Source organism: Streptomyces sp. SS1-1 (assembly GCF_008973465.1).
In the GTDB taxonomy this organism is placed as follows: Bacteria; Actinomycetota; Actinomycetes; order Streptomycetales; family Streptomycetaceae; genus Streptomyces.
The window spans coordinates 7,465,661-7,552,296 of sequence record NZ_WBXN01000004.1 but is presented as its reverse complement, the minus strand read 5'-3'; the positions used below and the strand labels follow the sequence as shown (position 1 = coordinate 7,552,296).

The window sequence follows — 86,636 nt, the reverse complement described above, 5'->3', positions numbered from 1 at the left end:
TGCCGGTGCCCGCGATCTCGCAGGCACGGGACCGGACGGCTGAGCGGCGGCCCGCTCAGTGTGCTGCCGGGGTGAACTCCACGGGCAGGGACTGCAGTCCCCGCATCCAGATGGACGGGCGCCAGGCCAGCTCCTCCGGTTCGACGCCCAGCACCAGGTCGGGCAGATGCTCCATGAGCGTCTCGACGGCCGTCCGCGCCATCACGTCCGCGAGGAGTGGGGCGGGGTAGGGACAGCGGTGTTCGCCGTTGCTGAAGGACAGGTGGGCGGAGTTCTCGGCGCCGACGTGGGAGTCCGGCCAGATCTGCGGGTCGGTGTTGGCCGCGGCGAGGCCCAGCACGAGGCAGTCGCCCTCGCGGATGAGCCGGCCCCCCAGCTGTGTGTCGCGCACGGCCCAGCGGCCGATGAAGTTCTGGGTGGGTGTGTCCAGCCACAGCACCTCGTTGAGGGCGTCGCCGACGCTGACCCGGCCGCCGGAGACGTTGACCGCGAAGCGCTCGTCGGTGAGCAGCAGACGCAGGGTGTTGCAGATCCAGTTGGCGGTGGGCTGCTGCGCGGCGGCGATGACGGAGATCAGGTCCCTGGACGATCTCCTCATCGGTGAGCCCGGCCGGATGCAGCAGCATCCGCGAGGTGACGTCGGGGCCGGGCTGCTCCCGCTTCTCTTCACGAGCTGCATGATGCGCGCACCGACACGTCCGTAGGCGGCCACGGGGTCTTCGCCCTCACCGGCGTCGAGTGAGATGCGAAGATCCTCGACGAGTTGCTCGGTGTCCGCGCTGCCCTGCGTCATACCGCACATCCACAGTACGGCGCGGGCCGGCAGCGCGTGGGCGTACGTGCTCATCAGCTCGGCGTGGCCCCTGCCGGAGAAGCCGGCGATGAGCTGCTCGGCGATCAGACTGGCATTCGCGGGCCAGTTCGAACTGGTCGACGCCCTCCAGTGCCTGGGTGATCACCCCGGCGCGGCGCTGGTGTTCGGCACCCTCGGTGAACAGGACGGAGGGCTGGTAGCCGACGAAGGGCATCAGGGGCCAGTCCGGCGGGATGTTCGGCCACTGGTTCCAGCGCCTGGAGTCCCGCGCGAACAGTTCGTCGTGGCTCGTGACGAAGGTGACCTCGGGATAGCCGAGCACGAGCCAGCGCGGGATGTCGTTGTCGAGCAGCACCGGCGCGACGGCGCCGTGTTCGCGCCGCAGGGCGCGGTACAGCTGGGCGGGCGTCTGCTGGTACTCCAGGCCGCCCAGGTGCACGGCCGAGGAGTGGGCCGGACAGCCGGGCGGAGGAGTGGCCCCGGGAGCGGGGCCGTCGGTGTCGCTCATGCTGTGCTCTCCTGCGAAAGTGCCAGCGCGTACAGATGGTTCACCAGGGTGATGAGGACCTCTTTGCAGGACGATCTGAGCCGGGCCGTCGCAGTCGACCATCGGTACGTGCTCGCCCAGGGCGAGCGCCTCTCGGATTCTCTTCGAGGGAGAAGCGGGCGTCGTCGCCGTCGAAGCGGTTGACGGCCACCACGAACGGCGTGCCGTGGTGCTCGAGCCGGTCGTCGTATCGCACCAGGAGTCCTCCATGCGGCGGGTGTCGACCAGCACCACGGCGCCCAGCGTGCCGGAGAACAGGCGGTCCCACAGGAACCAGAAGCGCTCCTGGCCGGGGGCGCCGAAGAGGTACAACACCATGCGCTGGCTGAGGCTGATGCGCCCGAAGTCGAAGGCCACGGTCGTGGTGTTTCTGTTTCTCCACCCTTTGGTCTCGTCGATGCCGTACCCGGCCTGCGTCATCACCTCCTCGGTGTTCAGGGCCCGGATCTCGCTGACGGAGCGCACCATGGTGGTCTTCCCGACACCAAAACCGCCTACGACGACGATCTTCAGGCCGGTCTCGGCGGCATCGGCCAGCGGCGTGCGCTGCGAAGGCAGCTCAGAGGTTACGGAGCCCATGGAGGACCTCCTGGAGCAGGGCGGTTTCGGGGAGGCCGGCGACGGATTCGGCGGCGCGGGGATGGCGGGCGCTGACCTTGCCCATGTCGTGCAGGTCGCCGAGCAGGATCCGCACCACGGTGACGGGCACGCCAGTTCGGCCGAGATCTCGACCACGGCCGTGGGATGCCGGCACATCTCCAGGATGCGGGCGTGCTCGGACTGCATCCCGGAGGCCGGCTCGCTCTCGCTGACGACCAGCGTCACCAGGTCGAAGAAGTCGTCGGCCTCGCTGCGCCCACCCGTGACCATGTAGAGCCGGTCGGGATCACCGACGTCCACGGGTTTGCGGATCACGTGGTGGCACCCCTGCTGGCGGGAGTACGGGGCTCGGCCCGCAGGTGGTCGCCGATCTGCTGGACCAGTTCGGTCATCTGGTGGCCCACCACGCCCGGGTCGGCGCTCTCGTCGGCGATGACCGCCAGGTGGGCGCCGTCACCGGCCTCCACGATGAACAGCAGGCCGCCGTGGAACTCGGTCATGGCGTGCCGCACGCCGCCGGTGCCGTCGCCGAACTCCACCGAGGCGCCTTGGGACAGCGCCTGGATTCCGGAACAGATGGCGGCCAGTTGGTCGGCCTGGTCGAGCGTCATGTGCTCCGTCCAGCACAGCTTCAGCCCGTCCGGGACAGGACGAGGGCGTGGCGTGTGCCCGGCGTGCGCTCCATGAGGTTCGTCAGGAGCCAGCTCAGGCTGGTGTCAGTGGTCTCCATGGTGGGTGGGGCGGGGTGCGACCGTTCGCGGGTCACCCGGCCCGTACCTCCAATCCAACGAGGTGGGGCGATCAGTACGGGAGTGGTGGGCGAGGGCGCCCGGTGGGCTGGGGTGCGCGGCCTACTCGTCGCGCGGGGCCTCCTGCGGGTCATCGGCGCCGGCTTCCCCGGCGCCGTGCCGGCCGCGATGGAAGGCGCCGAAGCGGCTTCCCGCGTCGCGAGCCGGGCCCTGCTCCCCCGGCTGGGCGGGGGACGTTTCGGCTGTCGGCCGGGGGCGTCCCCGCTCTGCCTCGGCCATGGTGCGGCCCGGGGCACGCACGGGCAGGCCCCCCGCAGTGGCCGGTCCGCGCCCACGTGGGCCGGTGGCGGGGGTGTCCGTGTCGGCTGCGCGCGAGCGCACCGGCAGCGGCTTCTCCGTGGCCGGGGCCGGTCCGGGCGCGGGGACCGGCGCGGAGGCTGCGGCTTCCCGACTGCGGCGGGGACTCGCCGGGGCGACGGGCTCGCGCTGCTGGGCCATCAGTTGAGGCGGCAGGAGGACGACGACGCCGGTTCCGCCGCGCGAGGAGGGGCGGTAGTTGACGCTGATGCCGTACTTCGTGGCGACCCGTCCCACGACCGCCAGTCCCAGCCGGGTGCCCTGCAGCGAGGCCAGGTCGGTCACCCGGCCCGCGACAGCCTCCTCCGCGCGATGCATGGCGGCGTCGGACATCTTCAGGCCGCTGTCCTCGATCGTGACGACGAGTCCGGCGCTGCGTTCCTCCACGTAGACGTGGACCTCGTCGATGGGCGGCGAGAAGTTGGCAGCGTTGTCCATGAGTTCGGCCAGCAGGTGCATCACGCCCTCGGCGGCGAAGCCCGAGATGGCGGCCTTGCTGGAGTTGTGCAGGCGCACTCGCCGGTAGGCGGCGATCCGGCCGACCGCGCCGCGCAGTACGCTCTCGACCACGATCGGCTTGTTCCAGACGCGGCTGGAACGGCCGCCCATCAGAAGGGCCAGCCGGTCGGTCATCAGGCCCAGCTGCGACGTGCTGTGGTCCAGGCGCAGCAGGTCGCCGAAGACCTCCTCGCCGTGCCGCTCCTGCATGTCGCGCAGGTCGGCGAGCATGCTGACGGTCTTGGCCTGCACCCGGCTCAGAGCCTTGGCGGACGCCGCCTGGGCGGCGGCCGAACGGCGCTCGCTGTAGGCGAGTTCACGCACGAACCACTCGGCGGGGTCGCGCAGCAGCGGACTGCGCGGCCAGTCGAACTTGGCCAGGACGGTGTCCGCGGAGCTTCCCTCGCGCAGCAACGCGACGGCGGAGGGCAGCGTCTCGGCGGTCAGTCGCTCGAGTTCGGCGCTGCCCTGGGCCAGTTCGCCGCGCAGGGTGTCCAGTTCGGACTCGGCGTGGCCGGCTCTGCGGACCAGCGCGTCGAGCTCGGTGGCGAAGACATCCAGCACCTGGCGCAGGTGCGGATCGGACGGCGGCGTGACGCGAGCGAGGGCATCGGCGGTCCGGGTCCCGCCCTTCACCTGACGCACGAGGCCCGGCAGGGCGACGTTGACCAACTGCGAGGTGTCCGCGGCCTGCTGCATCGCGTGCTTGCGGGCCATCTCCAGCTCGTCGCTGCGGGATTCGGCTTCCCGGCGGGCCATGCGCAGCAGACGGGTGGCGACGGCGGCGAGAAGCGCCGAGCACACCCAGGCGACGACCGCGGTGCCGGTCACCCAGCCGCGGGCCTCGGCCGGGGCGACGACGATGACGGCCGCGGCGCTCACGGCAGTGACGAGGAGGGCGACAGGGAACACGGCCGGCGAGGAGCGCGCCCCTTTGGCACTCCGGCGCTGGCGGGGGCGGGCAGGCACTGACATTCCGGGGTCCCTCGGTCCTTGGCGGCAGGAGTCCTGGTGACGACTGGAGGTCGCCCTTGATCAGGGCGGCGGTGGGCGCTACTCGTGACCCTTCCGGGTCGGGAACGCCGCCATGCTAGCCACCGAGCCGTGCCTGAAAGCCCGGCCTGAGTGCCCTGCCGTCGCACCGGTTGAATTCGTCGGGAAACATCCATTGTCACGTGCGCGTGTGATATTTGACGTCGCCTCATCTCGACGGCCGTGAGGCGGACTTCAGGCAATGAGTCGGCGCCGAAGAGCGCGACCGAGACCGAGTCGGGGCCAGATACGGCGTGGCAAATGAACATTTTGAGCCAACTATCTGTCCCGGTTGACTCAAGGAAACCGCCGTGAATCAGCACAGTCTCGGCGAAGCGGCCCCGGAGACCGTACCAGCCCCAGGCGCCGGCTCACGGAGAGAGCGACGGGCCGGAGCGCCTCGGTGATCAGTGGATCGCCCTGCCGGAACCCGGTCGACTCGCCGGGCCCGCCGGAGGGCGTTTGCCGCACTACGCCTTGTTTCGGGCCAGGCACCGCCTCCGGGCGAACGACGCCGTGATCGACTCGGACGACGTCCCTTCTTCTTCACCCCTTCCTCGGCGGACGCCCGCCTCGCCGTCTCCGCCGTGGCAAGGACCCCCGATCGGCGCACCGTCGCCCGAACGGTTCGTCGCGGCCACCGTGTGGTCCTCCCCCTCGGGGCGAGACGACGGCATCGCACGGATCCGGGACGACCTGCTCCCAGCTCTCCTCGAGACGGGCCAGGTGCCGCTCGGTCCCCTGATCACCGAGCCCGCAGGCATCGAGCGAGAGCAGACGGAGGCACCTCGGATGCTCCGGCTGAGGCCCACGGGCCGCTCGCTCCTCTCCTGACGCCTTCGGGTAATCCGTAGCGGAACGCCGGGCTGATTGGTCCTGGATTCTTTTTCACCTGATCAGGTCTGGGACCAATCCGCGGGGCGAACGGAACCGGATTCCCGGCGTGAGGGACGACGAGAAGGATCAGCGGGTACGAACCCCTTGGCCCCGTATTGCGCTGGGTGCGCTCAGCGGCGTGCTGGCCGGCTTCGCCGCGCTGGCGGTGGCCGATCTGCTGGCAGGGCTGGCGCGGCCGCAGGCCGGCCCGATCGTCGCGGTGGGCAGCGCGTCCATCGACGCCACGCCGGCTGCGGTCAAGGACTGGGCGGTCCGTCGATTCGGCACGGACGACAAGTTCGTGCTGCAGGTCGGCATCCTCGCCGTCCTGACGGCGCTGGCGCTGACCTCGGGTGCGCTGGCGGTGCGTTTTCGTCGCGTCTCGGCCGCCGGGATCCTCCTCCTCGGAGGCGTCGGCGCGGCGGCCGCCGTCGGTCGTCCCGACTCCACCGGTCTCCCGGACGCACTCCCGTCCGTGGGGGGAGCTGCGGCCGGATCCCTGCTCCTTTACGCGCTGGCGGGCCGCCTGACCATGGTGGCGCGGTCGTCAGCGACCACACGACCGTCGGCGGTGACGGCAGCCGAGGCGAGTCCGCCGCCGTCCGCGGGCTGGGACCGGCGGGGGTTCGTCCTCGGGGCCGTTTCCGCGGCGGCGGTCTCCACTGCCGTGGGGGCGATCGGGCGGTCCCTGAACTCCTCGCGCGGCCGGGACGCCATCGCCTCGCGCGACGCGGTCGTGCTGCCGACTCCCGGATCACCGGCGCGATCCGCCGCGGGGAGAACCGGGCTGCGAGTCCGTGGCATCAGTCCCTTCGTCACCTCCAACTCGGCCTTCTACCGGGTGGACACCGCGCTGGTGGTGCCCCGAGTGGACACCGGCGACTGGCGGTTGCGTATCCACGGCAGGGGCGTACGCCGCCCGGCCCGCTTCTCCTTCGACGATCTGCTGGCCAGGGACCTCATCGAGCGGGACATCACCCTCACCTGCGTCTCCAACGAGGTCGGTGGCCCGTATGTGGGCAACGCGCGCTGGACCGGCGTACGACTGGCCGACCTCCTCGCCGAATGCGGGGTAGAGCCTCCGTCCCGGGGAGGGCCGGCGGACCAGTTGGTGTCCCGGTCGGTGGACGGCATGACGATCGGCACTCCGGTCGAGGACGTCATGGACGGCCGGGACGCCATGCTCGCCCTCGGCATGAACGGCGAGCCGCTGCCCTTCGCACACGGCTTCCCGGTCCGGATGGTCGTCCCCGGCCTGTACGGCTTCGTCTCGGCCTGCAAGTGGATCAAGGACATCGAGCTCACCACCTTCGACTCCTATGACCCCTACTGGGTCCGGCGCGGCTGGGCCCGCCGTGCCCCGGTCAAGACCGGGTCGCGGATCGACACCCCCAAGCCCTTCGCCCGGCCCGCGTCCGGCACCGTGATGATCGCCGGCGTCGCCTGGGCCCAGGGGCGTGGCATCGGCAGGGTCGAGGTCCGCGTCGACGACGGTCCCTGGCGGGAAGCCGACCTGGCCGCCCAGGACACGCGCGACACCTGGCGCCAGTGGTCCCTGCCCTGGAAGGCCACCAGAGGCGGCCACACACTCACCGTACGCGCCACCGACCGGACCGGCGCCGTGCAGACCACCGAGCGCACCCGGACGATCCCCGACGGCGCGAGCGGCCGGCACTCGGTCGTCGTGACCGTGGAGTGACCGCCCGCCCCGCGCAGGGCCCGCGAGCCCTCTTTCGAACCACTGTCCACACCACCACCAGCGCAGCCTTGTCATGCTGCACCGTCCAACAGGAGGACATGATGAACACCCGTATCCGCCGTGCCACCGGTCTTCTCGCCGCGGCCGCCGTGCTGCCCCTGGCTCTCGCCGCCTGCTCCGACGGCAGCAGCGACAAGGCCGACTCCTCCGACCGCGCGAAGGCTTCGGCCACGAGGAACAGCGACGCGTCGAGCGGCTCGACGGCGAGCACCATGGACCAGCCGTTCGGTCCGGCCTGTTCGGCGGTCCCGAAGAACGGGGCGGGCTCCTTCGACGGCATGGCCAAGGACCCCGTCGCCACGGCGGCCTCCCACAACCCCGCTCTGTCCACCCTCGTGACGGCGGTGAAGAAGGCCGGCCTGGTCGACACCCTCAACAACGCGCAGGGCATCACCGTGTTCGCGCCGACGAACGACGCCTTCGGGAAGATCCCTGAGGCCACCCTCGACAAGGTCCTCAACGACAAGGCGATGCTGACGAAGATCCTCACCTATCACGTCGTCGGTCAGAAGCTCACGCCGAAGGACATGGAGAACGGCTCCTTCGACACCCTGGAGAAGTCGAAGGTCATGACCTCCGGTTCGGGCGAGTCCTACACCGTCCAGGGATCCGCCAAGGTCGTCTGCGGGAACGTCACGACCGCCAATGCCACGGTCTACATCATCGACACCGTTCTCATGCCCAAGAGCTGACGCCACCGCGAGCCGCGCCGCCCGGCCTGCCCGGTGCCACTGACCGGGCAGGCCGGGCGGCGCGTCGTCCACCGGGGCATCCGCCGACGCCCGCCGGACGGGACCGGGCGGGTGCCCCACGCCACTTCCGCGCTCGCGGCCGACGCCCCCCGGGTCTCCGGCACCGGCCGTGTGCCCACTGCGCCGCACCGCGACAACGCGGACGGTTCGCGTGGGAAGCCCGCAGCGTCGCCGGGCTTCCCACGCGGCGCTCTCACGTCGGCAGAGCGAGCAGGGCGACCGGCACGGACGTCGGCTGCTTCGATCCACCGGCCGGCTCCACGGTGATCCCGACTTCCGAGGCCCCGTGGACCGCGCCCTGCATGAGGACCGTCTGGCTGCTGCGGTCGGGATCCATCAGGCCGGCCGAACGCATCTTCCCGCCGTCCGAGAACCACAGTTGGTACACCTTGCCTCGCGGAGGTGCGGGCATGTCCGAGCTGACGAACACGGCACGGTCCCGGCGGACCGAGACCACCAGCGTGCCCGCGCCGCCCCCCACCCGCGCCGAACGCGACGTGGCGTCGGGCGCGGCCAGCACTCCCGCCAGGTCGTCCGCGCGCCGCTCGGCCTGTGCGGCCTGGTGCTGAGCGTCCTCGGCGCGTTCGTGCTGCCACACGGCCGCCCCGCCGAAGGTGGCGGCAGCGGCCACACTGGCGGCGAGCGCCCACCAGGCCGGTCCCCGTCCTCGCCGGACGCCGCCGCCCGCGGGCTCCGGCGGCGCGGTCTCGGGCGAGACCTGTCGCACGCCGGTGATGCGTTGCAGGACCTGCTCCCGCATGGCGGGGCGCGTGCGCACCGTGGTGGTCCGGGCCAGGCGTCCGGTGGTGGCGGTGAACTCGGCGACCTCCTGCCGGCAGGCGTCGCACCCGTCCAGATGGCTCTCGAAGGCGGCGCGTTCCTCGTCGTGCAGCGCGTGCACGGCGTAGGCGCCGGTCAGCGTGTGCGGATCGGCGGTGGTCATGCGGTCACCCCCAGGCAGTCGCGCAGGCGGATGAGCCCGTCCCGCAGGCGGGTCTTCACCGTGCCGAGCGGCAGGGACAGCACTTCGGCGACCTCGCGATAGGTCAGGCCGCGGTAGTAGGCGAGCGTGACCGACTGGCGTTGCAACTCTGTCAGGGTGCGCAGACAGCGCCTCACCTGCTCTTGCTCCAGCCGGTTCTCGACCTGCTCGGTCACCTCGTCGTAGGCCGGCTGATGCGCGAGGAGCGCGGCCTTGGTGTCGCGAGCCGCCGCTGCCTCCACCGAGCGGACGCGGTCCACGGCCCGCCGGTGGGCGAGGGTGAGGATCCAGTTGATGGCCGTGCCCCGCTCGGGCCGGTAACGCGGGGCCGTGCGCCACACCTCCACCAGCACCTCCTGCGCCACCTCTTCCGACTGGGCCTGATCGCGCAGCACGGCTCGCGCGACACCGAGCACGGAGCCGGCCACGGCGTCGTAGACCGTGGCGAAGGCCTCCTGATCACCCAGCGCCACTTCGTGGACGAGCTGTTGCAGATCGGGCTGAACTGTCGGATTGCTGCCGATGTATACGGGTTCCTTCACCATGGCTCTCCCAGGGGGCGGTGAGGGCCGAACGGCCCCACGTAATCCGAGGCTGCTCGAGCCGGGGATTGGTCCCGTGGGTGCGAAGGCGGCGCGATCCGGGCGTCCTGCGCTCGCCGCGACCCCGTGGGCGGCCGGTGCGGATGCACACGGCTGACGCACCCGTTCGCGAGCAGGCCGAGGCTCACGAACGGGTGGCGCGCGGCCGGTTACGCCTTGGGGGGCTTCACGGCGATGTCGAGGTAGAAGGAGTCGATGCTGCGGACCGCCGCTTCGAACTCGTCGAGGTTGACGGGCTTGGTGACGTAGGCGTTGGCGTGGTGGCGATAGGCGCCGGTGACGTCGTCAGGGGCGGCCGAGGTGGTCAGGACCACGACGGGGATGGTGCGCAGTTCGGGGTCCTCCTTCACCACCGCGAGGAACTCGCGGCCGTTCATCCGCGGCATGTTGAGGTCGAGCACGATGAGATCGGGACGCTCGTTGCCCTGGTCGCGCAGGAATTCCAGGGCCGCGATGCCGTCGGAGACCTGGGTGATGTTGCGGGTTCCGCGTTCGGTGAGGGCGTCCTGGATGAGCAGGGCGTCGGCGGCGTCGTCCTCGACCAACAGCACGTCGTAGGGGCGGGTTGCGGCGGCGGCAGCCATGGTTCACGAGCTCCGGGGTAGGGGGGTGCGATGGGGTGTGTTGCTGGTGATCAGGCCCGGCCAGCGGCGCCGGGCTCCTTGCCGGCTCATGTTCACGGCCTGACCGATCTCCGGGTAGCCGGCGCCGTGCGCGGCTGCGGCGTGGGCTGCCTGGTCCTCCAGGTGCCGGACGCATTCCTTGACGCCGGCCAGGACCCGCAGGCGCGCCAGTGCGCCCTGGCGGGCCTCACCGGCGGTCCGGGCGAAGTCGGCCGAGAGGTCGCCGCTGTGCTGCGCCATGCAGCGGGTGAGTTCGTCGACCACCTTTGCCACCAGCGCGGTCGTCGCCCCGTCCGATGGGGCCGCGGTGGAAGAAGATCTGGGCATGACAGCAGCGTAGGGCTTTGATCTCCCCCGGGACAACGTCCGTTGTCATGTCACCGGTACAGTGTGCGTGTCGCGTGTAGATGTCGTGGCGCGAGTCGTTACTTGAGGGAGAGATTCGAACCGCGATGAGCAGAAGGTCGTCGCCCGCCGAGGGTGCCCTGTCCGCCTGGACCACCCGCCGCTGGCTGCGGGTCGGCGTCTCGGTCACCCTGTCCGTGTTGACCGTTCTGGGGGCACTGGGCGTTTGGGCGATGTGGCGCACATCACAACTGACCGACGAGGTGGTCGATCGCCGCACCCCTGCCCTGATCGCCTCGATCAGGCTGGAGGAAGCACTGGTCAACCAGGAGACCGGTATCCGCGGCTACGGACTGTCCGGCAGCAAGGACTTCCTGGCACCCTACCGACAAGGCGTGGCGGACGAGCGCTCCGCCCTCGCGGAGCTCAAACCCCTGCTGGCAGGCGACGACGGGGGCCTCAAGGATCTGGCCGAGGTGCAGGCGCTGGCCGGTACCTGGCATGAGCGCATAGCCCGCCCCGTGTCGACAGCGGCTCCGAACGACGTGGTCGAGGCGGCCGAGAAGCGCACGGCGGAGGGCAAGGCCACCTTCGACCGGCTGCGCACCGCCATGACGCGCCAGCAGGCCCACCTCCAGGACCGGCGCACCGAGGTCAGCCGCGAGCTGCGCACGGCCATGACCGTACGGAACTGGATGTTCACCGGCATCGCCGTCGTCATCGTCCTGGTCACCGTGCTCATCTTCGAGGGCCTGCGCCGCGGCATCACCGCTCCGCTCGCCCGGCTCGGTGCGTCGGCCCGTGACGTCGCACAAGGACGCTTCGACCGCTCCCTGGACGGCGCGGGCCCGGCCGACCTGCGCCGGCTGTCGGCCGACGTGGAGCTGATGCGTCGGCGCCTGGTCGCGGAACTCACATCCAGCGAGGAGTCCCGCAGGCTGCTGGACGAACAGGCGGCGGACCTCAAGCGATCGAACACCGAGCTGGAGCAGTTCGCCTACGTAGCCTCCCACGACCTGCAGGAACCCCTGCGCAAGGTGTCCAGCTTCACCCAGCTCCTGAAGCGGCGCTACGGGGGCCAGCTGGACGAACGAGCCGACCAGTACATCGACTTCGCCGTCGACGGCGCCAACCGCATGCAGGTCCTCATCAACGATCTGCTGGCGTTCTCCCGTGTCGGCCGTGTGCACAACGACCGCCGCACCGTGGACCTGCAGAGCGTGCTAGACAACGCCCTGGGCAACCTCAGCGTGGCCATCGAGGAGAGCGACGCCGAGATCACCAGCGACCCGCTGCCCACCATCGCCGGGGACACCACCCAGCTCACCATGCTCTGGCAGAACCTGCTCTCGAACGCCATCAAGTTCCGTAGTCCCGAACGGACACCGCGCATCCACATCAGCGCCGCCGTCGTCGACGGCGTATGGGAGTTCGCCGTCAGTGACAACGGCATCGGAATCGCGCCGGAGTTCCAGCAGAAGGTCTTCATCCTCTTCCAGCGGCTGCACACCAAGGACGCCTATCCCGGCACCGGCATCGGCCTGGCCATGTGCAAGAAGATCGTGGAGTTCCACGACGGGACGATCACCATCGACCCGGACCACCAGCCGGGGACACGGGTCGTCTTCACCCTGCCCGTCCCCACGAACGCTCCGACCGTGCCGGAGCGGGAGACACAGCCGTGAGCGACCACAGCGCGGGCGGTACCGAGCAGTACACCATCCTGCTCGTGGAGGACGACGACGGGGACGCCCTTCTCGTCGAGGAGCTCCTCTACGACACCGATCTGCCACACAGCCTGATCCGCTGCCGTTCGGCCGCCGAAGCCCGGGTGACGCTCGCCGGCACGCCGGTCGACTGCGTCCTGCTGGACCTGCACCTGCCCGACGCCTCCGGCGTGGAGACCGTCCAGGCGCTCCAGCCGGAGACCCACACCGCCGCCATCATCGTGCTGACCGGCCTGGCCGAGCCCCGGGCCGGGGTCGAGGCCCTCGCCGCGGGCGCCCAGGACTACCTCGTCAAGGGCAAGGTCGCGCCGGACCTGATGCAGCGCGCGGTGCGCTACGCCGTCCAGCGAAAGCATGTCGAGCGGGCCAGCGCCGCCCTCCAGATCGGGCAGCTCCGCGCCGAGGAGAACGCGCGTCTGGAGCGCGGACTGCTGCCCGAGCCCCTGCTCACCTCCGCCACCGTCAGCACCGCCAGCCGCTACTACCCGGGGCGGGCACAGGCCCTGCTCGGAGGCGACTTCCTGGACGTCGTCCAGACCGACGACGGCCAGGTCCACGCCATCATCGGCGACGTCAGCGGCCACGGCCCGGACGCCGCGGCCCTCGGAGTGTGCCTGCGCATCGCCTGGCGCGCGCTGACCCTGGGCGGCCATCGCGACCAGCATCTGCTTCATCTGCTGGAACGCATACATGTCGCCGAGCGCACCGGCCAGGACCTGTTCGCCACCTGCACCCTCATCACCCTGGACCCCACCGCCGCCACGTGCACCCTGCACCTGGCCGGCCACCATGAACCGCTGCTGCTGACCAGCGCCGGCGCCCGTGAGGTGACCGCCGCCCACGGAGTCGCCCTCGGTGTCGCACCCGGCCTGGGCAAGTGGCCGTCGACGACCTTCCCCCTCCCTCCGCGCGGAGCTCTGCTCGCCTACACGGACGGCCTCATCGAAGGCTTCGCCGGCATCACCGGCACCCGGCTCGGAGTCGACGGCCTGCTCGGCATCCTCGACACGCTCCACGCCGCGGACCCCGGCGCCCACCTCGACGCGCTCATCGTCGAGACCCGCGCCCTCAACGCCAACCGGCACACGGACGATCTCGCCATCCTCCGCCTGGACTGGGATCTCGCATAAGGCCGGCCCACGGGCCGCTCCCCCGTCGGCGGCACCACCCGGTGCCGGGGAGCGAGGACGGCGGTCCTCGGCTAGTCGGCCGCCACGTCCGCCTCAGCGGCGCCGTCGGTTCCGGGGCGTCGGTAGGCGCCGTGCCACCAGATCCGGGCGAGTTCGCGGGCGAAGGCGCCGTCACCGCTGCCATCGTCGACGCTGATGTGGTGGGCGATCGCCTGCGCGCCTCCCCAGACGATGATGCGGCTGGCGGAGGCCGCGTCGAGGTCGGGCGGGGCGAGCCCGGCCGCCTGGTCAGCGAGCAGGGACCGCAGGGCGTTCACCTCGAAGCCCTCGAGGTCGGCCGTGTAGAAGTCGTGCACCGTCGGGTCGTAGGCGGCGGCCTCGCGCACCGCCGTGATCAGGCTCTGATGGAGGCGGTGCGTCTTGATCACGTCTTCGAAGAAGTGCGCGAGCGCCTCCGGCCCGGCGGCGGGATTCCACTGTTGTGCGTGCGTGAGCAGTGACTCCCGCAGGTCGTCGGTGAGCCTGACCAGTACGTCGGACTTGCTCTGGAAGTGCGCGTAGAACGTGGCCCGGGAGACGCCCGCCTCCTCCAGGATCCGCTGGACGCTGATCTCGGAGAAGGCTTCGCCGGACTCCAGGAGCCGCTGCAGGGTGGACATGACCTGGGCCACCGTCGCGGCCGAGCGTGCCGCGTGGTGGTCGGCCTGGCGTCGTGTGACGGGTCTCATCAAGATCTCTCTCGTACGTCCTCGGGCGTGTGCGCTCCGCGGGGTGCGGCGGAGTGCGGGTTCAGCGCACCACGGGCAGAGCGTAGTCCCACAGCCGGTCGGCTGCGTCGGCGTCCACCGACCACTTCGCCACACCGGCCATCACGTCGGGCCCGCCGTCGACGACCTCGGATTCCTGGTTGTCCTCGAAGTACCGGCCGGTCACGCCGTCGAGGAGGGGGGACGCGGCCAGCAGGGTGCTCGTGGCGGCGCCCTGCGCCGGGGTCTTGTAGTAGTCCGGGGTGACGAGGTTGCCGTCCTCGTCCAGCGCGCCGAGCGCTCGCAGGGTGGCCTCGTCGAGGTGACGGGCGAGGTTGGTGTGGATCCAGCCGGGAGCGCAGGCGTTGGCGGTGATGCCGTCCCCGGCCCACCGCCGGCTGATCCCGACGGCCAGCAGCACGTCGGCGGTCTTCGACTGCGCGTAGGCGACGAACGGGTCGTAGGGACGCTCCTCGAACTGCGGGTCGTCGAAGTCGAACCCGGCTCGCAGCTGTGCGCCGGAGCTGACCACGACGACGCGGGCGTTCTCCGCGCTCCTCAGGGCGGAGTGCAGGCCGACGGCCAGGGCGAAGTGACCGAGGTAGTTCGTGGCGAGTTGCAACTCCCAGCCCTGGGCGCTGACCTGGCGGGTCGGGAGCATCATCACGCCGGCGTTCGCGACGAGGCCGTCGAGCGGCCCTTCCCAGGATTCGCAGAAGGCACGGACGGAATCCAGGTCCCCGAGCTCGAGCGCGGCCGCCCGGGTGCCGGGGAACTCGTCGACGAGAGACCTGGCCGCGTCGGGGTTCCGGGTGGCGATCGTCACCTCGGCGCCGGCCCCGGCGAGCGCGCGGACCGTCTCGAGGCCGAGCCCGGAGGACCCACCGGTGACGATCATCCGTCGCCCGCGCAGGTCGACTCCGTCGAGCACCTCGGCCGCGGTCGCGCGCATCCCGAAGGGAGTGGTTATGGGCGTCATAGCTGTGTCCTGCCTAGTGGGGGCCGTCGTCACGGTGCCGGGGGGGCGGGTCTGCACTCGACGGTCCGACGTCATCTTCCCTATCAACCATACAGCGTGTTCAGACAGTCTGTATTCCTCGCTGCCGCCTCGAGCGAGCTGCCACGCACGGTCACCCACCTCACGTGGGACTTCGAGCACTTCGGCTCCATATACGCCGCCGGTCTCCACCTGCTCGACCAGCAGCGCCAGGCCTGCCGCATCGCCCGTCACGCCCTCACCGTCACCGGTTGGGCCCGCAGCCCCTTCACATGCTCCGACTGGCCGACGAACTCTTCCCCGCCATGCATTGGCGTGACTGCCGAGTACCGGAAGAAGATCGAGCAGATCCGCGCGCCGACAGCGACCTGGATCACGCAGACCGCGTAGAGATGACCACACGGAAGCAAGCGGTGCTGCACAGGTGCCGCCGGCCGACGCAGCGCCTGGCACCGCACTTGCCGGCCAAGCACAGGACCCGTTTGCGAAAGTGTGAAATGGGGCAATCCTGCGCGGTGGTCGCCTCCCTTCCGTAGGCGGCTCGGCGCAGGTGGACCCGACTGCACATCACAAGATCCAGAGGCACGCGCGTTGAGTGACCAGGACCAGCCCGGGCAGACCGGCCAGCCGAGGGTTCCTGACCTGCGGCTGCAGCTGGATTCGGAGCTGGACGAGATCGGTGCGCAGTTGCGGGCTCTGGCCGATGCCAAGGACCGGCTGCAGGGCCTGCTGGGCGCCGTACTGGCGATCAGCGGGGAACTGGATCTCTCGGCCGTGTTGCAGCGCATCGTCACCACGGCCATGGATCTGGTCGGCGCCCGCTACGGCGCCCTGGGTGTCCTGCACGAGTCCGGCGAGTACCTCAAGGCCTTCATCACGGCGGGGCTGAGTGAGAAGGAACGCGCCGATCTGGGCGGGGTGGCGTTCCCCCATGGTCGTGGTGTGCTCGGCCATCTGATCCACAATCCCGAACCACTCCGTGTCGACGACATCCCCTCCCATCCCTCCTCCGCCGGCTTCCCGCCCGGTCATCCGCCCATGCGCACGCTGCTGGGGGTGGCGATCAGTGTCCGCGGCGAAATCTACGGCGACCTCTACCTGTCCGAACGTCTCGACGGCCGCCCTTTCGGCCCTGATGACGAGGACGTGGTGGTCGCCCTCGCCGGCGCCGCCGGTATCGCGATCGAGAACGCCCGCCTGTTCGGGCAGGTCCGTGACAGCGCGGAGGCCTTCCAGCGTCTGCTGCTGCCCACGCTGCCCGATCTGAGCCCCTTCACCGCCGCCACCGTCTACCGGCCGGCCGCCGAGCCCAACCGGCTCGGCGGGGACTGGTACGACGCCATGGTGCTGCCCGACGGCACGGTCGGCATCATGATCGGTGACGTCGGCGGCCATGACCTGTACGCGGCAGCCGCCATGGCGCAGACCCACAGCATGCTCCGGGCGCTGCTGTACGACCGCCTTACGCCGCCCAGCGCGATCCTCGCCCAGCTGGACCGCACCCTGCACGCCACCGCGGACGTGCCGGTCACCACCGCGTGCCTGGCCCGCGTCGAAGCCGGCACCGACGGATGGGTCCTGCGCTGGAGCACCGCCGGGCACTTCCCGCCCCTGCTGATCAGCCCTGACCTGAGCACGGAGTACCTGCACGCCGAGCCCGGCCTGCCGCTCGGGGTGAGCACCGGCGAGCACCGCCCCGACCACACGCGCTCCCTGCCCGCGGGATCGATCCTCCTCTTCTTCACCGACGGACTCATCGAGCATCCCGCCCATTCCATCGACGTGGGCCTCACCGCGCTCGCCGACCTCGCCGCCACCCACGCCTCCCGGCCACTGCACGAACTCGTGCAGGTCCTGGCCGATCATCACCCGAGCGACGGCCAGGACGACATGGCCATCCTCGCCCTGCGCATTCCGGTCAGCACCACTCCCCCACAGCCGCCGGTGTGAGCAGGCAGGGCACGAAGGCCTCCCGGCACCTGACTGACGGGCAGTCACCTCGTCCCGGTCACTGGTGGTCAGCACCGCGTCGGCCCATCGGACGGCTCCCAGAATTCTCGGTGTTCGCGAGCGTCCCGTGCCCGGCCCCGGCTGGCGCGTGCGAATCGCGTGCGCCCAGGACGGTGAACAAGGCGGAGGCCAGCGCCAGTGCGCCGTAACCGAGCGAGATCTGTGGCAGCGACAAGGTCGAGGTCAGCCGGCCGGCGATGAGGGCCGGGATCGTCGCGCCGCTGTCGTGAAGTCAGGGAGATGTGACGGACCGTCAACGGTGTGAACGCACGGAGTTGTAGATGGGGTGCACATCGGATACGCCCGTTCGCTGAGGAGAATCGGGCGCCGGCCTCGGGCGGCGGCACGAATGGTTTCAATACGACGCCGGCAGCAACGACTCGAGCGCGTCGGTGCGCGTCGGTCAACGGCACGGCTGTGCCCCGCCGAGCCCGGCATCCCCGCCGGTGCCGGAACCCGCGGTCATGTCAGGCACCGGCGGCGCCATCCTCGCACCTCAGTCCGTCACTCCGGTGTGCAGGCGGATCGTCGTTCCTTCGTCAGGAGTCGAACGGATCTCGACCAGATCGCACAGTTGGTGCGCGAGCCAGAGGCCCCGCCCGCCCACCTGGGTCCGGGTGGGCCGTGAACGGCCCATGAGTGGGTCGGCGATGTACCCGGCGTCGCGGAACTCGCACACCAGGCGCTGTTCCTGGCTCCACATCCGCAACACGCCCTGCCCGCCGCCGTGCCGGATGCTGTTGGCGGCGATTTCGGTCGCCGCCAGATGCAGCTCGCGCAGGCGGGCACCTTCCAGCCCGAGCTGGTCCGCGCAGGAGGCGATCTTCTCCCTGAGCGCGGGGAGGTCACCTCTGCTGTAGGCGAACTCCTCGTAGGGGGAGCAGGGATGACTGAGCGGGCTGAAGTCGAAGGGTGCCCGCAGGTCGTAGGTCTCGCTCGTTTCGCTGCGGCCGGCCGTGCGGATGGTGGGGTGGCAGCGAGACATCCGGTCCAGCTCAGCCCCTTCGCCCGCGATGTCGTACGGGCACAGCAGCCACCACGCCGGACCGGCCGAGAACGCCTTGTTCAGCAGCCACTCGTGGTAGCGCAGCTCTTCCGCCTCCGCGGGACTTCGCACCGCGCCCCAGGGAGATTCGCCGATCCCGCGCACCGGTCGGCCCTCGTCGCTGTGCGCCTTGATCCATCCCTGCCAGGCCCCGATGAGCCGGCCCGGATGGTGCGCCACCGCGCTGGTCTCGACGTAGCGGACCGCGTCGTCCTCGGGCATCTCCGCGCGCAGGAGGGCCGCCTTCTCTTCCGGGACGGCGACGACGACGGCCTCTCCACCGTCGCGGGCCTCCTGGATGAAGCCCAAGGTGCCCTGGAGGAACTCGTCGCTTCCCTGGTAGGGGTACAGCTCGTGCCTGTAACCCTCCCCGGACGGTGACGGCGTGGTGTGGGTCTCGGAGGAGGTCATGGCGTCATCACCACGGGGATGGAAGGGTCTGCGAAGCCGGAGAGGTCCCAGGCCAGTCGTACGGTCTCATTGGTTCCCTCCAGCACGATCTTGCGATCGGGCAGTGCTCGAGCGGCGTCGGCGAGGGCGCTCATGCCTGCTGCGTCGAAGAAGTCCAGGGTCTGGCACAGCAGCCGCACCGTGGTCGTCTGCCGCAGTAGCGTGACCAGGATGGCTCCGAAGGCCACAGCACCCTCGGTGTCGACGATCCCCCTCACCGTCCAGCCGCCCTTTCCCGCCCTGTAGAGCTGAAACGAGGGCGATATCGGTCGGCTGCCCAGGTGGTGGGGGTGCACACATCTGAGCTTGTCCAGGAGGGCGGCGTCCCAGTTGCCCCGCTGATAGGCGCAGACCACGGACGCGCCACTGTCGGCGGCGAACTCCTCCAGTTCCAGCTCACTGCGCAGCAACCGCTCAGCACCACCGCCGGCTGCCTCACCGGTCACGTGGTGCAGCACCCGCAGGGACCGGTATCCCTCGCTCTCGGCGCTGGCCGCCTCCCGGCGCACCACCGCGAGAAGGGGTTCCTCGAGCCGCCTCGGATCGAGTACCAGGGCAACGGCATCAGCCGTGACCTGTGCGGAGGGCGAGACGATCAGCACCTTGTCGCCGAAGAGGGCCCCGTCCGCGACGAAGGCCCGGCTTCGGACCATCACATCGTCCGTGACGTCCAGAAGCTGACACACATGGTCACCTGCATCGACCTCATCCAGCGTCTCCACCGCGCGGGTCGCTCTCACGGCTTCCTCCCTCGCCTCGCCTCCCACCTTAATGTTCCGAACGCGCCCATCACCAAGCCGATCGGGCCATGGCCGATCACTTGGAGCCGCACCATCAGAGCGTGCCTCACGGTGTCCTCTACGGGTGTGCTCCTCTGGTCACCCGGGCTTCCGGTCGCCGCACACCGCCCGGTCCAACAGGCGGACCGCGGCATCCGCCTGCTCGAGGAAGCGCTTCTCGTCACCGAAGCGCGTGGTGAAGACGGCGGCCGCGGCCGACACCCGGCCGTCGGGCGTGACCGCGGTCTCGGAGACGGTGCCGAAGGACGTACCGCCGTGGTACCAGATCCCACTTGCGCAGCCCTGGGCCGGGCGCCAGGCGAGGCCGAGGCCGTACCGCGCCCTGCCGTCGGTGGTGTAGCCGGGCGCCGGGACGGTGGTACGCATCTGCCGCAGCTGCTCCGGCGGCAGCAGCCGGCCGCTCAAGAGGGCGCGCAGGAAGGTGTTCATGTCGCGAGTGGTGCTGATGATGCCGCCGTCCGCGCCGCCGCCCACGGCCAGCGTGGTGTCGGTGAGGTCGTTCCGGCCGGGGAACTGTGTGTATCCCACGGCCGTCGGCATCGGCACGTACGGCGAGGTGTCCGGTATCAGCGTGTGGCGCAGCCCCAGGGGTTCGATGATCCGGTCGTGCACCTCCTGCGGCCAGGGGTTGCCGGTGGCCTTCTCGATGATCATCCCGAGCACCACGTAGTTGGTGTTGGAGTACGCCCACCGCGTCTCGGCACCCGGATCGTCCGCGTCCGGCAGCCAGCTGGGGGCGCGACCCATCGCCACGGCCACCTGCTCCTCGGGGGTCTGTGAGCGGAACCGCTGTGCGTGGAAGCGCTCGGGCGTCAGCTCCGCCGGGTCCTCGAAGGCGATGTCCGTGTAGTCGGCCAGGCCGCTGGTGTGCTGGAGCAGGTTGCGCAAGGTGATGCGGCTGCCGTCGTTGCCGTTGCCGGCGACCACCCCGGGCAGCCACCGCTCGACGGTGTCGTCCAGGCTCAGCGTGCCCTCGCCGACGAGCTGGAGCGTGGTCACGGCCGTGAAGGTCTTGGTGTCGCTGCCGATGCGGTAGTAGGCGTCCAAGGGCACCCGGCCCCCGTCCTTCAGGCTCGCGGTGCCCGACCTGACCTGCGTCTCGCGCCCGGACCCGTCCCGGGCGAGCACCGTCAGCCCGGTGGCTCCCGTGTCCCGTACCGCGTCCGCGTCCCGCTGCAGCCGCGCCCGCGCGTCCCCGCCGCCGGAGCCCATGGCTTCGGCCGTGGTGCCCGGCCCGAGAAGCGATACGGTCCCGATTGCGGCGATCCCTGTCACTGCCAGCCCCGCACGCCACCGTGCGGACCGGCCCCACCGCGTACTTTTCGTGATCTCCATGGCCGGAACGCTACGGAGGGGCGGCGCCGCGGACCATCCGGCTGGCTGCCCGGACGGGGGTGGTGCTGGCACCCCTCCTCGCCCCCCGCGTATCGCTGTGCACGGGCTCCGGACCGGCGTGGTCACCGGCGCCCTGGACCGGCTCCAAGTCGTTCCGCTCCCCGGTTGACCGCTGCTCCCCCGTCCATGACCGAGGTTTCGGTCTATGGGATACGTGTCCGGTTTCGGGTGGATGGATCAATGGTCGGTGCCGTCCGAAACTGGAATCGATTCACAGCCCTTATATGGAGGTACCGCGCCTGAAACAATTGCTGGAATCAGCATTCCCGACACGAAGCTCGTGGCCGAGGCGACGTCGCTGGTTCGTGAAGCCGCGGACGACACCTTGTTCAACAGGAAAGACGTCGTGGACATCATCATGGGGAACGCCTGGCCGGAATAGGCGGGCTGTTCTTGGCCCGGTAGGCCATGGCGAACGGCGGGCGGCACGGCCGGCTCCTCAGGAGTCCGCGGATCGGTGGGATCCAGGGTCCGCGTGGGCGAGGGACACGCCCTCGCCCCGCGAATGTCCCCTCTGCCCGACTGGAAGCGGCACACAGTCCGTGGACCGGATGACGTCCCGCTCGAGATCGTCCAAGGCGCGGCGGGCGACCTCGATGCGTTGGAGTAGGAGTTGTTCGTCCTGCGGTTGCGGTGTCCGGTGTCGGGCTTGTGGCGGCTCCCGTTCCTCGTCCATGCCCTTGGCCTCTTCGAGGGAGGTGAGGACGACGCCGATGAGGACGTTGACGAGGACGAACGAGGCGAGCAGGACGTAGGAGGCGTAGTAGAGCAGGCTCCAGCGGGAGATCTCCAGGCCGGCGCGTACGGCGTCCCCGATCCCGTCCAGGGTCATCAGGAGGAAGAGGGTGAGCACTGCGCGGCCGATGGAGCCGTAGTGTTCGGGGTCGTGGCGGCCGAAGAAGACCCAGCCGACCATCGCGTACACGTACAGCAGCAGGGCGCCCACGAGGAGGAAGCTCAGCGTGCCCGGGAGGCTGCGGCCCACGGCGACGAGCACGATGCGCAGTTGGGGCAGGAAGCGGGCGGTCCGCAGGACCCTGGCCAGCCTGAGCAGCCGCAACACGGTGGTGTTCTCCCGCACGACGGGCGCGAAGGCACACAGGACGACCGCGAGATCGAAGACGTTCCACGGGTCCTCCCAGAAGCCGCGGGGCCGGTCCGCGTGCGCGGCCATGCGCAGCACGATCTCGACGGTGAACGCGGCCAGGCAGACGTGCTCGGCCAGCCGTAACCAGCCATGCCACTCCTGTGCGAGACCGGAGTACGTCTCCAGGCCCAGCAGGACGGCGTTGCCAAGGATCACCGTGAAGACGGTGAGCGCGAACCAGCGGGCCTCGGTGACCCCGCGGCAGTACACGGCGACTCGTCGACGTCCGGACGGGGCGTTGACTCCAGCCACTTGATCTTGGTGTTGCGGCATTCTGCTGCTTCTTCTCCTCCGGATGTGCGACGGCCCGCCGCCGCCGAACGCGCGGCAGCTCGTCGCGCGAGCAAGATCTAGAAGAGACTTCTACAGCACTGTAGTTGCGGATGCCCGGGCACCCGGTGAAGCCGGGCCACTGAGGCCGGCCATCGGCACTCCGGTGCTGACCAGGGCTCCGCCATGGGACCGTGAGCGAGCTGCGGCCGGGTGTGACGCGGGATCAGGTGTTGCCGGTACCTGGCCCGCAGCGGCAGAGGCACCCATCGAGATGTCGGCGAAGCCATCACCAGCTCATTGCCGCGCGCCGACCAGGGCGTCGCCTCGGCCCTCAACGACGACGTCACCCGCGAACTGGGCACCGCGCGGCGTGTAGCCCTGCTCGGACCTCTCCTCGCCGGCGGCTACCGCGCCGCCATCGGAGACAAGCTCGCCGGCATGCCCCACGGAACGGCCGACACCGCCCGCGAGGGAATCGCCAACGCCCTCGAGGCCGCCCCCACGACCGGTGGGGACGCATCTCATCTGGTCGAAGCGGCCCGGCAGGCGTTCGTCGACGGCTGGCAGCAGTCCATGTGGGCAGGCGTCGCCGTCATGACAGCCCTCCTCGTCCGCGGCGCCCTGCGCGGCCCGTCGGGGAACGCCGCCGCCCACCCGGCCGGGGACGACCCGGCCCCCGGCGCGCCGAGCGCCCACGACGCCACGGTGCGCTGACCCAGCCTGCGGCGATGCCGACGAAGAACGGTCGCGGGAGCGGGCCGCGGCGAGGCCACGGACTTCTGCGGAGGCCGGTGGACGGAGCCTGGCTGTGCGAGCGGCAAAGCGGCTTCGTAGGCTTCCGGTATGCCTGAGAAGATCCAGACCCCGAACCCTCAAGCCGCCTTCGAGCTCCTCATGGCCGGCAACCAGCGCTTCGTCGCCGGTTCGCCCGAGCACCCCAACCAGGACGCACTCCGCCGCGCCGAGACCGCGCCGTCGCAGAATCCGTTCGCCGTGCTGTTCGGTTGCTCGGACTCGCGGCTCGCGGCCGAGATCATCTTCGACCGTGGGCTGGGCGACCTGTTCGTGGTCCGTACCGCCGGTCATGTCGCCGGGACCGAGGTGCTCGGGTCGATCGAGTTCGGGGCGGCCGTGCTCGACGCGCCGCTGGTCGTCGTCCTCGGTCACGACTCGTGCGGCGCCGTCGCCGCGGCCCGCTCGGCCCTGGAGGACGGGCAGACGCCGGGGGGCTTCGTCCGTGACGTCGTCGAGCGGGTGACCCCCAGCGTGCTCTCGGCCCGGGCTGCCGGACGCGACAGCGCCGACGAGATCCTGGCCGAGCACATCGAGAACACGGTGGACCTCCTGCTGGAGCGCTCCCGTGTCCTGGCCGACCGAGTGGCTGAGGGGCGTCTCGGTGTGGTGGGTCTTTCGTACCGCCTGGCCGACGGCAGCGCCCGGCTCGTCGCCGCCCGCGGCCTCGACGTGGCCGTACCGACCGAGTCGTCGTGACGCCTCCGCTGCGGAACCCGTCGGCCCGGTCATCCTGAGCACCTGTTCACAGGCGCCGTCCGTGGTCTCCGGACCTCGGACGGCGCCCGTTCTCAGGTGAGTGTGGCCAGCAGGCGCAGCCGCTCGGCGGACTCGGTGCCTTTGTCGGCGCCGCTGAAGATGATGCGTGTGCCCGGGGCGTCGGTCAGGCGCACCACCTCCTCGTTCAGTCGCATGGTGCCGACCTGGGGATGGCGGTACTCGCGCTGTGAGGCAAGGCAGTCGCTCACCGGGTGATCAGTCCAGATCCTCGAGAAGTCGGCGCTGTGCACGCTCAGCTCGCCTATGAGGGCGTGCAGTTCCTGGTCGTCGGGGTGGTGGGCCGCGGCGTGGCGCAGGTAGGCGGTGATGTCCCTGGCCTGTGACTCCCAGTCGGGGAAGAGGTCGCGGGCCGACATGTCGAGGAAGGTGGTGCGGGCGATGTTCGGTCGGGGCTCGTCCGAGGCGGGGTCCGGCGCCGGGAGCCCCCAGAGGGCGTAGCCGAGGCGGTTGCCGCCCAGGACGTCGGCACGCCGGCCGACGACGATCGCCGCCTGCCCGCCGGCGGAGTCGACGAGTGCCTGGACCGCGGGCCGTAGCTTCTCCGGCTCTTCCCGATGGTTGGCCGTCCGGCTCGGCCGGGCCAGCCGGTCCAGGTAGGCGCGTTCTTCCGGGGTCAGTTTGAGGACCCTCGCCAGGGAGTCCAGGACCGAGTCGGACACCTGGTGGCTTTCGCCGCGCTCCAGACGCGTGTAGTAGGTGACGCTGATCCCGGCCAGGTGGGCCAGTTCCTCTCGTCTCAGCCCCGGCACTCTGCGTTGCCCGAAGGAGGACATGCCCGTCTCCTCGGGGGTGAGCGCGGCGCGTCGGCTGCGCAGGAACGCCCCCAGTTCCGTCGATGACGACCAGGTACTCCTCATACGTCGAGTGTTCCAGCCGGCGCTCCGCGGTGCCTGTCCATGGCGTGGTCCCCCACCCGTCGGCGGCGGTCCGCCGATGTGGGCCGAGCACGGGGTAGCGGTCCGTCTGGGTGTCCATGGCGTGGTCTGGCTGCACGGCCCGTGGTGTCCGACCGTGGGGGCATGAACGTCAAGCACTCGTCCCAGGAGCCCTCCGCGCGGCCTCTCGGCGCGGACTCGAACCTCTTCGTCGTCACCGCGGCCACCAGCGACACCGGCTCGGCCGTGGTGCGAGCACTGCTGGAGGGCGGATCGGACGTCGTGGCCGTCGGGCGCGACCGTGAGCGGCTCCGGCCCTACGCCGAGCTCGGTGCCCGCACGCACGTCAGCCCTCTCGACGACGGGGAAGGGCTCGCCGAGGCGATGGAAGGGGCGACCGGCGCGTTCGTCATGATGGCGCCGGGCCTCATACCGAACAGCACGGACTTCGCCGCGTACCAGCGGGCCGTGATCGCCGCGCAGGCACATGCCGTACAGACCGCGTACCGGCAGGGCTCGCTGCGCCGTGTCGTGACCCTCAGTGGCTGGGCGGCCAACTGCTCCGGCGCCCGTGGGCCGGTGTGGGGGCTGCGGCGGCTGGAGGAGGGCGTCGACGCCACCGGCGTCCCCGCGGTCCATCTGCGGGCGGGGTCGTTCATGGAGAACCTGCGCCCCGACATCGCGTCCATCAAGGCCACGGGCACCACGGGCGGCCTGGTTCCCCCGCATCTGCCGCTGCCGATGATCGCCACCGCGGACATCGGGCGCGTCGCGGCGGAATTCCTGCGCGGGAACCGTGACTTCACGCCCGGTCCGGTGGAGGTGGTCGGGCCCACCTACCGGACCCTGGAGGAGGCCACCCGGCTGATCGGGGCGGCGGTCGGAGCCGCAGGCGCCCGGTACGTCCTCCGCTCCCCCGAGGCCGTACGGGCCTCGCTGCTCGAGGCGGGCTTCAGCCACCACATGGCCGACGGGACGGTCGCGATGACGTCGGACGTGGCCGAGGGGCGCATCAGGATCCTGGACGAGGCCCGGGCGATCACCACCTCGACCACGCTCGAGGAGTTCCTCGCCACCGCAACTGCCTGACCCTCACTGCCTTACCCCCCACTGGCTGATCTCCACTCCCTGTCCTGGCCACACCCCGGTCCACGCCCGTCCGGCCCGAGCCCATCCGGACGCCATGAAAGGAAACGATCCGTTTTGTCCCGCACGTCACCCGGTCAGGCTCCCGGCTTCCAGAGGTTCCGACTCGGAGGCCTCCTGGTCACCGCTCTGTACGACGGATTCGTACCCATCCTCGCCGAGGACCTGCACGGCGAGCCGCAGACCGAGATTCGCCGCCGCCTGGCCGACGCGTACCTCCCCGAGGACGGCGACCTCCATACGGCCGTCATCGGCTTCCTCGTCGAGGACGACGGCCGGCGGGTCCTCGTCGACGCCGGCAGCGGCAGCACGCTCGGCCCCCACACCGGTCACCTCCGTGAGGCGCTCTCCGCCGCCGGGGTCGCCGCGGAGGACGTCGACCACGTCCTCATCACCCACCTGCACCCCGATCACAGTGGCGGTCTCGTCACCGACGACGGCGAGCCCGCCTACCCCCGGGCCACCGTCCACGTCTCGCGTGCGGAAGCCGACCACTGGCTCGACGAGAAGCTGACGGCGCGGGCGACAGGCGTCCAGAAGCAGATCCACGAAGCCGCGGCTGCCGCGCTGGAGCCCTATCGTGCGTCAGGCCGGCTCGACGCGTTCGACTTCCTCGACGCGGTGCCCGGTGTGTGCGCCCTCGATCAGCAGGGTCACACCGCCGGGCACAGCGGATATCTCTTCACCGGAGGCGACGAGCCGGTCCTGTTCTGGGGCGACACCGTCCACAGCCACACCGTGCAGTTGCCGTGTCCGCACGTGTCGATCTCCATCGACAGCGACGAGGGTCGTGCCGTGAAGGCACGTGCCAGGGTTCTCGACGATGTCGCCGGCCGCGGATGGTGGGTCGCCGCCTCCCATCTGCCGTTCCCCGGCCTGGGCCACCTGCGGCCGGACGGAGAGGGCTACCGGTGGGTTCCCGTCCACTTCAAGCCCCTGGACCAGTCCTACTGAGTTGGAGAGGGCCGGGCATTGCGGCAGGGGGCGACCGCGTCTCCCCGGGGAGGGGAGGCGGGGTCGCCCCCTGCTGCCCGGCTACCCGACTGCCCCGCACGGGCATCTTGTCGGGGCTGTGGGAGATCCCCGGCACCAGGTCGGCCGGGAAGAAGGCGGCCCGCTCGACGTCCGCGAAGCAGTTGCCGGGGGCGCGGTTCAGGGTGAACTCGCGGGCCTCGACAAGCGGGTGGTCTTTGAGCCAGTGCCGCGTTCCCGAGCGTTCGACGAAGCGGTAGGTGCGCGAACCGAAGCCGTGCAGGTCGCGCTGCGCGTCGGCCGTGCCCCGCTCACCCGTCACGGCGGCCGGCGACGCCGGGGTCGTCCGCGTTGCGGCGCGGGTGGTCGTCCGCGGTCACTCGGGCCAGGAGTTGTTCCGGATGATCTCCACGAAGTCCTTCCTCTGGAAGGAGGGGTCGAAGTGCGCCAGGACGTCGTCGTTCATCGTCCCGAAGGTGGTGTCGGGGCGGTGGACCATGCCCTCGTGGAACGCCTTGAGAATCCGGTTCTTGAAGTCCGGGCGCGGGTGTGCCGCCACGACTTCGGCACGCTGGGTCTCGGTGATCTCGTGCAGGTCGAGACCGAGGACGTCCGTCTCCACCCCGAGCGTCACCACGCCCACTTCCGGTGCGAGGTGCAGCGGGATCTCCGGCGTGGTGTGCAGGGCGATCGCCAGCCAGACGTTACGGGCCTCCTCCTCGGAGCGTCCGTGGTCGAGGAGGAAGCCGCGCGCGGCCTCGGCGCCGTCCAGTTCGAAGCGGCGGTCGGTGGTGGCGTAGCCGGGGGTGAGGCCGAGATCGTGGAAGAGGCCGCCCACGTAGGCGAGTTCGGGGTCGACGTCGATGCCCCGGGCCGCTGACTTCAGCATGCCCCACAGGAACACCCTGCGCGAGTGATGGAAGATGGTCTCGTCGGCCGACTCGCGCACGAGCGAGGTGGCCTGGCGAACGAGTTCGGTGTCGGGAATGGTGATCCCCGCGATGGTCTCGGGCATCGGTCCTCCTAGGTCGTACGGAACAGGACTTCAGCATCACCTGCCGGAAACCGCTGCTCCACCGCGCATTCCGACGGCCATCACACAGATCCGGACACGGCCGTCCGCTCGCTATCGCGGGGTGTCCTTGCCCTGCTCGGTGGTGGCGAACCGGTCGCGGTACTGGCTCGGTGACACGCCGAGCCGTGCCACGAAGGAGCGGCGCATCGTCTCGGCGCTGCCGAATCCGGCGACGCGGGCGGTCTCCGCGACGGTGTGACCCCGGTCGAGCAGTGCCTTGGCGTGGTCGAGGCGCGCGAGTTCCACGTACTTGGCGGGGGTGGTGCCGAGTTCGGCGGCGAAGAGCCTGCCCAGTTGGCGCGGGCTGACGCCGACGCGCGCGGCGAGGCCCGCGGCGCTGTGGTCGAGCGCCGGCTGGGCGGAGATCAGGTCGACGACGGCTCGCAGCGGCGAGGTGCGCGGCGGTCTGCGGTCCAGGGGTGCCGAGAACTGGGACTGGCCACCGGGGCGCTGCATGAACATCACGAGTTGCCGGGCGACCTCGCGGGTGAGGTCGGCGCCGTGGTCCTCCTCGACGAGAGCGAGTGCGAGATCCATTCCGGCCGAGACGCCCGCGGAGGTGTACACCTCCGAGTCCTCGACGAACAGCGCGTCGGGTTCCACCCTGACGTCCGGGAAGGCACGGGCCAGCAACCCCGCGTGCCTCCAGTGGGTGGTCGCCCTGCGTCCCACCAGCAGGCCGGACGCGGCCAGGATGAACGACCCCGTGCAGACGGAGGCCGTGCGGCGGCTGCGCGCGTGCAGATTCTTGACGGTGTCGACGAGGTCGGCCTCGATGGCCCGGCCGACCAGGATGTCTCCCCCGGCGACGACGGCCGTGTCGGGGTCGGGGACGTCCTCGGCCCGGCCGTCGACGGGTATCCGCATGCCCGTCGAGGCGAGGACCGGTTCGCCGGAGGGCGAGACGTAGTGGATCGCGTACGACGCGCCGAACTGGTTGGCCTCGGCGAAGACCTCCGCCGGGCCCGCCACGTCGAGCATCTTCACGCCGTCGAAGACGACGAACGCGATGTCGCGGGCGCGTGCGCTGCGCGGCCCTGCCCCATCACCTTCCGTCGAGGTCATGGGGCCTCCCCCGGCGTATGCACGGCGAGTGACCGGCTCAGTGAGATCAGTCGTGGAAGGATCTGGGGAGGTGCGGTCCGCAGCCACACCAGGCCGAGGGTGATCGGCGCCGCGTCGACCAGGGGCCGCCAGGCCACGATGGACTGTGTGAAGTAGTCGGCCGTGGAGGCCGGGGCGGGCCAGATGCCCCGGCCGGCGTTCACGTGCAGCAGACACTCCTCCGGCGTGTTCGCGGCCGGGCCCAGCCTGGGGCTCGAACCATTCGGACGCGGGTCCACGTTCCAGAACCGCATGACCTCCTCGGGCAGATCCGCGTGGGGCCCGATGACGGGCTCGTCGCGCAGGTCCGCGAGGGTGAGCTTCTCCTGGCGCGCCAGCGGATGGTCGGGCGCCAGCGCGATCATCCGCTGTTCGGTGAGGATGTCCGCACTGGCCAACTCGGCGTCGGCGATGGGGAGCCAGATGAACGCCGCGTCCGACTCCCCCTCGTGCAGGGCCCGGAGGGCTTCGGGTGCGCGGGCGACGGAGTGGCTCTCGACCTCGATGTCGGGGGCGTCCTGTGCGAGGCGGCGCAGCAGTTCGGGCATGAAGTGGGCGGTGCTCTGCATCTTGAAGTGGAGGCGGAGCCGTCCCGCCCGGCCATGCCCGACCATCCGCACTTCCGCCGCCAGCCGCTCCAGCTCCCCGAGCCACGGTCTGCCGCGTTCCACCAGGGTCCGGCCGGCCGCGGTGAGGGCGACACCGCGTGAGGTGCGGACCAGCAGCACGGCGTCGACCGCCCGCTCCAGTTGGTTGAGCTGTGCGCTGACGGCCTGCTGCGTCAGGTGCATCCCGGTCGCGGCCTTGGTGATGCTGCCCGCCTCGGCGACGGCGATCAGTGCGGCGATCCATCGGGGGGCGAGGTCTGCTGACACCGTAAGGTCCTTCCAGGCGGGCGGCAGGCCCGTCGCGGCCACGGCGGACCGGCTCCGGGCAGTCCGCGCTCGCCGTCCGGCTGTCGCTCAGGGGTCCATCACACCATGCCGTTGTTGACCCGCAACACCTGACCGTGGATCCAGCGGGCGGACTCACTGACGAGGAAGGCCACCAGGGGGGTCACGTCGTCGACCCTGCCGAGGCGGTGGGCCAGCGACAGGTGGTCCAGGACGAACTGCACGCTCTCCGGGCTCTCGGGGCCGTGGAAGAACGGCGTGTCGATGGGGCCCGGGCCCACGATGTTCACCGTCGTCCCGGTGCCGCCGATCTCCTGCGCCAGTGACTTCACGAGCACCTCGACGGCGGTCTTGGCGGCGGAGTACAGACCGTAGGTGGGCAGTGCCAGTCCGGTGAGCGAGGTGGACAGGGCGATGATCCGGCCGCCCGGGGTGATACGCCGGGCCGCCTCGCGCAGGGTGTGGAACGCGCTGCGTGTGTTCAGGTCGAAGAGCCGGTCGTACTGCTCGTCCGTCGCCTCGGCGATGGTCGTCTTGTCGATGGCTCCTGGGACGTGGATGACGATGTCCACCTTTCCGTACTGGCCGACGACGTGGTCGAAGACGCGGGCCGTGCCGGCGGCGTCCGTGGCGTCGCCTCGGATCACCTCGGACCGCACGCCCGGCTCGGCGGCCTCGTCCAGCCGGGCGGCGGCCACTGCGGCCGCCTCCTCGTTGTTCCCGTAGGTGGCGATCACCGACGCTCCGCGGGAAGCGAAGTTGCGGGCGAAGTCGAGCCCCATGTGGGCCGTTCCGCCGATCACCAGAGCGACCTTGCCGGTCAGGTCCTTGGCGCTCCCGTCCACGGCGGTGCCGGCTGCGGGGACGCTGAAGGTGCTGGTCATGGTGTTCTCCCCGGCGTGGAAGTGGCTTCTTGCCGCTGCTCTTCCACCGTGCCCGCCGGGGTCGTCGGGCGGAACGACAGGGTTGCTGTGGCGACGACAACCGGCGTTTGTGGCCTGGCCGCACGGGGGGGCGCGGAGTCGGCCGTGCGGTGCGATATAGATTGGCGACAATCTTGGTTGTGATTGTCGCCAATCTTGAAGCCGGCCCCCGGGGAGCGGATGCCCGAGGTCCAGCTGGCCGAGGAGCTGGGGGTCACGCGGTTCGCCGTCAGGTCGGCCCTCCAGGCCCTCGAGGCCCGCAAGCTGGTCGAACGCATCCCGAACGCGGGCGTCGTCGTGTCCCGGCCCGACCACACTCGCCTGGAAGAGATCTACGACGTCCTGGAACTCCTGGAGGGCCTCGCGGCGCGGCTCGCGGCGCAGAAGTCGGCCCCCGGCGACTGGAGCGAGCTCCAGGAGCTGTTCGCTGAGGGCAACGGCTTGGACGAGGCCGCGGAGGAGGGCGACATCGACCTCTTCCTCGCCGCGATCGACCGGTACCGCGACACCGTCATCAGGCTGGCCGACCAGACCTTCCTCGCCGAGACGCTGAGCGGTGTACGCGATCAGTCGCACGTGCTGCGCCGCCGCATCCTCATGACGCCGGGTCGTATGAAGGAAAGCCTCGCGGAGCACCGCGCGGTGATCGACGCCCTGGTCCGGGGCGACGCCGAGAGGGCCGAGGAACTCAAGCGCCGGAACATGCGGACCGCACGCAAACGGCTGGTCCGCTTCCGCGAGTACCTCTGACCCGGCGCACCCCGCACCGCCAAGTCACCACAGAGAGCAACGACATGTCCCCCACTCCAGCCGCACGCCGGAAGACGCTCAAGGCCCTTCTCGCGGCCGACGAACCGCTCCTCCTGCCGGGCGCCTACGACGCCCTGAGCGCACAACTCGCCGAACGCGCCGGATTCTCGGCGACCTACCTGGGCAGCTTCGCCGCGGCCGCCTCGGGTTTCGGTCTCCCCGACGTCGGCGTACTGACCCTCAACGACATGGTCGACCAGACCCGGCGCATCGTCGAAGCCACGTCCGTGCCCGTGCTGGCCGACGCGGAGAACGGTTTCTACGACGCCCCGAACATCTGGCGGACCGTCCAGGCCTTCGAGTCCACCGGCGTCTGCGGCATCCACATCGAGGACAACCTGGGCGGCAAGCACACCTCCGCGCCAGCGGGCCTGCTGTCGGAGGACCGCATGGCACAGAAGATCCGTGCCGCGCTCGACGCCCGTACCGACCCCGACTTCCTCGTCATCGCCCGCTCCGACGCCGCGTGGGTCAACCACGACACCGAAGAGTGCCTGCGGCGGCTCGAGCACTACATCGCCGCGGGAGCGGACATGGTCTTCGCGCCCGCCCTTCCCGCCCCCGTCCTGGCCGAGGCCCGCACGAGGCTCGCGGCGCCCGTCATGGTCGCCGGGGACCTGCTGGACGTCCCGGGCTCGGACGTCCCCGCCCACACCGTCCAGGAGTACGGGGAGGCCGGCGCCGACGTCATCCTGCTCTGGTACACCCTGCTCGGCGCCGCCACCCAGAACGTGACCGACGTGCTCACGACCCTGCGCACCCGCCCGGACGTGGCCGGGATCAAGCACGCCGTCACCGACCAGCGCGACTTCGAGGCGCTGATGGGATACGAGCAGTTCGAGCAGCGCAGCGCTCGCTACGCCGTCCCCCGGCCCCCCGCCCAGGCGTAGGCCCGGCGCAGTCGACGTAAGACATACCAACCCCACCATGAAAGGCCCTGTCATGCAGGACAACGCAGGCGGATCCGCCCCGCTGGGCCAGGCCGCCCGCGGGGGAACACCGGACGCAGTGCGATACGAGGGGGCACGCCTGATCGTCGGCGACGGCCGTCAGGTCGTCGAACAGGGTGCGATCCTCGTCAGGAACGGACTCATAGAGGGCATCGGCCCCCAGGACGACGTCGCATCCGTCCCGGGCGAGCACACCGTCTCCCTCCACGGCAGGACAGTCATCCCCGCGCTGATCAACCCGCACGGCCACATCGGCTACTGGAAGGGGGCGGGAGCGGATGCCGCCCACTTCTCGGCGGCCAACGTCCTGGACCACCTCCGGCGTCTCGCCTATCACGGGGTCGGCGTCTTCCAGTCGCTCGGCACCGACCGCGACGACACCGAGATCCGGCTGCGTGACCTCCAGCGCCGCGGGGCCCTCGACGAGGACGACCTGGCGGTGCTCTTCAGCGCCGGCTCGGGCATCGTCGCCCCCACGCCGGAGTCGAGCAACGGCGGCCCGTTCTTCGCTGTCGACGCCGTCCACGAGGCGTCCGGCCCGGAGGACGCTCGCGGCCACGTGCGCGCGCTCGCGGCCAAGAAGGCCGACGCGGTGAAGTTCTGGCTGGACGACCGTCACGGCACGAAGGCGCGACTGCGACCCGACGTCTACCGGGCGATCATCGAGGAGGCGCACGCCCACGGGCTGAAGACCGCCGCGCACATCTACACCGTGGACGACGCCAAGGAGGCCGTGCGGGCCGGTGCCGACATCCTGGCTCACCTGCCCCGCACCCCCGAGCCCGACGCGGAGCTCCTCGACCTGCTCACCACCCGCGACGTCGTGGTGTTCACCTCGATGAGCATCCAGCGGCCGGACGGCGAGGCGTGGCTGGACGACCCGGCACTGCGCGAACTGGTCGCCGACGAGGCCGTGGCCGAGCTGAGGGCCCGCATCCGGCGCAACGCGCCCCAGCCGCTGTTCGACACCGTCGACGCCTACGCGCGGATGGAGAAGACGCTGCGCACCTTCGTGGACGCGGGTGTGCGCGTGGTGTTCTCCGCGGACACCGGCCTGCTCACGCAGGTGCCGGGTTTCGCCGAGCACCGCGAACTGGAAGCCCTCGTGGCCGCGGGCCTGCCGCCGCTCACCGTCATCCAGCTCGCCACGCAGCGCTCCGCCGAACTGCTCGGACTCGGCGATCGCGGCACACTGGAAGCGGGCAAGCGGGCCGACTTCGTCGTCCTGGACGCCGACCCGCTGGTGGACATCACGCACTCGCGCAGGATCGAGTCCGTGTACCTCCAGGGCCGGCGAGTGGACCGGGCTCGGCTGCGCGCACGCGTGTGGAGCGACCAATGAACGCGTCCCTGCCGCACCCCTGACCCCCCCCGCGAAAGAAGGCACCTCATGTCCGACGTTTCTCTTCCCGACCCCATCAGCGTGTTCGTCGAGGCCACCAACCGAGGTGACGAGGAGGCGTTCGTCGCCGCGTTCACCGAGGACGCCTATCTCAACGACTGGGGGCGGGAGTTCCACGGGCGGGACGGAGTGCGGTCCTGGAGCCGCACGGACAACATCGGTGTGCAGGCGCACTTCACACCACGGGGCGCCGAGCCCGGTCCCGAACCCGGCACGTACGTCGTCACTCTGACGGTCACGGGCAACGGATACAACGGCACCGGGCCCATGACCTTCGTCCTGCGGGACGGCCTGATCGCGAGCCTGCGCATCAGCTGATGCCGGGGCGCGCCCGCGCCCGCAGATCATGACCGGGTGACCATCAGCAGGTCGCTCGGGACCGCGTGACGCCGGCGGTGTTCACGACGACGTCGACGCCGCCGAAGACCGCTTCCAGGGCATCGAAGGCGGCCCGCATGTCGTCTTCGTCCGCCACGTCACCGCCCACCGCTGTCACGTCGGCGCCTTTGGCGGCCAGCTCTGCGACCACGGCGGGCGTCGCTTGTGCCACTCCGCCCCCGGCCGCAGACAGGACCGGGGGCGGATCACGGAACAAGCCCTATGACGCGAACTGCGCTTCATCAGGCCAGACAGGGCTATTGATCTTCGTCGCCGACCCGGATGACCACCTTGCCGAAGGGGCCCTCCTCCAGACGCTCGTAAGCCTGGCGCGCGTCCTCGAAGGCGAAGACCGAATCGATGACCGGCTCGAGGCCGTTCTTCTCGATCCAGCGGTTCATCTCCACGAAGGCGCGTCGGTGCCCTACGGCGATGCCCCGGATCGCGGCCTGGCTGTACAGCAGCGGCATCACGTCCAGTGGAGCGGTCTGTCCGCCGAGGAAGCCGACCAGGGCGATGTGTCCGGCGGCCTTCGTCGCGCGCACGGACTGGTTGAGCCCCTCGCCCGCGACCACCTCGACGACGTGGTCGACTCCCCGACCGTCCGTCAGCCGCAGCACCTCGTCGGCCCAGTCCGGGTGGGTGCGGTAGTTGACGAGGTCGCCGGCTCCGAGGGCGGCGGCGCGACGGAGTTTGTCGTCGCTGCTCGACGTGGCGATCACCCGGGCGCCGAGGGCGGTCGCGAACTGCACGGCGAACAGGGAGACCCCTCCGGTGCCCTGCACCAGTACGGACTGCCCCGGTCGCAGCCGCCCGTACTCGACCAGGGCGAACCAGGCGGTCAGGGCGGCGATGGGCAGGGTGGCGGCCTGCTGGTCGGTGAGGTTCGCCGGCGCGGGCACGGCGGACTTCGCCTCCAGGATCATGTACTCGGCGAGGCCGCCGTCGAGGGGGCCGCCGAGCTGCCAGTCCGGCTCGTCGGGGCCGGGCGGGCCCTCCAGCCAGTGCGAGTAGAAGTGGGACAGCACCCGGTCCCCGACCTGCCACTCGGTCACCCCGGGGCCCACCTCGGCGACCACTCCGGCGGCGTCGTTGACCGGGATCAGGCCCTTCGGCATCTTCTCCGGGTCGTAGACGCCGTCGACGATGGCCTTGTCGCGGTAGTTCAGGGACACGGCCGACACCTTCACCAGGATCTGTCCCTCCTGGGGGCGTGGAGTCGGTCTGTCCGCGAGGCGCAGGTTCTTCAGGCCGAAGTCGTCCAGTTGCCAAGCACGCATGGGGGTCTCCTCGATGACGTCGATGACGGGGGGGGATCAGCCGGTGAGCTGCATCTGAAGCTGGAGGAGGTCCTCCGCGTGACGGACCTCGACCATCCGGCCGTTCTCGGCACGCCACAGGTCGATGCCGGTGAAGCTCACCTCACGCCCGGTGGCCGGGACACCGAACCAGTCGCCGGTGTGAACAGCCGTCATCCGCCACTGGCTCACGGCCCAGCCGTCGGCGGTCGCCCCCCGGAAGATCTCCTCGATCCGCGTACCGCTGAAGCCCTCCTTGACGGACCTGACCAGCACACGCACCGCGTCGATGCCGGAGCCCGTCCCGGCGGGCTGGTTGTGGTCCACCAGCTCAGGGGAGATCAGCTCCTCGACGCGGTCCAGGTCGCCGCTCTCGTACACCTTCAGCACCGCGCCGGCCAGTGCCGAAGTGTCGTTTCCGAGGGACAGGGACATGGTGACTCCTCATTTCGATCGACCAGAGGTCCCACGGAACAGCGTCACGTGCAGCGATCAAAATCGTGTTCCGCTGACCGGAACAGGCGATCGGCGCGGGCCGCGCGGCACAAGGCGCAGGGCTCCAACGGCGTCACGGCCCGCACCGGACCGGTGCGGGCCGTGACAGGGGCCGTCGTCAGAAGGTCAGGCTCCAGCCGTCGAGGTGGCCGGGGTCGACGGTGAAGATGCCGGGGGTGTTGTCGGTGACGCGCAGTCTCCACGTCCCGTTGGCGGGGAGCGCCGAGGCGTCGACGGTGTAGTCGGCGTGGAGTTCGGACTCACCCTCGTTCCAGTACCAGGGCTTCACGGGAATCTCGGTCCCGTCCTCGCCGACCAGGGTGACCACCTGGCCGCCCACCCACGGGTGGACGAGGTCGACGGTGACCTTGAGATCCTTCGGTGCCTGCCCCTTGCGGCCGGTCACGACGAGCGGGGACTCCACCGTGCCCCACCGCGGGATGTCGAAGCGGGCCGGGTTGACGAAGTGGCTGCCTCCGGAGGCCAGGACCGGCCAGTCGAAGTGCACCGTGGTCCTCGCCCCGTGCTGCGCGGTGTTCTCCACAGTGACGACGGCCTTGAAGGTGCCCGCCTTCTGGGGCGTGCCCGAGATGAGGCCGCTGTGGGGGTCGATCGACAGCCCCTTGGGCAGGTTGTGGGCGGCGTAGGCGAGCCGCCCGGGGGTGGAGCCCGCCGCCACGATCTGGCGGCTGGTGGGCTGGCCCACGGCGGCCGGCCGGGTGGACGGTGCGGTGACGGCGATGTGGTGGACGTACCGGGCGCCCACGTTGACGGCGGCCCAGGCGTTCCCGACCGCCTCGTAGGTGGGGCTGCCCTGTCCGAAGAGGTCGGCGGCGGCCTGGAGGGTGGCGGTGCGGGCCCCGGCGTAGTCGGTGCTGCTGGTCATGTACGTGGTGAGGGCGCGGTACCAGATGTCGGTGGCGTTGCGCAGCCCGATCGGGGTGACGGGGAGCCCGTCGTAGGTGGGGCTGTCGTAGGCGACGCCGTTGAGGGTCTTCTTCCCGCTGCCCTCGGACAGCAGGTAGAAGAAGTGGTTGGCGGGCCCGGAGCTGTGGTGGACGTCCTCCTTGTGGAGGTCGGGTGTCCAGTAGTCGAGCGAGGTGCCCTTGTCGGGGTGGGCGTCCTTCGACGGCTTGTCCATGTAGCGCAGGGGCAGCCCGGTGCCGCGGACGTCGGCGAGTTCACCGAGGGTGTAGTCGGGGGTGTCGGCCGCGTTGCCCGTGAAGAACTCCACCGCCGTGCCCATGATGTCGCTGGTCGCCTCGTTGAGGCCGCCGGACTCGCCTTCGTAGGTGAGGTTGGCCGTTGCCGAGGTCACGCCGTGGGTCATCTCGTGGGCCGCGATGTCCAGTTCGGTGAGCGGGTGGGCGTTGTCGCGTCCGTCGCCGTAGGTCATGCAGAAGCAGAGGTCGTCCCAGTAGGCGTTGGCGAGTTTGTCGCCGGCGTGCACCCGGGAGCGCGCTCCGGCCCCGTCGCCCTTGATGCCGTCGCGGCCGAACCGCTCGCGGTAGAAGTCCCAGGTCATGCGCTGGCCGTAGGCGGCGTCCACGGCGGCCGTGGCCCGGTCGGCGTTGGTGCCGTCGCCCCAGTCGTCGTCCTCGTCGGTCACGAGGACGCCCGCGCCGCCGACGCCCGTGAGGTCGTAGGTCTTGTGCTCGCCGCGCTCCGGGTCGGTCAGTTCGAAGACGTCACCGGCCCGCACCGTTCCGATGGGAACCTGGCCGCTGTACCGGCTGTGTCCGGTGCCCGTGGTGATCTGCTCGACGTCCTGAAGGACCCGCCCCGACGCCGCGTCCGTGACGACGCTGCGGCGACTCGGGGTGCCGTCGGACTGAACGCCGGTGACGTAGGTCTGCCAGGCGAGGGTGGCGCGGCCCTCCCCCATGAAGACGACCAGCCGTGGGGCGCCGGCCTCGGTCTGCTTCCGGGCTCGGGGGGCTTCGGTCGCGTCCAGTGCCGTGCGTCTGGCCTCGGAGGCGCTGATCGCGGGCTTCGTGCCGGGCACCCGTACGCGGGTGTTCGTGGCCTTGGTGACGGCCTGCTCGTCGGCCTTCCCGTGCACGACGAGGTCCCCGCCGAGCACGGGCAGGCCCGCGTATGTGCGCTCGTACCTGGTGTGCACCGTCCCGTCGGTGTCCTTGACGACGTCCTTGGGTATCAGGGCCTCCCGTTCCCCCAGTCCCAGGGTGTCGGCGGTGGTGGTCCGCTGGTCGGCGGCCGCGGCGAGCAGTCGCGCGCGCTCCGCGGTGGAGAGGCGTACGGGGCGTGCGCCGGCTCTGGCGTCAGCGGTGATCCGCAGGGGCGCCTCGTCCGTCGCGGTGCGGGCGGCCGCGAGGCCGGCGGGCAGGACGGGGGTGAGCGTCGCGGCCAGGGCCAGCGCGGCGGCAGCGGCCAGGTGGCGTCGCCTGATCCGGTTGGCCGGCCGGTGCGGAGGAGCGGGGTGGGACAAGTGCGGTATGCCGGACGTGTTGTGATGGTTCGTCACTCGAGGACTCCTATTGTCCGGCCCTTTGCGGGCCGGCCGTCGAGGGGGTGCTGTGGCTGGTGAGCCGGTGGAAGCCGGCGGCGGTGATGGGGTGTCGTGCCGTCGCGGGGCATACGGGCGGGGCAGGAGGCGGGGCTCGATGGGGTCCGCTTCCTGCCCCGTCCGGTGTTCACTTCGATCGCGTCGGCGCAGTACGTCTGCGGTTCGGCCGTGTCAGCGCAGTACGTCTGCGGTTCGGTCGCGTCAGCGCAGTCCGTACGCGGTCGGGATGGTCTGCCTGACAGTGTCGCCCTGGCTGTCCGCCGCGCTGATCCTCAGCCCGACGCCGTTCGCGGCCTGGTCCCGTCGTGGGTTCTCGACGGTCACCTTGTAGGTGTTGGTGCCGCCGGCCTTGGTGGCCGCCGGGCGCCAGGTGCGGCCGCCGTCGAAGGTGGCCTCCGCCTTCAGGGACGTCACCTTGGGAGGCGCCGTGAGGCGCTCCTGGTAGTAGGCGACGACCGTGATCTCGTGCTTGCGCCCGGACGCGGCGGTGTTGGCGAGGTCCAGGCCGAAGTCGTAGCGCAGGAAGATCAGCGGCTCGGGACGGCACGGGGTCGTGTCGCCGTCCGTCAACTCGCCCACACACGGGCTCTGTCGGGGCGTGTCGTTCTTGGTGGCCTTGGCGGAGGTGTACTCCCACACCGTCTTGACGTCGTCGGTCCGCGTCTCGAACGTGTACTTGGCCGACTTCGACGGCAGGTCGTAGGAGACGAGGTCGCCGCCCTTGCAGCCGGTGAGTGCCAGCATCGCCGTGGCCGCGAGCACCGTGAGGACTCTTCCGCGGTGCCGTTCCTTCGGCACACGTGTGTTCATCGGGTCGGTCTCCTTGGGAGTTCTTGGCGGCGTCACTGGAGCGCGTATTCGGCGTCGGGAAGCGGCACCCTGTGCTGTTCGACCTCGTCACCGGAGGCGTTGAGCAGCTTTACGTCGCAGGTGAAGTCCATGTTCGGGAGGGTGACCGAGGGGACAGGTCCGCAGGACGGGACGTCGGTGAGGGAGCTGGTGATCAACTCGCTTCCCTCGGTGGCCAGCAGGGCCTGCCTGCCGCCCGAGCCGCTGCCCGTGAGATAGACCGCCGGCGAGAAGGTGTCGCCCTGCCGGCAGCCGGCGCAGGGTCCGGCGGTCACGGTGAAGCCGGACGCGGTCCGTGCCGTCCGCACCGCTCCGGGAACGGCGGGTCCTTCGTTCCAGTGGATCTCGTCGCGTCCGTCAAGGACCAGGTCGTTCACCTCCTGGCGGTTGTGCGCCAGGAACCCGTCCGCGTCACGGTCGGCCCACGAGGCGGTGAACCTGCTGATGGCGTCGTCCTGCCGGGTGACGAAGACGCTCATGGTCTCCTGGGTCGGCGGCTGCGGCATGGCGACGTGCGAGGTGTCCGATGTGTCCTTCAGGTGCTGCATCCAGCTCAACTGGTGGACGACTCCACGGCGTTGTGCGTGGAAGGAGAGGTCGACCCGGTCGAGGTCGCGCTGGGCGACCTGGTAGTCGTCGGCCTTGATGCCGCCCTCGTCGTGGAACCTGGCGACGTACACCGTCGGCACGGCGCTGCCACCGAGGTCCAGCTTGATGCCCGCGTGGCCCGTCGTGAGCCGCTTGATGAGTGCCTCGGCCTCGTCGTACGGCACACTCACGACCGGCAGGGCGCCGTAGGTCTGCACGGCCGGGCAGCTGCTCGGCCCGTCGAAGCACTGGTCCAGCTCCGTGGGCCTGCCCAGGGAGGTGAGGTCGGGCGCCGCGACCAGGACGCCGACCGCTCCGGCCTTGGCGGCCGCGGCCACCCGTTCGTCGCGCAGTGCCACGAAGTCGCAGGTGCCGGCGCACAGGTCGTCCGGGGTGATGAGGACGAGCTTGCCGCGGGCGTCGACGCGGGCGAGGTCGGCGGCCGTGCCGGCGCCCGCGTGGACCAGGGGCAGATGGCCCTTGCCGGGAAGGTGGGGCACGGGGGTCGCGGCTTCGCGGAAGGTCGGGGATCCGTTGTCCCGCAGCCACACCTGGCTCTCCCCCACCGTCGTGTCGGGGGTCGCGTAGCGCGCGGACAGCGGGATGGGAGCTCCGCCGCCGGTGGCCCGCAGGGTGACGACGGGCGTCGTACGGGAGCTGTAGAAGTCGTGGGTGAAGGTACCCATGGTCACCTTGCCGGTGGGCAGAACCCACCAGTTGGGCTCACCGGCCTGGTACTCGACCTGGAGCACCGTGCTCACCGACCACGCGCCGGTCTTGGACACCCGGGTGGACGTCGCCATCGCGGAGTAGGTCTCGCTGGGCTCCGGGAAGCGCACCCGCAGGGGCTTGGCCTTGCGCAGGTCCAGGGTCACCGTGGTGGCGGCCTTGGTGAGGTCCACCTCCGGCGCGACGGGCTCGGCCTGCTGCCACGCGCCGTTCGCGTCGCGCCAACTGACCGACGTCCGCGCCGCGTAGGTGCCGCGGTAGAGGCGCTCGGTCACGCTCTGGCCGCCGGAGACGACGTCCTCCAGGGCGGGGTGCAGGTGGATCTTGTCGTCGACCGGCAGGAAGGTCACGGTGCCGTAGCGGACGTCCGTGGCGCCCTGCGGTGGGACGATCTTCAGGGTCAGGGGGAACTTCTCGTCCTCGACGAACGTGTGGACGCCCGACACCAGTCGGATCTCACCCGAGTCGTCCTGGGCCTTCAGCAGGCCCTTGTAGCCGCCGAAGGGGCCCTTGGTTCCCAGCACGCCGCCGTCGAGTGTCACCGAGGCCTCGGCCGAACCGCCCGCAGGGACGACGAGCTTGTCCTTGTCGAGGGTGAACAGCCCCTTCGGGGCCGGGTTTCCGTCGGCGAAGGCGACCGGCATCGACAGGTGCAGGGTGATGGCCCGTTCGCTGCGGTTGGTGTAGGTGATCTTCTTGGTCACCGGCGCGTGCGGGAAGGCCCGCTGGCCGAAGTTCAGGTTGCCCTTGGGTACGAGGCGTGGGTCGGTAGCGGTCGCCAGGTCCACCTGTCCGGTGCCTTGGGCGTAGACGTCGTGTCCGAGGTCGTCCGCGGTGTCCATCAGCAGCGCCTTGATCTGCGCGCCGGTGAAGTCCGGGTGCTGCTGGGCGATGATGGCCGCGGCGCCCGCCACGTGCGGCGTGGCCATCGAGGTGCCGTCCGCGGCCGTGTAGGAGTCGTCCACCGGCGTGCCCATGGAGGTGCCGGCGGCGCGTGCCGCGACGATGCCGACACCGGGGGCCGCGATGTCGGGCTTGGCGGCGCCGTCGCCGACCCGGGGGCCGCGGTTCGAGAAGGAGGCCATGTCGCCGTTGTCGTCGACGGCCGCGACGGCGAGGGCGTCGTCCGCGACCGCCGGGGCGACGACCTTCTGCGGGGTGAAGCCGGAGTTGCCCGCGGCGGCCACGAAGAGGGTCCCCGTGCTGCGGCTCAGGTCGTTGACCGCTTGGCTCACGGGGTCGGTGCCGTCGGTGGGTTCACCGCCCAGGCTGAGGTTGACGACCTTCGCGCCCTTGTGGGCGGCCCAGTCCATGGCGGCGATGATCGCGTCGTCGGGGCACTGCCCCGCGTCGTCGCACACCTTCCCCACCAGCAGCTTGGCGCCGGGGGCGACGCCCTTGTAGCGGCCCTTGGACGCGGCGCCGCTGCCGAGGACCGTGGACGCGACGTGGGTGCCGTGTCCGTGCCCGTCCTTGGCCCCGGTGGGGCTGCCCGTGAAGTCGACCTGGTCGACGATGCGGGAGGCCACGTCTGGATGGGTGGCGTCGATGCCGGTGTCCAGCACCGCGACGGTCACGCCGGTCCCGTCGTAGCCGCGTTCCCAGGCGACGGGCGCGCTGATCTGGGGGACGGACGTGTCGAGGGTGACGTGGGACAGCCCGTTGAGCCAGACCTTCTTGACGCCGGCCAGGGACCCGGCCGCTCGGGCGGCGGCCGGTGTGCCGGCCGTCTTGCCCCGGACCCCCTGCCACCAACGTCCGCCGTCGGTGACGGTCATCGACCGGCCCTTGATGCTGCGCAGCGTTCTGCCGAGGGAGGCGCCGGCGACCTTGCGGGCCGCGTCCGCGCCGTCCTCACCGGTGTACGCGACCAGCACCGGGACCGTGTCGCCGCGGCCCGCCGCGGCGAGCGTGACCAGGCGCCGCAGGTCGAACAGGCCCCAGTCGAGCACTCCCGAGCCGACGAGGGCGAGGGCGTCGTCGGGTACGACGTACACCGTGCCCTGACGGGTGAGGGTGTGGAAGGGCACGGACGGCCCGTCGGGCCGCGGCGCGCTGTCGATGGAGCGGACGACGGGCGCGCCGTCGTCGCCGAGGCCGACGTGGACCTTGTCGCCGGTGATCAGGGTGACAGGTACCGAGCCACCGGACGCTGCGACGGCGCGCGCCAGGTCGCTGTGGGTGGCGGGGTGGCTGTCCGTCCGTACGACACCGGCTTGTGGCTGCTGTCGGTCCAGGTCGGCGGCCTGGGTCGGTGTCGTCGACATGACGACGCCGAGGACGCCCAGTCCGGCGGTGACCGCGCCCAAGCGTCTGGTGAGACGCTTCTTCGCGCTGGGTCTCATCTGTGGGTCTCTCCTGTGGGATGGGTGAGGTGACGGGACTTCGGAGTGCGGGTGCGCGTGCGGGGGGTGGGTTGGGCGGCGCGGCACGGGGCGGCGTGTCCCGGGCATGTGGGAAGCAGGTGGGTGCCGCGCGTACCAGGTGTGGTGTGGCCGTGTTCCGTCCGCGCGCTGCTGCAGGGCGACGTGGCGTCCTCGGCACGTCGATTGACGAAGGGGCGCGGCGACGTGGCGTCCTCGGCACGTCGTTTGACGAAGGGGCGCGCTACAACGGCTCGTAGTCGGCGCAGGAGGCGTCAGCCGCGTCCTCCGCGGGGGCCGGCCAGGTGGCGTCAGTGGAGGGCGGTTCGTTCACCTGGTCGGCCGGGGTGTTCCCGACGGCCCCCGGTGCGTCGTCGGAGGACGGTGTGGCGGGCAACATGCGCACCAGTGTGCGTTCGGGCCCCGCTGCCCCTCGATTGGTCACATGAGTGAATCAACTCGCCGAAGACGTCGCGTCATTTATTCGTCCGCAGCGGTTGGTCGGGAATTCACTCGTCGTCCGGCAGCCCCAGGCCCGGACGCGGTCCCGGTCCTGGGCCCCCGCCCTCGGCATCCCTGCCCCGGGCTCGGACTAGGACTGGGACGGGGACTGGGACGGGGACGGGGACTGGGACGGGGGCTGAGACTCGGCGAGGAGCCCCAACTCCACGATCCGCAGCGCGAGTCCGGTCCGGGTCGTCACCTTCAGTTTGCGCATGGCCGACCGGACCTGGCTGGAGACGGTCTGTGTCGACACCACGAGGGCGTGGGCGATCTGCCGGTTGGTGCGGCCCTCCAGCAGCAGGCGGGCGACCTCCAGTTCGCGCGGGGAGAGCCGGTTGCCGTAGCTGGGACGTCCGGGGCCCCGCGTCTCCCGTACGCTCACGCCCTGTTCGTTCAGGAACCGCGCCACCCGCTCCGCGTCGTGCCGGGCGCCCAGCTCGTGCAGGGCCCGGCGCACGTCGACCAGCGTCGACAGAGCCGGTTCCCGCTCACCCTCGTCACCGCCGGCCAGGCGGCAGTGGGCACCGCGCTCACGGGCGAGGAGAGCGTCGTAAGGGCGCGGGAGCGCCTGCCAGCGGTCGGCCGCGCGCTCGTGCAGCAGGGCGGCTTCGGGGAGGTGGCCGTCGGCCTCGGCGAGAACCGCCCGGCACTGGGTCAGGCCGGCGAGCGCGGCGGGTGCGTCGTTGTCTCCGAGCGCCTGGGAGAAGGCGTCGGTCAGTCGTAGGGCGTCGTCGTGCCGGCCGGCGGCGGCGAGTGCCGCGACCCGGACCGTCGTGAAGTCGCAGGCCCTGGTCCAGATTCCCCCGTCGACGACGGCCTCGGCCAGACCGTCGGTGAGCCGGAGGGCCTGGTCGACGTCCCCGTCACGCAGCCACAGCCGTGCCGAGGCCGCGGTGGCCTCGATGAGCTGCTGGTCGTCGCGCCCGGCGAAGTCCAGTCGTTCCAGCGCCGCTTCGCGCTCCCCGGTCGCCGCGAGGATCAGCCCCGCCACGAGGGCCGCCTCGCAGCGGTCCTTCAGTCGCACCCCGTGGCCGGCGGCCAACTGCGCGGTTCGTTCGGAGAGTTCGGCCCAGTTGCCGGTGAACCAGTCGAGGTGGGCGCGGGAGGCGGCGATCGTGTCGAGATAGTCAAGGAGTTCATGGCGTTCGGCGAGCGACTGGGCCGTGGCCAGCCGGGTGCGGGCCTCGTCGTAGCGGCCCCAGCGCATGGCCGCCTCGGCGAAGTTGGCGTGGCCGATCGCCACGATGGAGGCCTCGCGTGGGTCGCCGACGGCGTCCGGTATGTGCCGGGCCTCCTCCCAGCCGCGCTCCTCGCCGAGCATGACCAGCGCGAAGGCGCGTTCCACGGACAGCTGGAGGCGGTCGAGGGGAGTCGTCGCCGTGTCCGCCGACGGCGCCTCCCGCAGCCAGCGCAGGTGTTCGCGGGCCGGGCGGGCCACGCCCAGAGGGAGGGCGAGCAGGATGCGGGCCCGTGCCGCCTCGGGTCGGCCTGGGCGCAGGCCGGGGACCGCCGCGAGGATCTCCGCGCGGCCGGCCTCCATGTCGCCGGCCGCCATGAGCAGCCGGCCGATCTGGAAGCGCAGCAGGGCTCGTTGCCCCGGGGTGGGCATCGCGGCGTCCAGTGCCCTGCGCAGCGAGGCGATGGTCTCCGAGTACGGGTCCGAACCGGACAGGGCCTGGAACTGGATCTCCGTGACCAGCCGGACGAGCACCTCGGGCGGGACGGCCATGGTGGTCACCAGGCTGTGCATGAGCAGGGCGGCGGTGGCCACGTCGCCGGACTGGACGCACAGGTCGGCGGCCTGTTCCGTGTACCGGCACGCCGCCTCGACATCACCCGCCAGCCGGAAGTGCCGGGCCAGCTGGGCGACCGGGGGCAGGGTCCACCGCTCCAGCGCCCGGCCGGCGCGCAGGTGCATGACCCGCCGCTCCTCGGGCGGGATGGCCTCGTAGACGGCGTGGCTGGCCAGCGAATGGCGGAAGGCCCACTGACCGAGCCGGAGTTCGCGCAGCAGTCCCCCGCCGAGTGCCTCGGCCGCGTGGGCGGCGAAGGTGTCCTCGGGCAGAGCGGTGACCTCGCGGAGCGTGGCCTGGTCGGTCGGGCCGGACAGTACGGACGCCGCGTACAGGACGGTACGGGTGCCCGGTTCCACCCGGCCGACCCGGTCGAGGACGGCGTCGCGGATCGTGGGCGGCACCTCGATGCGTTCCAGCCTGCGTCGCGTCCAGCCTCCGTCCTTACGGACGAGGTCGGCCCGGTCGTGCATCAGTCGCACCGACTCCTCGACGGCCAGCGGCACTCCTTCGGTGCGTGCGTGCAGGAAGGCCGCGAACTCGTGCGAGACGCTCTGCCCAGTCAGCATCGAGGAGACGAGCGAGGCAGTGTCGTCGATGTCCAGAGGTTCCAGGACGAGGCGCACCAGGTGTCCGTCGGCCGGTGGCCGGGACGTGAGCCGCAAGAGCAGGGAGCCGGGCGGCACTTCGTCGCGGCGGTAGGTCAGGACCACGCTGACCGTCTGCGGGCAGCGCGAGACCAGGAAGAGGAGGAACTCCAGCGTCGCCTCGTCCGCCCAGTGCACGTCCTCGATCACCAGCACGCCGACGTCGAGGCGGCCGAGGAGCTCCATGAACGCCCGGAACAGGCGGTGGCGTGCCGAGGTCGCGTCCTTGAGCGGCTCGGGCGCGGGCGGGAGATCGTCGGCCCACTCGGGAAAGAGGGGCCGCAGGGCTCCGGCGAGGCCGCTGAGCGGCAGGCTGGCAACGTTGTCGACGCCGTCGCGCACGGCGTCCACCATGGCCCCGAGGGTGTACGGCACGCGCAGTTCGGGGCACGCCCCGGTCAGGACACGGTGGCCCTGCCCGGTCCACGTCGCCAGACACTCCCTCAGCAGTCTGGTCTTGCCGATGCCGGCTTCTCCCTCGAGCAGGACCAGCGCGGGAGCGGTTCCGAGCGCCCCCTCCAGGGCGGCCAGCTCCCGGTCACGACCGACGAACCGTGGTACGGAGAGCACCTGGTCCTCCCCCACTTCGGTGCGTGCCGCTTCGGCCACCGTCCGCTCCTCTTTCGCCGTCGTCGCAGAACACCGGTGCCGACTCTAGACGGTGTTCTGCGTGCACCGTGCGGATGCTCGCGTGCGGCGAGCGTGGATGACGGCCCGTTCACGGGGTACGGCGGGGGCGGTCGACGAGGCCGAGGCGGCCCGGCGGATCGGCGGCCCGGCGGCCCGGCTGATCGCATGGATGGGGGGGGGGTGCTCGGCGGACCGCTTGCGCGCGGCTCGCATCCGGTTTGCGCCCGGCTCGCACCCGGCATGCGCCGGAGTCACGACCGGATTGCGTCCGGCTGACGGAGACGCCGCGCTCCGGCGGGGATGCCCAGGCAGGCCTCAGGGCAGGGGCGCCCGGACGGGCCGTCTCAGGCAGGGGTGCCGCCCAGACGAGCGTCCTCGGTGCGGCGCGCCGTGAGGGCGTGCGGCGGCACCACTTCCCCGTCGGCGGTGACGAACGCCAGCTCGGCCGGCGTGCCCGACTCGTCCAGCGAGAAGCGGGGGGAGGTGCCGTCCGGCCGGGGGCGATGGGTGCGCCCCCACTCGGCCAGAGCGGCGATGATCAGGGAGAGGCTGCGCCCCGCCTCCGTGAGCACGTACTCGTCCCGGGCGCGTTCACCGGGTTCGCGATAGGTCCGGCGCTCCAGCAGCCCCTGGTCCACCAGGAGGGCGAGTCGCTTCGTCAGGATGTTGGGCGCGATTCCGAGCGCGTCACGGAAGTCCTGGAAGCGGGTCGTGTGGGCCACGACCGCCTCGCGGATGATCAGAAGCGTCCAGCTGTCGCCGAGGACTTCGAGGCTCCGCGCGATCGAGCAGGTCGAGTCCTTGCCGAGTGCCTTGGTCATACGACGAGTCTACACCTGAGTTGCGGAAATATACTCAGAGACCTAACTTGCATAAGACAACTCAGACGGGCGGCGCCGTTGCCCGCAGATCGACTGGAGACTCCGTGTCAGCCCTAGGCAATCGCGTCAGCTTCTGGACCGCGGGCGCGGTCGTGGCTCTCGCCCTGTGGACGAGCGCGTGCCCGACCATGACGTATCCGCTCTACCAGAGCCAGTGGGGGGTCTCGACGACGACCATCACCCGGATCTTCGCCGCCTACCCGATCACCCTGATCCCTGTGCTGGTCCTCCTCGGAGACCTCTCGGACCACATCGGAAGGCGGGCCTCCATCCTGTGGGGCCTGGCCGCCGAACTCGCGGGCGTCCTGCTCTTCGCCCTGGCCGACGACGTCTCGTGGCTGCTCGTCGGCCGTGCCCTGATGGGACTGGGGGTCGGACTGTCCATCAGCCCCGCCAGCGTCGCCATGGTCGAGTTCAGCGCTCCCGGGCAGGAGAAGCGTGCCGGGGCCGCCAGCACCGCCGTCTCGGCCCTGGGGATCGGCCTGGCCATGGTGGTGGGCGGTGCCCTCACCCAGTACGCACCGCACCCCGTCCACCTGCACTTCTTCGTCCTGGCCGGTGTCATCGCGCTCGTCGCCGTCATGGTGACGCGCCTGCCGCGCCACACCCGCGATGAGGCGGCCGGACCCTGGCGGGTGCGCCCCCTCTCCATACCTCGAGGCAGCAGGCTGATCTTCCTCGCCGGAGCGCTGGCGTTCGCCTCGTCCTTCCTGCTCGGGGCGATCGTGCTGCCGCTCGGCGCGAAGATCGCGCAGCAGCTGGCCGGATCGACCAACTCCCTCGTCACGGGCGCCTTGCTGGCCGTCTTCGCGGCCTGCATCACGCTCTTCGCACTCGGAGCCCGGCGCCTTCACGTGTGGCTTCTCGTCACGCTCGGCGCCGCCGGTTCGATCACCGCGGTGTGGCTGTACGTCCTCACCGGCACGACGCACTCGCTCGGGCTGTTCTTTCTCGCCTCCGCGGTCGCCGGCGCCGCCTATGCCTTCGACTTCGCCGGCGGTCTGACGGTGTTCAACCGGTACGCCGCGCCACACCACCGGGCCGGCATGGTCTCCGCGGGCTACCTCGTCGGCTACATCGCCCAGGGTGTCGGCGCCCCCGCCCTGGGAGCCGTCGTGACGGCCCACGGCCTGATGTCGGGCCTGATGACCGGGGCGATCGCCTTCGGCGTCCTCTTCCTCGCCGCCCTGGCGGCCGGTCTGACGGTGCTCGCGCCCTTGCACAGGGCGGAGCGGCGCCGGTCCCGGCTTGCGGCCGCGTCTTCGACGCCGGGTGGCGTGGAGGCACGAGCCTCGTGACCGTCCGCGTCCGCGGCGCCGTCGGGTCGTTGCCCCTGAGCGGCTACCGGGGACAGACGGCATGGCCCGCCCGGCCGCACAGCGAACACCTGGCCGCCGCCCTCCTTGGAATGCCCCGCGACGTCGACGGGTGGGAGCACGGTCTCGCCGAGCATCCACGGCATGCCCGGACCAACTCCACAGTTACAGTGCTGGCCCGCCTCGCCCCGCCTCGCCCCGCCTCGCCCCGCTTCGGTCCGTGGCCGCAGAGCAAGTACCCAGGGCCGCGCGGGCCGATCCGTCTCCGCTCACCGAGAGATACGCCATGCCAGTGCCACGTGAAGAGCCCCTCCCCCAGCCGGCGTCGTCCGTTCAAGGGGCGGGCGCCCCAAGCGTCGTGGCGAACGCGTTCGCGCTGCTCCGTGTGCTCGCGGCGACCCCGGGTCGTCCCGTGGGCGTCACACGTCTCGCCGCCACGGTGGGCATCCCTAAGACCACGGCCCACCGACTACTCGAACAGCTGAGTGTCGAGGGCGCAGTCGAGCGGCACGCCGGCAAATGGCGGATCGGTCCCGGCATCCTCGAGCTGTCCGGCTTCGACCTGTCCTCCATGCTGGCGGCGACCGCCCGTCTACGACTCGAAGCCCTGTCCCGGGCGACCGGCGCCACGCTTTTCCTGCACCGCTTCACAAACGGTGAACTGGTCACCGTCTGCCGCGCCTTCGGGACGCAGGTGGGGTTGCACGTCTCGACCGAACAGCAACACTCCTCCGCACGCCATCCGGAGTCCGCCATCTGGCGCGCGCTTGAGACGGGGCGGCTGTCCGCCGAATACGGTCGGGTGCGCGCGGAGTGCAACTGCATCGCCCTGCCTTTCAGCGTGTCGGGCACGGACACCGCGGACGTCGCGGTGCTGTCCCTCGCCCGACCGACGAGCCACGAACTCGAGTCCCTGAAGCGGCCCTTGGAACGGGTGGCCACGCTGATCGGGTCGGATCTGCGCGATGTGACCATGTAGAGCATGAAGGCCGAGGAGACCCAGGGAGACCCAGGTGGGGCCCGGATACCCGGCACAGCAGCATGTTCACCGGCGCGCCCGGTTCAGGGGTCACCTGTGTTCAGGGGGCGTCTGTGCTCGGAGGCGCCCGTGTTCTGCGGTTCGGCTGTTCCGGCATGTTCGCTGTTCCGGCGTGTTCGCTGTTCCGGCGTGTTCGCTGTTCCGTTGTTCAGGCCTGAACGGCCGGCCCCACCCCCCGCGCCCGGGAGAAAGCACGACAGGCCCACCAGGGCGGCGAGCAGTGGGCGGCGGGCTCGGAGTGCAGTGCCTCCAGTACGGCCGCGACCTCGCCGACGCGCAGGGCGCGCGGCCGGCCGCCGTCGGAATGCTCCTCGAACCGAGCACGCGCCATGCAGACGAGCAGGAGGTGCAGCCGCCCGGAGACAACGGCGTCCAGGCCCGACCGGCCCCCGGCCACGCCGCCGCGACAAGGCCGACGGCTGCGCGCGCAGCTCCGGGTCCGGCCGAGCCCGGGAGGAAAGCGGGTCACTCCGGGCGACGAGGCGAGCAGCGGGTGCCCGCGCGCACGAACGCAGGCGGCGCAGACCGGGCAGCCGTCAAGACCCGCAGACCAACTCCACTGCGCCAATGACCACTTGAGGTGCCTGCAGGGATCAGCGCATCCGGTGTTCGATATGCCCCCGTGCGTTCGTGCCGGTGCGTCACACGGACGCACTGCCGCTACTTGAGCTGGGCCTCTGTGAAGTATTCGGACTTGACCAGGACGTCGTAGTTGGTCTTGTCGACGCTCGTGGGCTGCAGCAGGACGGCCGGGACCGCCTTGACACCGTTGTCGTAGTCAGTGCCGTTGTCCACCTCCGGCTCCCTGTCGTGGAGGATGTCATCGACCATGGTCGCCGCGGCCTGCGCGAGTTGGCGGACGTCCTTGTAGACGGTCTGTGACTGCTGGCCCGCGATGATGGACTTCACCGAATCCAGTTCGGCGTCCTGACCCGTGATCACCGGAAGCGGTCTGCCGCCGGAGCCGTAACCGGCCGACTTCAGTGCGGACAGGACGCCCCTGGAAATGCCGTCGTACGGCGACAGGACCGCGTCGACCTTTCTGTCGCCGTACGACTTGGCGAGGATGCCGCTCATTCTCCGTTGCGCGGTGCGCCCGTCCCAGCGCAGGGTGGTGATCTGGTCGAGTTCGGTCTGACCGGACGGGACGACCAACTTTCCGTTGTCCAGGAACGGTTGTAGAAGCGCCATCGAACCGTCGAAGAAATACTTGGTGTTGTTGTCGTCATGAGAGCCGGCGAACAGCTCGATGTTGAACGGGCCCTTGCCGTCTTCCAGACCGAGCTTCTCGATGATGTAGTGGGCCTGCACCCTGCCGACCATCTCGTTGTCGAAGGAGACGTAGTAGTCGACGTTCCGGGTGCCGAGGATGAGCCGGTCGTAGGAGATCACCGCGATGTCCGCGTCGGCGGCCCGCTGCAGCACGGCGTCCAGCGACCTGTTGTCGATCGCCGCGATGATCAGAGCGTCGACGCCCTGTTCGATCAGTTCCTTGATCTGTGCGACCTGGGCCTTCGGGTCGTCGTCGCCGTAGACCAGCTTGGTCTTGTAACCCCGGGACTTGAGGCTCTCGACGACACTCTTGCCGTCGGTGAGCCACCGGTCGGAGGCCCGCGTCGGCATGGCGATGCCGACGGCACCGGCCTCGGAAGCGCCCGCCGAGCCGTCCTCACCGTTCTGGCTGCACGCGGACAGAAAGGCGAGGGACATGGTTCCGGCGAGGACGGCTCTTCGATTGAGCATGGTGATCGTTCCTTGTTCTTCTCGTCGTTGAGGAGATGAGGGCACGGGAGACGCATGTGGAGCGGCGAGGAGGGGTGGAGCGGGCGGTAAAAGCCCATCGAATGGTGTTCCGAACCAGGTCACGAGGGACGGGGCCGTGCAGATGCATTGCTGGAGCCCCCGAGAGCAAGTAGGCCGTGATGAACGGCATAAGCGGCGAATCTCGTTGACCGATCGGGGTCAGATGGACTCGGTCTCTACTCGGCTCGCTCCCGAGGCATCTCGAGGCGGCCCTGCGCATCGTCGACCACTCCGTCGCTGAGCCTCAAGATCCGGGACTTTCCGGATCCAGTGAGCCGACACCCGTGCGTACCTCGACGCACGTGGCGCAAGTTCCCAAAGACACAGGACACTCGCCTCTCAGATGTTCGATATTTCGGCACCTGTTCGAAAAAGATGACGAGAAGTTAGGTGATATGTGACGGGCTGTCAACGGCGTGAACAGATGGTGTGTCTGTGGTCGAGGTCAGGCAGGTCGGTGAGGCTGAGGGCGCGGCATCATGGCCGTGGCGGTCGCCCTCGAGGAAGCCGTGGCGGCCAAGGACTTGCGCAGCAGGCGGGGCCGCCAGGCCGGTGCCCGACAACTCCCGCACCACGCCCGCGGAGACCGGGCCGTCGGAGTGTCCTGCACGGCCGCTGCGGTCCACAGAGGCTGTCTTGCCCCGGGGGGGGGCGACGGACCTGCAGGTGACGGAACTTACGGCGTGCTGGTGGAATCCGTGAGCTGCGGGCGTGGTGCCGGCGGCAGCGGCGTAGGGGCTTCGGTCTCCGGCACGGCGCGGAACGCCTCGATCACGTAGGCGGCGAAGCGGCGCGAGGCGGGCCTGGCAGCATGGCGCGATGACTCACCCCATACCCGTGCCGCTGCCGTACGCGTTCGTCGATCACCATGCCGTCGGCCTGGCGGGCAAGGGCATCGATGGCCGGGCCGTGACCTACGGTGCCGATCCGTGGCGTCTCCTTCCCCTCCACTCGCCGAAATCGGCAAGGAGCACGCGTGACAAATGAGCTCGGGCCTTCGCCCGTCAACCCGGATTCCGCTTACAGCAACGCTTCGATCTACGTGGACGCGGAAGCCGCGTCACGGATCATGGCCCGGCTCCGACACGCCCTCGACCTCGTCACGGACGACGGCCCAGAGCTGGTGATCGGACCGGTGCGCGTGACCGGCGGACCCAACGACTACGCCACAGGCCGACGCGCGCACCCCTTCGACTTCCTGGAGTGGCCGACCGTGCTGGAGTGCGAGGCCCCCGGGGGAACGCCGGCCGAGGTGGTGCAGGCCGTCGCGTCAGGGCAACCGCCGACTGACGCGCACCGAGCACGACGGCACTGTCACCGTGCTGGCTGACCGCTGGCAGGGCAAGCGGCTGAACAGTCCGAACGACGCCGCGGTCAAGTCGGACGGCTCCGTCTGGTTCTCCGATCCGGACTTCGGCATCACCAGTGACTACGAGGGCTATCGCGCCGACAGCGAGATCGGCGCCAACAACGTCTACCGGATCGACCCGGACAGCGGTGAAGTACGCCTGGTCGCCGGCTGCTTCGCGGCGCCGAACGGCCTGGTCTTCTCGGCCGATGAGCGACAGCTCTTCGTCTCCGACACCCGGGCCGGCTGCATCCGGGTCTTCGACGTACGGGACGACGGCACCCTTTCCGACGGCAAGGTCTTCGCCGACGCCGGATCCCGCCAGAACGCCCGTTTCGACAACCTCCGCTTCGATGACGGCGGACGGCTCTGGGCAGCCGCGATGGACGACGGGGTGCACTGCTACGACCCCGACGGCACGCTGATCGGACGGCTCAACGTCCCCGAGGCGGTGGCCAACATCTCCTGGGGCGGAGCCAAGCGCAACCGTCTCTTCATCACCGCGCAGACCAGCCTCTACTCTCTGGTCATGGGCGTGACGGGCACGCATCCGACCGGCCCGGGACACCAGCCCTGGCGGGCCCCGGCATCCCGGTGACCTGCGACCGACTGATCAGCAGCCCGCCCCAGGAGAGCCCGCCCGTGCAGAAGACCGCCCTCGTTCCCTACGCTCACCTCCCGCGCGCGCACCACCACCGCCACGTCCTGACCAGTACCGTCGATGTCTTCGGCACCGCGCACTGGCTGCTGGCCGACCGTGCACCGCGGCGCGGTGGCGATGTCCCGCCCTTCGACGCGCTGATCGCCTCCGTCCATCCGGGCGGCGACATCGAACTCACCGAACTCAACGCCGTGCGGGCCCGCTGGCCGCGTCTGGACCGTCTGCCGGACGGAGGGTTCGTCGTCGGGGCATCCCGCGCCCGCCGGTACGAGGACGCGGACCAGGTCCAGGTCTTCGACGCGCTCGGCCGCGAGACCTCCTCCTTCTCCGTCGGGGACGCCATCGAGCACCTTCTCGTGGACGATGCAGGCCACATCTGGGTCGGGCACTTCGACGAAAATCCGTCCGGCATCCGCCGCTGGAGCCGCACAGGCCAGCTCTACTGGATGTCGGACGAGGCAAGCATCCCCGGTCTCTTCGACTGCTATGCCCTGAATGTGTCGGGCACCACCGCCTGGGCGTGCCCGTACACGGACTTCCCGCTGGTGGAGATACGCCCGGACCGCATCGACCGGCCCGTGAGGGTGTGGGCGAACCGTGTCCGGGGAGCCAAGGCGGTGGCCGTCCACGGCGAGCGGGTCGCCTTCTACGGCGGATACGGCGAGGAGGCGGACCGGCTCGCCCTCGGCGAGGTGACCGAAACGACCGTCGAGCCGACCGGCTTCGGTCTGCTCACTCTGCCCGACGGATCCCTCCCCGGCCGCCGCCGGGTCGTCGGCCGGGGAAGCAGGATCTACGTCCAAGCCCAGCCGTTCACGGCGTGGGCGGTGTTCGACCTCAACAGCTGACGCCACTTCCTGTGAGTTGGATGCTGGGGCCCTTCGCACAGCGTTTGGAGCTTGATCGAACGATGCTGATCGAACTGGTGAAAGTCGCAAAGCTTCCTGGACGCCCCTGGCTGGCGAACGTTTAGACCTCGTTCGGAGGGGCCGCGGTCCGATGGTGCGGAGATCAGGCTGCGGCACCCGGCGAATACCGCGTCGAGTGGACGATCGACCAGGACATCGTCTGGGGGTACAACGCCAGGCCGGCTGTCGGCACCGGCCCTGGGCTCCGAACCGGCGGGCACTGCGTCGTTGTGCGGGGACGGCTGAACCTCACCGAGGACGGTGCCGCCCTCCTCGACTTCGCGGGCACGAAGGTCCTACTGGACCTTGTTGATCCGCTGCCCGAAGACGTCGCCGATACGTGGGTCGAGCTCTTCATCGAGCACGACAAGGTCAGTGTGTGCCCCTACGCACTTTGACCAGGGATCGGTTCAGTCCGGCACCCGGTGATCACCGTCGGCACGCTCACGCTGTGCGCGACTGCGTTGGCCTGGAGGGCGTTCGGTGAGCTGGGCTGCCGGTCCTGTACTGCGGCCTGGCGCCCCGGCGGTCTACACCGTGATCATGCTGGTACGGCGCGAGCGGATGCAGTTCCGCGGCCACCTGCCAGCGCCGTCCCGCCGGGACGAGTCCGACGACGACCAGAGCCAGGTCTACGGAGCGGACGCGTAGGCGTTTTGATGTGTGGGACGCGCGCGGTCCAGAAAGCGAATGTTTCGACGTTGTTCTCGCGCCCTTCGCGCCCTTGGCGCCTCCTCCCCTGAGAACGGAGGTCGCCGAGCCGACGCCGGCCTGCTGGACGCAGCACCGCGACCAGAGTGTGTTCGCATCCCTTCACAGCCGTCGCCGGAACGGGGCGAGCGTGGCGCGCACGGCGTCAGCGGCCCCCCAGTCGGGGTCGAACTGGGCGATCACGGCCAGGTGTTGGCGTAGCTGGAGAATCGGCATGCGTTCGCGCCAGCCGGCGTCGAGGCCGGTCAGCTCGGCGTACAGCGTGAAGAACACGTGCGCCTCAGGCGGCGGCGCCGTCGTCCACAGGTGGGCCAGGTCGACCTCGGCCCAGGTGTACGACACGGCCGGGTCGATCAGTGCGGGCAGGCCGTCCGCAGTCGCCATGACGTTCATCGCCCACAGATCCCCGTGCGTCAAACAGGCCGGCTTGCTCGGCAGCAGCTCAGGCAGCCTCTCGCACAGGCGCTCCAGTGCCATCCGGTCGGCGGCGTCCAACGCCTCCTGAACGCGCCGCTCGTCCAGCCAGCGCAGCAACCGATTCTGGGCGAAGAACGCGAAGCCGTCATCCTCCCAGGTATTGATCTGCCGACGGCGCCCCAGCCAGTTGTCCCGGTGCCACCCGAATCGCGGGTACCGAGTGGTGGTGTGCAGACGGGCAAGCACATGGGCCAACTGCTCCCAAAAGGTCGCGGTCCCAGGGCGCGGCTGCAGCACGGACAGCACGAGTAGGTCGCGGTCCACATGGATGACTTCGGGCGTGGCCAGACCGCCCCTCTCACCCAGCACGGTGAGCCCCTCCGCCTCGACGGCGAAGGCATCGTCCGACGGTGGCTCCCCGAACGTCTTGACAAAGACTGACGTGCCATCACCACGCCGCGCGACGGCCGAGGTTGCGGCGAAGCCGCCAGCAGCCGGCTCGACCGCTACGACATCGCTCAGACCAGCCGCATGGAGGCGTTCGAGCAGGCCAGATGTCGCTTCCCTCACCGGTGCGCTCCTCTGTTACGTGCCGACTTCCTCAGTGCCCGATGCCCCAGGGGACCGGCCTCAGCGGTTCCAGCCCCCGACCCGTGCGCTCAGGACGCGGTGACGCTTTCGGCCAGTAGTCCACCGCGTCCACGCCAGCCCGACGTCGCCCGACCGCACCGACCCTAGTTCACCTGGGCGTTCACCACCCCCTTCCAGCAAATCGAAACATTCGAAGCATGATCCCCGGTCAAGCCATTCATGTTTCGATAATCTTTCGGAAACTTAGTCATTGACTGTGCACTTGCGCCACGCCCATACTCTCCAGCGTTCGAAACCTCTCCGTAACAACGGGGGGACTCCTGGTGCTTGTGGCCCGACTGCTTCACCTTCGTCCACCACAGGCGACCGAGGTCCCTCATGAACGGTGCCGATATCGATCCGAACGTCCCGAACCGTTCACCAAGGCCTCTGGACCGCACCCAACGGACGTGCCCCTCGGCGCGGACGTGGTCCTCCGGGCAGCATCCGTGATCTCCCTCCTGCAAGTCCCCCACCCAGGAAGGAAAGACATGCACCACTCATCCGCTCTGACGGTCGGGAGCCCGCCTCCCCGGCCCAGAAGGCGTCTGCTCTCCCTCTTCAGCAGGCTCTGTGCGTTCGCGATCGTCGTCGCAGCCGTGGCATTGCCGGCCAGCGCCAGCGCCGACACCGTCGTCACCACCAACCAGACCGGCACCAACAACGGTTACTACTACTCGCACTGGAGCGACGGCGGCGGCTCGGTGTCCATGAACCTGGGCTCCGGCGGCAACTACAGCTACCAGTGGAGCAACGTCGGCAACTTCGTGGGCGGCAAGGGCTGGAGCACCGGCGGCCGCAAGACGGTGAACTACTCCGGCAGCTTCAACCCGTCCGGCAACGCCTACCTGGCCCTGTACGGATGGTCCCAGAACCCGCTCGTCGAGTACTACATCGTCGACAACTGGGGCACCTACCGGCCCACGGGCACGTACAGGGGCACCGTCAACAGTGACGGGGGCACGTACGACATCTACGAGACCACCCGCGTCAACCAGCCGTCCATCGAGGGCACCAAGACCTTCCAGCAGTATTGGAGTGTCCGGCAGTCGAAGCGGACCGGCGGCACCATCACCACCGGCAACCACTTCGACGCCTGGGCGAGCCACGGCATGCGCCTCGGCAGCTTCAACTACATGATCATGGCCACCGAGGGCTACCAGAGCAGCGGCAACTCCAACATCACCGTCAGCGAAGGCGGTTCCGGCGGCGGCAATGGCGGCGGGGGCGGCGGCAACGGTGGCGGCGGTGGCGGGGGCGGCGGCTGCACGGCGACGCTGTCGGCCGGCGACAAGTACAACGACCGCTACAACCTCAACGTCTCCGTCAGCGGCTCCAACAACTGGACCGTCACGATGAAGGTGCCCTCACCCGAAAAGGTTCTCGCCACCTGGAACATCAGCGCAAGCTACCCCGACGCGCAAACCCTCGTGGCCAAGCCGAACGGCAACGGCAACAACTGGGGCGCCACCATCCAGACCAACGGAACCTGGACCTGGCCGACCGTCTCCTGCAGCACCAGCTAATCCCCGCCCTTCACCCAGCAACGGGCAGGCCGGCCCCGGCCTGCCCGTACCCCCCAGGAGGGAAACGCCTCGTGCCTCTCAGACTCCGGAAGCCCCTGGCAGCCATCACCACTGGTTACGCGCTTGTCGCCGGGACGCTCATGGCCAGCTCGCTTGTCGCAGGAAGTGCGGCGCCGGCTCAGGCCGCCAGCTGCAACGGCTACGTCGCCCTCACGTTCGACGACGGGCCGTCCAACGACCACACCCCCGCCCTGCTCAACGCCCTGAAACAAAATGGTCTCCGGGCCACCATGTTCAATGAGGGCCAATACGCGGCCGCCTACCCGTCTCAAGTACGGGCACAGGTCGACGCCGGAATGTGGGTCGGCAACCACAGCTACACGCACCCCCACCTGACCCAGCAGAGCCAGTCCCAGATGGACTCCGAGATCTCCCGGACCCAGCAGGCCATCGCCTCGGCGGGCGGCGGCACCCCGAAGCTGTTCCGCCCTCCGTACGGCGAGACGAACTCGACGCTCAGGTCGGTGGAATCGCGTTACGGCCTCACCGAGGTCATCTGGGACGTCGACTCCCAGGACTGGAACAACGCCAGCACCGACGCCATCGTGCAGGCTGTCGGCCGCCTCACCAACGGCCAGGTCATCTTGATGCACGAGTGGCCCGCCAACACACTCGCCGCCATCCCGCGCATCGCACAGTCCCTCGCCAGCCGCAATCTCTGCGCCGGCATGATCTCCCCGACCACCGGCCGCGCTGTCGCACCTGACGGCGGTTCCGGCGGCGGTGGCGGCGGTGGCGGCGGTGGCGGGGGCGGTAGTTGCACGGCGACGCTGTCGGCCGGCGACAAGTACAACGACCGCTACAACCTCAACGTCTCCGTCAGTGGCTCCAACAACTGGACCGTCACGATGAAGGTGCCCTCACCCGAAAAGGTCCTGGCCACCTGGAACATCAGCGCAAGCTACCCCGACGCGCAAACCCTCGTGGCCAAGCCGAACGGCAACGGCAACAACTGGGGCGCCACCATCCAGACCAACGGCAACTGGACCTGGCCCACCGTCTCCTGCAGCACCAGCTGACCCTCACCCCTCATCCAGCAACGGGCAGGCCGACCCCGGCCTGTCCGTCATGCCTCCCCCTCCCCCAAGGTCTGTTCGTTCTGCAGTCGTGCCTTGTTGATCTCGGCTTGAAGTCGAAGCCAGGTGGGGTCCGTCGCGCCGGCCGTGGTCACCGTTTCCAGATCGTCCGCCTCCCATGTGCGGGTTCCGTCGGCCAGGAGAAGGTGCGTCTCCAGGTCGTCGCAGTCGGCCGGAACCTCGGCCGTGGTCTCCGAGAACTCCCTGGCTGCAGCCCTTGCGGCGTCCTCGCAGGCGGCCCTGTCGGCGGCCTCCCTGCTCGTGCCGCGGGTCTGCGCCGAAGCGTCCAGCACTGACATGAGCGTCAACTCGCCGTCATCGCCGGCGACGAGGAGTTCGCCGGTCGCCGTGGCGGCCAGTGCGGCCACCGGGGTCGCCGTCCGCACAGCGTGCTCGGCCGCTTCCAGGGTTTCGACGTCCACCTCGACCAGTACGCCCGCGGGGGTCGCGATCCACAGCACGCCCGGTCGCGGTCCGAAGGCGATGTTGTGACGTGACCAGGCATTCACCTGGTCGAGCCACTCCTGCGGGTACGGATAGCCCGGGCTGGGGTCGCCGAGGGTCGTGCTCAGGACCCGACGCAACGACGGGAACTCGAACACCTCCACCGAGTTGTCGTACGCGTTGCCGCGCACCGCCATATGTCGTCCGTCCGCGCTGAAGACCGGAGTCTCGTAGCCGTCACAGTCCAGGACCAGTGCCCGGCGCAGCGGCCGCATCACGGCAGGCGCATTCCCTTGGTCGACGCGCGCGAAAAGACAGTAGGTGGCCCCTTGGTCGCTGGCCAGCGTGGCGACGAGCCCGCCTCCGGGATGCTCCGCGACCCCGGTGTCCCAGCGGGGTCCGGGACCGATGGTTCCGGAGGTGAGGTCGATGACGTCCGAGCTCTCCCAGTCGCCGCCTTCGTCGTGGAACGACGGTGAACCCCACAGCGTCTGTCCGTCCGGGCTGAAGGCGACAGTGTCGTAGGAGGCGGTGGTTGGGACCGTTTCCGGTTCGGTTTCCCCTGCGGGAGTCCATTGCCGTAGTCCGCTCTCCCCTGCCACGACAAGCAGCGGCCGGTCCGGATGCCACGCCACAGCGGGCGCCCGCGATATCCCTTCCCACGCCGGGGCGTCCCCGTAGATGGGCGTCGACAGGCCCACGGAGCCGAGTTCACGTAGTCGGCCTCCACCGCAGTCCCAGATGTGTACTGCCGGACGCTCCGCGTCCCAGCAGGCCACGAGCGGAAGCCGCGGATGGCAAAGCAACCGTTCGACACGACGTCCGCCGCCCACCAGCGCGCGTGCCACTACTTCAAGATCAGTCACCCCAGCACCGTAGTCGCCGCCAGGCTGGGCGGCGGGGCCCTTCAACCGACGTGGCTCGGCGATCCAGTTGTACCCGTGCCGGTGAGACATGAGACTTGCGCGGTGTTCATGGAGCTGTCACCCCGCGATCTGTCCTGGGCGGAGGTCGCCCCCGCCCGTCATCCGTTCGACAGCGAGGCTGCCGCAGGCGTGGTCAGGTCGCTCGGACCGGCCCGCCGGGTGCCCCGACGTCCTGACGTTTCCGCGGGCGACCGGGCGCTGTACGACTGGGGCTGGGAGGAGGCCAGGCCCTGGGCCGACGCGATGACCCGGGCCTTGGCCGAGCATTACGGCCGTTGGGTCGTCGGCTGGCGGTGGGCACACGACGAAGGGGACTTCGGTGGAGGGCCGGTCGGCAGTTGGTTCTCCCCACTGCACTCGGTCACCACCCCGGACGAAACCCTCGACCGGGTGACCGCGGCGCTGCGGGAGTGGCGGGAGTGGCTGGAACGGCTTGCCGCCTGGTTCGAGGCGTACCCGCTGGATCTCGCCGGCATCGACGACCAGCGGATCCTGTGGGACCGCACCGCCCGCACCCTGATCCTGCACGTCACCGACCGCACGGGCTGCGGCAGCGGCTGGTACGGGCACTGCCATCAGGTACTGAGCTGGTTCCTCAGCCGCTGGGGGCGTCCCGCCCGACGACGCCGCACACCCTGGTGGAGCAGGCGATCGGCGGCCGGTTCAGGAGCTGGACGGGCCCGGACCCGGCGCTGGTGGAGGACATCTCCGAACGCCTCGCTGACGCCGTACGCCCCGACGTGACCCTGACCACCGCCGCCCCGCCCGCGCCGCCCGATCACCTCGAGCGCTGGCTCAGCGTGCGGGACTCCGTGCCGTGGCACGGCCGGCGACAGCGCCGGGAGCGCGCCCATGACACCGTCGACAGCAGTGACAGCCGTGACACCGGTGCGCGATGGAATGGCAGACGAGATACGGGCCTTCGACTCCGTCCTGGACCCCGCCCGCGGCCAGAACCTGCTCACGGCGCTGGAGTTGATGCGGGCCGACGCCGCGCGCGGCGCCCGGTTGGACTTCGCCCTGATCCAGCGCTGGCAGCAACACGTCCTCGGCGCGCCCGCGTTGCCGCCGTTCCGCAGCCTGCCCGCGTTCGCCAAGGGCGGCCGGGAACGCTATGACATCGCCGCTGACACCCGAGCCCGCTTCGACGCCTGCCTCGCTCAGAGCGCCGAGGACGCCACCCGCCCTCTCCCGCTGACCGCCCGGGCGGCCCGCGCGTACCTCGACGTCTGCTTCTTCCACCCCTTCGACGACGGCAATGCCCGCAGTGCCCTCCTCACCCTCCTCTTCGTACTCGCGCGCGAAGGGGTCGCACTCGACAGCGTGCTGTTGCTGCGTCGCGTCGCCTTCCACGCCGACGACCCACACGGCGCGCTCGCCCTCACCCGCTCCATCGACCACCACATGCGCGAAACCCGACAACGGGCCGGCGAGCGAGCGCGAAGGCGGCGCGGTTCAGGCGGGGGATGAATCTGCCGGTCGGAGGGTGCGGACGCCGGTCAGTTCTTCGGCCGCCGCCCACAGCCGGCTGCCGACCGCCGGATCGGCGGCCTCAGCGCTGGGACGGACTTCGGTGACCCTCCCCCGCGTCTCCCAGAGGGACGCCGGCCCGAAGAACTGGCCGCCGCGCACGCCGGGTTGTGTCGCGGCGCGCAGTTGCGGCAGCGCACCTTGCTCGACCGGCTGGGTGAGCAGCAGGCCGGATGACGCGATGAGCCGGCCGAACCGGCCGCGGTGTTCCCAGGCGCGCGGGGTCAGGTTGGTGCGGGTCAGGCCGGGGTGGGCCAGTGCGCTGACGATCGGTGATCCGGCGGCACGCAGGCGGCGGTCCAGTTCGATGCCGAAGACGGTGGTGGCGAGTTTCGACCGGCCGTAGGCGGCAGGGGCCCGGTAGTCGCGTTCGAACATGAGGTCATCGAAGTCGAGGTGCGCGTTCTTGTGGGTGATCGAGCTGAGGCTGACGACCCTGGGCTCCCGTGCCGCCGACAGGTTGTCCAGCAGCAGGCCGGTCAGGGCGAAGGGGCCGAGCATGTTGGTGCCGAGGTGCAGCTCGAATCCGTCGGTGGTGGTCCGGCGTGGGCCGAGGAGCACAGCGCCGGCGTTGTTGACGAGTACGTCGATGACGGGGTGGTCGGTGGTGAGTTTCGCGGCGAAGGCGTGCACGGAGTCGAGGCTGGCCAGGTCGAGTTCGCGTACCTCGGTGTCGCCGCCGATCTGCCGGGCGGCCTTCGTGCCGGCGGTGGTGTCGCGAACGGCGAGGACGACGTGGGCGCCACGGTGGGCCAGTTCGGTGGCGGTGACCAGGCCGAGGCCGGAGTTCGCGCCGGTGACGACGGCGACCCGGCCGTGCTGGTCGGGGATGCCGTCGGCGGTCCATTCGCTCATCTGCTGCTCCTGCTGTTGTGGGTGTCCGGTGTGTTGGTCCGGCGACGGTAAGGGCAGTGCGGGCTCTTTCGGTCGTCGCCGGTTGCCTAGGTCCGCCGGACCTACCTTGAGTGCCTCTGGAGGAGGGACACTCCTGACATGACGCATCCCTACGCTCGTGAGCTCGGTGACTTCCTGCGTGCCCGGCGCAACCGGCTGCGCCCGCAGGATGTCGGGCTGGAGCCGGGCGGGCGGCGCAAGGTCACCGGGCTGCGACGTGAGGAGCTCGCCCTGCTGGCCGGGCTGAGCACCGACTACTACCAGCGGATGGAGCAGGGCCGGGAGGTACGCCCGTCCGACGGCGTCCTGGACGCGCTCGCCGACGCGCTCGGCCTGGACGACGAGGAACGTCGTCATCTGTTCACCCTGGCCCATGCCGCCCGCAGGCCCGTACCCGTCGTGGCCGACCGCCGTCCGGAGACGGTGCCGGACAACACATGGCGGCTGTTGCGGGTCATGGACACCCCGGCGATCGTCCTCGGCCGCCACCTCGACCTGCTCGCCTGGAACACGATGGCGGAAGCGCTGCTGGGCAGCCCCGACGACTACCCGGCCGACCGGCTCAACATGCTCCTGCTGATGTTCGACGAGTCGGTGATGTCCGAGCGGGCGTGTCCGCACTGGGAGCGGCAGGCGCTGGACTACATCGGCATGATGCGGGCCGCCGTCGCGACCGACCCCACGCATCCGCGTGCCACCGCGATCGTCGGTGAACTGAGCATCCGCAGCGCCGAGTTCAGGCGTCTCTGGGCCAGGCACGACGTCCGGGCATCCGTCACCGGCATCAAGACGTTCAGGGTCCCGGGGGTCGGCGACATCGACCTCCACTGGGACACCTATCCACTGCCGGGTCGGCCCGGGCCGTTCATGCTGGTCTACACCGCCGAAGTGGGCAGCGCGGACGCGGACCGGCTCCGCCTCGTGGCGTCCCTGCACGCCACCCGCACGACCGGCAGGACACAGCAGCCGCCATCGTCGACCAAGCCGCGGACCTGATGCAGTGACAGCTGCCTTAGTGAGCCGGAACAGCCGCTTGTCGTAGGTGCTGACCGGCCCCCACACCGGACGCGCTGACCGCCCTCGTGGGCCGGGCCCGAGCCAGGTTGCTGTTGGCGCTGGACGCCCCGGCCAGTACGAGCCACCTCGCCCGGAGCCTTGCCATGGCGCCCGGGGCGGTCGGGGACCACCTCGCCATCCTGCGCGGTGCGGGGCTGCTCGTCCGCGCCCGGTCCGGGCGGTCGGTGCTGTACCGGCGCACCCCTCTTGGCGAGGCACTGGTGGCCGGTTCGAGCTGACGGCTCGGAGCGGGGTGGGGTGGGGGTGGGAGGTTCGCGTCGGCCGGCCGGCGTCAGGCCGGTGGTGAGGTGAGAGCCGTGGCCAGGTGGGTCAGCCCGTACTCGAACGCGGCGTCCACGTCGCCGCCCAGATTGAAGGCGCCGGCGAGTTCCATGCTGATGAAGCCGTGCGCCCAGGCGGTCACCGTGCGGGCCGCCTCCAGCGCATGGGCCGGACCGGCGAGATCGGCGGTCACCCGCAGGACCGGGGCCGCCACCCGGGCCAGCAGGGCGGGCTCGGGCCCGCTCGGGGTCGGAGCGCTCGTGAAGATCAGGTGGTAGGCGGCCGGATGCGCGTGGGCGAAGGCGCGCAGGGCACGCACCAGGCCGGCCAGCGTCCTGCCCGGCTCGGGAACCACCTCAACGGCTTCGAGATCCCTCTGCAGGTCCAGCAGGGTTGCCTCGGTGACCAGTTGGACCAGGGCGTCACGGTTGCGGACGCGCTTGTAGAGCGAGGGAGCACGCACTCCGACGCGCTCGGCGACCGCCTGCATGGTCAGTTGCGCGAGCCCCTGCGACTCCACGATCGTGCGGGCCGCCTCGACGATGGCGTCGAGCGAGGTGCGCTCGGGTGTCGGCATGGGGTCTCTCCATTCGGCGGTAGGTCGCCCGGGCAGCGGCCGGGGGGCGGGCCGAAGCCACCCGGCCAATCTGACGGGCCCGACCATCATAGCTATGTACTATAGCCATGATGGCTATGAGCCGTAGCCATCCTCGGACCCGGCGAGGAGAGGCCAATGAAGCTCGACCAGCACCTGCACCGCATAGGCAACGACATCGTGGCGGCCTATCTGGTCGTCACCGGCGACGGCGTGACCGTGATCGACGCCGGTCTGGCCGGCCACTGGCGGGACCTGCTCGCGGAACTCGCCACCCTTGGCCTCACCCCCGCCGACGTCCGCGGCCTGATCCTCACCCATGGCGACACCGACCACATCGGTTTCGCGGAACGGCTCCGCCGCGAGCACGGCGTCCCCGTCCACGTCCACAGCGCCGACGCGGCGCGTGCCCGGGGCGAGGTCAAGGTGAAGAACGCCTGGGGGCACGCCAGATTCGGCGCCACGGCCGGCTTCGTCTGGTACGCCGCACGCAAGGGTGGCCTGCGCACGACCTACCTCACGGAGGTCTCCGAGGTCGCCGACGGGGACGTGCTCGACCTGCCGGGGGCGCCCCGCATCATGGGGCTGCCGGGACACTCGCCCGGCAGCATCGCCGTTCATGTGGCGGAGGCCGACGCGCTCTTCGTCGGCGACGGCCTCACCACCCGGCATGTGCTCACCGGACAGCGCGGGCCGCGGCCGGCCCCGTTCACCGACGACCAGGAACAGGCGTTGGCGTCACTCGACCGGCTCGCCCAGGTGCAGGCGACTTGGGTACTTCCCGGGCACGGCACACCCTGGAACCAGGGCGTGCAGGAGGCGGTCCGCCAGGTGCGGGCCGCAGCGCAACTCCACTAGACAGCAGGCCCTCCGAGCCCGACACGGCCACCACCCGGCCGGACGTGGGCCTCTCTCCCCCGAACGCCCGCCGAGGACGTCAGTCGCCGAGGACGTCAGTCGCCGAGGACGTCAGTCGCCGAGGACGTCAGTCGCCGAGGACGTCAGTCGCCGAGGGCCCCACGCAGCAGGCGTCGGGCCACCTCGGTGCGGGCGGTGGCGAGTTCGGCGGCGATCAGTTCGCCCTTGTGGGCTTCGGGCGTCACTGCGGCTTCATCGGCTGCTTCGGACCGGCCGGCGAGCAGGGAGGCGCGACGCAGGTGGGTCGGCGGGTGCGTGGCGTCGACCTGGTGGCCGCGGCGGGCTCCGGCGCGGCGCTGCCGTTCGTACTCATGCTCCGGGATGGAGGCCACGTACGCGGTGAGGCGTTCCCACAGTTCGTCGGCGCGGTCCGCCGCGTTCCGGGTGGAGCGAGGTCCGCGGAGGGCGGCACGGTTGGCTTCGGTGCGCAGCCAGACGCCGAGTGACTCGGCGACGAGCAGGCGGTCCATGAGGCCGACGGCCGCCGGTGTGGAGGCGGTGCGGGCGGCCAGCCGGTCGGCGAGGTACTCGGCCCGGATACCGGCCCTGGACGTCAGGCGGAGCAGCAGGACGAGCAGTCCCCCGATCAGCAGGCGGGGCAGCACGTAGAGAGCGTTGACGATCAGTTCCAGGCCGGTCGGCTGGGGAAGCGGCCGGATGATGTCGTGCCACACCGTCAGGGACCGCACCGCGCTGCCGACCACGAGGCCGTTGCGGAGGTCGCCGTTGGCGTAGTGGGCCAGTTCGTGGCCGAGCAGCGCGATGCGTTCCTCGGGGGTGAGGATCTCCCACAGCGGCATGCCGAGTACCAGCAGCCGCCGCCCACGTATCCCGTACGTCGTCACGGCGGCGTTGATGCTGCCGTTCACGACGATCGCGTGCACGCTCGGTGTGCCGACCGCTCGGGCCACGTCGTCGACCAGGGCGAATAGTTCGGGTGCGTCGGCCCGCAGCAGCACGGGCCGATCCTCGGGCAGGCGGCCGGGCCTCGGGGCGAGGAGCCAGGCCAGCGCCAGAAGGACCAGCCCCGCCACGATGCCGGCGCCTCCCCAGCCCGCCACCAGGCACCAGGCACCGCCGACGGCCAACGCGACGGTGATTCCGTGTACGGCCGCGGCGAGCACCGTGGCCGCCACCGCCGAAGCGTCGCGTCGCGGGCGTGCGTCGGATCCGCTGAGCATCTCGGCGAGCAGCTGCTCGCCGTGCCGACGGGCCAGCTCGCGGCCGGCCCGCTCGAGCCGGCCCACCTCCGGCTGGGGCGCGGCGGGGTCCACATTCCAGTCACACGTGGTGCACCACAGGGTGAACCGGCTGTCGCCGCGGATCTCCGAACCGCATTCCGGGCACGGCTGTATGGTCTCTTCGGCGATGGCCGACATCACGCTTTCCCCCTCTTGCGCGGCCCACCCCACGAGCCGCCGCCCCAATGATCACGGGTTATCCGATCACAGCACGGCATCACCGGGAAGGCGTGGTCGCCCGCGCGCGCTGAACCGTGATCCCACCGCAACCGGCCCGGGGGCGAGATGCGGGCAAAGCGGCACCTTGCGCTGACGTGTGGCACCCCTTCACAGGTCGGCGCTCCGTTGGCGACGGCCCCGTCGGGCGCCCGCTGCCCGGGCCAGGTGGCCGCGCTTCCCCGACCCGGCACAGGCGCTGGTCACAGCCGTGGCTTGGTCTCCCAGCGAGGGCCCATATCGGGGGTGTCGACTCCGGCCAGTTCCGTCACCAGGCGGTGCACTCGCGTCAGATCGTGCAGCAGCGCCCGCGTCTCGGTCGGCGGCATGTCCGCCTGCCGGGCGACGTCGTCCAGGAGCACGGCATCGCCGTCGTGCTCCGCCTGCGCCGCCGTCACCGCCTGGAACACCCGCTCGTGCTCCGGGGTGTACTCGTGGCGCTCGCCTTCGACGAACGTCCGTTCCGAGCCCGCGGCCGCCGGGTCCTTGATCGGCTCCTCGGCCAGATCGCCGGGGCGCCATTGCTGCTTGCCACGGTGCTTCGCCGCGATCCGGTCCTCGTGGGTCACGGAACCGCCGTGGCGCAGATGCGTCCGCTGTTTGGAGGCGCCTGTGGTCTCGTTACGGGCGCTGGGGCTCTTCCCGGCGGCCGCCGCCTCACGGGCCGCGGCCCTGCGCTCGTCCTCGTTGCCTTCCATCTTCTTGCGGACCATGGGGCTCTCCCGTCCTCGTGCTCTGCCGTTCCTCCCGTTCCTGTCAGCTGTCCAGTTCCTCCTGCACCGGTGGCTTCGGCGCGTCCCGCAGGTGCTGGGACTGGCCCGGCCTGCCGCCCTTGCGTGCCTGCTCGGCGCGCTGTGCGGGACTCAGGCCGAGGTCGGAGGCGGGGTCCACGCGTACCGAGCGCGCCACCTGGTCCTTGTTCTCGTACTCGTCCGGTGGGATGGCGCGCAGCGCGTCGACGACCTCCTTCGATCCGCCGCCCGTGCTGCGGGCCGCCTCCACCAGTTCGTCCTTGGTCGCCGGGAAGTCGACGTCCTTCAGGGCGTCCACGACCTCCCGGGCACTCGTGCCGTGCGCCATGGCTGCTCTCCGTTCCGGTGTGTGGTCTCGTCGCCGCCGAGTACCCCGACACCTCCGACCGTTTCAACTCAAACCACCTGAAACGGGTCTTCTTGTTTGCCCGTTCCCGTCCGCTCGGGGTCCGCCCACCGCGGGTTTCGCTGGAAGAAACAAGGCAGGCGGGGCGGCTGCCGGCGCGTGTCGGCCTTGTCCACGGCGTCGCCCGGCTCATCCCGGCGGCTGCAACGCGTTCCGTGGCTTTGGTGTCGCCGGGGGCATACAGCGGGCCGGCCGTGACCGGAACCTGGATACGGCAGACACCCCGACCGCTCGAGCCGACGTGCGGAGGCACCATGGCTTACATCGGCACCCCCCAGACGCTGACCGTCCCCCGCCAGGGGTCGAACGGCGCACCGCCGGCACTTCCGGAAGCCGCCGTCACCGGCGCCGATCCGCTGCTGCTCAGCGACGCGATCGGGCCCGCCCGGGCCGGCGTCCTGGACACCACCCTCCACAGGAGCAGTGAAGCGCTCGCGGGCCGCCGGATCATCGATGTGAACTCGACGCTGAACGGTGGCGGTGTGGCCGAGATGCTGCACCGGCTTCAGCGGTACTCCCGTGGTGCGGGGCTCGACGCCCGTTGGTTCACCCTGCGCGGTGATCCGGCCTTCTTCGCCCTGACCAAGCAGTTGCACCACTTCCTGCACGGGGCCGATGCCTCCGGCCCACCACTCGACCGAGCCGGAGCCGAGCATTACGCGGCGGTGTGCGAGGCCAACGCACGCGCCCTGCTGCGCGCGGTACGGCCCGGAGACGTGGTCACCCTCCATGATCCGCAGACCGCCGGCCTCGTCGCCCACCTGCGGCGGGCCGGGGCGCGGGTGATCTGGCGGTGCCACGTCGGCACCGACGACCCCAACCCGTACACCGACCGGGCCTGGGCGTTTCTGCGGCCCTGGTTGGAGACGGCGGACGCGTATGTGTTCTCACGGGAGCGGTACATTCCCGGCTGGCTCGCCGGACGGCGGGTCGCCGTGATCCAACCGTCGATCGATCCGCTGTCGGCCAAGAACCGGCCCCTTGCCTCCTCTGTCGCCGCGGCCATCCTGAGCCGGGTCGGTCTGCGCGCACCCGTGGACGGGGACGGGCCTGCGCTCTACCGACGGGGCGACGGCTTCGTGGGCCGGATACGGCGGGCTCCCACCTGCCTGTGCAGCGCCTCGCCGCCACCCGCTGACGCGCCGCTCATCCTGCAGGTCTCCCGCTGGGACCCGCTCAAGGACATGGTCGGCGTGCTGGCGTCGTTCGCCGAGGCCGGCGGCAGCCTGGACGGGGCGCACCTGGCCCTGGTGGGCCCGGATGTCACCGGTGTCACCGACGATCCCGAGGGTGGGCGGGTCTACGCGGAGTGTGAGGCGCTGTGGCACCGGCTGCCGGACCGGGTGCGTACGCGGGCGCACCTGGCGTGTCTGCCGATGGCCGACGCCGAGGAGAACGCGGTGATCGTCAATGCCCTACAGCGCTCGGCGTCGGTGGTGACGCAGAAGAGCCTGGCGGAGGGGTTCGGCCTCACGGTCACGGAGGCCATGTGGAAGGGAAGCCCGGTCGTCGCCAGCGCCGTCGGTGGCATCCGGGACCAGATCATGCACGGAGTCAACGGCATTCTGCTCGACGACCCCAGCGACGGCCTGTCCTTCGCCGCCCATGCGAGCGGTCTGGTCGGTGATCGCCACCGTGCCGGTGCGCTGGGGGTCGGTGCCCGGCACCGGGTCCGGGAGAACTTCCTGGACGACCGTCAACTGCTGCAGCGGACCTCGCTCTACCGGAGCGTCGCCCGCGTGTGACCCGGCCCTCTCGGATACGGCCGGCAGACGGCAGACGGCAGACGGCAGACGGCAGACGGCAGACAAGATCACGAGGACACAGCTCATGGATCACGAAGCCTTCATCGACACGGCGGCCCAGCGTTCCCACATCCCCCGGGAGAAGGCGGAAAGCCTCACCCATGCGACGTTGGAGACGCTGGCCGAGCGGCTCACCAAGGGCGAGGCGGACGATCTCGCGTCGGAGCTGCCCAAGCCGCTCAAGACCCCCCTCATCTCCCAGACACCGGAGGCGGAGGACTTCGGGCTGGAGGAGTTCGTCGACCCGGTCAGCCGACGTTCCGGTCTCGGCCCGGACGAGGCGCGCGAAGGAGTGCGTGCGGAACTGAGCACCTTGCGCGACGCGGTCAGCGACGGCGAGTTCCGTCAGGTACTGACCCAACTGCCCACGGAGTTCGGCGAACTCGTGGACTCCAGGAGCTAGGGAGGCGACATGACCGACGAGGTCGGCACGTAGGGAGACCGTCACCGTCATCGCGCGTGGGCTCAGGTTGCGTACCTCGAGGTCCTCGCGCATCCCCTCACCCACATAGCGGGTGCGCTCCACCAGCAGTTCGCTCTGCGAGCCGTGGGGCGGGACGCGGGCCAGGAACGTGGTGCGATAGGGGTCGTCGGACATGACGGTCAGGTTCATCGGGTCCGACTTCGCCGACCTCTTCGCCGTCAAGGAGAGCCGAGTCCCTTCGCAAGGCGAAGTGACGGTCAGGCCCGACGGTTCGGCCCTTGAGTTCGACCTGCACTCCGATGCGGCGTGGCGAGGCGTGCGGGTGGAGAGCGAGGGCGCCCAGGCTCGCCCGGACGGGCTGGACTTCCGGGCCGAGGTGCCGGCCCGCGGCCGGTGGCGCACCACGCTGCTGGTGCGGCCCAGCGTCGAGCAGGAGCATGCCGGCGGCGTGTTTCCGGTGGGTGTGGAGCCGGCCGAGTTCGCCCCGGCCCGTCGCCTGCGTGCCTGGCGCGAGAGCACTCCGCACATCACGAGGGTCGAAGATCCGGAACTGCACCGGACGATGCGCCGCAGCCTGGAGGATCTGGGCTCGCTGCGCATCTTCGATCCGGCGCACCCGGAGGACACGGGCGGTGGCGGCCGGCGCGCCCTGGTTCATGGCGCTGTTCGGCCGGGACTCGCTGCTGTCCTCCTACATGGCTCTGTCCCTGGACCAGAACCTGGCCCTGGGAACCCTGCAGACCCTCGCGCGGGCTCAGGGCCGGAAGGTCGACCCCATCACCGAGGAACAGCCGGGACGCATACTGCACGAGACGCGCTTCGGCCTGGACTTCCCGCTGGCGCGCGGCGGCGGCAGTGTGTACTACGGGACCGCCGACGCCACACCGTTGTTCGTCGTCGTCCTCGGTGAGCTGAGCCGCTGGGGCATAGCGCCGGACGCCGTCGAGGCGCTGCTGCCGCACGCCGACCGGGCGCTGGAGTGGGTCGAGAAGTACGGGGACCGGGACGGGGACGGCTTCGTCGAGTACCAGCGCATGACGGAGAACGGTCTGCTCAACCAGGGGTGGAAGGACTCCTACGACGGCGTCAACTTCGCCGACGGCAGCCTCGCGAAGCCGCCGATCGCCCTGTGCGAGGTGCAGAGTTACGTCTACGCGGCCTATGTCGTCCGGTCGCACTTCGCGCACGAGGCCGGTGATCTCAAGGCCGTCGAGCATTGGTGCGGTCGCGCCGCCGCACTGAAGGAGGCCTTCAACGAGAGGTTCTGGCTCCCCGAGCGCGGCTGGTACGCCGTCGGTCTCGACGGCGACAAGCGCCCCATCGACGCGCTGGCCTCGAACATGGGGCATTGCCTGTGGACGGGGATCGCGGACCGCGACAAGGCCGAGCAGGTGGCCGAACGACTGCTGTCCCCCGAGATGTTCACCGGCTGGGGGGTGCGCACGCTGGCCACGACCATGGGTGCGTACAACCCGATGAGTTACCACAACGGGTCGGTGTGGCCGCACGACAACGCGATCCTGGCCACCGGCCTGATGCGCTACGGATTCGTCGAACAGGCCCAGCGCGTGGCCACCGGCATCCTCGATGCCGCCGAGACCTTCGGCGGCCGGCTGCCCGAGTTGTTCTGCGGCTTCGATCGGGACGAGTTCGACGCCCCGGTGCCATATCCCACCTCCTGCTCCCCGCAGGCCTGGGCCGCGGCCACGCCGGTCCAGTTGATGCGAGCACTGCTGCGCATCGACCCGTGGATGTCGCACGGCCAGGTGTGGGTGGCACCGGCGTGGCCCGCCCGCTACGGACGCCTGTCCATCCACAACATCCCGTTGGCCGGCCGGCGCGTGGACCTGGAGGTCGACGGGGCGTCCACCCGCATCACCGGCCTGCCGGACGACGTGGAGATCGTGCAGCAGCCTCGCCGACCGCTCTCTCCCGCGCCCAACCACCACGACCAGCGTTCCGGCCCGGACATGCCGTCCGGCCCCGGATCACCTTGAGGGCGGACCCATGACAGCGACGGCACCTCTCGACATCACCATGATCACCACTCCCTGGTTCGCCCTGCCGCCCGGGGCGTACGGCGGGATCGAGGCGATGTGTGCCGAGTTGGTCGACGGCCTGGTGGAACTGGGGCACCGCGTGACCGTCATCGGAGTGGGCCACAACGGGACCAAGGGCGACTTCATCGCCACTGACGACAGCCCGGCGGGTGCGCAGAGGCTGGGGAACTCCGGCCCGGAGGTCCTGCACGCCGCGCGTGCCGCGCGCGCACTGCGTTCCCTCGACTCCGACGTCATCCACGACCACAGCACGGTGGGCCCGCTGCAGGCCGGTCAGCGGCAGGCGCCGACCGTGGTCACCGCACACGGCCCCGTGACCGGGGAGACGGGCCGGTACTACGAGGCGTTGAGCGACACCGTGCACATGGTGGCGATCTCACATGCGCAGCAGGAGCAGACTCCGGACATCGTCTGGTCCGGCCAGGTGCACAACGCGCTGCGCACCGCCCAGTATCCGTACCGCGACCGCAAGGGGGACGACGTGCTGTTCCTCGGCAGGATCGCCGCCGACAAGGGTGTCCATCTGGGCATCGACGCGGCCCGGGACGCGGGGCTGCCACTCACCATCGCCGGCGGCTGCAACGACCCCGCCGAGCAGCCCTACATCGACGAGGAACTCCAGCCCCGGATGGGCGATGACGTGCGCTGGGTCGGGGAGGCCGACCGGCGCACCAAGCTGGACCTTCTGGCGAACGCCCGCTGCCTGCTGTTCCCGATCCAGTGGGAGGAGCCGTTCGGGATGGTGATGATCGAAGCGATGGCGTGCGGCACTCCGGTGGTCGCGCTCCGCCGTGGATCGGTGCCCGAGATCGTCGAAGACGGTGTCACGGGCTTCATCTGTGACCATCCCGCCCAACTGGTGCAGGCGATAGGCTCGGTGGCCCGGTTGGATCCCCAGGCCTGCCGAGAACGGGTCCAAAGCCACTTCCACACCGACCAGATGGCGGTCGCCTACGCCACCCTCTACGAACAGCTGTGCCGGGGGCCGACGCGGTGAGCCGGCAACCCACGCCGAGGGTAGAGGCCACCGGGGAGGCGGCTCTCGCCGCCGGCTCAAGCACGCTGCGTCGTCGCTGGTGTCCTGTGCCAGAAGGGCTCCTTCTCCTCGCCGCAGCGGGCGTTGTCAGTGGTGGCAGGCAGGATGGCGGGCATGACGACACCTGCAGTTGTGATCACGGATGCCGCCGCCTACGCACAGGCGGTCGAGGACGCGGTGAAGGCGTCGGCGGCCTACTACGAGAGTGGGACGTCGGCACTGGACGACGACGCCTATGACCGCCTGGTGCGCGGCATCGCCGTGTGGGAGGCCGAGCACCCTGATCAGGTACTGTCCGCCTCTCCGACGGGGAAGGTCGCCGGTGGCGCCGTGGAGGGCGACGTCCCGCACACGGTGCCGATGCTGAGCCTGGACAACGTGTTCTCGGCGGAGGAGTTCGGCGCCTGGACCGCCTCACTGGCCCGGCGCGTCGGCCACGAGGTCGAGCGGTTCAGCGTCGAGCCGAAGCTGGACGGGCTCGCGATAGCCGCACGCTACGTCGATGGCCGCTTGAGCCGGCTGATCACACGCGGGGACGGGATGGCCGGGGAGGACATCTCCCACGCGATCGGCACCATCGAGGGCCTCCCGGAAGAACTGTCGGAGCCTGTCACCGTGGAAGTACGCGGCGAAGTCCTCATGACGGCGGCCCAGTTCGAGCACGCCAACGAGGTGCGCTCGGCGCACAGCGGGCAGCCTTTCGCCAACCCGCGCGGCGCCGCGGCCGGCACCCTGCGCGCCAAGGAGCGTGCCTACACCGTGCCCACGACGTTCTTCGGTTACGGCCTGCTGCCCCTGCCCGACACCGAGAGCTCGCTCGCCGTGAAGCTCAGCGACCTCCCGCACAGCAGCCTCATGCTTCAGGCCGCCGCGTACGGCATCAACACCACCGCCACCACCGACGTGCCGGGCGTCACCGCTGACACCGTCGAACAGGCGCTGGCCCGCGTGCGGGAGATCGCCGCGGTGCGGGCCGAGTTGCCGTTCGGGATCGACGGGATCGTCATCAAGGCCGACCTGGCCTCCGATCAGCAGGCGGCGGGATCGGGGTCGCGCGCTCCGCGCTGGGCGATCGCCTACAAGCTGCCTGCCGTCGAGAAGATCACCCGGCTGCTGGAGGTGGAGTGGAACGTGGGCCGCACCGGCATCATCGCGCCGCGTGCCGTGCTGGAGCCGGTGGAGATCGACGGCGCCACCATCACGTATGCCACCCTGCACAACCCGGCCGACATCAGCCGCCGAGGTCTGCGGCTGGGCGACCACGTCATGGTGTACCGGGCCGGTGACGTCATACCTCGCGTCGAGGCTCCCGTGGTCCACCTGCGCACCGGCGGCGAACAGCCCATCGTCTTCCCCGAGGTCTGCCCCCGGTGCGGCTCGGACATCGACACGAGTGAGCAGCGCTGGCGCTGCGAAAACGGCCGCAACTGCCACCTCGTCGCCTCTCTCTCCTACGCCGCTGGTCGTGACCAACTCGACATCGAGGGCCTTGGTCACACACGCGTCGTCCAGCTGGTGGAGGCGGGCCTGGTCACCGACCTCGCGGACCTGTTCACGCTCACCCGTCAGCAGCTTCTCGGTTTGGAGCGCATGGGTGAGACCAGCACCGACAACCTCCTGGCCGCGCTCGCCGCAGCGAAGGGACAGCCGCTCTCCCGGGTGCTGTGCGCGCTCGGCGTCCGCGGTACCGGCCGCTCGATGTCCCGCCGCATCGCCCGGCACTTCGCCACCATGGACAACGTTCGCGCCGCGGACGCGGAAGCGATGCAGCAGGTCGAGGGCATCGGCACCGAGAAGGCCCCGTCGATCGTCGCCGAACTCGCCCAGCTCGGCCCGCTGATCGACAAACTCGCCGCCACCGGCTTCGGCATGACCGAACCGGGTGCCACCGCACCCGCCCCGGCCACCTCGTCAGGCAGCGACTCCGACTCCTCCGACGACTCCGACGACTCCGACAGGGACACCGAGGTTGCGGCCGGGCCGCTGACAGGGATGACCGTCGTGGTCACAGGAGCGATGACCGGCCCCTTGGAGCGGCTGAGCCGCAACCAGATGAACGAGCTCATCGAACACGCCGGCGGCCGCTCGTCCTCCAGCGTCTCCAAGAAGACCACCTTCGTGGTCGCCGGAGACGGCGCGGGCTCCAAGCGGGCCAAGGCCGAAAGCCTCGGAGTCCGGTTGGCCACCCCGGACGAATTCGCCACTCTGGTGGCCGACTACCTCAAGTAGGCCTGCCCGCTCACAGCTCAGCGACGAGGCCCCGGATACCTGCGCAGGCATTCGATGGGTGAAAGGTGAAAAGGTCTTCCGTGTCAGAGCGGCTAGACGTCGCCAGGACTGCCGGGGCCAGGCGTGAACGTCGCGCCGAGGGCGTACTGCGCGATCCCGAAGGGCTGGAATGAGGCGTCAGCAAGGACACGGTATAGGAACTCGGCGGTGGACATGTCGTATCGGTGCCATGTCCCGCTGTCATGGGATCGGGCAAGCACGGGGTGATCACCGGGCCGCTCGGCATCGATCAGCCAGCAGTACTCGTCGGCAGGTTCGGTCGAGCCCCAGGCGATCAGCCCCTTGGCGGATTTTCATCCACCCCCAGATCCCGTCCGACGCCCTTCGCGACGCCGCGTACCGCGGAATCGAGCCCCTGACCGACCTGGGGCTGGCCACATTCGGCTGGGGCTGGCACATCGAAGCAGCCACCGCCGCCCTACGGGTCATCCCGCGCGGCACGCTGGACCGCCACCCCGACCTGCAGATCGTGCTGGGTCACTGGGGCGAACTGCTCCCGTTCTGGCGGGACCGCGCCGACAGCCTCGCCCGTCTCGCCGGTCTCAAGCACCGGATTTCCGACTACCTGCGCACCAACCTCTTCCTCACCACCTCGGGCATGCTCAACCCCGCCCTCCTGCACCACGCCCTGACCGTGACCACGACCGACCGGCTGATCTTCTCCACCGACTCCCCCTTCCAACAACCCACCCGAGCAGACATAGACACCTTCCTCGCGCACTTCGCCAGCGATGGCGACCGGCGCAAAATCAGCTCGACCAACGCCGCGACCCTCTTCAATATCGATCTCACCGCGCGCTGACTCACCGCCAGGACGCCCATTGCTGGCGGGGATGCCGTGGTTTCGAGGCCTGCTGCACAGGCCCAGGCGTGACACCGCGTCGCTCAGACGGGAGTGCATCGTGAACGAACTTGAACCATTTCTGCGGAACGTGGGCACGGCCACCTGGTCGATGGAGGACGGCATCGCCTTCGAGGTGGCATTGAACGGCATCGACAGCGTCGTCGGCGCGTACACACGCCTCATAGCGCAGGCCCGGTCGGCAGACGACACCCAGAAAGCTCGGGATTTCGCCGCCCAGCGGGGACGGTGGTCCGCACGTCGTCGCCGCATCACACCCGCCGACAGAGCGACCGTCGATGCTGTCATCAGCGAAAGCGCCCGGCTGCTGGAACAGTTGCGGGCACGGTGACCTCGAAGCCGACCGGCTGGCGTCGTGTAGCCCTCGAACCCGTGGTCACAGTCGCCTTCCATGTGCTCATTCAGGCGCCGTCACCCCGCCCACGCGCCGCGCTCGTCGCCGACTGGTTGGACGGGTCATGGGAATACGCGTTCGTCCGGTTGATGCGGCACGGATAGCCTGCGCGAATGGAACGGTGGGAACGGTCGGAACGGTCGGAACGGATGCAGCGTGCCGGCGGTGCGGTCGTCGGGGCGGCGGTGGGTGACGCGCTCGGTGGTCCCTTCGAGTTCGGTCCGCCGGGCGCGTTCTCGGCACGGTTCCCCATGCCAGGCGCCGGTGGTGAGATGTGCGGAGGCGGCGGCTGGGATCCCGGCGAGGCCACCGACGACACCCAGATGGCAGTGCTGCTCGCCGAGTCGCTGCTGGAGCGCGGCGGACTGGATCTGCCCGACATCTTCGCCCGCTTCCAGCGATGGGCGACAGCGGAACCGAAGGACATCGGCCTGCAGACCGAAGACGTCCTGACGAACGGTATGCCCTGGGATCTCGCCGCCGCGATCCATTTCCAGGTCAACCAACGAGCGGCCGGCAACGGCTCGTTGATGCGGGCGTCGACCTCTGCGGTCTACTTCGCCCCCGCAGGCCAGGAAGTCACCATGGACGCGGCCCGCCGCATCGCCGCCCTCACCCACGGCGACCGTGCGGCCTGGGAAGGCACCGCGATCTTCCACGAACTCATCCGCGTGACACTCGAGGACGTCGATCCCCTCGCCGCCCTCCCGGACATCCTGACCCGTGTCCACCCCGACCATCGCGGCCGATATTCCGCAGTGCTCGCGCCGGACTGGCACCCCGATCAGGCGACCGAGTTCAACGGTGCTGTCTGGCCCTGCCTGGGCTCCGCCGTCTGGGCCCTGCGAACCACCGGCGGCTTCGAAGAAGCGCTACGCGCGGCAATCGACCTCGGCGGTGACACGGACACAGTCGCCGCCGTCACCGGCGGCCTCGCGGGCGCCTACTACGGGCTGGACGCCATCCCCGCCCACTGGAGCCAACCGCTCCATGTCCCTCTCCCGGGCTTCGACGGGCGAGTATTGGACCTGGCCGACTTGCTTGACCTCGCTCACCGGCTCGCACGCTGAACCTCGCCTCCCGCACCATGCGACCGCGCGGCAGGCCTGGCGCTCGCTCAGCGGTGCGGGTACCAGGTGTTGCCTTCCTGTCGCCCTTTGTGCTTCGTACGCAGTTGCCTGCGCGACGTGCCGCTCGGCAAGGCAGCGGCAAGGGCTCCATATTGAGGTGGGTCGGAACCTGCGACATGTGCAGACTCCACGCATGGCTGCTGATACCGCCGTCTCACCCCACCAGAGGGCCCTGCGACATATCGCGGCGGCGTCTGCGGGGAAGCCCCTTCCTCCGGACCTCAGGATGACCATGCACTTTCACCCTGCCCGAGTTGCGGAGCACCGTCCTATCCTGGTGCGAATGGCTGAGGACGGTGTCTACAGGTCACAGTTCGTCACAGGTACGAGTAACGGCGGGCTGACCGCTCACCCGGGCGGAGACCGTTGGCGCTGGGAGAGTCGCATCTTCGCCGGCGCCTATGACGACGCCGCACCGGACCAGCGCCCTGTCTACGGCGCATTGAACTACCGCCGCGATCCGATCGGCGGTGCCCCTCGTTTCGGTTCCTCGTACTTCAGGCTGACGTCTCATGCCCTGACGCGCGCCACGTTCTGTTACCCGGACAGTTCCGCTGCACCGTCTCACTTCGGCGTCGCCCGTCGATGCTCACTTCTCGAGTTTGCCGAGGCCGCGGACATGGATCCTCTGGACGGCCACATCGAGGCGCAGATCCACGGGCCGGTCAGGTTCGACCGCGATGTGGAGGCGCTGGTGCTGGACCCCAGCTATCGGGGCACAGCGGTGGAACATGCGGCGGAACGTCTGCCTTGCCCCGTCGGATGGCACCCCGGTTTCCGGCTGAGCGTGGCTGAACTGCGTCGCCATCCGCAGTATCGCGGACAGGCGTATGTGGACCTGGGAGCCGAGATCGCTCACGGTGGCTGGATCACTCCCAGGGACATCGGAAACGCTGCCAACACGGGCCGATACGCCCGCCACGACCTCAAGAAGGTCTGGCATTGCCTGGCCCGGTTCGGGAACCTCAGCGGCTGTTGACCTATGCAGTGCCGCCTTCGGCGCGTCGGCAGCAGTACGGCTACTGTTCTACGCCGCTGCGGCATCCGAGTCCCCTGCGGAGGAACGGCTCCCGGTCAGGCTCTGGCCCATGTCTGGTCACGCCAGTTCGGCAGTCCCATGTCCAGCCATTCCTCGACGGTCCTGCGCCAAGGATCCGAGGGATCGCATCCGGCGACGTCCGCCCAGGCGTCCTCCGCCAGGTCCGGGTCGATGAACAGGCCGTCGAGGTATGCGTCGAAGTCGTCGGCGACCTTCGTGAAGACGTGGCGGCCCAGGTATCCCGGCCAGGAGATCGCGTGGACGAACGCGTGGACTTGGCCGTGCGTGGCCGGGTTCAGGTCCAGGAAGAGGACATCGTTACCGCCGTTGCGGGCGATGGGCAGAAGGCCGGTCGGCGGCATGTTTTCGGCGGGCCGCTCGCTACGACTGTGCCGGTACTCGCCCAGGAGAGTGCCCCAGCCGTACTCCCCGGCATCGTTGCGGCCCAACTGATAGAGGCAGTCGAAGCTTTGGACCGCTTCTGGTTCGCAATCCGGGATACGAACCGAGTAAGCAAGTCTCTCACCGCCGACGGTTTCCAGGAAGGAGCGATATGCGCGGGGCAGGGGCAGCCCGATCTCCCGCTCAAGGGCGGCGCATTCGCCTGAGTCGAACGGTGTGAACGGGCCGCTCACCAGGCGTCCTCTATACGTGCGCGCGAGTTCCTGTGACACGGGACGGATTGTGGCATGCGGCCGTTCGTGTGCAGTCCCCTGTGGGGGCGGAGCCATATCTCGCGTGCCCTGCGCGACCTTGCACCCTACGATCACCCGGGACGACTGCCGAGGGGGCGGGATGCTCGAGAACACTGAGGCCGGGGCCGGTGCGGCGGCGCGGCTCGCGGAAGGTGCGGCGCTGCGCAGCACGATGGACATCAGCGACCCCGACGACTGGCTCGCCCTGGACGCAGGAGTGCGTGAGGTGGCCTGGTACTGGCCGCTGCCTCTACCGGCGTGGGAGCAGTCCGCTCCCTTGCCTGCCGACCTCAGTCAGCTCGACGAGTCCCGGCTCGCGCTCGCTCTCTGCCACCGCGACGGGCGCATCCGGCAGGAGGCTCTGCGCCAGTCGGTCCGACACCCCGGGCTGCTGCCGCTCGTCGTGATCCGCTGCGCCGACTGGGCCGGGCCCGTGCGGGAGCTCGCCCGGGAACTGCTGCGCGAGGCCCTGGACGTGGATTCTGCCCTTGCCCTTACGCCGCTCGTCCTCCGCCTCGCCCGCCGTGACCGGGGCGCCGCCGGCGCGGACGAACTCGGCCGCACCCTGCGCCAGGCGTCCCGCGAGCAGCTGGCCATTCTCTTCAGTGCCTCCGACCGCGCTGTCCGACGGTTCGCGTATCGCCTGGCCGTCGAGGAGCGGCTGCTCCGTCCCGTCGAGCTGGCCCGCGCGGCCGCACACGACCAGGACACCGTGGTCCAGGACCTGTGTGCCACGGCGGCGCTCTCGTCGGTGACGGATGAGCATCCCTACGAGGAGGTTCTGGCGCCTCTGCTGTCCGCACGCAACCCGCGTACCCGGTCGGCCGGTGTCACGGCGCTGAGACGGACAGGGCGTTCGGAACAGGCGGAGCCGTTCCTCAGCGACCGCTCGGCACTCGTACGTGCGTGCGCCCGGTATGTCGTACGGCAGCAGGGAGGTGATCCGGCGGACTGGTACCGGAAGCGATGCGCCGCGCCGGAGGATCCGGGTTTGTCTCCTGGCGCGGTCGTCGGGCTGGCCGAGTGCGGGGAGCGTGTTGACGCCGGGCTGCTGCGGCCCCTGCTCATGCATCCGACGGCCGGGGTGAGGGCGGGAGCGGTGGCAGGGCTACGGGTATTGGACTGCACAGACGTGGACCGCTTGTTGCCGCTCCTTGACGACTCCGCCGCCGGTGTCGTCCGCGAGACCGTCCTCGCACTTCTGCCTTCCGCCGAGCAACTGCCCGCCGACTGGCTCTTGGAGCGCACCGGACCCGAGCCCCCGCGCCACGTCCGCCTCGGCGCGTTTCGGTTGCTCGACGCGCGCGGCGGCATCGTGGCGCTGCGCGCGGCCGTCGGCCTGCTCGAGGACTCGGACGGCAAACTGCGCACCTGGGCCGCGCAGTCGGTGCAGCGCTGGCGTCCGACGCCGGGTGTGCGGCGCGGGGATGCGGAGGTGGAGGAACTGCTCGACCGGTGCGGACACCTCTTCAGCGACTACGTACTGCGCCGCCGCAAATGGGAAGCCGGGGTCGGCCGCTGATCCCCCCTCCCGCGATGGGTGGGGAGCGACGCAGCATGCCTGGACAACGTTGGTTGCATCCTCGCCGGTCGCAGTCGATTCCTCCGCGGCCTCAGTAGTGTGCTGCGCATGACCGACACCGAGATCACCGCGGACCTGGTTCGCGAGTTGCTGCGGGCGCAGCATCCGGACCTCGCGGGGCTGGCCATCCGTGAGGTGCCGGGCGGCTGGGGCAATCAAATGTGGCGTCTCGGCGACGAGTTGGCGGTGCGCGTCCAGCGTATGGATCCCACTCCCGAGCTCCAGCTCAAGGAGCGGCGGTGGCTCCCCGAGCTGGCTCCGCTCCTGCCGCTACCGGTACCGACACCGGTGCGATGCGGCGAACCGTCCGAGGGCTACCCCAAGCACTGGACGGTCATGACATGGGTTCAGGGCGAGCCCCTCGACCACAGTTCGATCAGTCGTAGCACCCACGCGGCCGACGCGCTGGCGGGCTTTCTCCGGGCGCTCCACGTGGAGGCGCCCGCCGAAGCGCCGATCGGTTCGGACTTCGGCACGCCCCTCAAGGCGTGCGCCGACGGCTTCGACCGCTTCTTCGACGCCGTTGTCCTCGACGGCAACGCCGACGAGGTACGGGCCGTCTGGGACGATGCCGTCGCGGCCCCCGAGTGGCAGGGGCCGCCGGTGTGGGTGCACGGTGACCTGCATCCCGCGAACGTCGTCGTCGCGGACGGCACGCTTTCCGGCATCGTCGACTTCGGTGCCCTGTGCGCCGGCGACCCGGCCTGGGATCTCGCCGCGGCATGGGTGCTGCTCCCGGCGGGCGCGGCTTCACGGTTCCTCGACACGTACGCCCGTGCCGACCAGTCGGCGATCCGGCGCGCCCGTGGCCTGGCCGTGATGAAGAGCCTCTTCCTCATGCTCATGGGTCAGAACGGAGATCGGGGCCTTCCTGGCGGCAAGCCCCACTGGGGGCCTGCGGGCCGAGCCGCAGTCGAGCGTGTTCTGAACGGCATGTGATGCGCGCTCGAGCTACCCCTCGGCCTGGACTGGTACGAGGTCGGACATCACCGTGATGCGGGCAAGCGTGGCGAGGGTGGCTCGTCGGGTCCGGCGCCTGCACGACCGTTCGGCTGCCACTGACGGAGCAGGCAGGTCGCACGCCAGACGCCTGCCGAACCGGGCCGTGCCGGGCCGGGCCGGGCCGTGCCTTGCCTTGCCTTGCCTTGCCTTGCCTTGCCTTGCCTTGCCTTGCCGCAGCCTGCAAAGCCGGATGTGGGATCAGCCCGTCAGTGGGGTGAGAGGGTCCGGTCGGGACAGCGCCTCGGACAGTGGCAGGCCGTCCCTCGTGGCGACGGACCGACGGGCCCGCAGTTCAGCGCGTGTCCGTGGGCGGTACGTGGGTTCCCTGCCGCACCCGCAGACCGACCGCCCCTCGTAGCGCAGCCCCGCGCCCAACACCGCGGCCACGACGGACCAACCGTGGACGTCACGCCTTCGCGGCGGAGCGAAGTCGTGGCCGGCGCAGATGAGGGGCCGAGAACAGTTCGGGCACAGGTGCTCCCGCCGTGGGCACTCCTCCCGCTTGAAGCTGACCCGGCACGAGGTGCACGCGTAGTGCAGCTTGTAGGAGGTCACGGCGTAGCGGCACATCCGCTCACGGTACCGACCGGTCCCGCGAGCAGACCACCCGATTCGAGCGGCCAGCACCAGACCTATGTTCGCAGTTCCTGCTTTCCGCCCGCGAGGGTGCTGACTCCCCGCCGACGGCGACTGCCTTACTCAACCTGCGGTGGCCGTCGACCTCACCTGCCACGCACGCCCATGCCCGGGATGGTCGCCGACGCCTCCGTCGGGTTGACGGTTCCGGTTCCGCTGCGGTCCGGGGCCGGGGCGGGTTCGGACTCCGAGTCGAGAGCATTGCGGACGGCCGTCAGGATGTCCTCGGTGTCGGCTCCGAGCGCGCGGGCGGCGGAGGTGAAGTCCCGCGCAAGTGTGCCGAGTTGGTGGGCGTCGTGCCCGTGCGTGGCGGGGAGTTCGGCGACGCGGGTGCCCGCGCCGCGGCGGGTCCGGATCAGTCGCGCGGCCTCGAGCTCGCGGTAGGCGCGCGCCACGGTGCCCGGTGCCAGACCGAGGTCGGTGGCGAGTTGCCGTACGGTCGGCAGACGCTCGCCCTCGGCCAGCCTGCCGGTACGGATGAGGGCCGCCAGCTGGGCGCGGATCTGCTCGTACGGCGGTACCTGGCTGGTGGTATCGACGCGGACGGCGCGGTCACTCATCGTCGCCACTCCTCTCGCCCGCCACATCGTCGTCGACCGCCCGCGGCGCCACCACGGTCAGCAGGGACCATCCGAACGTGAACACGCTCAGCAGGCCCAGGGGGCAGACCACCACAACGGTGACCGCGCCCAGCGGGCCCGCGCAGGGCCCGTCCATGAGGGCGACCAGGAATATCAGTACGACGAGGAGGGCCTGACACGACACGAGCAGTCCCCAGGCGCCCACGATGGCCCAGGCGCGGTCGCGGCGCTGCTGGTGGTCGCCCGGCCCGGAAGCGATGCGTCGCAGCGCCCAGACGCAGGCCGGGGTCGCTACCGCGAGGGCACCGAGCATCGGGCCGCTGTAGTACAGCCCGGGCCAGGGGCCGACGGAGGAGCGCACTCCGTCACAGACGACGTCCATGACGCGCCCCGCCCCGCCTGTCCGGTCGCGGCCGGAGGATGCCGTCACAGCCCCCATGCCCAGCAGTACGAGAAGGGAGCCGCCTTCCAGCAGGAGCAGGGGCGTCATACGTGGCGGCACATGGTCGCGCACCAGGCGTGGGGCGAGGCTGGCGGTACGGACCGCTTCCTGTGGGCGCAACGTCAGGGCGTCGCCGATGAGGACCCCGGCCACCGCGCACAACCCGAACGCGGTGACGGCCAGGACGAGAGGCGTCGTGATGTCCCCGCTCTCTATGGTGAGCAACTGCCGTGCGACCTCGACGCCGATCGCCAGGCCGGACCAACGGGCGTAGTGGTCGGCGTGGTCGAGGAACCGGGACTGGAGCGGGACGATGTCGAGCACGTGAGGATCCCCCAAGGCACCTTGTACCAAACGATGGATACAAGATGCCCTGTGACGAAAACTTGTGTCAAACCCTCGATACAAGAAAGTCGCTACGACTCGTCGGAATAAGCCTGCTTGCGCGGGGAGGCCGCCGGCCGGTCGGCCGCGCGAGCCAGTTGCCGCTCAGCCGGAGGTGCGCTTGCGGTAGCGGATGTGCGTGCTCAGCGGGGAGTGGAGCACCTCGACGGGGTCGAAATCGAAGGTCGCGACACCATCGAACAGGCTCTCGCCACTGCCGAGGAGGACGGGCGCGATGTCCAGGGTGAGTTCATCGATCACCCCGGCGTTGAGTGCCTGGCGAACCGTCGAAGCGCCACCCGCGATGTCCACGCCCTTGCCGTCGGCGGCTTCGAGCGCCTGTGCGTATGCGGCGTCGAAGCCTTCGGTGACGAAGTGGAAGGTGGTCCCTCCCTCCATCTCGATGGGCTCATGGGCGTATCGAGTGAGCACGAAGACGGGCGCGTGGTAGGGAGGCTCAGGGCCCCACCATCCCTCCCAGGCCTCGTCCCACTCGCCCCGGATCGGCCCGAACATGTTGCGGCCCATGACGTAGGCGCCCCGCGGGCGCATCAGCCAGCCGGTGGCCGTCTCGTCGGCTTCGGTCGCGCGCGGATCGCCGATGTGCCAGCTGTGCAGCTCCAGTCCGCGTTTGCCCAGCGGATGGTCCCGGCTCTGGTCGGGCCCGGCGGCGAAACCGTCGAGCGAGATGGACATGTGACAGGTGGTGTCGGTCATCAGCTTCTTCCTCAAGGCAGCGGTTGCGAGGAGTGTGTGCGGCGTGAGGCTCTTGGGCCCACGCCATACATAGACCGGCAAGGGCCGGCGATGATCCGGATCGACCCGGCCGACCATCTCGTGACCGGCGCGGCCGGCTGCATCCTCAGGTCCCTTGGCACGTCCTCACGATCGCAGTACGGCCGACGGGACGCGAACCGATTTCTGCAGGTCTGAGACGTGAGCGGAGGCCGACAGAACCGAGATCACGGGTTCAGGTCCAGTAGCAGTCCTGTGTGGCTTTCTCACCCAGGGACGCCGAGCGGCGGATGCTCGAGCACACGCGGCTTGTACTCGACCATCTGGGTACGGCCGTCGAAGGTGCGGTGATCGGTCATCTCCAGGGCGACATCCGGGTAACCGTCGTAGATGCGCTCCTCGCCCGTGGCCCCGGTGATCACCGGGAACATCACCACGCGGAATCGATCGACGAGTCCGGCCCGCAGCAGCGACCGGGACAGGCTGAGGCTGCCGAGCGTGCTCAGCAGCCCCGAGCCCTCCGCCTTCAGAGCGCGGACCGCCTCGACCGCGTCGCCGCGGACCAGCGTGGAGTTCGCCCACGTCAGGGGGTCCTCCAGGGACGAGGAGAACACGACCTTCGGCGCCTGTGTCAGCTCGTCGACGGACGCCTCTTCCTCGGGCCTGAATTCGTCCTGGCCGGCGGGGACCTCCCCCGCCGCGAATCCCGACATCAGGCGGTAGGTCTTCGCCCCCATCAAGTACGTGACCTTCGGCTGTTCCCCGAGCCATCCGAGGTACTCCGGGCCCTCCAGGCCCCAGAATCCGGGCCACCCCTCACCCGACGCGTATCCGTCCAGGGAAGTGATGAAATCGACCATGAGCTCCGACATGGCAGTGTCCCCTTCCTAAGTGGTCACCAGCTTGGACCGGCCGGCAGCCGCAAACTCATCGCCCGCGCTGCGGACAGCGCGGAATCCCACGACGATGCACCCGGTCAGGTCCGCGGAGCCGGTCCGTACGAGTCGCGGCCGTGAGGGTGTGCGAGGAGAACGACTCGATCAGCCTCGACGTCGTAGCCGAGGACTGGGTGGTCGTAGTCGCCCTCCGGGTCCATCAGCACCGGTTTGCCCAAGCGCCGCCCGA

The 86,636-nt window shown here is 70.3% G+C and carries 79 protein-coding genes and 8 pseudogenes (1 of these 87 cut by a window edge); 41 read left to right on the top strand and 46 right to left on the bottom strand.

The window, feature by feature from the left end; all coding sequences use genetic code 11:
- Positions 1 to 55: 55 nt before the first annotated feature.
- The 5 genes and pseudogenes from F8R89_RS36025 to F8R89_RS36005 form a co-directional block, all read right to left on the bottom strand.
- Positions 56 to 1,322 (bottom strand): annotated as a pseudogene (locus F8R89_RS36025) (cytochrome P450).
- A pseudogene (locus tag F8R89_RS36020) lies at positions 1,319 to 1,940 on the bottom strand (GTP-binding protein). Before F8R89_RS36020 ends, F8R89_RS36025 begins: the two co-directional pseudogenes overlap by 4 nt.
- A pseudogene (locus F8R89_RS36015) lies at positions 1,921 to 2,276 on the bottom strand (DUF742 domain-containing protein). The pseudogenes F8R89_RS36020 and F8R89_RS36015 overlap by 20 nt, the downstream one beginning before the upstream one ends.
- Positions 2,273 to 2,691 (bottom strand): annotated as a pseudogene (locus F8R89_RS36010) (roadblock/LC7 domain-containing protein). The pseudogenes F8R89_RS36015 and F8R89_RS36010 overlap by 4 nt, the downstream one beginning before the upstream one ends.
- Before the next feature lie 121 nt (positions 2,692 to 2,812).
- Positions 2,813 to 4,540: an ATP-binding protein gene (locus tag F8R89_RS36005; protein ID WP_151782126.1), complete on the bottom strand. Its 1,728-nt coding sequence runs from the start codon at positions 4,538 to 4,540 to the stop codon at positions 2,813 to 2,815.
- 1,000 nt (positions 4,541 to 5,540) lie between these two features.
- On the opposite strand from F8R89_RS36005, the gene F8R89_RS36000 reads away from it, so the two are divergent.
- Both F8R89_RS36000 and F8R89_RS35995 read left to right on the top strand, forming a co-directional pair.
- Positions 5,541 to 7,172: a sulfite oxidase gene (locus F8R89_RS36000; protein ID WP_151782127.1), complete on the top strand. Its 1,632-nt coding sequence runs from the start codon at positions 5,541 to 5,543 to the stop codon at positions 7,170 to 7,172.
- A gap of 101 nt (positions 7,173 to 7,273) precedes the next feature.
- Positions 7,274 to 7,924, top strand: a complete 651-nt coding sequence (locus F8R89_RS35995) for a fasciclin domain-containing protein (RefSeq protein ID WP_151782128.1) — start codon at positions 7,274 to 7,276, stop codon at positions 7,922 to 7,924.
- Positions 7,925 to 8,177: 253 nt separating this feature from the next.
- On the opposite strand, the gene F8R89_RS35990 is transcribed toward F8R89_RS35995, so the two are convergent.
- From F8R89_RS35990 to F8R89_RS35975, 4 genes are all read right to left on the bottom strand, one after another.
- Positions 8,178 to 8,927 (bottom strand): anti-sigma factor domain-containing protein, encoded by a 750-nt coding sequence (locus F8R89_RS35990; RefSeq protein ID WP_151782129.1) that lies wholly within the window; start codon positions 8,925 to 8,927, stop codon positions 8,178 to 8,180.
- Positions 8,924 to 9,508, bottom strand: a complete 585-nt coding sequence (locus tag F8R89_RS35985) for a sigma-70 family RNA polymerase sigma factor (protein ID WP_086866565.1) — start codon at positions 9,506 to 9,508, stop codon at positions 8,924 to 8,926. Before F8R89_RS35985 ends, F8R89_RS35990 begins: the two co-directional genes overlap by 4 nt.
- 209 nt (positions 9,509 to 9,717) lie before the next feature.
- Positions 9,718 to 10,152 carry a response regulator gene (locus F8R89_RS35980; RefSeq protein ID WP_151782130.1) on the bottom strand — a complete coding sequence of 145 codons (435 nt, stop codon included), beginning with the start codon at positions 10,150 to 10,152 and terminating at the stop codon, positions 9,718 to 9,720.
- Between the two features lie 3 nt (positions 10,153 to 10,155).
- Positions 10,156 to 10,518, bottom strand: a complete 363-nt coding sequence (locus F8R89_RS35975) for a hypothetical protein (protein ID WP_225994267.1) — start codon at positions 10,516 to 10,518, stop codon at positions 10,156 to 10,158.
- Positions 10,519 to 10,643: 125 nt separating this feature from the next.
- On the opposite strand from F8R89_RS35975, the gene F8R89_RS35970 reads away from it, so the two are divergent.
- Both F8R89_RS35970 and F8R89_RS35965 read left to right on the top strand, forming a co-directional pair.
- Positions 10,644 to 12,221 carry a sensor histidine kinase gene (locus F8R89_RS35970; protein ID WP_151782131.1) on the top strand — a complete coding sequence of 526 codons (1,578 nt, stop codon included), beginning with the start codon at positions 10,644 to 10,646 and terminating at the stop codon, positions 12,219 to 12,221.
- Positions 12,218 to 13,393 (top strand): PP2C family protein-serine/threonine phosphatase, encoded by a 1,176-nt coding sequence (locus tag F8R89_RS35965; RefSeq protein WP_151787938.1) that lies wholly within the window; start codon positions 12,218 to 12,220, stop codon positions 13,391 to 13,393. Before F8R89_RS35970 ends, F8R89_RS35965 begins: the two co-directional genes overlap by 4 nt.
- 71 nt (positions 13,394 to 13,464) lie before the next feature.
- Here F8R89_RS35965 and F8R89_RS35960 read toward each other — a convergent pair whose 3' ends face one another.
- Both F8R89_RS35960 and F8R89_RS35955 read right to left on the bottom strand, forming a co-directional pair.
- Entirely contained in the window at positions 13,465 to 14,121 is a 657-nt protein-coding gene (locus F8R89_RS35960) for a TetR/AcrR family transcriptional regulator (protein WP_151782151.1), read from the bottom strand.
- Positions 14,122 to 14,182: 61 nt separating this feature from the next.
- Positions 14,183 to 15,118: an SDR family NAD(P)-dependent oxidoreductase gene (locus F8R89_RS35955; RefSeq protein ID WP_151787937.1), complete on the bottom strand. Its 936-nt coding sequence runs from the start codon at positions 15,116 to 15,118 to the stop codon at positions 14,183 to 14,185.
- Positions 15,119 to 15,214: 96 nt separating this feature from the next.
- Here F8R89_RS35955 and F8R89_RS35950 point away from each other — a divergent pair, with 96 nt between their 5' ends.
- Both F8R89_RS35950 and F8R89_RS35945 read left to right on the top strand, forming a co-directional pair.
- A complete protein-coding gene (locus tag F8R89_RS35950; RefSeq protein ID WP_151782132.1) occupies positions 15,215 to 15,526 on the top strand; it encodes a hypothetical protein in 312 nt (103 codons plus the stop codon).
- 201 nt (positions 15,527 to 15,727) lie between these two features.
- Positions 15,728 to 17,086 (top strand): PP2C family protein-serine/threonine phosphatase, encoded by a 1,359-nt coding sequence (locus tag F8R89_RS35945; protein WP_225994605.1) that lies wholly within the window; start codon positions 15,728 to 15,730, stop codon positions 17,084 to 17,086.
- Positions 17,087 to 17,642: 556 nt separating this feature from the next.
- Here F8R89_RS35945 and F8R89_RS35935 read toward each other — a convergent pair.
- From F8R89_RS35935 to F8R89_RS35925, 3 genes are all read right to left on the bottom strand, one after another.
- Complete coding sequence (locus F8R89_RS35935) at positions 17,643 to 18,602, bottom strand: sensor histidine kinase (protein WP_151787936.1); 960 nt, start codon at positions 18,600 to 18,602, stop codon at positions 17,643 to 17,645.
- On the bottom strand, positions 18,599 to 19,381 hold the full coding sequence (locus tag F8R89_RS35930; protein WP_151787935.1) for an MEDS domain-containing protein: 783 nt from the start codon (positions 19,379 to 19,381) through the stop codon (positions 18,599 to 18,601). Before F8R89_RS35930 ends, F8R89_RS35935 begins: the two co-directional genes overlap by 4 nt.
- A gap of 138 nt (positions 19,382 to 19,519) precedes the next feature.
- Positions 19,520 to 20,653: a serine hydrolase domain-containing protein gene (locus F8R89_RS35925; protein WP_225994604.1), complete on the bottom strand. Its 1,134-nt coding sequence runs from the start codon at positions 20,651 to 20,653 to the stop codon at positions 19,520 to 19,522.
- A gap of 328 nt (positions 20,654 to 20,981) precedes the next feature.
- On the opposite strand from F8R89_RS35925, the gene F8R89_RS35920 reads away from it, so the two are divergent.
- On the top strand, positions 20,982 to 21,218 hold the full coding sequence (locus tag F8R89_RS35920; RefSeq protein ID WP_151787933.1) for a hypothetical protein: 237 nt from the start codon (positions 20,982 to 20,984) through the stop codon (positions 21,216 to 21,218).
- A 57-nt stretch (positions 21,219 to 21,275) separates the two neighbouring features.
- Here F8R89_RS35920 and F8R89_RS35915 read toward each other — a convergent pair whose 3' ends face one another.
- Positions 21,276 to 22,256 (bottom strand): ion transporter, encoded by a 981-nt coding sequence (locus F8R89_RS35915; RefSeq protein WP_151787932.1) that lies wholly within the window; start codon positions 22,254 to 22,256, stop codon positions 21,276 to 21,278.
- Positions 22,257 to 22,553: 297 nt separating this feature from the next.
- On the opposite strand from F8R89_RS35915, the gene F8R89_RS35910 reads away from it, so the two are divergent.
- On the top strand, positions 22,554 to 22,970 hold the full coding sequence (locus tag F8R89_RS35910; protein ID WP_413251286.1) for a hypothetical protein: 417 nt from the start codon (positions 22,554 to 22,556) through the stop codon (positions 22,968 to 22,970).
- 129 nt (positions 22,971 to 23,099) lie between these two features.
- The gene (locus F8R89_RS35905; RefSeq protein WP_151787931.1) at positions 23,100 to 23,747 is read left to right on the top strand and encodes a carbonic anhydrase; all 648 of its coding nucleotides are present in this window, start codon (positions 23,100 to 23,102) and stop codon (positions 23,745 to 23,747) included.
- A gap of 92 nt (positions 23,748 to 23,839) precedes the next feature.
- Here F8R89_RS35905 and F8R89_RS35900 read toward each other — a convergent pair whose 3' ends face one another.
- On the bottom strand, positions 23,840 to 24,685 hold the full coding sequence (locus F8R89_RS35900; RefSeq protein ID WP_151787930.1) for a helix-turn-helix transcriptional regulator: 846 nt from the start codon (positions 24,683 to 24,685) through the stop codon (positions 23,840 to 23,842).
- Positions 24,686 to 24,847: 162 nt separating this feature from the next.
- Between F8R89_RS35900 and F8R89_RS35895 the strand changes: the two genes are divergently transcribed.
- Both F8R89_RS35895 and F8R89_RS35890 read left to right on the top strand, forming a co-directional pair.
- On the top strand, positions 24,848 to 25,792 hold the full coding sequence (locus F8R89_RS35895) for an NmrA family NAD(P)-binding protein (RefSeq protein ID WP_192806329.1): 945 nt from the start codon (positions 24,848 to 24,850) through the stop codon (positions 25,790 to 25,792).
- A gap of 114 nt (positions 25,793 to 25,906) precedes the next feature.
- Positions 25,907 to 26,803 carry an MBL fold metallo-hydrolase gene (locus F8R89_RS35890; protein WP_192806328.1) on the top strand — a complete coding sequence of 299 codons (897 nt, stop codon included), beginning with the start codon at positions 25,907 to 25,909 and terminating at the stop codon, positions 26,801 to 26,803.
- Here the strand turns inward: F8R89_RS35890 and F8R89_RS37270 are convergent.
- The 5 genes from F8R89_RS37270 to F8R89_RS35865 form a co-directional block, all read right to left on the bottom strand.
- Positions 26,778 to 27,143 carry a catalase gene (locus tag F8R89_RS37270; protein WP_151787927.1) on the bottom strand — a complete coding sequence of 122 codons (366 nt, stop codon included), beginning with the start codon at positions 27,141 to 27,143 and terminating at the stop codon, positions 26,778 to 26,780. The two genes, F8R89_RS35890 and F8R89_RS37270, sit on opposite strands and share 26 nt — an antisense overlap.
- A 54-nt stretch (positions 27,144 to 27,197) precedes the next feature.
- Entirely contained in the window at positions 27,198 to 27,836 is a 639-nt protein-coding gene (locus F8R89_RS35880) for an HD domain-containing protein (protein WP_151787926.1), read from the bottom strand.
- A gap of 111 nt (positions 27,837 to 27,947) precedes the next feature.
- Positions 27,948 to 28,961: a GlxA family transcriptional regulator gene (locus F8R89_RS35875; protein ID WP_151787925.1), complete on the bottom strand. Its 1,014-nt coding sequence runs from the start codon at positions 28,959 to 28,961 to the stop codon at positions 27,948 to 27,950.
- On the bottom strand, positions 28,958 to 29,875 hold the full coding sequence (locus F8R89_RS35870; protein WP_192806327.1) for a LysR family transcriptional regulator: 918 nt from the start codon (positions 29,873 to 29,875) through the stop codon (positions 28,958 to 28,960). The genes F8R89_RS35875 and F8R89_RS35870 overlap by 4 nt, the downstream gene beginning before the upstream one ends.
- A gap of 98 nt (positions 29,876 to 29,973) precedes the next feature.
- On the bottom strand, positions 29,974 to 30,777 hold the full coding sequence (locus F8R89_RS35865; RefSeq protein ID WP_151787923.1) for an SDR family oxidoreductase: 804 nt from the start codon (positions 30,775 to 30,777) through the stop codon (positions 29,974 to 29,976).
- A gap of 183 nt (positions 30,778 to 30,960) precedes the next feature.
- Here F8R89_RS35865 and F8R89_RS35860 point away from each other — a divergent pair, with 183 nt between their 5' ends.
- The 4 genes from F8R89_RS35860 to F8R89_RS35845 are packed head-to-tail and all read left to right on the top strand — an operon-like array spanning position 30,961 to position 34,296.
- The gene (locus tag F8R89_RS35860) at positions 30,961 to 31,566 is read left to right on the top strand and encodes a GntR family transcriptional regulator (RefSeq protein ID WP_318841313.1); all 606 of its coding nucleotides are present in this window, start codon (positions 30,961 to 30,963) and stop codon (positions 31,564 to 31,566) included.
- Positions 31,567 to 31,610: 44 nt separating this feature from the next.
- Entirely contained in the window at positions 31,611 to 32,516 is a 906-nt protein-coding gene (locus tag F8R89_RS35855) for an isocitrate lyase/PEP mutase family protein (RefSeq protein WP_151787921.1), read from the top strand.
- A 52-nt stretch (positions 32,517 to 32,568) separates the two neighbouring features.
- Complete coding sequence (locus F8R89_RS35850) at positions 32,569 to 33,918, top strand: amidohydrolase family protein (RefSeq protein ID WP_192806326.1); 1,350 nt, start codon at positions 32,569 to 32,571, stop codon at positions 33,916 to 33,918.
- A 48-nt stretch (positions 33,919 to 33,966) separates the two neighbouring features.
- The gene (locus F8R89_RS35845) at positions 33,967 to 34,296 is read left to right on the top strand and encodes a nuclear transport factor 2 family protein (protein ID WP_151787920.1); all 330 of its coding nucleotides are present in this window, start codon (positions 33,967 to 33,969) and stop codon (positions 34,294 to 34,296) included.
- A 43-nt stretch (positions 34,297 to 34,339) separates the two neighbouring features.
- On the opposite strand, the gene F8R89_RS35840 is transcribed toward F8R89_RS35845, so the two are convergent.
- From F8R89_RS35840 to F8R89_RS35805, 9 genes are all read right to left on the bottom strand, one after another.
- Positions 34,340 to 34,528, bottom strand: coding sequence for an SDR family NAD(P)-dependent oxidoreductase (locus F8R89_RS35840; RefSeq protein WP_413251285.1), 189 nt, complete (start codon positions 34,526 to 34,528; stop codon positions 34,340 to 34,342).
- Between the two features lie 85 nt (positions 34,529 to 34,613).
- Complete coding sequence (locus tag F8R89_RS35835) at positions 34,614 to 35,636, bottom strand: zinc-dependent alcohol dehydrogenase family protein (RefSeq protein WP_151787919.1); 1,023 nt, start codon at positions 35,634 to 35,636, stop codon at positions 34,614 to 34,616.
- Positions 35,637 to 35,672: 36 nt separating this feature from the next.
- Complete coding sequence (locus F8R89_RS35830) at positions 35,673 to 36,089, bottom strand: ester cyclase (RefSeq protein ID WP_151787918.1); 417 nt, start codon at positions 36,087 to 36,089, stop codon at positions 35,673 to 35,675.
- 178 nt (positions 36,090 to 36,267) lie between these two features.
- Complete coding sequence (locus F8R89_RS35825) at positions 36,268 to 38,634, bottom strand: M4 family metallopeptidase (protein WP_151787917.1); 2,367 nt, start codon at positions 38,632 to 38,634, stop codon at positions 36,268 to 36,270.
- Between the two features lie 243 nt (positions 38,635 to 38,877).
- Positions 38,878 to 39,486, bottom strand: a complete 609-nt coding sequence (locus F8R89_RS35820; protein ID WP_151787916.1) for a hypothetical protein — start codon at positions 39,484 to 39,486, stop codon at positions 38,878 to 38,880.
- A 32-nt stretch (positions 39,487 to 39,518) separates the two neighbouring features.
- On the bottom strand, positions 39,519 to 43,187 hold the full coding sequence (locus F8R89_RS35815) for a S8 family serine peptidase (RefSeq protein ID WP_151787915.1): 3,669 nt from the start codon (positions 43,185 to 43,187) through the stop codon (positions 39,519 to 39,521).
- Positions 43,188 to 43,449: 262 nt separating this feature from the next.
- Positions 43,450 to 43,605 carry a hypothetical protein gene (locus F8R89_RS36425; protein ID WP_192806325.1) on the bottom strand — a complete coding sequence of 52 codons (156 nt, stop codon included), beginning with the start codon at positions 43,603 to 43,605 and terminating at the stop codon, positions 43,450 to 43,452.
- 192 nt (positions 43,606 to 43,797) lie between these two features.
- Positions 43,798 to 46,758: a helix-turn-helix transcriptional regulator gene (locus F8R89_RS35810; protein ID WP_151787914.1), complete on the bottom strand. Its 2,961-nt coding sequence runs from the start codon at positions 46,756 to 46,758 to the stop codon at positions 43,798 to 43,800.
- A gap of 365 nt (positions 46,759 to 47,123) precedes the next feature.
- Positions 47,124 to 47,600 (bottom strand): winged helix-turn-helix transcriptional regulator, encoded by a 477-nt coding sequence (locus tag F8R89_RS35805; RefSeq protein ID WP_151787913.1) that lies wholly within the window; start codon positions 47,598 to 47,600, stop codon positions 47,124 to 47,126.
- A gap of 104 nt (positions 47,601 to 47,704) precedes the next feature.
- On the opposite strand from F8R89_RS35805, the gene F8R89_RS35800 reads away from it, so the two are divergent.
- A complete protein-coding gene (locus F8R89_RS35800; protein WP_151787912.1) occupies positions 47,705 to 48,958 on the top strand; it encodes an MFS transporter in 1,254 nt (417 codons plus the stop codon).
- A gap of 376 nt (positions 48,959 to 49,334) precedes the next feature.
- Positions 49,335 to 49,955, top strand: coding sequence for a helix-turn-helix domain-containing protein (locus F8R89_RS35795; RefSeq protein WP_225994603.1), 621 nt, complete (start codon positions 49,335 to 49,337; stop codon positions 49,953 to 49,955).
- Between the two features lie 208 nt (positions 49,956 to 50,163).
- Here the strand turns inward: F8R89_RS35795 and F8R89_RS35790 are convergent, their stop codons facing one another.
- On the bottom strand, positions 50,164 to 50,412 hold the full coding sequence (locus tag F8R89_RS35790) for a hypothetical protein (RefSeq protein ID WP_192806323.1): 249 nt from the start codon (positions 50,410 to 50,412) through the stop codon (positions 50,164 to 50,166).
- A 263-nt stretch (positions 50,413 to 50,675) separates the two neighbouring features.
- On the bottom strand, positions 50,676 to 51,758 hold the full coding sequence (gene chvE, locus F8R89_RS35785; RefSeq protein WP_151787910.1) for a multiple monosaccharide ABC transporter substrate-binding protein: 1,083 nt from the start codon (positions 51,756 to 51,758) through the stop codon (positions 50,676 to 50,678).
- A gap of 879 nt (positions 51,759 to 52,637) precedes the next feature.
- On the opposite strand from chvE, the gene F8R89_RS36420 reads away from it, so the two are divergent.
- The 5 genes and pseudogenes from F8R89_RS36420 to F8R89_RS36415 all read left to right on the top strand — a co-directional run bounded on the left by F8R89_RS36420 (position 52,638) and on the right by F8R89_RS36415 (position 55,133).
- Complete coding sequence (locus F8R89_RS36420; protein ID WP_192806322.1) at positions 52,638 to 52,805, top strand: hypothetical protein; 168 nt, start codon at positions 52,638 to 52,640, stop codon at positions 52,803 to 52,805.
- Positions 52,795 to 53,148, top strand: coding sequence for a hypothetical protein (locus F8R89_RS35775; RefSeq protein ID WP_151787909.1), 354 nt, complete (start codon positions 52,795 to 52,797; stop codon positions 53,146 to 53,148). Before F8R89_RS36420 ends, F8R89_RS35775 begins: the two co-directional genes overlap by 11 nt.
- Positions 53,090 to 53,764: pseudogene (locus F8R89_RS35770) on the top strand (SMP-30/gluconolactonase/LRE family protein); the annotation flags it as partial. The gene F8R89_RS35775 and the pseudogene F8R89_RS35770, both read left to right, overlap by 59 nt.
- 44 nt (positions 53,765 to 53,808) lie before the next feature.
- Entirely contained in the window at positions 53,809 to 54,675 is an 867-nt protein-coding gene (locus tag F8R89_RS35765; protein ID WP_151787908.1) for a hypothetical protein, read from the top strand.
- A gap of 290 nt (positions 54,676 to 54,965) precedes the next feature.
- Positions 54,966 to 55,133 (top strand): hypothetical protein, encoded by a 168-nt coding sequence (locus tag F8R89_RS36415; protein ID WP_192806321.1) that lies wholly within the window; start codon positions 54,966 to 54,968, stop codon positions 55,131 to 55,133.
- A gap of 415 nt (positions 55,134 to 55,548) precedes the next feature.
- Here the strand turns inward: F8R89_RS36415 and F8R89_RS35760 are convergent, their stop codons facing one another.
- On the bottom strand, positions 55,549 to 56,433 hold the full coding sequence (locus tag F8R89_RS35760) for a fructosamine kinase family protein (protein WP_151787907.1): 885 nt from the start codon (positions 56,431 to 56,433) through the stop codon (positions 55,549 to 55,551).
- 551 nt (positions 56,434 to 56,984) lie between these two features.
- On the opposite strand from F8R89_RS35760, the gene F8R89_RS35755 reads away from it, so the two are divergent.
- Both F8R89_RS35755 and F8R89_RS35750 read left to right on the top strand, forming a co-directional pair.
- On the top strand, positions 56,985 to 58,019 hold the full coding sequence (locus tag F8R89_RS35755) for a glycoside hydrolase family 11 protein (protein WP_151787906.1): 1,035 nt from the start codon (positions 56,985 to 56,987) through the stop codon (positions 58,017 to 58,019).
- Between the two features lie 71 nt (positions 58,020 to 58,090).
- Entirely contained in the window at positions 58,091 to 59,098 is a 1,008-nt protein-coding gene (locus F8R89_RS35750; RefSeq protein ID WP_192806320.1) for a polysaccharide deacetylase family protein, read from the top strand.
- A gap of 47 nt (positions 59,099 to 59,145) precedes the next feature.
- Here F8R89_RS35750 and F8R89_RS35745 read toward each other — a convergent pair whose 3' ends face one another.
- The gene (locus F8R89_RS35745; protein WP_225994602.1) at positions 59,146 to 60,465 is read right to left on the bottom strand and encodes a hypothetical protein; all 1,320 of its coding nucleotides are present in this window, start codon (positions 60,463 to 60,465) and stop codon (positions 59,146 to 59,148) included.
- A 108-nt stretch (positions 60,466 to 60,573) separates the two neighbouring features.
- Here F8R89_RS35745 and F8R89_RS37020 point away from each other — a divergent pair, with 108 nt between their 5' ends.
- Positions 60,574 to 61,269, top strand: a complete 696-nt coding sequence (locus tag F8R89_RS37020; protein WP_225994601.1) for a hypothetical protein — start codon at positions 60,574 to 60,576, stop codon at positions 61,267 to 61,269.
- A gap of 156 nt (positions 61,270 to 61,425) precedes the next feature.
- Positions 61,426 to 61,995: a Fic family protein gene (locus F8R89_RS37015; protein WP_225994600.1), complete on the top strand. Its 570-nt coding sequence runs from the start codon at positions 61,426 to 61,428 to the stop codon at positions 61,993 to 61,995.
- Here the strand turns inward: F8R89_RS37015 and F8R89_RS35735 are convergent.
- Complete coding sequence (locus F8R89_RS35735) at positions 61,981 to 62,910, bottom strand: oxidoreductase (protein ID WP_151787904.1); 930 nt, start codon at positions 62,908 to 62,910, stop codon at positions 61,981 to 61,983. The genes F8R89_RS37015 and F8R89_RS35735 overlap by 15 nt on opposite strands.
- Positions 62,911 to 63,048: 138 nt before the next feature.
- On the opposite strand from F8R89_RS35735, the gene F8R89_RS35730 reads away from it, so the two are divergent.
- Both F8R89_RS35730 and F8R89_RS35725 read left to right on the top strand, forming a co-directional pair.
- Complete coding sequence (locus F8R89_RS35730) at positions 63,049 to 63,945, top strand: helix-turn-helix transcriptional regulator (protein ID WP_151787903.1); 897 nt, start codon at positions 63,049 to 63,051, stop codon at positions 63,943 to 63,945.
- Positions 63,946 to 64,001: 56 nt separating this feature from the next.
- Positions 64,002 to 64,244 (top strand): annotated as a pseudogene (locus F8R89_RS35725) (ArsR/SmtB family transcription factor); the annotation flags it as partial.
- Positions 64,245 to 64,297: 53 nt separating this feature from the next.
- On the opposite strand, the gene F8R89_RS35720 reads toward F8R89_RS35725, so the two are convergent.
- Positions 64,298 to 64,864 (bottom strand): TetR/AcrR family transcriptional regulator, encoded by a 567-nt coding sequence (locus F8R89_RS35720; protein WP_151787902.1) that lies wholly within the window; start codon positions 64,862 to 64,864, stop codon positions 64,298 to 64,300.
- 156 nt (positions 64,865 to 65,020) lie between these two features.
- Between F8R89_RS35720 and F8R89_RS35715 the strand changes: the two genes are divergently transcribed.
- Positions 65,021 to 65,740, top strand: coding sequence for an MBL fold metallo-hydrolase (locus F8R89_RS35715; protein WP_151787901.1), 720 nt, complete (start codon positions 65,021 to 65,023; stop codon positions 65,738 to 65,740).
- Positions 65,741 to 65,883: 143 nt separating this feature from the next.
- Here the strand turns inward: F8R89_RS35715 and F8R89_RS35710 are convergent, their stop codons facing one another.
- The 3 genes from F8R89_RS35710 to F8R89_RS35700 all read right to left on the bottom strand — a co-directional run bounded on the left by F8R89_RS35710 (position 65,884) and on the right by F8R89_RS35700 (position 68,337).
- On the bottom strand, positions 65,884 to 67,179 hold the full coding sequence (locus F8R89_RS35710) for a M48 family metallopeptidase (protein ID WP_151787900.1): 1,296 nt from the start codon (positions 67,177 to 67,179) through the stop codon (positions 65,884 to 65,886).
- Between the two features lie 281 nt (positions 67,180 to 67,460).
- Positions 67,461 to 67,970 (bottom strand): hypothetical protein, encoded by a 510-nt coding sequence (locus F8R89_RS35705; RefSeq protein ID WP_151787899.1) that lies wholly within the window; start codon positions 67,968 to 67,970, stop codon positions 67,461 to 67,463.
- 43 nt (positions 67,971 to 68,013) lie between these two features.
- Positions 68,014 to 68,337 (bottom strand): DUF2795 domain-containing protein, encoded by a 324-nt coding sequence (locus tag F8R89_RS35700; protein ID WP_151787898.1) that lies wholly within the window; start codon positions 68,335 to 68,337, stop codon positions 68,014 to 68,016.
- A gap of 332 nt (positions 68,338 to 68,669) precedes the next feature.
- On the opposite strand from F8R89_RS35700, the gene F8R89_RS35695 reads away from it, so the two are divergent.
- Positions 68,670 to 70,160 (top strand): glycosyltransferase, encoded by a 1,491-nt coding sequence (locus tag F8R89_RS35695; RefSeq protein WP_151787897.1) that lies wholly within the window; start codon positions 68,670 to 68,672, stop codon positions 70,158 to 70,160.
- An 85-nt stretch (positions 70,161 to 70,245) separates the two neighbouring features.
- Positions 70,246 to 70,623: a DUF2267 domain-containing protein gene (locus F8R89_RS35690; RefSeq protein WP_151787896.1), complete on the top strand. Its 378-nt coding sequence runs from the start codon at positions 70,246 to 70,248 to the stop codon at positions 70,621 to 70,623.
- A 33-nt stretch (positions 70,624 to 70,656) separates the two neighbouring features.
- Here F8R89_RS35690 and F8R89_RS37410 read toward each other — a convergent pair.
- Positions 70,657 to 70,866, bottom strand: a pseudogene (locus tag F8R89_RS37410) (glycogen debranching N-terminal domain-containing protein); the annotation flags it as partial.
- On the opposite strand from F8R89_RS37410, the pseudogene F8R89_RS37405 reads away from it, so the two are divergent.
- The 8 genes and pseudogenes from F8R89_RS37405 to F8R89_RS35650 form a co-directional block, all read left to right on the top strand.
- Positions 70,817 to 71,041 (top strand): annotated as a pseudogene (locus F8R89_RS37405) (glycogen debranching N-terminal domain-containing protein); the annotation flags it as partial. The pseudogenes F8R89_RS37410 and F8R89_RS37405 sit on opposite strands and share 50 nt — an antisense overlap.
- Positions 71,042 to 71,276: 235 nt before the next feature.
- On the top strand, positions 71,277 to 72,641 hold the full coding sequence (locus tag F8R89_RS35680; protein WP_225994598.1) for an amylo-alpha-1,6-glucosidase: 1,365 nt from the start codon (positions 71,277 to 71,279) through the stop codon (positions 72,639 to 72,641).
- Positions 72,642 to 72,651: 10 nt separating this feature from the next.
- Positions 72,652 to 73,701: a glycosyltransferase family 4 protein gene (locus F8R89_RS35675; RefSeq protein ID WP_225994597.1), complete on the top strand. Its 1,050-nt coding sequence runs from the start codon at positions 72,652 to 72,654 to the stop codon at positions 73,699 to 73,701.
- Positions 73,702 to 73,854: 153 nt separating this feature from the next.
- Complete coding sequence (gene ligA / locus F8R89_RS35670) at positions 73,855 to 75,969, top strand: NAD-dependent DNA ligase LigA (RefSeq protein ID WP_151787895.1); 2,115 nt, start codon at positions 73,855 to 73,857, stop codon at positions 75,967 to 75,969.
- A gap of 229 nt (positions 75,970 to 76,198) precedes the next feature.
- Entirely contained in the window at positions 76,199 to 76,831 is a 633-nt protein-coding gene (locus tag F8R89_RS35665; RefSeq protein ID WP_225994596.1) for an amidohydrolase family protein, read from the top strand.
- A gap of 100 nt (positions 76,832 to 76,931) precedes the next feature.
- A complete protein-coding gene (locus tag F8R89_RS35660; protein WP_151787893.1) occupies positions 76,932 to 77,222 on the top strand; it encodes a hypothetical protein in 291 nt (96 codons plus the stop codon).
- A gap of 176 nt (positions 77,223 to 77,398) precedes the next feature.
- Positions 77,399 to 78,355, top strand: coding sequence for an ADP-ribosylglycohydrolase family protein (locus F8R89_RS35655; protein WP_225994595.1), 957 nt, complete (start codon positions 77,399 to 77,401; stop codon positions 78,353 to 78,355).
- A 193-nt stretch (positions 78,356 to 78,548) separates the two neighbouring features.
- Positions 78,549 to 79,394 (top strand): DUF3626 domain-containing protein, encoded by an 846-nt coding sequence (locus tag F8R89_RS35650; protein ID WP_192806319.1) that lies wholly within the window; start codon positions 78,549 to 78,551, stop codon positions 79,392 to 79,394.
- A 95-nt stretch (positions 79,395 to 79,489) separates the two neighbouring features.
- Here the strand turns inward: F8R89_RS35650 and F8R89_RS35645 are convergent, their stop codons facing one another.
- Positions 79,490 to 80,128 carry an SMI1/KNR4 family protein gene (locus F8R89_RS35645; RefSeq protein ID WP_225994594.1) on the bottom strand — a complete coding sequence of 213 codons (639 nt, stop codon included), beginning with the start codon at positions 80,126 to 80,128 and terminating at the stop codon, positions 79,490 to 79,492.
- A 121-nt stretch (positions 80,129 to 80,249) separates the two neighbouring features.
- Here F8R89_RS35645 and F8R89_RS35640 point away from each other — a divergent pair, with 121 nt between their 5' ends.
- Both F8R89_RS35640 and F8R89_RS35635 read left to right on the top strand, forming a co-directional pair.
- Complete coding sequence (locus tag F8R89_RS35640; protein WP_225994593.1) at positions 80,250 to 81,671, top strand: hypothetical protein; 1,422 nt, start codon at positions 80,250 to 80,252, stop codon at positions 81,669 to 81,671.
- 108 nt (positions 81,672 to 81,779) lie between these two features.
- Positions 81,780 to 82,670, top strand: coding sequence for a phosphotransferase (locus tag F8R89_RS35635; protein ID WP_151787891.1), 891 nt, complete (start codon positions 81,780 to 81,782; stop codon positions 82,668 to 82,670).
- Between the two features lie 785 nt (positions 82,671 to 83,455).
- On the opposite strand, the gene F8R89_RS35625 is transcribed toward F8R89_RS35635, so the two are convergent.
- From F8R89_RS35625 to F8R89_RS35605, 5 genes are all read right to left on the bottom strand, one after another.
- Positions 83,456 to 83,929 carry a GntR family transcriptional regulator gene (locus tag F8R89_RS35625; protein WP_151787889.1) on the bottom strand — a complete coding sequence of 158 codons (474 nt, stop codon included), beginning with the start codon at positions 83,927 to 83,929 and terminating at the stop codon, positions 83,456 to 83,458.
- On the bottom strand, positions 83,922 to 84,716 hold the full coding sequence (locus F8R89_RS35620; RefSeq protein WP_192806318.1) for a hypothetical protein: 795 nt from the start codon (positions 84,714 to 84,716) through the stop codon (positions 83,922 to 83,924). The genes F8R89_RS35625 and F8R89_RS35620 overlap by 8 nt, the downstream gene beginning before the upstream one ends.
- Before the next feature lie 165 nt (positions 84,717 to 84,881).
- A complete protein-coding gene (locus F8R89_RS35615) occupies positions 84,882 to 85,493 on the bottom strand; it encodes a dihydrofolate reductase family protein (protein WP_151787887.1) in 612 nt (203 codons plus the stop codon).
- A gap of 284 nt (positions 85,494 to 85,777) precedes the next feature.
- Positions 85,778 to 86,383 (bottom strand): dihydrofolate reductase family protein, encoded by a 606-nt coding sequence (locus F8R89_RS35610; protein ID WP_151787886.1) that lies wholly within the window; start codon positions 86,381 to 86,383, stop codon positions 85,778 to 85,780.
- Between the two features lie 104 nt (positions 86,384 to 86,487).
- Positions 86,488 to 86,636: the final stretch of a hypothetical protein gene (locus tag F8R89_RS35605; RefSeq protein WP_192806317.1), read on the bottom strand. It continues 364 nt past the right edge of the window; 149 of the gene's 513 nt are visible here — the last part of the coding sequence; its start codon lies off the right edge, out of view; its stop codon occupies positions 86,488 to 86,490.

Bases quoted from the DNA above. Each gene is read 5' to 3' on its own strand.
- F8R89_RS36005 (WP_151782126.1), bottom strand. From the start codon at position 4,540: ATGTCAGTGCCTGCCCGCCCCCGCCAGCGCCGGAGTGCCAAAGGGGCG.
- F8R89_RS35995 (WP_151782128.1), top strand. From the start codon at position 7,274: ATGAACACCCGTATCCGCCGTGCCACCGGTCTTCTCGCCGCGGCCGCC.
- F8R89_RS35990 (WP_151782129.1), bottom strand. From the start codon at position 8,927: ATGACCACCGCCGATCCGCACACGCTGACCGGCGCCTACGCCGTGCAC.
- F8R89_RS35980 (WP_151782130.1), bottom strand. From the start codon at position 10,152: ATGGCTGCCGCCGCCGCAACCCGCCCCTACGACGTGCTGTTGGTCGAG.
- F8R89_RS35975 (WP_225994267.1), bottom strand. From the start codon at position 10,518: ATGCCCAGATCTTCTTCCACCGCGGCCCCATCGGACGGGGCGACGACC.
- F8R89_RS35970 (WP_151782131.1), top strand. From the start codon at position 10,644: ATGAGCAGAAGGTCGTCGCCCGCCGAGGGTGCCCTGTCCGCCTGGACC.
- F8R89_RS35960 (WP_151782151.1), bottom strand. From the start codon at position 14,121: ATGAGACCCGTCACACGACGCCAGGCCGACCACCACGCGGCACGCTCG.
- F8R89_RS35955 (WP_151787937.1), bottom strand. From the start codon at position 15,118: ATGACGCCCATAACCACTCCCTTCGGGATGCGCGCGACCGCGGCCGAG.
- F8R89_RS35935 (WP_151787936.1), bottom strand. From the start codon at position 18,602: ATGACCTCCTCCGAGACCCACACCACGCCGTCACCGTCCGGGGAGGGT.
- F8R89_RS35925 (WP_225994604.1), bottom strand. From the start codon at position 20,653: ATGGGCTCCGGCGGCGGGGACGCGCGGGCGCGGCTGCAGCGGGACGCG.
- F8R89_RS35920 (WP_151787933.1), top strand. From the start codon at position 20,982: ATGGGATACGTGTCCGGTTTCGGGTGGATGGATCAATGGTCGGTGCCG.
- F8R89_RS35915 (WP_151787932.1), bottom strand. From the start codon at position 22,256: ATGCCGCAACACCAAGATCAAGTGGCTGGAGTCAACGCCCCGTCCGGA.
- F8R89_RS35905 (WP_151787931.1), top strand. From the start codon at position 23,100: ATGCCTGAGAAGATCCAGACCCCGAACCCTCAAGCCGCCTTCGAGCTC.
- F8R89_RS35900 (WP_151787930.1), bottom strand. From the start codon at position 24,685: ATGAGGAGTACCTGGTCGTCATCGACGGAACTGGGGGCGTTCCTGCGC.
- F8R89_RS35895 (WP_192806329.1), top strand. From the start codon at position 24,848: ATGAACGTCAAGCACTCGTCCCAGGAGCCCTCCGCGCGGCCTCTCGGC.
- F8R89_RS35880 (WP_151787926.1), bottom strand. From the start codon at position 27,836: ATGCCCGAGACCATCGCGGGGATCACCATTCCCGACACCGAACTCGTT.
- F8R89_RS35875 (WP_151787925.1), bottom strand. From the start codon at position 28,961: ATGACCTCGACGGAAGGTGATGGGGCAGGGCCGCGCAGCGCACGCGCC.
- F8R89_RS35865 (WP_151787923.1), bottom strand. From the start codon at position 30,777: ATGACCAGCACCTTCAGCGTCCCCGCAGCCGGCACCGCCGTGGACGGG.
- F8R89_RS35855 (WP_151787921.1), top strand. From the start codon at position 31,611: ATGTCCCCCACTCCAGCCGCACGCCGGAAGACGCTCAAGGCCCTTCTC.
- F8R89_RS35850 (WP_192806326.1), top strand. From the start codon at position 32,569: ATGCAGGACAACGCAGGCGGATCCGCCCCGCTGGGCCAGGCCGCCCGC.
- F8R89_RS35845 (WP_151787920.1), top strand. From the start codon at position 33,967: ATGTCCGACGTTTCTCTTCCCGACCCCATCAGCGTGTTCGTCGAGGCC.
- F8R89_RS35835 (WP_151787919.1), bottom strand. From the start codon at position 35,636: ATGCGTGCTTGGCAACTGGACGACTTCGGCCTGAAGAACCTGCGCCTC.
- F8R89_RS35830 (WP_151787918.1), bottom strand. From the start codon at position 36,089: ATGTCCCTGTCCCTCGGAAACGACACTTCGGCACTGGCCGGCGCGGTG.
- F8R89_RS35820 (WP_151787916.1), bottom strand. From the start codon at position 39,486: ATGAACACACGTGTGCCGAAGGAACGGCACCGCGGAAGAGTCCTCACG.
- F8R89_RS35815 (WP_151787915.1), bottom strand. From the start codon at position 43,187: ATGAGACCCAGCGCGAAGAAGCGTCTCACCAGACGCTTGGGCGCGGTC.
- F8R89_RS36425 (WP_192806325.1), bottom strand. From the start codon at position 43,605: ATGTTGCCCGCCACACCGTCCTCCGACGACGCACCGGGGGCCGTCGGG.
- F8R89_RS35805 (WP_151787913.1), bottom strand. From the start codon at position 47,600: ATGACCAAGGCACTCGGCAAGGACTCGACCTGCTCGATCGCGCGGAGC.
- chvE (WP_151787910.1), bottom strand. From the start codon at position 51,758: ATGCTCAATCGAAGAGCCGTCCTCGCCGGAACCATGTCCCTCGCCTTT.
- F8R89_RS36420 (WP_192806322.1), top strand. From the start codon at position 52,638: ATGACTCACCCCATACCCGTGCCGCTGCCGTACGCGTTCGTCGATCAC.
- F8R89_RS35755 (WP_151787906.1), top strand. From the start codon at position 56,985: ATGCACCACTCATCCGCTCTGACGGTCGGGAGCCCGCCTCCCCGGCCC.
- F8R89_RS37020 (WP_225994601.1), top strand. From the start codon at position 60,574: ATGGAGCTGTCACCCCGCGATCTGTCCTGGGCGGAGGTCGCCCCCGCC.
- F8R89_RS37015 (WP_225994600.1), top strand. From the start codon at position 61,426: ATGGCAGACGAGATACGGGCCTTCGACTCCGTCCTGGACCCCGCCCGC.
- F8R89_RS35735 (WP_151787904.1), bottom strand. From the start codon at position 62,910: ATGAGCGAATGGACCGCCGACGGCATCCCCGACCAGCACGGCCGGGTC.
- F8R89_RS35730 (WP_151787903.1), top strand. From the start codon at position 63,049: ATGACGCATCCCTACGCTCGTGAGCTCGGTGACTTCCTGCGTGCCCGG.
- F8R89_RS35720 (WP_151787902.1), bottom strand. From the start codon at position 64,864: ATGCCGACACCCGAGCGCACCTCGCTCGACGCCATCGTCGAGGCGGCC.
- F8R89_RS35715 (WP_151787901.1), top strand. From the start codon at position 65,021: ATGAAGCTCGACCAGCACCTGCACCGCATAGGCAACGACATCGTGGCG.
- F8R89_RS35710 (WP_151787900.1), bottom strand. From the start codon at position 67,179: ATGTCGGCCATCGCCGAAGAGACCATACAGCCGTGCCCGGAATGCGGT.
- F8R89_RS35705 (WP_151787899.1), bottom strand. From the start codon at position 67,970: ATGGTCCGCAAGAAGATGGAAGGCAACGAGGACGAGCGCAGGGCCGCG.
- F8R89_RS35700 (WP_151787898.1), bottom strand. From the start codon at position 68,337: ATGGCGCACGGCACGAGTGCCCGGGAGGTCGTGGACGCCCTGAAGGAC.
- F8R89_RS35695 (WP_151787897.1), top strand. From the start codon at position 68,670: ATGGCTTACATCGGCACCCCCCAGACGCTGACCGTCCCCCGCCAGGGG.
- F8R89_RS35690 (WP_151787896.1), top strand. From the start codon at position 70,246: ATGGATCACGAAGCCTTCATCGACACGGCGGCCCAGCGTTCCCACATC.
- F8R89_RS35675 (WP_225994597.1), top strand. From the start codon at position 72,652: ATGACAGCGACGGCACCTCTCGACATCACCATGATCACCACTCCCTGG.
- ligA (WP_151787895.1), top strand. From the start codon at position 73,855: ATGACGACACCTGCAGTTGTGATCACGGATGCCGCCGCCTACGCACAG.
- F8R89_RS35665 (WP_225994596.1), top strand. From the start codon at position 76,199: ATGTCCCGCTGTCATGGGATCGGGCAAGCACGGGGTGATCACCGGGCC.
- F8R89_RS35655 (WP_225994595.1), top strand. From the start codon at position 77,399: ATGGAACGGTGGGAACGGTCGGAACGGTCGGAACGGATGCAGCGTGCC.
- F8R89_RS35650 (WP_192806319.1), top strand. From the start codon at position 78,549: ATGGCTGCTGATACCGCCGTCTCACCCCACCAGAGGGCCCTGCGACAT.
- F8R89_RS35640 (WP_225994593.1), top strand. From the start codon at position 80,250: ATGCTCGAGAACACTGAGGCCGGGGCCGGTGCGGCGGCGCGGCTCGCG.
- F8R89_RS35635 (WP_151787891.1), top strand. From the start codon at position 81,780: ATGACCGACACCGAGATCACCGCGGACCTGGTTCGCGAGTTGCTGCGG.
- F8R89_RS35625 (WP_151787889.1), bottom strand. From the start codon at position 83,929: ATGAGTGACCGCGCCGTCCGCGTCGATACCACCAGCCAGGTACCGCCG.
- F8R89_RS35615 (WP_151787887.1), bottom strand. From the start codon at position 85,493: ATGACCGACACCACCTGTCACATGTCCATCTCGCTCGACGGTTTCGCC.
- F8R89_RS35610 (WP_151787886.1), bottom strand. From the start codon at position 86,383: ATGTCGGAGCTCATGGTCGATTTCATCACTTCCCTGGACGGATACGCG.